Annotated in this window: 109 protein-coding genes (2 of these 109 only partly in view); 66 read left to right on the top strand and 43 right to left on the bottom strand. The window is 59.6% G+C overall.

Annotation, left to right across the window (positions count from 1 at the left end):
• The 3 genes from ACIQUH_RS17280 to rplS all read right to left on the bottom strand — a co-directional run.
• On the bottom strand, positions 1-119 hold the 5' portion of the coding sequence (locus tag ACIQUH_RS17280; protein ID WP_400817225.1) for an HlyD family type I secretion periplasmic adaptor subunit. Its footprint begins 1,195 nt before the window's first position; the window shows 119 of its 1,314 coding nt (coding positions 1-119); it begins with the start codon at positions 117-119; its stop codon lies off the left edge, out of view.
• Entirely contained in the window at positions 112-1,845 is a 1,734-nt protein-coding gene (locus ACIQUH_RS17275) for a type I secretion system permease/ATPase (RefSeq protein WP_400817223.1), read from the bottom strand. The genes ACIQUH_RS17280 and ACIQUH_RS17275 overlap by 8 nt, the downstream gene beginning before the upstream one ends.
• 308 nt (positions 1,846-2,153) lie before the next feature.
• Positions 2,154-2,693, bottom strand: a complete 540-nt coding sequence (gene rplS, locus ACIQUH_RS17270) for a 50S ribosomal protein L19 (RefSeq protein ID WP_003520506.1) — start codon at positions 2,691-2,693, stop codon at positions 2,154-2,156.
• A gap of 265 nt (positions 2,694-2,958) precedes the next feature.
• Between rplS and ACIQUH_RS17265 the strand changes: the two genes are divergently transcribed.
• Positions 2,959-3,705: a sulfite exporter TauE/SafE family protein gene (locus ACIQUH_RS17265; RefSeq protein WP_400817221.1), complete on the top strand. Its 747-nt coding sequence runs from the start codon at positions 2,959-2,961 to the stop codon at positions 3,703-3,705.
• Here the strand turns inward: ACIQUH_RS17265 and trmD are convergent.
• From trmD to ffh, 5 genes are all read right to left on the bottom strand, one after another.
• Positions 3,687-4,385, bottom strand: a complete 699-nt coding sequence (gene trmD, locus ACIQUH_RS17260; protein ID WP_400817219.1) for a tRNA (guanosine(37)-N1)-methyltransferase TrmD — start codon at positions 4,383-4,385, stop codon at positions 3,687-3,689. The genes ACIQUH_RS17265 and trmD overlap by 19 nt on opposite strands.
• A gap of 3 nt (positions 4,386-4,388) precedes the next feature.
• Positions 4,389-4,955, bottom strand: a complete 567-nt coding sequence (gene rimM, locus ACIQUH_RS17255) for a ribosome maturation factor RimM (protein ID WP_400817217.1) — start codon at positions 4,953-4,955, stop codon at positions 4,389-4,391.
• Positions 4,956-5,075: 120 nt separating this feature from the next.
• Positions 5,076-5,453 (bottom strand): 30S ribosomal protein S16, encoded by a 378-nt coding sequence (rpsP, locus tag ACIQUH_RS17250; protein ID WP_220317723.1) that lies wholly within the window; start codon positions 5,451-5,453, stop codon positions 5,076-5,078.
• 33 nt (positions 5,454-5,486) lie between these two features.
• The gene (locus ACIQUH_RS17245) at positions 5,487-5,804 is read right to left on the bottom strand and encodes a chorismate mutase (RefSeq protein WP_400817214.1); all 318 of its coding nucleotides are present in this window, start codon (positions 5,802-5,804) and stop codon (positions 5,487-5,489) included.
• Between the two features lie 11 nt (positions 5,805-5,815).
• Positions 5,816-7,384 carry a signal recognition particle protein gene (ffh, locus tag ACIQUH_RS17240; protein ID WP_400817212.1) on the bottom strand — a complete coding sequence of 523 codons (1,569 nt, stop codon included), beginning with the start codon at positions 7,382-7,384 and terminating at the stop codon, positions 5,816-5,818.
• A 281-nt stretch (positions 7,385-7,665) separates the two neighbouring features.
• On the opposite strand from ffh, the gene ACIQUH_RS17235 reads away from it, so the two are divergent.
• From ACIQUH_RS17235 to ACIQUH_RS17205, 7 genes are all read left to right on the top strand, one after another.
• Positions 7,666-8,781: an MBL fold metallo-hydrolase gene (locus ACIQUH_RS17235; protein WP_400817210.1), complete on the top strand. Its 1,116-nt coding sequence runs from the start codon at positions 7,666-7,668 to the stop codon at positions 8,779-8,781.
• 123 nt (positions 8,782-8,904) lie between these two features.
• Positions 8,905-9,804, top strand: coding sequence for a diaminopimelate epimerase (dapF, locus tag ACIQUH_RS17230; protein WP_400817208.1), 900 nt, complete (start codon positions 8,905-8,907; stop codon positions 9,802-9,804).
• Positions 9,801-11,075 carry a tRNA (N(6)-L-threonylcarbamoyladenosine(37)-C(2))-methylthiotransferase MtaB gene (gene mtaB / locus ACIQUH_RS17225; RefSeq protein WP_400817206.1) on the top strand — a complete coding sequence of 425 codons (1,275 nt, stop codon included), beginning with the start codon at positions 9,801-9,803 and terminating at the stop codon, positions 11,073-11,075. Before dapF ends, mtaB begins: the two co-directional genes overlap by 4 nt.
• Positions 11,076-11,107: 32 nt before the next feature.
• A complete protein-coding gene (gene ftsY / locus ACIQUH_RS17220; RefSeq protein WP_400817204.1) occupies positions 11,108-12,538 on the top strand; it encodes a signal recognition particle-docking protein FtsY in 1,431 nt (476 codons plus the stop codon).
• Between the two features lie 2 nt (positions 12,539-12,540).
• Positions 12,541-13,191 carry a septation protein A gene (locus ACIQUH_RS17215; protein ID WP_400817202.1) on the top strand — a complete coding sequence of 217 codons (651 nt, stop codon included), beginning with the start codon at positions 12,541-12,543 and terminating at the stop codon, positions 13,189-13,191.
• Complete coding sequence (locus ACIQUH_RS17210; RefSeq protein ID WP_400817200.1) at positions 13,188-13,784, top strand: DUF2585 domain-containing protein; 597 nt, start codon at positions 13,188-13,190, stop codon at positions 13,782-13,784. Before ACIQUH_RS17215 ends, ACIQUH_RS17210 begins: the two co-directional genes overlap by 4 nt.
• Positions 13,785-13,905: 121 nt before the next feature.
• On the top strand, positions 13,906-15,087 hold the full coding sequence (locus ACIQUH_RS17205) for a diguanylate cyclase (RefSeq protein ID WP_400817198.1): 1,182 nt from the start codon (positions 13,906-13,908) through the stop codon (positions 15,085-15,087).
• A 15-nt stretch (positions 15,088-15,102) separates the two neighbouring features.
• On the opposite strand, the gene ACIQUH_RS17200 is transcribed toward ACIQUH_RS17205, so the two are convergent.
• From ACIQUH_RS17200 to ccmA, 5 genes are all read right to left on the bottom strand, one after another.
• Positions 15,103-15,702, bottom strand: coding sequence for a DsbE family thiol:disulfide interchange protein (locus ACIQUH_RS17200; RefSeq protein WP_400817196.1), 600 nt, complete (start codon positions 15,700-15,702; stop codon positions 15,103-15,105).
• Entirely contained in the window at positions 15,699-15,872 is a 174-nt protein-coding gene (gene ccmD / locus ACIQUH_RS17195) for a heme exporter protein CcmD (RefSeq protein ID WP_400817194.1), read from the bottom strand. The genes ACIQUH_RS17200 and ccmD overlap by 4 nt, the downstream gene beginning before the upstream one ends.
• Before the next feature lie 4 nt (positions 15,873-15,876).
• On the bottom strand, positions 15,877-16,638 hold the full coding sequence (locus tag ACIQUH_RS17190; RefSeq protein WP_400817192.1) for a heme ABC transporter permease: 762 nt from the start codon (positions 16,636-16,638) through the stop codon (positions 15,877-15,879).
• A gap of 74 nt (positions 16,639-16,712) precedes the next feature.
• A complete protein-coding gene (gene ccmB, locus ACIQUH_RS17185) occupies positions 16,713-17,372 on the bottom strand; it encodes a heme exporter protein CcmB (RefSeq protein ID WP_400817190.1) in 660 nt (219 codons plus the stop codon).
• A gap of 202 nt (positions 17,373-17,574) precedes the next feature.
• Positions 17,575-18,216, bottom strand: a complete 642-nt coding sequence (ccmA, locus tag ACIQUH_RS17180) for a heme ABC exporter ATP-binding protein CcmA (protein WP_400817188.1) — start codon at positions 18,214-18,216, stop codon at positions 17,575-17,577.
• Between the two features lie 270 nt (positions 18,217-18,486).
• On the opposite strand from ccmA, the gene acnA reads away from it, so the two are divergent.
• The 3 genes from acnA (at position 18,487) to ACIQUH_RS17165 (ending at position 22,904) form a co-directional block, all read left to right on the top strand.
• Positions 18,487-21,180, top strand: coding sequence for an aconitate hydratase AcnA (gene acnA, locus ACIQUH_RS17175; protein WP_400817186.1), 2,694 nt, complete (start codon positions 18,487-18,489; stop codon positions 21,178-21,180).
• Between the two features lie 190 nt (positions 21,181-21,370).
• Entirely contained in the window at positions 21,371-22,111 is a 741-nt protein-coding gene (locus ACIQUH_RS17170) for a DUF1223 domain-containing protein (RefSeq protein WP_400817184.1), read from the top strand.
• Between the two features lie 400 nt (positions 22,112-22,511).
• Complete coding sequence (locus ACIQUH_RS17165) at positions 22,512-22,904, top strand: DUF2794 domain-containing protein (RefSeq protein WP_400817182.1); 393 nt, start codon at positions 22,512-22,514, stop codon at positions 22,902-22,904.
• A gap of 122 nt (positions 22,905-23,026) precedes the next feature.
• Here the strand turns inward: ACIQUH_RS17165 and ACIQUH_RS17160 are convergent, their stop codons facing one another.
• The 3 genes from ACIQUH_RS17160 to ACIQUH_RS17150 form a co-directional block, all read right to left on the bottom strand.
• Positions 23,027-23,809: a Bax inhibitor-1 family protein gene (locus ACIQUH_RS17160; protein ID WP_400817181.1), complete on the bottom strand. Its 783-nt coding sequence runs from the start codon at positions 23,807-23,809 to the stop codon at positions 23,027-23,029.
• A 218-nt stretch (positions 23,810-24,027) separates the two neighbouring features.
• Positions 24,028-26,589 carry an ABC transporter permease gene (locus tag ACIQUH_RS17155; protein ID WP_400817179.1) on the bottom strand — a complete coding sequence of 854 codons (2,562 nt, stop codon included), beginning with the start codon at positions 26,587-26,589 and terminating at the stop codon, positions 24,028-24,030.
• Entirely contained in the window at positions 26,586-27,296 is a 711-nt protein-coding gene (locus ACIQUH_RS17150; RefSeq protein WP_400817177.1) for an ABC transporter ATP-binding protein, read from the bottom strand. The genes ACIQUH_RS17155 and ACIQUH_RS17150 overlap by 4 nt, the downstream gene beginning before the upstream one ends.
• Before the next feature lie 91 nt (positions 27,297-27,387).
• Here ACIQUH_RS17150 and ACIQUH_RS17145 point away from each other — a divergent pair, with 91 nt between their 5' ends.
• The gene (locus tag ACIQUH_RS17145; RefSeq protein ID WP_400817175.1) at positions 27,388-28,038 is read left to right on the top strand and encodes an arylesterase; all 651 of its coding nucleotides are present in this window, start codon (positions 27,388-27,390) and stop codon (positions 28,036-28,038) included.
• A 68-nt stretch (positions 28,039-28,106) separates the two neighbouring features.
• Positions 28,107-28,700 carry an RNA 2',3'-cyclic phosphodiesterase gene (gene thpR / locus ACIQUH_RS17140; RefSeq protein WP_080853013.1) on the top strand — a complete coding sequence of 198 codons (594 nt, stop codon included), beginning with the start codon at positions 28,107-28,109 and terminating at the stop codon, positions 28,698-28,700.
• Here the strand turns inward: thpR and ACIQUH_RS17135 are convergent.
• Positions 28,634-29,113 carry a low molecular weight protein-tyrosine-phosphatase gene (locus tag ACIQUH_RS17135; protein WP_400817172.1) on the bottom strand — a complete coding sequence of 160 codons (480 nt, stop codon included), beginning with the start codon at positions 29,111-29,113 and terminating at the stop codon, positions 28,634-28,636. The two genes, thpR and ACIQUH_RS17135, sit on opposite strands and share 67 nt — an antisense overlap.
• A 58-nt stretch (positions 29,114-29,171) precedes the next feature.
• Between ACIQUH_RS17135 and ACIQUH_RS17130 the strand changes: the two genes are divergently transcribed.
• The 7 genes from ACIQUH_RS17130 to ACIQUH_RS17100 all read left to right on the top strand — a co-directional run bounded on the left by ACIQUH_RS17130 (position 29,172) and on the right by ACIQUH_RS17100 (position 34,989).
• Positions 29,172-29,477 (top strand): 4a-hydroxytetrahydrobiopterin dehydratase, encoded by a 306-nt coding sequence (locus ACIQUH_RS17130; RefSeq protein ID WP_003505045.1) that lies wholly within the window; start codon positions 29,172-29,174, stop codon positions 29,475-29,477.
• 51 nt (positions 29,478-29,528) lie between these two features.
• Positions 29,529-29,909, top strand: a complete 381-nt coding sequence (locus tag ACIQUH_RS17125) for a YkvA family protein (protein WP_400817170.1) — start codon at positions 29,529-29,531, stop codon at positions 29,907-29,909.
• 296 nt (positions 29,910-30,205) lie between these two features.
• On the top strand, positions 30,206-30,709 hold the full coding sequence (locus ACIQUH_RS17120) for an invasion associated locus B family protein (RefSeq protein ID WP_003523183.1): 504 nt from the start codon (positions 30,206-30,208) through the stop codon (positions 30,707-30,709).
• A gap of 266 nt (positions 30,710-30,975) precedes the next feature.
• Entirely contained in the window at positions 30,976-32,148 is a 1,173-nt protein-coding gene (gene rlmN / locus ACIQUH_RS17115) for a 23S rRNA (adenine(2503)-C(2))-methyltransferase RlmN (RefSeq protein ID WP_400817257.1), read from the top strand.
• Positions 32,149-32,256: 108 nt separating this feature from the next.
• A complete protein-coding gene (locus ACIQUH_RS17110) occupies positions 32,257-33,210 on the top strand; it encodes an ABC transporter substrate-binding protein (RefSeq protein ID WP_400817167.1) in 954 nt (317 codons plus the stop codon).
• Between the two features lie 106 nt (positions 33,211-33,316).
• Positions 33,317-34,198, top strand: coding sequence for an ABC transporter permease (locus ACIQUH_RS17105; protein ID WP_003505036.1), 882 nt, complete (start codon positions 33,317-33,319; stop codon positions 34,196-34,198).
• On the top strand, positions 34,195-34,989 hold the full coding sequence (locus tag ACIQUH_RS17100; protein WP_006310835.1) for an ABC transporter ATP-binding protein: 795 nt from the start codon (positions 34,195-34,197) through the stop codon (positions 34,987-34,989). Before ACIQUH_RS17105 ends, ACIQUH_RS17100 begins: the two co-directional genes overlap by 4 nt.
• A 37-nt stretch (positions 34,990-35,026) precedes the next feature.
• Here ACIQUH_RS17100 and ACIQUH_RS17095 read toward each other — a convergent pair whose 3' ends face one another.
• Together ACIQUH_RS17095 and ACIQUH_RS17090 are read right to left on the bottom strand one after the other, a co-directional pair.
• A complete protein-coding gene (locus ACIQUH_RS17095; protein ID WP_400817164.1) occupies positions 35,027-35,674 on the bottom strand; it encodes a LysE family translocator in 648 nt (215 codons plus the stop codon).
• A 132-nt stretch (positions 35,675-35,806) separates the two neighbouring features.
• Positions 35,807-36,661 carry an SDR family NAD(P)-dependent oxidoreductase gene (locus tag ACIQUH_RS17090; RefSeq protein WP_400817162.1) on the bottom strand — a complete coding sequence of 285 codons (855 nt, stop codon included), beginning with the start codon at positions 36,659-36,661 and terminating at the stop codon, positions 35,807-35,809.
• A gap of 315 nt (positions 36,662-36,976) precedes the next feature.
• On the opposite strand from ACIQUH_RS17090, the gene ACIQUH_RS17085 reads away from it, so the two are divergent.
• Positions 36,977-38,200 (top strand): argininosuccinate synthase, encoded by a 1,224-nt coding sequence (locus ACIQUH_RS17085; RefSeq protein ID WP_269346887.1) that lies wholly within the window; start codon positions 36,977-36,979, stop codon positions 38,198-38,200.
• Between the two features lie 54 nt (positions 38,201-38,254).
• Here ACIQUH_RS17085 and ACIQUH_RS17080 read toward each other — a convergent pair whose 3' ends face one another.
• Both ACIQUH_RS17080 and ACIQUH_RS17075 read right to left on the bottom strand, forming a co-directional pair.
• On the bottom strand, positions 38,255-39,451 hold the full coding sequence (locus ACIQUH_RS17080) for a multidrug effflux MFS transporter (protein ID WP_400817160.1): 1,197 nt from the start codon (positions 39,449-39,451) through the stop codon (positions 38,255-38,257).
• Positions 39,452-39,456: 5 nt separating this feature from the next.
• Complete coding sequence (locus ACIQUH_RS17075) at positions 39,457-39,915, bottom strand: MarR family winged helix-turn-helix transcriptional regulator (RefSeq protein WP_400817158.1); 459 nt, start codon at positions 39,913-39,915, stop codon at positions 39,457-39,459.
• A 264-nt stretch (positions 39,916-40,179) separates the two neighbouring features.
• On the opposite strand from ACIQUH_RS17075, the gene ACIQUH_RS17070 reads away from it, so the two are divergent.
• The 4 genes from ACIQUH_RS17070 (at position 40,180) to ppa (ending at position 45,623) form a co-directional block, all read left to right on the top strand.
• Positions 40,180-42,240 (top strand): M3 family metallopeptidase, encoded by a 2,061-nt coding sequence (locus tag ACIQUH_RS17070; RefSeq protein WP_400817156.1) that lies wholly within the window; start codon positions 40,180-40,182, stop codon positions 42,238-42,240.
• Positions 42,241-42,390: 150 nt separating this feature from the next.
• Positions 42,391-44,211, top strand: a complete 1,821-nt coding sequence (gene typA / locus ACIQUH_RS17065) for a translational GTPase TypA (protein WP_269346894.1) — start codon at positions 42,391-42,393, stop codon at positions 44,209-44,211.
• A 213-nt stretch (positions 44,212-44,424) separates the two neighbouring features.
• A complete protein-coding gene (locus ACIQUH_RS17060; protein ID WP_080815633.1) occupies positions 44,425-44,931 on the top strand; it encodes a GNAT family N-acetyltransferase in 507 nt (168 codons plus the stop codon).
• Between the two features lie 158 nt (positions 44,932-45,089).
• The gene (ppa, locus tag ACIQUH_RS17055; RefSeq protein WP_400817153.1) at positions 45,090-45,623 is read left to right on the top strand and encodes an inorganic diphosphatase; all 534 of its coding nucleotides are present in this window, start codon (positions 45,090-45,092) and stop codon (positions 45,621-45,623) included.
• Between the two features lie 5 nt (positions 45,624-45,628).
• Here ppa and ACIQUH_RS17050 read toward each other — a convergent pair whose 3' ends face one another.
• Positions 45,629-45,940, bottom strand: a complete 312-nt coding sequence (locus tag ACIQUH_RS17050) for a DUF167 domain-containing protein (protein ID WP_400817151.1) — start codon at positions 45,938-45,940, stop codon at positions 45,629-45,631.
• Entirely contained in the window at positions 45,937-46,227 is a 291-nt protein-coding gene (locus tag ACIQUH_RS17045) for a YggT family protein (RefSeq protein ID WP_003492418.1), read from the bottom strand. Before ACIQUH_RS17045 ends, ACIQUH_RS17050 begins: the two co-directional genes overlap by 4 nt.
• 246 nt (positions 46,228-46,473) lie before the next feature.
• Between ACIQUH_RS17045 and ACIQUH_RS17040 the strand changes: the two genes are divergently transcribed.
• Positions 46,474-47,706 (top strand): MFS transporter, encoded by a 1,233-nt coding sequence (locus ACIQUH_RS17040; protein WP_400817149.1) that lies wholly within the window; start codon positions 46,474-46,476, stop codon positions 47,704-47,706.
• 12 nt (positions 47,707-47,718) lie between these two features.
• Here ACIQUH_RS17040 and ACIQUH_RS17035 read toward each other — a convergent pair whose 3' ends face one another.
• The 6 genes from ACIQUH_RS17035 to hemC all read right to left on the bottom strand — a co-directional run bounded on the left by ACIQUH_RS17035 (position 47,719) and on the right by hemC (position 53,763).
• Positions 47,719-48,450, bottom strand: a complete 732-nt coding sequence (locus ACIQUH_RS17035; protein ID WP_003523491.1) for a glutamine amidotransferase — start codon at positions 48,448-48,450, stop codon at positions 47,719-47,721.
• Positions 48,440-48,928 carry a TerB family tellurite resistance protein gene (locus tag ACIQUH_RS17030; protein ID WP_020813557.1) on the bottom strand — a complete coding sequence of 163 codons (489 nt, stop codon included), beginning with the start codon at positions 48,926-48,928 and terminating at the stop codon, positions 48,440-48,442. Before ACIQUH_RS17030 ends, ACIQUH_RS17035 begins: the two co-directional genes overlap by 11 nt.
• Positions 48,929-48,942: 14 nt before the next feature.
• On the bottom strand, positions 48,943-50,559 hold the full coding sequence (locus tag ACIQUH_RS17025) for a heme biosynthesis protein HemY (RefSeq protein ID WP_400817146.1): 1,617 nt from the start codon (positions 50,557-50,559) through the stop codon (positions 48,943-48,945).
• 4 nt (positions 50,560-50,563) lie between these two features.
• Entirely contained in the window at positions 50,564-52,015 is a 1,452-nt protein-coding gene (locus tag ACIQUH_RS17020) for a mitofilin family membrane protein (protein ID WP_400817144.1), read from the bottom strand.
• Positions 52,016-52,088: 73 nt separating this feature from the next.
• Positions 52,089-52,829, bottom strand: coding sequence for a uroporphyrinogen-III synthase (locus ACIQUH_RS17015; RefSeq protein WP_400817142.1), 741 nt, complete (start codon positions 52,827-52,829; stop codon positions 52,089-52,091).
• Positions 52,830-52,833: 4 nt separating this feature from the next.
• On the bottom strand, positions 52,834-53,763 hold the full coding sequence (gene hemC / locus ACIQUH_RS17010) for a hydroxymethylbilane synthase (RefSeq protein WP_400817140.1): 930 nt from the start codon (positions 53,761-53,763) through the stop codon (positions 52,834-52,836).
• Positions 53,764-53,836: 73 nt separating this feature from the next.
• On the opposite strand from hemC, the gene tsaD reads away from it, so the two are divergent.
• The 5 genes from tsaD to ACIQUH_RS16985 are packed head-to-tail and all read left to right on the top strand — an operon-like array spanning position 53,837 to position 57,340.
• Positions 53,837-54,934, top strand: a complete 1,098-nt coding sequence (tsaD, locus tag ACIQUH_RS17005) for a tRNA (adenosine(37)-N6)-threonylcarbamoyltransferase complex transferase subunit TsaD (protein ID WP_400817138.1) — start codon at positions 53,837-53,839, stop codon at positions 54,932-54,934.
• On the top strand, positions 54,934-55,917 hold the full coding sequence (locus ACIQUH_RS17000; RefSeq protein WP_400817136.1) for an NAD(P)H-dependent glycerol-3-phosphate dehydrogenase: 984 nt from the start codon (positions 54,934-54,936) through the stop codon (positions 55,915-55,917). The genes tsaD and ACIQUH_RS17000 overlap by 1 nt, the downstream gene beginning before the upstream one ends.
• A 27-nt stretch (positions 55,918-55,944) precedes the next feature.
• On the top strand, positions 55,945-56,238 hold the full coding sequence (locus ACIQUH_RS16995; protein ID WP_400817134.1) for a YciI-like protein: 294 nt from the start codon (positions 55,945-55,947) through the stop codon (positions 56,236-56,238).
• A gap of 6 nt (positions 56,239-56,244) precedes the next feature.
• Positions 56,245-56,688 (top strand): EVE domain-containing protein, encoded by a 444-nt coding sequence (locus ACIQUH_RS16990; RefSeq protein ID WP_400817132.1) that lies wholly within the window; start codon positions 56,245-56,247, stop codon positions 56,686-56,688.
• 7 nt (positions 56,689-56,695) lie between these two features.
• Complete coding sequence (locus tag ACIQUH_RS16985; RefSeq protein ID WP_400817130.1) at positions 56,696-57,340, top strand: class I SAM-dependent methyltransferase; 645 nt, start codon at positions 56,696-56,698, stop codon at positions 57,338-57,340.
• A 56-nt stretch (positions 57,341-57,396) separates the two neighbouring features.
• Here the strand turns inward: ACIQUH_RS16985 and ACIQUH_RS16980 are convergent, their stop codons facing one another.
• Entirely contained in the window at positions 57,397-57,765 is a 369-nt protein-coding gene (locus ACIQUH_RS16980) for a hypothetical protein (protein ID WP_400817128.1), read from the bottom strand.
• A gap of 304 nt (positions 57,766-58,069) precedes the next feature.
• On the opposite strand from ACIQUH_RS16980, the gene sdhC reads away from it, so the two are divergent.
• The 16 genes from sdhC (at position 58,070) to ACIQUH_RS16900 (ending at position 75,059) form a co-directional block, all read left to right on the top strand.
• Positions 58,070-58,462 carry a succinate dehydrogenase, cytochrome b556 subunit gene (gene sdhC / locus ACIQUH_RS16975; protein WP_400817126.1) on the top strand — a complete coding sequence of 131 codons (393 nt, stop codon included), beginning with the start codon at positions 58,070-58,072 and terminating at the stop codon, positions 58,460-58,462.
• Between the two features lie 11 nt (positions 58,463-58,473).
• On the top strand, positions 58,474-58,854 hold the full coding sequence (gene sdhD / locus ACIQUH_RS16970) for a succinate dehydrogenase, hydrophobic membrane anchor protein (RefSeq protein WP_003504989.1): 381 nt from the start codon (positions 58,474-58,476) through the stop codon (positions 58,852-58,854).
• 7 nt (positions 58,855-58,861) lie between these two features.
• Positions 58,862-60,703: a succinate dehydrogenase flavoprotein subunit gene (gene sdhA, locus ACIQUH_RS16965; protein WP_400817124.1), complete on the top strand. Its 1,842-nt coding sequence runs from the start codon at positions 58,862-58,864 to the stop codon at positions 60,701-60,703.
• Between the two features lie 15 nt (positions 60,704-60,718).
• Positions 60,719-61,498 (top strand): succinate dehydrogenase iron-sulfur subunit, encoded by a 780-nt coding sequence (locus ACIQUH_RS16960; RefSeq protein WP_003523509.1) that lies wholly within the window; start codon positions 60,719-60,721, stop codon positions 61,496-61,498.
• A gap of 205 nt (positions 61,499-61,703) precedes the next feature.
• The gene (locus tag ACIQUH_RS16955; RefSeq protein ID WP_400817122.1) at positions 61,704-62,246 is read left to right on the top strand and encodes an AprI/Inh family metalloprotease inhibitor; all 543 of its coding nucleotides are present in this window, start codon (positions 61,704-61,706) and stop codon (positions 62,244-62,246) included.
• 92 nt (positions 62,247-62,338) lie between these two features.
• Positions 62,339-63,502 (top strand): cell division protein ZapE, encoded by a 1,164-nt coding sequence (zapE, locus tag ACIQUH_RS16950; protein WP_400817120.1) that lies wholly within the window; start codon positions 62,339-62,341, stop codon positions 63,500-63,502.
• 178 nt (positions 63,503-63,680) lie between these two features.
• The gene (mdh, locus tag ACIQUH_RS16945; protein WP_080811654.1) at positions 63,681-64,643 is read left to right on the top strand and encodes a malate dehydrogenase; all 963 of its coding nucleotides are present in this window, start codon (positions 63,681-63,683) and stop codon (positions 64,641-64,643) included.
• A gap of 33 nt (positions 64,644-64,676) precedes the next feature.
• Positions 64,677-65,870: an ADP-forming succinate--CoA ligase subunit beta gene (gene sucC, locus ACIQUH_RS16940; RefSeq protein ID WP_400817118.1), complete on the top strand. Its 1,194-nt coding sequence runs from the start codon at positions 64,677-64,679 to the stop codon at positions 65,868-65,870.
• Between the two features lie 17 nt (positions 65,871-65,887).
• Positions 65,888-66,790: a succinate--CoA ligase subunit alpha gene (sucD, locus tag ACIQUH_RS16935; protein WP_400817116.1), complete on the top strand. Its 903-nt coding sequence runs from the start codon at positions 65,888-65,890 to the stop codon at positions 66,788-66,790.
• Between the two features lie 177 nt (positions 66,791-66,967).
• Entirely contained in the window at positions 66,968-69,964 is a 2,997-nt protein-coding gene (locus ACIQUH_RS16930) for a 2-oxoglutarate dehydrogenase E1 component (RefSeq protein WP_400817114.1), read from the top strand.
• Positions 69,965-70,017: 53 nt separating this feature from the next.
• Positions 70,018-71,250: a 2-oxoglutarate dehydrogenase complex dihydrolipoyllysine-residue succinyltransferase gene (gene odhB / locus ACIQUH_RS16925; protein ID WP_400817112.1), complete on the top strand. Its 1,233-nt coding sequence runs from the start codon at positions 70,018-70,020 to the stop codon at positions 71,248-71,250.
• 69 nt (positions 71,251-71,319) lie between these two features.
• Positions 71,320-71,733, top strand: coding sequence for an MAPEG family protein (locus ACIQUH_RS16920; protein ID WP_400817110.1), 414 nt, complete (start codon positions 71,320-71,322; stop codon positions 71,731-71,733).
• Between the two features lie 13 nt (positions 71,734-71,746).
• Positions 71,747-72,391 carry a LysE family translocator gene (locus ACIQUH_RS16915; RefSeq protein ID WP_400817108.1) on the top strand — a complete coding sequence of 215 codons (645 nt, stop codon included), beginning with the start codon at positions 71,747-71,749 and terminating at the stop codon, positions 72,389-72,391.
• A gap of 66 nt (positions 72,392-72,457) precedes the next feature.
• Positions 72,458-73,864 (top strand): dihydrolipoyl dehydrogenase, encoded by a 1,407-nt coding sequence (lpdA, locus tag ACIQUH_RS16910; RefSeq protein WP_400817106.1) that lies wholly within the window; start codon positions 72,458-72,460, stop codon positions 73,862-73,864.
• Between the two features lie 126 nt (positions 73,865-73,990).
• Positions 73,991-74,491: a cytochrome b gene (locus ACIQUH_RS16905; RefSeq protein WP_400817104.1), complete on the top strand. Its 501-nt coding sequence runs from the start codon at positions 73,991-73,993 to the stop codon at positions 74,489-74,491.
• 79 nt (positions 74,492-74,570) lie between these two features.
• Positions 74,571-75,059: a DUF2867 domain-containing protein gene (locus ACIQUH_RS16900; protein ID WP_400817102.1), complete on the top strand. Its 489-nt coding sequence runs from the start codon at positions 74,571-74,573 to the stop codon at positions 75,057-75,059.
• On the opposite strand, the gene ACIQUH_RS16895 is transcribed toward ACIQUH_RS16900, so the two are convergent.
• Together ACIQUH_RS16895 and ACIQUH_RS16890 are read right to left on the bottom strand one after the other, a co-directional pair.
• Entirely contained in the window at positions 75,043-76,140 is a 1,098-nt protein-coding gene (locus ACIQUH_RS16895; protein ID WP_400817100.1) for a TraB/GumN family protein, read from the bottom strand. The genes ACIQUH_RS16900 and ACIQUH_RS16895 overlap by 17 nt on opposite strands.
• Before the next feature lie 80 nt (positions 76,141-76,220).
• A complete protein-coding gene (locus tag ACIQUH_RS16890; protein ID WP_400817098.1) occupies positions 76,221-77,168 on the bottom strand; it encodes a tyrosine recombinase XerC in 948 nt (315 codons plus the stop codon).
• Between the two features lie 121 nt (positions 77,169-77,289).
• Between ACIQUH_RS16890 and ACIQUH_RS16885 the strand changes: the two genes are divergently transcribed.
• The 8 genes from ACIQUH_RS16885 to fdhD all read left to right on the top strand — a co-directional run bounded on the left by ACIQUH_RS16885 (position 77,290) and on the right by fdhD (position 86,436).
• On the top strand, positions 77,290-79,506 hold the full coding sequence (locus tag ACIQUH_RS16885; protein ID WP_400817096.1) for a primosomal protein N': 2,217 nt from the start codon (positions 77,290-77,292) through the stop codon (positions 79,504-79,506).
• 79 nt (positions 79,507-79,585) lie between these two features.
• Positions 79,586-79,972, top strand: coding sequence for a phage infection protein (locus tag ACIQUH_RS16880; protein ID WP_400817094.1), 387 nt, complete (start codon positions 79,586-79,588; stop codon positions 79,970-79,972).
• Positions 79,973-80,233: 261 nt separating this feature from the next.
• Entirely contained in the window at positions 80,234-80,800 is a 567-nt protein-coding gene (locus tag ACIQUH_RS16875; RefSeq protein ID WP_400817092.1) for a F0F1 ATP synthase subunit delta, read from the top strand.
• Positions 80,800-82,329, top strand: a complete 1,530-nt coding sequence (gene atpA / locus ACIQUH_RS16870; protein WP_004443771.1) for a F0F1 ATP synthase subunit alpha — start codon at positions 80,800-80,802, stop codon at positions 82,327-82,329. The genes ACIQUH_RS16875 and atpA overlap by 1 nt, the downstream gene beginning before the upstream one ends.
• 30 nt (positions 82,330-82,359) lie before the next feature.
• The gene (locus ACIQUH_RS16865; protein WP_400817090.1) at positions 82,360-83,238 is read left to right on the top strand and encodes a F0F1 ATP synthase subunit gamma; all 879 of its coding nucleotides are present in this window, start codon (positions 82,360-82,362) and stop codon (positions 83,236-83,238) included.
• A gap of 23 nt (positions 83,239-83,261) precedes the next feature.
• The gene (atpD, locus tag ACIQUH_RS16860; protein ID WP_400817088.1) at positions 83,262-84,716 is read left to right on the top strand and encodes a F0F1 ATP synthase subunit beta; all 1,455 of its coding nucleotides are present in this window, start codon (positions 83,262-83,264) and stop codon (positions 84,714-84,716) included.
• 130 nt (positions 84,717-84,846) lie between these two features.
• On the top strand, positions 84,847-85,257 hold the full coding sequence (locus tag ACIQUH_RS16855; RefSeq protein WP_003492358.1) for a F0F1 ATP synthase subunit epsilon: 411 nt from the start codon (positions 84,847-84,849) through the stop codon (positions 85,255-85,257).
• 363 nt (positions 85,258-85,620) lie between these two features.
• Complete coding sequence (gene fdhD, locus ACIQUH_RS16850) at positions 85,621-86,436, top strand: formate dehydrogenase accessory sulfurtransferase FdhD (RefSeq protein WP_400817085.1); 816 nt, start codon at positions 85,621-85,623, stop codon at positions 86,434-86,436.
• A gap of 47 nt (positions 86,437-86,483) precedes the next feature.
• Here the strand turns inward: fdhD and ACIQUH_RS16845 are convergent, their stop codons facing one another.
• From ACIQUH_RS16845 to ACIQUH_RS16825, 5 genes are all read right to left on the bottom strand, one after another.
• Entirely contained in the window at positions 86,484-88,259 is a 1,776-nt protein-coding gene (locus ACIQUH_RS16845) for a methyl-accepting chemotaxis protein (RefSeq protein WP_400817083.1), read from the bottom strand.
• A gap of 329 nt (positions 88,260-88,588) precedes the next feature.
• Positions 88,589-89,065: a chemotaxis protein CheW gene (locus ACIQUH_RS16840; protein WP_003504949.1), complete on the bottom strand. Its 477-nt coding sequence runs from the start codon at positions 89,063-89,065 to the stop codon at positions 88,589-88,591.
• 266 nt (positions 89,066-89,331) lie between these two features.
• Entirely contained in the window at positions 89,332-93,492 is a 4,161-nt protein-coding gene (locus ACIQUH_RS16835; RefSeq protein ID WP_400817079.1) for a translocation/assembly module TamB domain-containing protein, read from the bottom strand.
• A gap of 45 nt (positions 93,493-93,537) precedes the next feature.
• Complete coding sequence (locus ACIQUH_RS16830; protein ID WP_400817077.1) at positions 93,538-95,463, bottom strand: autotransporter assembly complex family protein; 1,926 nt, start codon at positions 95,461-95,463, stop codon at positions 93,538-93,540.
• 175 nt (positions 95,464-95,638) lie between these two features.
• A complete protein-coding gene (locus ACIQUH_RS16825) occupies positions 95,639-95,890 on the bottom strand; it encodes a YMGG-like glycine zipper-containing protein (RefSeq protein WP_003504940.1) in 252 nt (83 codons plus the stop codon).
• 370 nt (positions 95,891-96,260) lie between these two features.
• Here ACIQUH_RS16825 and hemA point away from each other — a divergent pair, with 370 nt between their 5' ends.
• On the top strand, positions 96,261-97,478 hold the full coding sequence (gene hemA, locus ACIQUH_RS16820) for a 5-aminolevulinate synthase (protein ID WP_003521261.1): 1,218 nt from the start codon (positions 96,261-96,263) through the stop codon (positions 97,476-97,478).
• A 35-nt stretch (positions 97,479-97,513) separates the two neighbouring features.
• Here the strand turns inward: hemA and dxr are convergent, their stop codons facing one another.
• Positions 97,514-98,707 (bottom strand): 1-deoxy-D-xylulose-5-phosphate reductoisomerase, encoded by a 1,194-nt coding sequence (dxr, locus tag ACIQUH_RS16815; protein WP_400817074.1) that lies wholly within the window; start codon positions 98,705-98,707, stop codon positions 97,514-97,516.
• A 188-nt stretch (positions 98,708-98,895) separates the two neighbouring features.
• On the opposite strand from dxr, the gene ACIQUH_RS16810 reads away from it, so the two are divergent.
• Together ACIQUH_RS16810 and ACIQUH_RS16805 are read left to right on the top strand one after the other, a co-directional pair.
• Positions 98,896-99,597: a phosphatase PAP2 family protein gene (locus ACIQUH_RS16810; RefSeq protein WP_400817072.1), complete on the top strand. Its 702-nt coding sequence runs from the start codon at positions 98,896-98,898 to the stop codon at positions 99,595-99,597.
• 32 nt (positions 99,598-99,629) lie between these two features.
• Complete coding sequence (locus tag ACIQUH_RS16805; protein ID WP_400817070.1) at positions 99,630-100,883, top strand: FAD-dependent oxidoreductase; 1,254 nt, start codon at positions 99,630-99,632, stop codon at positions 100,881-100,883.
• A gap of 6 nt (positions 100,884-100,889) precedes the next feature.
• On the opposite strand, the gene ACIQUH_RS16800 is transcribed toward ACIQUH_RS16805, so the two are convergent.
• From ACIQUH_RS16800 to ACIQUH_RS16785, 4 genes are read right to left on the bottom strand one after another with little or no spacing between them, the layout of a single operon-like run.
• Entirely contained in the window at positions 100,890-101,816 is a 927-nt protein-coding gene (locus ACIQUH_RS16800) for an ROK family protein (RefSeq protein ID WP_400817068.1), read from the bottom strand.
• A 3-nt stretch (positions 101,817-101,819) separates the two neighbouring features.
• Entirely contained in the window at positions 101,820-102,989 is a 1,170-nt protein-coding gene (gene nagA, locus ACIQUH_RS16795) for an N-acetylglucosamine-6-phosphate deacetylase (protein ID WP_400817066.1), read from the bottom strand.
• Positions 102,986-104,008, bottom strand: a complete 1,023-nt coding sequence (locus ACIQUH_RS16790; protein WP_400817064.1) for an SIS domain-containing protein — start codon at positions 104,006-104,008, stop codon at positions 102,986-102,988. The genes nagA and ACIQUH_RS16790 overlap by 4 nt, the downstream gene beginning before the upstream one ends.
• Before the next feature lie 26 nt (positions 104,009-104,034).
• Positions 104,035-104,787, bottom strand: coding sequence for a GntR family transcriptional regulator (locus ACIQUH_RS16785; RefSeq protein WP_003521268.1), 753 nt, complete (start codon positions 104,785-104,787; stop codon positions 104,035-104,037).
• A 153-nt stretch (positions 104,788-104,940) separates the two neighbouring features.
• On the opposite strand from ACIQUH_RS16785, the gene ACIQUH_RS16780 reads away from it, so the two are divergent.
• From ACIQUH_RS16780 to ACIQUH_RS16755, 6 genes are all read left to right on the top strand, one after another.
• Positions 104,941-105,123, top strand: coding sequence for a hypothetical protein (locus tag ACIQUH_RS16780; RefSeq protein ID WP_400817062.1), 183 nt, complete (start codon positions 104,941-104,943; stop codon positions 105,121-105,123).
• Positions 105,124-105,238: 115 nt separating this feature from the next.
• The gene (locus tag ACIQUH_RS16775; protein ID WP_400817060.1) at positions 105,239-106,420 is read left to right on the top strand and encodes a Gfo/Idh/MocA family protein; all 1,182 of its coding nucleotides are present in this window, start codon (positions 105,239-105,241) and stop codon (positions 106,418-106,420) included.
• Between the two features lie 13 nt (positions 106,421-106,433).
• On the top strand, positions 106,434-107,318 hold the full coding sequence (locus ACIQUH_RS16770) for a carbohydrate ABC transporter permease (protein ID WP_400817058.1): 885 nt from the start codon (positions 106,434-106,436) through the stop codon (positions 107,316-107,318).
• Entirely contained in the window at positions 107,315-108,172 is an 858-nt protein-coding gene (locus ACIQUH_RS16765; protein ID WP_400817056.1) for a carbohydrate ABC transporter permease, read from the top strand. Before ACIQUH_RS16770 ends, ACIQUH_RS16765 begins: the two co-directional genes overlap by 4 nt.
• A gap of 38 nt (positions 108,173-108,210) precedes the next feature.
• The gene (locus ACIQUH_RS16760) at positions 108,211-109,443 is read left to right on the top strand and encodes an ABC transporter substrate-binding protein (RefSeq protein WP_400817054.1); all 1,233 of its coding nucleotides are present in this window, start codon (positions 108,211-108,213) and stop codon (positions 109,441-109,443) included.
• Between the two features lie 189 nt (positions 109,444-109,632).
• Positions 109,633-110,745, top strand: a complete 1,113-nt coding sequence (locus tag ACIQUH_RS16755; protein ID WP_400817052.1) for an ABC transporter ATP-binding protein — start codon at positions 109,633-109,635, stop codon at positions 110,743-110,745.
• Positions 110,746-110,895: 150 nt separating this feature from the next.
• Here the strand turns inward: ACIQUH_RS16755 and ACIQUH_RS16750 are convergent, their stop codons facing one another.
• On the bottom strand, positions 110,896-111,381 hold the full coding sequence (locus ACIQUH_RS16750) for a hypothetical protein (RefSeq protein WP_400817050.1): 486 nt from the start codon (positions 111,379-111,381) through the stop codon (positions 110,896-110,898).
• Between the two features lie 243 nt (positions 111,382-111,624).
• On the opposite strand from ACIQUH_RS16750, the gene ACIQUH_RS16745 reads away from it, so the two are divergent.
• Both ACIQUH_RS16745 and ACIQUH_RS16740 read left to right on the top strand, forming a co-directional pair.
• Complete coding sequence (locus ACIQUH_RS16745) at positions 111,625-112,488, top strand: MurR/RpiR family transcriptional regulator (RefSeq protein WP_400817048.1); 864 nt, start codon at positions 111,625-111,627, stop codon at positions 112,486-112,488.
• Between the two features lie 79 nt (positions 112,489-112,567).
• Positions 112,568-113,083 carry the 5' portion of an SDR family oxidoreductase gene (locus ACIQUH_RS16740; protein ID WP_400817046.1) on the top strand. The gene runs 267 nt beyond the window's last position, so only the first 516 of its 783 coding nucleotides appear in the window; its start codon is at positions 112,568-112,570; the stop codon falls past the right edge of the window.

Genomic DNA, 113,083 nt, shown 5'->3' with positions numbered 1-113,083 from the left:
TTTGCGAAAGCCGCCCAGCCGCCCAATCCGACCAGGAGGCCAAGGGCGAGAACGACCACCGCGGTCGAGTGTCTGAGAATGGAAGCATTCGTCATGCCGGGTTTTTCCGCCTCAACCATTTTCGCTCACCCGGTTTTCAATCTTGCGCGTTTCTTCCTCCTCAGGCACCTGGCGGATATTCTGCCGCAGGATTTGCGCCAGCACCTCTTCCTTCGTGCCGAAGCGCAGCATCCGGCCGTTGCTCATCACCATCACCAGATTGACGCTTTCGATGGCGCTGGGGCGATGGGCAATGACGACGACGATGCCGCCTCGCGCCCTGATGTCGCCAATGGCATTGCGCAGCGCCCCTTCGCCCTCGCTGTCCAGATTGGAGTTCGGTTCATCGAGGAGGACGAAGAAGGGTTCTCCAAACAGCGCGCGGGCAAGGCCGATGCGCTGTTTCTGCCCGCCCGACAAAGCCTCGCCCCGATCACCTATATGGGTGTCGTAACCATTGGGCAGATTGAGGATCAGCTCATGCACCTGTGCGGCCTTGGCTGCGGCGACGATTGCTTCCGCTGTCGCATCGCGGTCGAAACGTGCGATATTCTGCGCCACGGTCCCCGGCATCAGCTCCACCTGCTGGGGCATGTAGCCGATGGATTTGCCGAGAAACTCGAAATCCCACTGGTTGAGCGCGGCCCCATCGAAGCGGACGGAGCCGCGTTCATAGGGCCAGATGCCGGTCATCAAGCGTGCCAATGTGGACTTGCCGGATGCGCTTGGGCCGATGATGCCGAGACCATCGCCCGCGTTCAGTGTGAAGGTAATATCGGCGACCGTATCGCGCGCGCCACTGGGTGGCCCGCCCGTTACACGGTCAACAGCGACGGTATATTGCGGACGCGGCAGGGAGAGCGGCGGTGCGGGTTCGGGCACCAGTTCCAGAAACTCGTTAACGCGCTTCAAGCCCTGTCTTGCGGTCATGAAGCTGCGCCAGTTTGCAATCGCATGTTCGACCGGGCCGAGCGCCTTTGCGGAAAGGATTGAACCCGCGATGATGCTGCCCGCCGATGCATTGCCGTCGATGACAAGCACGGCGCCAATGGCCATGACGCCGGATTGCAGCAACAGGCGGAAGGTTCGCGACATGGCGCCGAGCATGCCTGCCGTGTCCGATGTCGACAGGGTGACGGAGCGATATCTGGAGTGCAATTCGTCCCACATGGACGTCACCGCAGCCATCATGCCCATGGTCTTGATGGATTCAATGTTGCGCTGACTGCTGCCGACAAGAACGTTTCTCTGCCCTCGCGCGGCATAGGCCTGCTTTGTCGCCTTTTCCGTCAGCCAGTTGGTCAGAAGCGTCAGCACGACGAGAACCACGGCCCCGCCGAGCACCGCAAAACCGATCCAGGGATGCAGGGCGAAACAGATCAGCAGATAGATGGGCAGCCAGGGAATGTCGAAAAAGGCCGCCGGGCCCGGCCCGGAGAGAAACTGGCGAATTTGATCGAGATCACCGACGATCTGCAGCCCATCGATCTTGGCGGAAGCGAGGAGCGGCGCGCTGATCGACGCCCTGAAAAGCTTTCGATTGAGCGCGTCATCCATATTGTCCGAGATGCGCGCCAATATCCGGCCCCTTAACGCGTCGAACGCCATCAGAAACGCGTAGAGAACGATCAGGAGAACGACCAATGCCACAAGAGATGGAATGCTCTTGCTCGGCAGAATACGGTCGTAAACTTCCAGCATGAAAAGCGAGCCGGAAAGATTAAGAATGTTCATCAACGCGCTGGCGAGGCCAACGGCCAGGAAAGCGGACTTATTTTTTGTTAAAAAAGAATTAAAGAAAAACATAATAACACCTAAAACGGCAAGAAAATCGCATAATAAATGGAATTAGGCAATGCTGTTCGAGAATGGGCTAAAACAGCCGGGCAAAAAAATCAGATAAGCATTTGTTGTTAATCGAAATACGCCGCATCCTTCCGTGAAGGAAATGGCTGAAAGGCGCAGCTTTCGTTCGGCAAGCTCTGGCAAGCCAATGCTTGCCGGGTTCGGCCCTGCCTGCGGAATTTTCCCTGCGTGGTTTGCTGCAATATGTCGGGGCAACAAAAAAGGCGGCCCGAAGACCGCCTTTCGATCAATCCATCGAAATAGAAATCTTATTCCGCTGCGGTTTCCGCAGCCTTTGCTGCTTCTTCCGCTGCCTTGGCTTCTGCTGCTTCGGCTGCTGCCTTCTCGGCGGCGAGAGCCTGTGCTGCTGCTACCTTTTCGGCTTCCAGACGTGCCTTTTCGTCGGCAAGCGCCTGACGCTCGGACTCGTTCAGCTTGCGGGCGCGCGTACCGGTGTTCTCAACGATACGGGCAGCCTTGCCGCGACGGTCGCGCAGGTAATAGAGCTTCGCGCGGCGAACCTTACCGCGGCGAACGACTTCAACGCCTTCGACCAGCGGGGAGTAGATCGGGAATACGCGCTCGACGCCTTCGCCGTAGGAGATCTTGCGAACGGTGAAGCTTTCGGAAAGGCCGCCGCCGGAACGGGCGATGCAAACGCCTTCGTAAGCCTGAACGCGGGTACGGTTACCTTCCGTAACGCGCACGTTGACGCGCAGGGTGTCGCCCGGAGAAAACTCGGGCAGGGTGCGCTTTGCCTCGATCTTGGCGGCCTGTTCGGCTTCCAGCTGCTGAATGATATTGGTCATGTTAACCTCTGATTTCTTCTGAAACAGCCAGAGCGCTCAACGGTTCGCCTGTCGGTCAATGCCTTCAGACCATGCCTTTCGGCAGGAGCGGGTTCGCCATTCTTTGCTTTCGGTTGGGATATTTCCCATTTCCACGCGGGCACATACACGAGGATGCGGCGTTTGTCATCCCTTTCATGACAATATTTTATCAATTACGCGCCGCGTTCCGGCAGTTGCGAAGCGGCGTGCTGGCGGATATGGCATGGGAACCTTGGGAGGGGCCATGTCCATATTCATCGTTCTCATGCTGTTTGCCACCGGTTTTCTGTCTGGTGTCGTCAATGCGATCGCCGGTGGCGGCACTTTCCTGACCTTCGGGGCGATGACGCTGGCCGGCCTGCCGCCCATCGTCGCCAATGCCACCTCGGCTATCGTGCAGTTTCCGGGTTATATCACTTCCGTGATCGCCTATGGGCCGGAAATCCGCGCCCATTGGCGCGAGGCAATCCTGCTGTCGGCCGTTTCCGTTGTCGGCGGGTTGGCCGGGTCGCTGCTGCTGCTGTCGCTCGACAATCCATCCTTCCGCCAGCTGGTTCCATGGCTGCTTGTGGCCGCCACCGCCGTTTTCGCCGCCGGCCCGTGGCTCAGGCCGAAGGTGAGTACGGAGCGCTCTCCCGGCAATCTGCCGAGTCTCGTCTTTCAGGGGCTCGCCTCCATCTATGGCGGTTTTTTCGGAGCGGGCATGGGCATCATGATGCTGGCCATCCTCGGGATAACCTCCGGCGGCAGCTATCATCATCTGAATGCGCTGAAGAACCTGCTGTCGGTGGTGATCGCCGTCATCGCCATTACCATCTTTGTCAGCGGTGGTGTCGTGTCCTGGTGGGCGGCGCTTATCATGTTTCCGGCAGCCGCGCTCGGCGGCTATGCGGGTGTGCATACGGCGAGGCGCGTGCCGCAGTGGATCATTCGCTGGCTGGTGATTGCGGTCGGGCTGGTGCTGACGGCCTATTATTTCGTTTCGGCCTGAGTTTTTTCCAGCAGATCGGGCCGTCTTTCCTTCGTTAGCGCCAGCGCTTGCTCGTGCCGCCACTTGTCGATGGCGGCGTGATTGCCTGACGTGAGGACGGCGGGAATATCGCGGCCTTCCCAGACCTGCGGGCGGGTATAATGCGGATGTTCCAGCAACCCGCCCTCGAAGCTCTCATGCACGCCGGAAAGATCGTTGCCCATGACGCCCGGCAGGATGCGGACGACGGCATCCAGCAGTGTCAGCGCTGCCGGCTCCCCGCCGGAGAGGATGTAATCGCCGATCGACACTTCCTCCAGCCCGCGCGCCTCGATCACCCGCTGGTCGACGCCTTCGAACCGGCCGCAGACGATGATCGCGCCCTCGCCCGCCGCCAGTTCACGCACGCGGTTCTGTGAGAGCGGCCTGCCGCGTGGGCTCATCAGCAGGCGCGGCCGTGTGTCGCCTTCCGAAACATGGTCGATGGCCGCGGCCAGAACATCGGGTTTCAGCACCATGCCGGCCCCGCCGCCTGCCGGTGTGTCATCGACGCTTCTGTGCCTGTCGGTGGCAAATTCGCGGATCTGTACGGCCTCCAGCGACCATTGCCCCCGCTCCAGCGCCTTGCCGGCCAGCGAATATTGGAGATGCCCCGGAAACATTTCCGGATAGAGCGTCAGAACGGTCGCCTTGAAGATCATGGATTATTTCTTGCCGAACGGCGATACGCCGGTTTCGTCCCTGTCGTCGGGATTGTCGATCAGGCCGGCGGCCATAGGGTCGATAAGAATGCGCCCGGCCTCCAGATCGATCTCCAGCACGGCCGCTTCCGAAAAGGGAATGAGGGCGGGGCGACGGCCGGCGCCCTTCAGCTCCAGCAGATCGCCGGCGCCGAAATCATAGACGGCGCTGACGGCGCCATAACTTTTTCCCTCGGCATCGACGGCTTCCAACCCTTCGAGATCGGCATAATAAAACTCGTCATCGTCAAGCTCGTCGTCAGGCAGATTGTCGCGTTCGATGAAGAGTTCCAGCCCGTTCAGGCTTTCCGCCGCATTACGGTCGTTGATGCCCCGGAAACGGACGACGACGACATTCTTGCCCTCGCGCACTTCCAGAATTTCGAAAACACGGCCATCGGCAGTGACCAGATTGCCGTAATCGCCGAGCGCCATCGGATCGGCCGTGTAGGTGCTGACGCGGACTTCGCCGCGCAGGCCCTGCGCGCCGCCGATTTTTGCCATGAGTACCGGGTTTTCCAGCTTTGCCATCGGGCCGTCCGTCTTCTGGTGTTGGTTGCGTCAGCTTTAAGGTTTGTTGACGCCAAAATAAACAAAAAACGGGCGGCATGGAAAACCACGCCACCCGTTCCTCAAAAGTTTCCGTGCAGATTATTCTGCAGCAGAGGCTTCCGCAGCAGCAGCGGCTGCATCTTCAGCCTTCTGCTTCTTTTCAGCGATACGCTCGAGAGCGCGCTTGCCCGGCTTCGCCTTTTCCGGGTTGCTGCGAGCGGCGCGCTCGGCAAGGCCGGCTTCGGCGAGGAAGCGCAGAACGCGGTCGGTCGGCTGTGCGCCCTTGGCGATCCATTCCTTGATGAGGTCAGCCTTCAGCTCAACGCGCTGCGGGTTGTCCTTGGCAAGCATCGGGTTCCAGGAACCGACCTTCTCGAGGAAACGGCCGTCGCGGGGCGAACGGGCGTCAGCAACGACGATCTGGTAATACGGGCGCTTCTTGGAACCACCGCGTGCGAGACGAATTTTAAGTGCCATGTGATATACTCCTTAGGATGGCTTGTCCGCCGTTCAGGCGGTCTTTTCGTTACCGCCATGTTCGGCGGCGATTGCTTCATGATGCCGGATGACTTCCGTGATGATGAAGTTCAAGAACTTCTCGGCGAAATCCGGGTCCAGATTGGCGTCCTTCGCCAGACGGCGAAGGCGTTCGATCTGGTATTCCTCGCGCGCCGGGTCTGCCGGCGGCAAATTGTACTTTGCCTTCAGCACGCCCACCGCCTTGGTACAGCGGAAACGTTCGGCAAGAATGTGAACCAGTGCGGCATCGATATTGTCGATCGACTGGCGGTATTCGGAAAGCTGGGCTTTCACCTCTGCATTGTTCACTGGCGTCCCCCTCACTTCTTTTTCGGAAAGCCGGGCAGGCCCGGCATGCCGCCAAGACCCGGCAGCTTGGCGCCACCCAGGCCCGGCAATCCACCTGGCATGCCACCAAGACCCGGCATTGCACCCGGCTTGCCGAGACCGGCGGCTTCCGCCTGCTTCTGGAGCGCTTCGAGCTGCTTCGGATCGATATTCGACAGGTCAGGCATGCCGCCGCCAAGGCCGCCGAGGCCCATCTTGCCGGCAAGGCCGCCCATCATCTGCTTCATGATGCCGCCTTTGCCCTTGCCGCCCATGGCCTTCATCATGTCGGCCATACCGCGATGCATCTTCAGAAGCTTGTTGATTTCGGCGGCATCGGTGCCGGAACCGGCGGCGATGCGCTTCTTGCGGCTGTGCTTCAGAATGTCAGGGTTGGCGCGCTCGGCCTTGGTCATCGACGAGATGATGGCGATCTGGCGGTCGAACATCTTGTCGTTCATGCCGGCCGAAGCCATCTTGTCCTTCATGCCGGCCATGCCGGGCATCAGTCCCATGATGCCGCCCATGCCGCCCATCTTCTTCATCTGGCCAAGCTGGTCGGCGAGATCGTTGAGATCGAACTTGCCCTTGGCCATCTTCTCGGCCATGGCGCGGGCTTTTTCCGCGTCAATGTTTTCGGCGGCCTTTTCGACCAGCGAGACAATGTCGCCCATGCCGAGAATACGGTCGGCGATACGGCGCGGATGGAACTCGTCGAGTTCATTCATACGCTCGCCGATACCGATCAGCTTGATCGGCTTGCCGGTAACGGCGCGCATGGAGAGGGCCGCACCGCCGCGTCCGTCGCCATCCATACGGGTGAGTACGAGACCGGTGATGCCGACACGCTCATCGAAATTGCGTGCCAGATTGACGGCGTCCTGACCGGTCAGCGAATCCGCGACCAGCAGGATTTCATGCGGGTTGGACTTCTTCTTGATGTCGGCCATTTCCAGCATCAAGGGTTCGTCGATGTGCGTGCGGCCAGCGGTGTCGAGAATGACGACGTCGTGGCCGCCGAGTTTCGCAGCCTGCACGGCGCGCGCGGCAATATCCGTCGGCGACTGGCCGGCGATGATCGGCAGCGTGTCGACGCCGGTCTGGACGCCGAGCTGGCGTAGCTGTTCCTGTGCTGCCGGACGACGCGTGTCGAGAGATGCCATCAGCACCTTCTTCTTCTCGCGGTCGGTCAGGCGCTTGGCGATCTTGCCTGTCGTGGTGGTTTTACCAGAACCCTGCAGACCGACCATCATGATGACGACGGGGGCAGCCGCATGCAGGTCGATCGAGACGCCTTCGGTGCCGAGCAATTCGACAAGTTCGTCATGGACGATCTTGACGACCATCTGGCCGGGCTTGATGGACTTCAGGACGGCGGCACCAACGGCCTTTTCACGCACCTTGTCGGTGAAGGAACGCACGACTTCCAGCGCAACGTCCGCTTCCAAAAGCGCACGGCGAACCTCGCGCAGGGCGGCGGCAACATCGGCTTCCGTCAGCGCGCCACGGCCGGTCAGTCCATTCAGAATGGAACCAAGGCGGTCCTGGAGGTTTTCAAACATCGCTTCTTCCTTCTTCGTTCCGGGTTCTCCGAAACGTCGGTGCTTTCGCTGGCAAAAACAAGACGCAAAGCCAAAAAGCACCCGAGGGCGCATCGCGCTGTCGGGTGTTGACCTCCGGGATCTCTTTATACCTTTGCGGGTCCCGGTCGGCGGCTTGGAGTCATGAAACTGCCAGCTGATGGGCGGGATAAACAGGAAAGTGCGGGAAAAGTCAAGGCGATGCCGGTTTGCGGCCGGCAAAGCCTGCATTTCATCTTTGCGTGATCGGCCGCAAGCCGCGATTGGCGGCGCTTGAACGGCGCCATTCCGCTTCCTATACCTTTGTCATGAAACGCCGAAACTTCTTTCGTTTTTCCGCTCTTGGTCTGCTCGCTCTGGCGGGCGGGGGTCTCTATGCCCGCCGTTCGAACGCCAGCGCCTATTATAGCGGCCCGATCTCCGATCATTTCGACGGGGTGCGCTTCTTCAATCCCGGCGGCTCGCCGCCCGGTAATGTCATGGGCCTTTTGAAGTGGCGCTTCAATGGCGAGCGCGCCACATGGCCGGAAAACTATCCCAGCCCCTTTCCCTTCGCGAAACCGGAAGCCCGGATCGACGGCAGGGATATGCGCGTCACCTTCGTCGGCCATGCCTCCTTTCTCATCCAGACGGCCGGGCTGAATATTCTCATCGATCCGGTGTGGTCGCAGCGTACCAGCCCCTTCAGCTTCGCCGGTCCCAAGCGGGTCAATCCGCCCGGCATCCGTTTCGAGGATCTGCCGCCCATCGATCTGGTGCTGGTGACGCATAATCACTACGACCATCTGGATATGGAGACGCTGAAGCGCCTGCACGTGGCGCACAAGCCGCTTTTCATCACGCCGCTTGGCAATGACGCCATTATCCGCACCGGTGTCGAGGCGGCGCGTATCAAGGTGGGCGATTGGGGCGATGTGGTGGAGACGGGTTCGGTGAAAATTCACTTCGAGCCCTGCCACCATTGGTCAGCCCGCGGTTTGAACGACCGGCGCATGGCGCTCTGGGCAGCCTTCGTTATCGAAACGCCTAGTGGCAAGATCTACCATATCGGCGATACCGGCTTTCACGAGGGACTCAACTACCACGCCGCGCGCAAGAAACACGGCGAATTCCGACTCGCCAACCTGCCTTTCGGCGCTTATGAACCGCGCTGGTTCATGAAGGGCCAGCACCAGAACCCGGCGGAAGCCGTGGAAGGCATGAAGCTTTGCGGTGCGGCGCATGTCTGCGGACACCATTGGGGTACGGTACAGCTCACCGATGAGGCGGTGGATGCGCCGCTTGCGGCGCTTAAGGCTGCGCTGTCGGAGCAGGGGGTCGAGGAGAGCCGGTTCCGGCCGATGCGCCCCGGCGAGGTTTTCGACGTGCCTTTAGCCTAAGGCCGCCGCCGCGTTTGCGCCGCAACAGTCTGGTAATTTGCTGTCCTTTCCGCCATATAGGGCGAAAGTGCGGGGAAATCCCCTATGCAATCCGATTTTCAGACAGTTTTCAGGTTTAGGGCAATGGCGGATACGGTCGAATTTGCGAAGATGAACGGGCTTGGCAACAAGATTCTCGTTGTCGATATGCGCGGCCGTAAAGATATGGTCACGCCGGCGGCGGCAATCGCGCTTAATGCCGATCCTGCCACCCAGTTCGATCAGATCATGGCCATTCACGATCCGCGCATCGGCGGCACGGATGCCTTCATCGATATCCTCAATTGCGATGGCACGAAGGCGCAGGCCTGCGGCAACGGCACGCGTTGCGTGGTGCAGGCGCTGTCGTCCGAAACCGGCAAGACCAGCTTCACCTTCCAGACGGTCGCGGGCATCCTCAACGCTGTCGAGCATGAAGACGGCATGATATCAGTCGATATGGGCCTGCCGCGTTTCCGCTGGAGTGATATTCCGCTTTCGGAAGAGTTCCACGATACGAGCCGCATCGAATTGCAGATCGGGCCGATCGATGCACCGATCCTGCATTCGCCCGCCGTCATGTCCATGGGCAACCCGCATGCGGTTTTCTGGGTGGATCGCGATCCGATGGCGTTCGATCTCGAACGTTTCGGGCCGCTGCTCGAAAATCACCCGATGTTTCCGGAAAAGGCCAATATCACGCTGGCGCAGGTGATTTCCGACAGCGCGCTTCGCACCCGCACCTGGGAGCGCGGCGCGGGGCTGACGCTTGCCTGCGGCTCCGCCGCCTGTGCGGCGGCCGTTTCCGCCGCACGCACCGGCCGCACCGGCAGGAAAGTCAACATCGATGTTGCCTCCAGCCCCATCCGCGTGCCGCTGACCATCGACTGGCGTGAGGATAATCACGTCATCATGACCGGCCCGGCCGAATGGGAATGGTCGGGTTCCGTCGATCCCGTCACCGGCGTTTGGGCGCGGGATGCGGTCGAACGGGGGGCTGTATGAGCGGCGTCGAGGTCATAACCTTCGGCTGTCGTCTCAACACCTATGAATCGGAAGTGATGCGGGCGGAGGCCGAAAAGGCGGGGCTGAATAATGCCGTGCTGGTCAATACCTGCGCCGTGACGGGCGAAGCGGTACGTCAGGCGCGCCAGGCCATCCGGCGTGCACGGCGGGACAATCCGCATGCGCGCATCATCGTCACCGGCTGCGCCGCGCAGACGGAAAAACAGACCTTTGCCGAAATGCCCGAGGTGGATGCGGTGCTGGGCAATGAGGAGAAGCTGAAAAGCGCTTCCTATCGTGCGCTGCCGGATTTCGGCGTTTCGGCGGAAGAAAAGCTGCGCGTCAACGACATCATGAGCATCAAGGCGACCGCGCCGCAGATGGTCAAGCACATTGACGGGCATGTGCGCGCCTTCATTCAGGTGCAGAACGGCTGCGATCATCGCTGTACCTTTTGCATCATTCCCTATGGGCGCGGCAATTCCCGCTCCGTGCCGATGGGGGCGGTGGTGGATCAGGCCCGCAGGCTGACGGAAAGCGGCTATTGCGAAATCGTGCTGACCGGGGTGGATGCCACGAGTTATGGGGCTGATCTGCCGGGCGAGCCGTCGCTCGGTTACCTCGCCAAGACATTGCTGAAGCAGGTGCCAGATATTCTTCGCCTGCGGCTTTCTTCCATCGACAGTATCGAGGCGGATCATCATCTGATGGATCTGATTGCCGATGAGCCGCGTTTCATGCCGCATCTGCATCTCTCCCTCCAGCATGGCGACGACATGATCCTGAAACGCATGAAACGCCGCCATTTGCGGGCCGATGCCATTCGCTTCTGCCACGAGGTGCGATCCCTGAGGCCCGATATCGCCTTCGGTGCGGATATGATTGCCGGTTTCCCGACCGAGACGGAAGAGATGCTCGAAAACGCCGCGACGCTGGCGGAAGAATGCGGTATTTCCAGCCTGCATGTCTTCCCCTACAGCCCGCGTGCCGGCACGCCTGCGGCGCGCATGCCGCAGCTCGACCGCGCGCTGGTAAAGGAGCGGGCGGGGCGGCTTCGGGCGCGCGGCGAGATGCTGAGACAGGCGCATCTGCAAAATATGGTCGGTTCGGTGCAGACGATACTCGTTGAAAACAACGGTTTTGCCCATACCGACAATTTCACGCTGGTGGCAGCGCCTGATCTTGCCCCGCGCACTCTTGCGCAGGTTGCGATTACCGGCCACAACGGCAAACATCTGAATATGAAGCTTCTGGCGGCGGATGCGGCCTGAGGCGACCAAAGAGAAAAGACACGGGAACAACCATGGCCCTCGGCTTCATCAAAAAAGTCTTTTCGTTCGGCAAGGACAAGGCCGAAACGGAAGAGCGGCCGCAAGAGGACGCTGCGCTTGAGCGCGGCAATGAAAATGCCTCCTTCGAAGCCGCGCTGAGCGACGCTGAAGCGCATGACCCTGTCGACAAGGACCCGGTTTCCGAACTGGAAATGGAGACGGCCGGGGGGCCGGCTGCTGATGAGGCGACGGATTTGGTTCCCTCCGAAGAGGACGAGGACGCTTCGCTTCTGCCCGGTGCCGAGCTTTCCGGCGATATGGGCCTGGTGCCGCTGTCGTTATTAGAGGCGGAAGCAGCCGCCGAAGAGCAGGCCGAAGCAGCCCCTGAAGCAGCGGAGGTCGTGCTGGATGCGGATGCGATGGATGCGCTGCTCGATGAGGCGGAAGCAGCCACAGCTGCCGAGCCCTCCGCGATTCCGCCAGCTCTACCAAAGGGTTTTTCATCTGCTCGTGAGCGCCAGGAGCCTGCCCCTGTTGCACCACAGGTGAAATTGACGTGGTTCCAGCGCCTGCGTGCGGGCCTCGCCCGCACCTCATCGCAGCTGACCACGCAGATTTCGGCGCTCTTCACCAAACGCAAGCTGGATGAGGATACGCTCGACGAGCTGGAAGATCTTCTCATCCAGTCCGATCTCGGCGTCGAGACCGCCATGCGCATCACCGGCGCCCTGTCTTCCGAACGCTATGGCAAGGATGTGAGCGGCGAGGACGTGGCGCGCATCATGGCGGGCGAGATCACCAAGGTTCTGAAACCAGTCGCGAAACCGCTGGAACTCGATCTCTCGCACAAGCCGCATGTCATTCTCGTCGTCGGTGTGAACGGCACCGGCAAGACGACCACCATCGGCAAGCTTGCCGCCAAGCTCTCCGGCTCGGGCCTCAAGGTGATGCTGGCGGCAGGCGACACGTTCCGCGCGGCGGCGATCGAGCAGCTGAATATCTGGGCCGACCGTACGGGCTCGGAATTCATCGGCACCAAGCTCGGTGCGGATGCGGCCGGGCTTGCTTATGACGCCTATGAACAGGCGCGGGCGCAGAAAAGCGATGTCCTCATCATCGATACGGCCGGCCGTCTGCAGAACAAGACGGAACTGATGGCGGAGCTGGAAAAGATCGTGCGCGTGCTCGGCAAGCTCGATCCGGATGCACCGCACACCGTGCTGCAGACGCTGGATGCGACGACGGGACAGAACGCCATGAACCAGGTGGAAATATTCCGCAATGTCGCGGGTGTTTCGGGCCTGATTATGACAAAATTGGATGGCACGGCGCGGGGCGGTATCCTCGTTGCCATCGCTGCCAAACACAAGCTGCCGGTCTATTTCATCGGTGTGGGTGAAGGTGTCGATGATCTGGAGCCCTTCGAGGCGGAAGATTTCGCCAAGGCCATTGCGGGAGTTTGAGTATGGACATCGAAAGCAATCCCAAGGAAAGCGAAAAGATGGTGGCGGAAATCAGCCCGCTCCTGAAATTCGTGCTCGAACTTGGCCCGCTCATGGTGTTCTTCTTCGCCAATTCCCGCGGCGAATGGCTGGCCTCCACCTTCCCCGTGCTGACGGAATTCGGCGGACCGATCTTCATCGCCACCGGCCTGTTCATGATAGCAACAGCGCTGGCGCTTTCGGTTTCATGGGTGCTGACGCGCAAACTGCCGATCATGCCGCTGATATCGGGCATCGTGGTCTTGGTATTCGGTGCGCTGACGCTCTGGCTGCAGAACGATACCTTCATCAAGATGAAGCCGACCATCGTCAACACGCTGTTCGGTGTCATTCTGCTGGGCGGCCTGTTCTTCGGGCAATCGCTGCTGGGCTACGTCTTCAATTCGGCCTTCAGGCTGACCGATGAGGGTTGGCGCAAGCTGACGCTTCGCTGGGGCGTGTTTTTCCTCTTCCTCGCGGTGCTGAACGAGGTGGTGTGGCGCATGTTCACCACCGATACCTGGGTGGCCTTCAAGGTATGGGGCACGATGCCGATCACCATCATCTTCACCATGGCCCAGATGCCGCTCGTCATGCGCCATTCGCTTGAGCCTCTCAACAAGGACGAAAAATGACAGTTGCGGAGATGCCGGCTTCCCGTTCGCGTTCGCTCAAATGGTTCGGCGTGGCCGCCGGGCTGCTTCTCCTGCAGATCGTCATTCTCTATGCCATGGGCCGCATTCCCATCTGTGAATGCGGTTATGTGAAGCTGTTCGAACCGGGCGTGAACACGCCGGGCAATTCCCAGCATCTGGCAGACTGGTATACGCCCTCGCATATCATTCACGGGTTCCTGTTCTACTGGTTCGCCTGGCTATTGTTCCGCAACAAACCGCTTTCCATGCGTCTTTCGCTGGCGGTCCTGGTGGAGGCGGCGTGGGAAATCCTCGAAAACTCGCCCATCATCATCGATCGCTACCGTACGGCGACCGTGGCGCTGGGTTATACCGGCGACAGCATCCTGAACTCGGCGATGGACACGGTTTTCATGGTGCTGGGTTTCCTCTTCGCCTCCCGCGTGCCGGTGTGGCTGACGGTCGTGATCGCCATCGTCTTTGAAATTTTCACCGGCTGGCTGATCCGCGATAATCTGACGCTGAATGTGGTCATGCTGGTCTGGCCTGTCGAAGCAATCAAGGAATGGCAGAACGCGCTCCCGCAAATGTGAATGGGCTCGCCGGGATTTTGGCCGGAAAGGCGCTGAAACCGCACGTTACATGCAGGCTTTCTTAAGGGCATTGCGGTAACGTCCGGCTTCAAAGGCCCGTTTTTTCTTCCGGCAGAACCCATTGCAAGATAACTTCGCCTATCTTCTCCCCTTCATCATGCTGACATTCGGCGTGGTATTCCTGTTCCTGCAGAGGATCGGCCACGCTTCGGCGCGCTATTGGGGCATCGGATATCTTGCGGCGGCTTTTGGTTTCGCCACACCGCTCGTGCTTGGCGGCTTGCCTTTCGAAGTTCAGGCGATCCTTTCGAACCTGCTGTTCTTCTCCGCCTTCTTCCTTTATGGCCATGCGCTGCTTACCCATTTTGAGCGGCCGCTTTATACCAAGGCACGGCTGTCGATCGTGGCGGTGGCGGTATTGCTGGTCTCGTTCCATGTTTTCGTCACGCCAGATCTGAAACGCGAACTCGTCATCGGCGATCTCGTCTGTGCCCTTTTGCTTGCTATCCCGGTCTGGATCGTGCGGAAGCGGCCGGTGGCGCTTGCCGACAGGCTGATGGTGGGAATTGCCTGTCTTGTGGTGCTGGAAACGCTGGTGCGCATAGGCATGCTGCTGGTGATGACGCCGAACGGCTCGATGATCGAGCTCAGCGAATTTTTCGAATCCGACTATGCCTTCTACATGCAGCTTGCCGCGAGCATCTTCGGCTTCCTGCTCGCCCTTTCCGTGCTGGCGAGCCAGATTTCCGTCACTGTCGACCGGCATCTGCATGCGGCGGAGCACGATCCACTGACGGATGTGCTGAACCGCCGTGGTTTCGACCGGCGCGTTCCCGATTTTCGCAACGATACGCCTGACGGTGCGATCATCGCCTGCGACATAGACCACTTCAAGCGCATCAACGACGTCTACGGTCACGCGGCCGGCGATATCGTGCTCATCGGCCTTTCCGACCTTCTCAGGCGAAACGCGCCCGCGAATGCGCTGGTGGCGCGTTTCGGCGGCGAGGAATTTGTGGTCTTCCTACCCGGGCAGACGGCCGCCGCGGCCGGACAGCTTGCCAATGGCATGCGCACAGGCCTCTCGTCCCTCGATTGGCGCAACCGCGGTGTGACCAGCCAGATCACCGCAAGCTTCGGTGTCTCGGCCATCGCGAGGGGAGATCATTCCATCCACGACGCCATCAAGCGGGCCGATGACAGCCTTTACGCCGCAAAGCGCGGCGGTCGCGATCAGGTCGTGCTGGAAGGCATACGTCTGCCGGCTGAGGGCCCTTCGCTGAGGGTCGTTACCAAGGGGTGAGGCCTGCCGGCTGGGTTATTTCCCGGCGGCGGCGGCGATGGCGGGCAGCAGGTCGCGCTCGACGCTGCGGGCATCGAAGGGGCCGACCTTTTTATAGAGGATCGTGCCATCCGCGCCGACCAGATAACTCTCGGGAATGCCGTAGACGCCCCAGTCTATCGCGGCCTTGCCGTTTGGATCGACGCCTATCGCAGCAAAGGGATTGCCGAGCTCACCGAGGAAGCGCAGTGCATTGTCCTGCTTGTCCTTGTAGTTGATACCCACGACGGTGATGCGGCTGTCCTGCGCCAATTCCTGAAGCAGAGGATGCTCCTGCCGGCAGGGGATGCACCAGGAGGCGAAGACATTGACCAGCGTCAGCTTGCCCTTGATGGCGGCATCGGTTAGCGCCGGAAGGTTCGAGCCCTCCAGTGGCGGCAGCGACAGGGAGGGTGCCCTGGTGCCAATCAGAGCTGACGGGATGGCGCTGATATCCAGCCCGTTGACATCCTGATCGTAGAGCATCTTGCCGGCAATGAGGGCGAAACCGCCGAACAGCAGCAGCGGCAGCAGCGCCAGCGCATAACGGGCGCGACCCGTCGTTTTGGCCTTGGTGTCGGGGTCAGCCTGCGTCATTGCGCATCACCTGCAGAACCGGCCCTTGCCCTGCGGCGTATGCCGGATGCCTCGAGTTCCTTCAGTTCCCGTTTGCGTGCCTGACCGTCCATGACGACCCAGGCGATGAGACAGAGAACGACGAGGCCGGTCGCCGCATAGGACATGCCGATATAAAAGGCGTGTGTCATCACCTCAGCCCTCCCGGTTTGCCATGCGGGCGGCAAGCCGCCGCTGCGCGGCCACGCGCCGGCGCCAGATTTCGTTGCGCATGGCGGCGATGTGCAGGGTGAAGAACAGCAGCGTGAAGCCGACAGCCATCGTCAGAAGCGGCCAGAGAAACTCCGCATCGATGGCGGAACCGCCCATGCGGATGACACTTGCCGGCTGGTGCAGCGTATTCCACCACTCCACCGAAAATTTGATGATCGGGATATTCACGAAACCCACGAGGATCAGTACGGCACTGACGCGGGCGGCTCTGGATGGATCGTCCATGGCGCGATTGAGCGCGATCAGCCCCAGATACATCAGGAACAGCACGAAAACGGAGGTCAGCCGCGCATCCCATACCCACCAGGTTCCCCACATGGGTTTGCCCCAGAGCGACCCGGTGATGAGCGCAATCAGCGTGAAGGCGGCACCAATGGGAGCGGCGGCTTTATGGCTGACATCCGCCAGCGGATGACGCCAGACGAGGGTGCCGATGGCAGAGACCGCCATGACCGAATAACACATCATGGCGAGCCACGCGGAGGGTACATGCACATACATGATGCGTACCGTGTAACCCTGCTGGTAATCACCTTCGGTAGTGAAGGACAGATAAAGACCAGCGGCCAGCACCAGCGCCGTGAGAACGGCGAGCCAGGGTAGAATACGTGTCGCCAGCGCCAGAAACCGCGTGGGATTGGCGAGATCACTGAATTTGGTGATGGTGAAGGTCTGCTCGTTCATACCGTTTGTGTAACCCGAGAATGGCCGTCCCGCAATTGATCCCTGTCAATCGGAGATCGTCCATTGCAGTTTCCTCAATCCATAACATTGCGCAGGGCCAAAGCGGCAAAGAAAGGGCCGGTGACGGCTGAAAATAACGTGATCGCGCAGAGAATGAGGAAGGGCGGCATGAAGGGCGCCGGGTCCTGCACTGCCGCATACGAAGCGCTGACGCCGAAAATCAGCACCGGGATGGCGAGCGGCAGGACGAGAATGGAAACGAGAAGCCCGCCGCGCGGCAGGGCAACGGCAACCGCCGCGCCCACCGCGCCGATGAAGGTGATGGCGGGTGAGCCGACGAGAAGCGTAAGCATCACCGCGCCGATCGCCATCTCGTCCATGTTCATGAAAAGGCCGAGCAGCGGTGAGGCAAGCACCAGCGGCAGGCCGGTTGTGACCCAGTGCGCCAGGCATTTGACGAAGACGGTCAGCACCAGCGGGGTTTCCTGCATCAGGATGAGATCGAGGGAGCCGTCATCCCGCTCGGCCTGAAACAGCCGGTCGAGGCCGAGAAGGGCGGACAGGAGCGCGCCGATCCAGACGATGGCCGGGCCGATGCGGGCGAGCAGGTTGAGATCGGGCCCGACGCCGAAGGGGATGACGGCAACCACGGTCATGAAGAACAACACGCCGATCAGCGCGCCGCCGCCGGCGCGGATGGAGAGTTTGATATCGCGGAGGAAGAGGGCTGTCATTGGGGTTGCTCCGCGTCTGGGGCGTTACCCCCCTCTGCCCTGCCGGGCATCTCCCCCACAAGGGGGGAGATCGACTCGCGGCAAGGTCTCGCCCATCTCAAAGCGTGGGAATGAAACGAGAAGAGGGCATCTTGCCGATCTTCCCCCTTGTGGGGGAGATGCCCGGCAGGGCAGAGGGGGGTATGCCACGCACCCATCACCATCATGCCCAAGCCTCCACACCCGCAAAACCCGTCATCTGCAATTCACGCGCCTTCTCCAGCCCCAAAGGCTGATGGGTCGCAGCCAGGACAATCCCGCCTTTCCCCAAATGGGTTTTGACGAGATCGGTAAACATCCCGTCCGCAGCCTTGTCGAGTGCCGCCGTCGGCTCATCGAGTATCCATACCGGTCGCCACGCAATCAAAAGCTTCGCCATGGCGAAACGTCGTTGCTGACCCGCGGAGAGATAACCGAACGGCAGGTGGGTAATGCCCGCAAGGCCGACGATCTCCGCCGCCTCGTCGATCGTCGTGCCGGCGCCGCCGGGAAAATCGTCGAGGAAGTCCTTCCAGAAGCGCAGATTTTCCGAGACGGTCAGTTCCGTTTTCATCGCATTGCGATGGCCGAGATAATGGCAGGCCTCCGACGGCCGCATCTCGGCGTCTATTCCTTCGCCGGCTATCTTCACCCTCCCCTTTTCGGGACGCAGCAGGCCGGCCACGGTGCGCAGGAGCGTGGATTTTCCCGAGCCGTTGCGTCCGGTCAGTACTAAGGCCTCGCCGTCGCTTAACTTGAAGGAAATGTTCATGAATATGAAATCTTCGCCGCGTCGCACGCCAAGATTTTCCGCCGTCAAATCCATGCTGCGGTTCCGTTTCAGATTTCGTCGTTTCGATAAAAAAATCGATTAGCTTTGTTGAATGGTCTGGCACGTTTCTCCGAAATTATCTATATGGGTGTCAACCACGCCAGCGGCCGGCGTGAACATCATCTTGCGCCGGACTTGACGATTGCGAGGAGCAATTTTCACGTGCGGACAGCGGAAATGGTCGTACCCGCATCCTGATGTGCATGAGTGCATAGGTGTCCGCACGCACGTGTTGGCTATCAGAGTAAGCGGGGTTTTTGATCCATGCCCAAATCACTCGACAGTTTCCAATGTCGTTCCGTCCTTACCGTTGACGGTAAGGATTACGTCTATTTCAGCCTTCCCAAGGCTGAAGCCAATGGCCTGAAGGGCGTTTCCAAGCTGCCCTATTCCATGAAGGTTCTTCTGGAAAACCTGCTGCGTTTCGAGGACGGCCAGTCCGTCACCAAGGAACACATTCTGGCGGTTTCCGAATGGCTGAACAATAAGGGCCTGACCGAAACCGAAATCGCCTACCGCCCCGCCCGCGTTCTGATGCAGGACTTTACCGGCGTTCCCGCCGTTGTCGACCTTGCCGCCATGCGTGACGGCATCAAGGCTCTCGGCGGCGATCCGGAAAAGATCAACCCGCTCGTTCCCGTCGATCTCGTCATCGACCACTCTGTCATCGTCGACGAATTCGGCACGCCGAGCGCCTTTGCCCGCAACGTCGAGCTGGAGTATGAGCGCAACGGCGAGCGTTACCGCTTCCTGAAGTGGGGCCAGCAGGCTTTCGAGAATTTCCGTGTGGTTCCGCCCGGTACCGGCATCTGTCACCAGGTCAACCTCGAATATCTTGGCCAGACCGTCTGGACGAAGGAAGAGGATGGCGAGACGATCGCTTATCCGGATACCTGCGTCGGCACCGATAGCCACACGACCATGATCAATGGTCTCGGTGTTCTCGGCTGGGGCGTGGGCGGCATCGAAGCTGAAGCAGCCATGCTCGGCCAGCCAGTCTCCATGCTTCTGCCCGAGGTTATCGGCTTCAAGCTGACCGGCAAGGTGAAGGAAGGCGTGACCGCGACCGACCTCGTGCTGACCGTCGTGCAGATGCTGCGCAAGAAGGGCGTGGTTTCCAAATTCGTCGAGTTCTTCGGCCCCGGTCTCGATTCGATGTCTCTCGCCGACCGTGCCACCATCGGTAATATGGGCCCGGAATATGGCGCGACCTGCGGCTTCTTCCCGGTTGACGGCGAAACCATCAATTACCTCACCATGTCCGGCCGCGCCAAGGACCGTATCGCCCTCGTCGAAGCCTATTCGAAGGCGCAGGACATGTGGCGCACCGGCGATGGTTCCGACCTCGTCTTTACCGACACGCTGGAACTCGATCTTGGTGACGTCGTGCCCTCCATGGCCGGCCCCAAGCGTCCGGAAGGCCGCCTGCCGCTCGAAACCATCGCGCCGAATTTCGCGACGGCTCTCGAAAACGACTACAAGAAGCCCGGCCAGCTTTCGAGCCGTTATGCGGTTGAAGGTGAAGCTTTCGATCTCGGTCACGGCGATGTGGCGATTGCCGCCATCACCTCCTGCACCAACACCTCCAACCCCTCGGTTCTCATTGCGGCCGGCCTTCTCGCCCGCAATGCGGTCGCCAAGGGGCTGAAGTCCAAGCCATGGGTGAAGACCTCGCTCGCACCTGGATCGCAGGTGGTTGCGGAATATCTCGACAAGTCGGGCCTGCAGAAGGATCTCGATGCGATCGGTTTCAACCTCGTCGGTTTCGGTTGCACCACCTGCATCGGCAATTCCGGCCCGCTGCCGCCTCCGATCTCCAAGACGATCAATGACAAGGGCCTGATCACCGCAGGTGTTCTCTCGGGCAACCGCAACTTCGAAGGCCGTATCTCGCCGGACGTTCAGGCGAACTATCTGGCCTCGCCGCCGCTCGTCGTGGCCTATGCCCTTGCCGGCACGGTCCAGAAGGATCTGACCAAGGAGCCGATCGGCGACGACCAGAACGGCAATCCCGTTTATCTCAAGGATATCTGGCCGACCTCGAAGGAAATCCAGGAATTCATCCTGAAATACGTCACCCGCGAGCTTTATGAAACGAAGTATGCCGATGTGTTCAAGGGCGATGCGAACTGGCAGGCCGTTCAGGTTCCTCCGGGCCAGACCTATGCCTGGGATGACCAGTCGACCTATGTTCAGAATCCGCCCTATTTCGTCGGCATGGGCAAAAAGGGCACCGGCCTCAAGAACATCAAGGGCGCGCGCGTCCTCGGTCTCTTCGGCGACAAGATCACCACCGACCATATTTCTCCTGCCGGTTCGATCAAGGCTGCATCGCCCGCCGGCGCCTATCTGACGGAGCATGGTGTCGCCGTTGCCGACTTCAATCAGTACGGCACGCGTCGTGGCAACCATGAAGTGATGATGCGCGGCACCTTCGCCAATATTCGCATCCGCAACCACATGCTCGGCCCGAACGGCAAGGAAGGTGGATACACCATCCACTATCCGTCCAAGGAAGAGATGTCGATTTACGATGCAGCCATGAAATACAAGGCGGAAGGCGTCCCGCTCGTCATCTTCGCCGGTGTCGAATATGGCAACGGCTCGTCCCGCGACTGGGCGGCGAAGGGCACGAACCTGCTTGGCGTCAAGGCCGTCATCGCGCAGTCCTTCGAGCGTATCCACCGTTCGAACCTCGTCGGCATGGGTGTCGTTCCCTTCGTCTTCGAGGAAGGCACGACCTGGGCGAGCCTCGACCTCAAGGGTGACGAAATCGTCGAGATCGACGGTCTCGAAGGCGAAATCAAGCCGCGCGAGAAGAAGATCGCCAAGATCACCTATAGCGACGGTACGGTGAAGGAAGTTCCGCTTCTTTGCCGCATCGATACGCTTGATGAAGTGATCTACATGAACAATGGTGGCATTCTGCAGACCGTTCTTCGCGATCTGGCGGCATAAAGCTTCAACAATCGAAGACGTCGGGAGAAATCCCGGCGTCTTTCCGTTTCATGGTCTCTTTTTTTGTGATTGTCGCTCACCCCTTCGTGACTTTCTATTGAAGGGCAATAGACGTTATTTTCCGGTTTGCATCCCGGCAGGATTGATCGCATCAATTCGTCTGGATCTCTTCCGGACAAAGGTTTTTGTAATGCCGCTGAAATTCCCCCTGTCGATATGTCTTCTCGGCACGTTCCTCGTCACCTCCGCGCAGGCGCAGGAGGCCGTGAAGGGCGTCGTCGAATTGTTCACATCGCAGGGATGTGCCTCCTGCCCGCCGGCGGATGAAGCCTTGCGCAAGATGATCCAGAAGGGCGATGTCGTTGGCCTCTCCTACCATGTCGATTACTGGAATTATCTCGGCTGGACCGATTCGCTGGCATCGAAGGAAAATACCGACCGGCAATATGGTTATATGCGCGCGCTCGGCCGTAACGGGGTCTATACACCGCAGGCCATTCTGAATGGCCGCGACCACGTCAAGGGCGCGGATGTGCGTGGTATCTACGACAGGCTCGACGCTTTCAAGCGTGAGGGCAAGGGGTTGAACGTGCCGGTCTCGTCGAAATTTGCCGGTGACGAGGTGGAAATCGATATTGGTGCGGGCAGCGGCAAGGCCGATGTCGTTGTCGCCTATTTCACCCGCGAGCAGACGGTGGATGTGCAGAAGGGCGAAAACCAGGGGAAAAAAATGTCCTACTGGCACAGCGTCTATGATGTGCAGACAGTCGGCATGTGGGATGGTTCGCCGATGACGGTGAAGCTTCCGGCGAGCGTGGTGGCCAAGGTTAAAAAGGGTGGCTGCGCCGTATTGTTGCAGACGGCCAATGCCGGCGGCGATCCCGCGGCAATCGTCGGGGCAAGTATCCTGCTTGGAAATGAACCCCCCTGATCGCCTGTCGGGCGATGGAAGATCCGGTCCGGGCATTGGGGGCTGGGGGTAAAGGGTCAATGCACCGGACCGGGTCATCTTGGTGCCTAGGCATCAATTGACAATAGGACTATTCCACCCAATTCGGGCCATGGTTTGACCGAAATACGGCAGGCCATGTGAAAATGGCTGCCTAAATGGTTACCATTTTTAACCCTTGCCTTTGCCTTCGGCACGTCCTCCGGCGGCATCGGTGGACGCCATTCCCTGCTGCCGTCTTCTGGTTCCGCTGCCATTCGAAGGCTTGTCAGACCTTTCCCGGCATTACCCGTCCTCTGTTCCATGATGGTGCAAAGACTTGCAATTTCGCCCTCCCAGGCTCACACTGCACGGATGATTTGGGTGGAATCGGAGGTATTGGATGACCGATCAACCGGATGTGCAGCAGGTGCAGACCGCTTCACGTGACAATTCCACCGTTATCGATCTCCGCGAATATAAAAAGAACAAGGACCCTTTACCGGTCACCTTTCACCGCCGCGAGCTGGATGCGATCCTGCGCATCTATGGTCGTATGGTGGGAGAGGGCGAGTGGCGTGACTACGCCATCGATCACCTGAAGGAAAAGGCGGTGTTTTCCGTCTTCAAGCGTTCGGGTGAAATGCCGCTTTTCAGGATCGAGAAAAATCCCAAGCTGGCGGCGAAGCAGGGTGCCTACTGCGTGGTGAATAAGGATGGCCGCATTCTGAAACGTGGCCATGAGTTGCCGCAGGTTCTGAAGGTCTTCGACAAGGTTTTGAAGCTCATCGAATGAGCTTTCGCAAAAGCGGACTGCCCGCATGCAGGTGACGCTTTGGCTGACGAGTGAAGAATCTTCCCAAATAAAAAGGCGGCCGATGGGCCGCCCTTCGCATGTCTGGCAATCGAACCTCAGCCTTAGTCGTCGCGGTTTCCGAGGAACTGCAGAAGGAAGGTGAAGAGGTTGATGAAGTCGAGATAAAGCGTCAGTGCGCCCATGATGGCCTTGCGGCCGGCCACGGCAACATCGTCAGCATCGAAATACATTTCCTTGATCTTCTGGGTGTCGTAGGCGGTCAGGCCTGCGAAAATCAGCACGCCGATCGCGGAAATCGCGAACTGCAGGGCTCCGGAACCAAGGAAGATATTGACGATAGAGGCAATGATCAGGCCGAACAGACCCATGATCAGGAACGAACCGAAACCGGAAAGATCCTTTTTCGTCGTGTAACCGTAGAGCGAGAGCGCGCCGAACGAAGCGGCGGTCACGAAGAACGTCTGTACGATGCTTCCCTCAGTGTATCTCAGGAAGATCGAGGACAGCGACACGCCCATAAGAGCAGCATAGACCCAAAACGTTGTCTGCGCGGCGGAAACGCTCATGTTCTGGATGCGGAAGCTAAGGAAGAAAACCAGTGCGAGCGGTGCCAGCATGACGACCCAGCGCAGCGGCGACGCATAAACAAGGGCGCCCAGGGAAGTCAGCATCTTGCCATTCGGCAGCGTGGCGACCGCTGCTGCGGGATCACTCGTCGTAGCAAGCATGGCGAAGCCGAACGCTGCAACGCCGGTGATGACCAGAGCCAGCGCCATCAGGTTGTAAACCTTGAGCATGTAGGCGCGAAGACCTTCATCGATCATCGCACCAGTCTGTGCACGGTTCTGCGCCATGCGGTTCTGGTAGTTATTGAAGTCAGCCATTGTTTCCTCTTTTGAGCCCCGTGATTGCTACGGTGTCGGGATACCTCCCGGGCGCCGCTGCGGAGCTTCAGCAAGCCTGCTCAAGAATATGATGGCAGAACGTGTTCGATACAAGGCCTTTTCCCGTCGAAAAGACACCATATGCGCGAAAAGCGCTCACGTTTTGGCGATCATTACAAAGAATTAATCGTTAAAGTTAAGCGGTGCACAACCGACGATCATTCACCTGCCTGCCTGAGAACCGGGGCGGCCTTTTGCCCGAGAATCCGCCAGGTGCCGATGAGGCCGATGCCAACAGTCATGACGAGGGCGACGACGAGGGTTCCGATCGCCACATCCGGAAGAAAACTGGAGGGCAGCTTCATGATGCGGGCGATCACGAACCATGCGGAAACGCCGCCGGCGAAAAGTGCGAAGACGGCGGTGGCGAGGCCGAGCATCATATATTCGTAGGAGAAGGCGCGGATGAGCAGGCTTCGTGTGCCGCCCAGCGTTTTCAGGATAACCGCGTCATGGGTGCGGGCACGGTTTCCGGCGGCAAGTGCGCCGGCGAGAACGAGGACGGAGGCTATGAGGGCAACGGCGGCAGCGGCACGGATGGCGGTGGCGAGCTGGCCGACCAGCCGGTTGACGACGTCGAGCGCATCCTTCACACGCACGCTGGTGATTGTCGGATAGGTGTTGGTGACAGAGCGCAATATGCGGCCTTCGTCGCTTGCGGAAGCGGAAGGGTCGGCGAGTGTCGCCAGCCATGCATGTGGCGCGCCGCGGAAAGTGTTTGGTGAAAATACCATGACGAAATTGATCGACAGGGATTCCCATTCGACATTGCGCAGATTGGCGATCCTGGCCGTGATGTTGCGGCCGAGCACGTTGACGGTCACGCTGTCACCGATCTTGAGGCCCAGATCTCCCGCCTCCTTCGCGGCGAAGGACACCAGCGGTTCGCCGCTATAGTCCGGCCCCCACCAGCCTCCTTCCGTCAGCGTTGCATTTTCGGGAATATCCTGCGAGTAGGTAATTCCCCGGTCGCCGCGCAGCAGCCAGCGTCCTCCCGGCGGAACCTCCATTTTCGTCACGTCCGTGCCGTTCAGCGCCATGATGCGGCCACGCAGCATCGGCACTTCTGTCAGCGTGCCATCAGGCGCTTCCCGCCTCACGAGATCGCGGAAGCCCTGAACTTCGCTGCCCTGAATATCAACGAAGAAGAAATTCGGTGCCTTTTCCGGCAAGCTGTCCGTCAATTCACGGCGCAGATTGCCGTCGATCAGCGTCAGCGTCACGAGCAGGGTCAGGCCGAGGCCGAGGGAGAGGACGACCGACGGGGTGAGCGCGCCGGGACGGTGAATATTGCCGATTGCCAGACGAAGGGCCGCGGAGTGAACGCGGGGGCTGCGTTTGGCGATGGCCTTGACGCCCGACGCCACCAGCCGCAGAACCACGAAGGCAAAAGCGATGGCCGCGAGGAAAACCGAGGCGATGAAACGGTCTTCCGCCGAAAAGATGGCGAGTGCGGCAAGCGCTGCCAGAAGCAGGCCGGTTGCGGCGAGATAAGGCCAGGAGGGCCAGCTTCCCTCTTCGAAACCCTGTTCACGAAAAAGCGCGGTTGCCGGAACCTCACGCGCTTGCCCAAGCGGCACGATAGCGAAGGCGAGCGTGGTCAGGAGACCGAACAGGGCGGCGAGACCGAGCGCGGCGGGATAAAAGGCAAGCTCTTCCGGCACAGGCAGCACGCCTTCCAGAAACCGCATGGCGACGAGGGGCGCGACGGCACCGACCACAAGGCCGATGACGATGCCGACGGCGGCAATGAAGGCGATCTGAAAGAGATAGGTCATGGTGACCACGGAGGCCGGTGCGCCGAGGCATTTCAGCGAGGCGATCGTGGTGCGCTTGGAATCGAGAAAAGCGCGAACGGCATTGGCGACGCCGACACCGCCGACGATGAGGGCGGTAAGGCCCACCAGCGTCAGGAATTGCGAGAAACGGTTGACGTTTTCGGTCAGCGACGGCGCTGCCCGGTCACTGGTGCGAATGGACCAGCCGGCATCGGGAAAGGCCTTGTTGGCCGCATCGGTCGTTGTCGCGCGCGCCGAAGGGTCGTTCAGCTTGATCTTGTAGGCGTGTTCGACAAGACTTCCGGTCTGAACGAGGCCCGAGGCGAAAAGGGCGTCGCGGCTGACCATAAGCCTCGGGGCAAAACCGAAACCGTCGGAGAGAGCATCCGGCTCGTCGACCACGGTGCCGGTCAGTTTCAGCTTCACATTGCCGAGCAGGATTTCATCGCCGACCTTGATTCCCAGCCGTTCCAGCAGAAGCGGGGCGGCAATGGCGCCGTAGGTGTCGCCGTTTCCGGCCAGAAGCTCATTCAGCGGCCGGTTCGGCTCGGCCACGAAAGTTCCGTAGAGCGGGTAGGCGCCGTCGATAGCCTTCACTTCCGTCAGGGTCTGTTCGGAGCCATCGGCAAGGCGGGCCATGGAGCGCAGCCCGGTGGAAACCGCGACGGTGCCGAGGCCGTCGAGATAGGCCCGCTCTTCTTGCGTTGCTTCCCTGTTGCGCAGTTCGAAACGCACGTCGCCCGCCAATATAGCCTGACCTTCCGTGGCGATGGCGCTGGTGACCGCGCGCGAGACGGAATTGACGGCGGCGATGGCGCCGGTTCCAAGCGCGATGCAGGCGAGGAAAATGTAGAAGCCGCGCAGACCGCCGCGAATTTCGCGCCGTGCCAGCCTCGCGGCGTTTCTGATATTGGCAAAAGACGGGAGAATGGATCCGATCATGCGGACACCGCCCGCGCCATCTGGGATATGGCGCTGTCGCCCTCGATCTCGCCGGAGCGCACCTTGATCTGGCGCGAGCACCGGGCGGCAAGCGACGGATCATGGGTGACGAGGATCATCGTCATGCCGCGTTCGGCCTGTTTGGTAAAGAGAAGATCGGCGATCTGCCTGCCGGTATCGGTATCGAGATTGCCGGTCGGTTCGTCAGCAATCAATACGGCCGGTGAGGGGGCAAGCGCGCGGGCGATGGCGACACGCTGCTGTTCGCCGCCGGAGAGCTGGCCGGGATAATGATTGAGACGCTCGCCGAGACCGACGGCGACGAGCTCGCGTCTGGCGATCTCGAAGGGGTTCGGGGTGTTTGCCAGCTCCAGCGGAACGGCGACATTTTCCAGCGCCGTCATATTGGCGATAAGATGGAAGGACTGGAAAACAATGCCGATATTCCGGCCGCGGAAATCCGCCAGCGCGTCCTCCCCGAGCTTGTGCAGTTCCGTATCCGCAATGATGATTTCGCCGCTATCGAGCCTCTCGAGACCGGCGAGCACCATCAGCAGTGTCGACTTTCCCGAGCCGGAAGGGCCGACGATACCCACCGCCTCGCTCTCTCCGATTGAAAGATCGATGTTCTTGAGAACGTGAACGGAGGCGGCGGCATTGCCAAGCGTGAGGTCGGCCTTCTTCAGCTCTATGATGCTTTTCGTCACAATTCTCGTTCCTATATAGGGTGATGAAAACGGTCTGGCGGTCGATGCGGTCGGTATTTCAGACAATGGGAACCAAGTTAGGAAAGCCGTGATGAGATTTAAAGCTGCCCTGTTTCACTTCATCGTCATTTTCACCACCGCCTTTTCCGCCACTGCCGTCATGGCTCAGGAGCGGACATTGCAACTGGTCGGCTTCGGCGACAGCCTGATGGCCGGGTATCAGCTTCCCCCCACCGACAGCTACACCGCACAGCTTGAAGCTGCATTAAAGGCAAAGGGCGTCAATGTCGCCATCGCCAATGCCGGTGTCTCCGGCGATACCTCCTCCGGTGGTCTGGCGCGGGCGGAATGGTCAGTTCCCGATGGCACTGACGGGGTCATTCTGGAATTGGGCGCCAATGACGCACTGCGCGGCATCGCCCCCGAACAGACCGAAAAGAACCTCGACACCATCATTTCCGGCTTTCAGAAACGCAACATAGCCGTGCTGCTGGTCGGCATTATGGCGCCGCCGAATATGGGCGATGATTATGCCGGGCGCTTTAATCCAATCTTCCCGAAGCTTGCGGAAAAATACAACCTAAAGCTTTATCCCTTCTTTCTGGATGGCGTCGTGACGGATGATGCGCTGAAGCTCGAGGACAAAATGCACCCCAATACCAAGGGGGTGGCGATGATGGTGGATAAATCTTTGCCGGCTGTTGAAAGCTTCATCAAGACAATCGGTGCGCAAAAAAAATAAGCACTTGCGCCCGCCTGCATTGCGTGATTCGCTATGCTTGTTCTGCCAAGAGATTCGGGGAGCTCGCCATGCCGAGACTGTTTACCGCCCTCGAAATTCCGCGCAATGCGGCTATGAGCCTCTCATTGTTGCGCGGTGGTCTGCCGGGAGCCCGGTGGATCGATGTGGAGAATTATCACATAACCCTGCGTTTTATCGGTGACATCGACGGTCGGACCGCCGATGAGGTCGTGGACAGGCTGGACCGGATCGAAAGGCCGGAGTTCCAGCTCAATCTTACCGGTATGGGTTCCTTCGGCTCCAAGAAGCCGCATTCCATCTGGGCGGGGGTTTCTCCCTCCCCGGAAATGCATGCGCTGCAGGCGGAGATCGAGAGGATTTGTCAGAGGATCGGTCTCCCGCCCGATCCGCGCAAATTCATGCCGCATGTGACACTTGCACGGCTGCGCTCCTCGCGTGTGGACGATGTGGTGCATTATCTTTCCGGACGCGGCAACTTCCGCACCTCGCCCTTCACGGTCGGCCGTTTCGTGCTGATGTCGTCGAAGGAATCGGTGGGTGGTGGGCCTTATATCGTTGAAGAGGCGTTTCCGCTTCACGAGGCGCGGTCCAGCTCCATCTTTTCGAGCAACGATCTGCATCCTGCCAAGAGCATGTTGTAGACGGTCAGAAAACCGTCTTCACCGCCGAAATAGGGATCCGGGACGCTCTCGTGGCGTCCCGAAGCATAGTCCAGAAACAGGTGGATTTTGTGCCTGTGGTTTTCCGGCGCCTTTTGAAGCAGTTTCGCCAGATTGCTCGTGTCCATGGCAAGGATGAGATCGAAGTTTTCGAAATCGGCCTGACTGACCTGTCGCGCGCTCTGCCCTGAAATATCGATGCCATGCTTACGGGCTATCGCGATGGATCGGCGATCCGGGGCATTGCCGGTATGCCAGCCGCCGGTGCCGGCGGAGTCGACCGTAAGTTGGCGGGAAACACCGTCTTTATCAGCAAGGTTTGTCAAAACGCCTTCGGCAAGTGGTGAGCGGCAGATATTGCCCATGCAGACAAAAAGAACAGCTATATGTTTCATGGAATATGCGTCGATCCGGTCGTTGAAGCGTTAATGGGTCTCAAGCGGAGGCAAGTTCATGAAATATCCCAGACTTGAGCCGGATGCCATCCGGCAGGCATTGTCAAAACTCGAGGGCTGGTCCCTGCGAGAGGATGGGGCGGCGATCGTTCGTTCCTTCAAGTTCTCCAGCTTTGCGGAAGCCTTCGGTTTCATGGCCGAGTCCGCACTTGTTGCGGAAAGGCTCAATCATCATCCCGAATGGTCCAATGTCTATTCGCGGGTCAAGGTCTGTCTTACCACTCACGATTCACAGGGCGTGACGGAGCGGGATTTTCTTCTGGCCGAGGCCATGCAGAAGGCAGCCGCAGGCCGGAGCAATTGAACGGCGGACCTTAGATCCCATATAATAGCCGTGACCGGAGGACCGTCGATCATGGATGATGTGAAAATCGGTGAAATTCTTCTGCCGGGTGAAACCGACAGGCAGCAGGAACGTGAGAATGTGGTGCGGGCAAAATTCTGGCCCAAGCTGAAGCGCGTCATGTCGAAGGTGCCCTTCGCACGTGATGCAGCGGCGGCCTATTATTGCGCGATCGACCGCGATACGCCGCTACGGGCCAAGGGTATCATTCTCGCGGCGCTCGCCTATTTCATCATGCCGATGGATGCCGTGCCTGACGTGCTGGCCGTCATCGGATTCACCGATGATATCGCCGTCATCACGGCAGCGCTTGCGATGATCCGCGCCCATATCAAGATGGAGCACTATGAGGCGGCTGACGCCATGCTGAAGCGGCAGCAGGAAGCCGGGTAACGTCTCTGTGATGTTTCCGCCCGGCGGAGCCCGGTGGGTGACAAATTCTTGCCTGAATTTATGTGTCATACACACGAAGGAAGGACGTGCCCCGTCCTTCTCCCCAGGGCGTCGGGAGTCGCCAATCTGTAACACCGCAGGACGTTTCCGGCATTTTATGCGTGTTGTTGACGGTTTGGTAACCGCTTCCCGACCACAATGAGAAAAGACGATCCGCACCTGAACGTGGCCGATCCAGAAACTGGGCTCGCCGCTGCTTCGGGCCAATGGAAGACAATAACCCGGCAGGAAATTCTATGTTTGTAAGAAGTGTAGCAACCGCAGCGGCCATTTTGCTGACCAGCGTCGGCGTAGCATCTGCACAGTCGCCCACGCGCATCCAGCAGTTCAATGCTTGGGGTGCCTATTCGTACAAATCGGGCAACAGCACCGTCTGCTACGTTCTTTCCATTCCGACAGCCAAGGAACCGGCGAGCGTCGATCACGGCGATATCTTCTTCATCGTGTCGCAGCGTCCCGGCCAGAACATCTCCTACGAGCCGCAGGCCATGGTGGGTTATCCGCTGAAGCAGGGCTCCAAGGTCAATGTGACGATCGACAACAAGAACTTCGTCATGTTCACCAAGGACAAGGCCGCCTGGGTTGAAAACGCCGCTGAAGAGCCCGCTCTCGTCGCTGCCATGAAGGGCGGAAAGTCGATGACCGTCAAGGCGGTTTCCGGCCGTGGCACCGCGACATCCTATTCCTATTCGCTCTCGGGTATTTCGGCTGCTCTCAAGCAGATCGAGAGCTGCAAGTAATCCCGACATTCCATTGCATTTGACAATGGCCGGTCCTCGACCGGCCATTTGCGTTTTTGCCAGTTTGATGCTAAAGGCGCGGCAACATTGACAGGCGGATGCGCGAAAGGTGCTCCGCCTTTGATTTTCTCGACATGCAGACGATTTTCCGCCTTTTCGACAGGCCGGTCGTGCGATGCATGGAACGATGGGATAACGTGATGTCCGTAATGCAAGCCCCTGCCGGCCTGGCAGTCAAAACCCCGCTGATCGCCAATAGCGATCTCATGTCCGGCAAGCCGTCGCTGATCGGCCTGACGCGTGAGGAAATGGGCGAGGCGCTGGCCGAGATCGGCGTGCCGCAGAAGCAGGTGAAGATGCGCGTCAGCCAGTTGTGGAACTGGCTTTATGTGCGCGGCGTCTCCGATTTCGACAACATGACCAATGTCGCCAAGGAGCTTCGCGAGAAGCTGAAGGCGGCCTTTACGATCGCCCGTCCGGAAATCGTCGAGGAGCAGATCTCCAATGACGGCACCCGCAAATGGCTGATGCGCTTTCCGCCGCGCGGCGCTGGCCGTCCCGTCGAGATCGAAACGGTCTATATTCCGGAAGAAGGGCGTGGGACGCTGTGCATATCGAGCCAGGTGGGCTGTTCGCTGACCTGTTCCTTCTGTCACACCGGCACGCAGCGTCTGGTGCGCAACCTGACGGCCGAGGAAATTCTTGCCCAGTTGTTGCTCGCGCGTGACCGGCTGGGTGATTTCCCTGATGGTTCGACGCCGGTTGGCGCCTATGTGCCGAGCGAAGGCCGCAAGGTGTCGAACATCGTGATGATGGGCATGGGCGAGCCGCTCTATAATTTCGAGCATGTGAAGACCGCGCTCCTGATCGCCACCGATGGCGATGGCCTGTCGCTTTCCAAGCGTCGTGTAACGCTCTCCACATCAGGCGTTGTGCCGGAAATCTTCCGCACGGGTGATGAGATTGGCGTGATGCTGGCGATTTCGCTGCATGCGGTACGGGATGAACTGCGTGACATGTTGGTGCCGATCAACAAGAAATATCCGCTGAAGGAACTGATCGAGGCCTGCCGGAAATATCCGGGTCTTTCCAATGCCCGCCGCATCACCTTCGAATATGTGATGCTGAAGGATGTCAATGACAGCCTGGAAGATGCCAAGATGCTGGTGCAGCTTCTGAAGGGCGTTCCGGCCAAGATCAACCTCATTCCGTTCAATCCCTGGCCAGGCACGAACTACCAGTGCTCCGACTGGGCGCAGATTGAGAAATTCGCTGATTTCATCAATCAGGCGGGTTATGCCTCGCCGATCCGCACGCCGCGCGGCCGCGATATTCTCGCCGCCTGCGGCCAGTTGAAGTCGGAATCGGAACGCATGCGAAAGACCGAAAGACTGGCTTTTGAGGCGATGATGATCGCCAACCACGGCGCGGATGACTGAATAAGCCGCATTTGCGCCATAAAGCTGGTTTTCCGGCGGTTCTCCGATTGATTTCGGTCTGTCTTGTTCCTAGAAAGACGAAAACAGGGAACCAATAGGAGGATATCCATGCGCGCATTCATTCTGGCTCTCGCTGCCGCGAGCGCCATAGTTCTGCCGGCCAAGGCTGAAAACGTCACCGTTGCCGTCACCGCCATCGTCGAACATCCGGCACTTGACGCTGCCCGTGATGGCGTCAAGGCGGCTCTTGCCGAAGCCGGTTACAAGGAAGGCGAGAACCTCAAGTTCCTTTACGAGTCCGCGCAGGGTAATCCCGGCACCGCAGCGCAGATCGCCCGCCAGTTCGTCGGCGACGCGCCCAACGTCATCGTGCCGATCTCCACGCCGTCGGCCCAGGCCGTCGTTGCGGCCACGCGTGACATTCCGGTTGTCTTCACGGCCGTCTCCGATCCGGTTGGCGCACAGCTCATCAAGAGCATGGAAAAGCCCGGTGGCAATGTGACCGGCCTTTCCGACATGCTGCCGGTTGGCGAGCACCTGGCGCTCATCAAGGAAATCTCCCCGAACGCCAAGTCCATCGGCTTCATCTACAACTCCGCCGAAGCCAATTCCGCCTCGACGCTTGCCCTGCTGAAGGCCGAAGCCGACAAGGCCGGCCTGAAGGTTGTCGAATCCGTTGCCACCAAGTCCGCAGAAGTTCAGGGCGCAACCCGCGCATTGGTCGGCAAGGCCGACGTGATCTACGTTCCGACCGACAACACCATCGTTTCCGCTTTCGAGGCGGCAGCCGGTGTTGCCTCCGAAGCGAATATCCCGCTTTACGCCGCCGACACGGATTCCGTCGCGCGTGGTGCGGTTGCAGCGCTCGGCTTCAACTATTTCGACGTTGGCAAGCAGACGGGCGCCGTTGTTGTCCGCATCCTCAAGGGTGAAAAGCCCGGTGAAATTCCGGCAGCCGTTGCTGTCGGCACCGATCTCGTGATCAACAAGAAGGTTGCCGAAAAAGTTGGCGTCACCTTCCCTGAAAGCGTGACGAAGCGCGCCACCAAGGTCATCGACTGAACTGCAACCTGACTGAATTGCGGGCGGCGGCATTTCGCCGCCCGTTTTACGTGGCACGAGACGGTGCCCGTATCCGCCTGAGGGCGGCAATAACAAGGACATTACCGTGAGCCAAATCGCCTTCTGGGGTGCCGTGGAGCTGGGACTGGTCTTCGCTTTCGTGGCGATCGGCGTCTATCTCGCTTTCCGCGTACTTGATTTTCCTGACCTGACCGTGGACGGTTCGTTTCCGCTTGGCGCCGCCGTGGCTGCCGTGCTGATCATCGCCGGTCTGAATGCCTGGGTCGCGACGGCGATTGCCATGGTTGCCGGCGCTGCCGCCGGCATCGTGACCGCCACGCTCAACGTTCGTTTCAAGATATTGAACCTGCTTGCTTCGATCCTGACGATGATCGCGCTGTTTTCCGTCAATCTTAGGGTTATGGGAAAGCCGAATGTGGCGCTGCTCAATCAGGACACGATGATATCGCCGTTTTACGGTCTCGGCCTTTCCGAATATCTGGTGCGGCCGCTCTTCGTTGGCGCGCTGGTGCTGATCGCGGTCATTCTCGTCTGGCGTTTTCTTGAAAGCGATGCGGGCCTTGCCATGCGGGCGACGGGTGCCAATGCGCGGATGGCGCGGGCGCAGGGCGTGAAGACCGGTAACCAGATCTATCTCGGCATGGCGCTTTCGAATGCGCTGGTCGCCCTTGGTGGCGCATTGTTCGCGCAGACCAATGGCTTTGCCGATGTGACCTCGGGTGTCGGCACCATCGTCGTCGGGCTTGCGGCCGTCATCATCGGTGAGACTTTGTTCGGCGCGCGCGGCATCCTGATCGCGCTGATCGGCTGTGTCTTCGGCTCCATCGCCTATCGTCTCGCCATTCAGCTGGCTTTGTCGAGCGATGTGCTGGGTCTCAAGGCGTCCGATCTCAATTTCGTAACGGCGGTATTGGTGGCCATCGCATTGATCCTGCCGCGACTGCGCCGTGGGGGAGCAACATCGTGATTTCGCTTTCCGATATCCAGGTCGTCTTCGGACGTGGTACGCCGCTGCAAAAGCAGGCGCTGGCCAAGATCGATCTCACCATCGAAGATGGCTCCTTCGTCACCGTCATCGGCTCCAATGGTGCGGGCAAATCCACACTTCTCGGTGTTCTGGCCGGCGACGTCCTGCCAACGGCGGGCAAGGTGATGATCGGCGGTGCTGACGTTACCCGCAAGCCGACTGCCAGCCGGGCGGGACGCGTGGCGCGTGTGTTTCAGGACCCGCTGGCGGGCAGCTGCGGTGCGCTGACCATCGAGGAGAACCTGGCGCTTGCGGCATCTCGCGGCGAGCGTCGCGGATTGTCGTCGGCGCTTGGACGCGGCAGGCGGGATTTCTTCAGGGAACGTATCGCTTCGCTCAATCTCGGTCTGGAAAATCGTCTGAAGGACCGTATGGACCTTCTGTCCGGTGGGCAGAGGCAGGCGGTTTCGCTTGTCATGGCGACGCTATCCGGCTCGGACGTGCTGTTGCTGGATGAACATACGGCGGCACTCGATCCCGGCATGGCGGAATTCGTGATGGAACTGACCCGCAAGGTTGTGTCGGAGCGCAAGCTGACGACTTTGATGGTGACCCATTCCATGCGTCAGGCGCTGGATTACGGCACCCGCACGATCATGCTGCATGCCGGCGAAATCGTGCTCGACGTGTCCGGTGACAGCCGTAAGGACCTTGAGGTCGAAGACCTGATCGAGATGTTCCGCAAGATACGCGGCCAGACGCTTGACGATGACGAGCTGCTGATCGGCTGATTAAAAAAGGCGCCTTACGGCGCCTTTTTATTTGCCCTCAGCGCGTTTGCGTGAAGAAAATCTTGACCGCGAAAAGCGAGAAGACGCCGGCGATCGTATAATCCAGTCCCCGCAGAACCTTCCGGTTGCGCTGCAGCCATGCGGAGAGAACATCGGCGGCAATCACGATGCCGATGCCGATCGGCAGCGCCACGATGATGGACCAGATGCCGAGGAAGATCAGCTTGCCGGTCACATGCGGATCGGAGGCGCTGACGAATTGCGGCAGGAAGGTCATGAAGAAGATGATGACCTTGGGGTTCAGCAGATTGACCCAGATACCGTTCAGCAAGGCCGATTTCAGCGAGGCCTGTGCTTTTTCACCGGTGCCTTTCACCATCACGAAATCCGAGCCCTTGCGGATCGCCTGAATGGCGAGCCAGACCAGATAGGCGGCGCCGCCGGTTTTCAGGATCATGAAGGCGGTCGGCGACGCGACGATGAGAGCAGCGACACCAAAGGCGACCAGCATCGTGTGTACGGTGATGCCGATATTGGTCCCCACCAGCGTCATGAATCCTGCCGCCCGGCCTTCGCGCAAAGAGCGGCTGATCCAGAGCGTCATGTCGGGCCCCGGCGTTACCGCCAGAAGCAGAATGGCGACAGTGAAGGCGATCAATGTTGGCAGGCTCGGAACGAAATCCATCGCGGCACCCGTAAAATCTGGAGATTGCGGTTGCTTAACGCGGTTTCGTGTTTCTGCCAATGTTTTTGAGCGATGACGCCGCTGCGAGCGGAGAAAAGCCGCCGCACCCTTTCAAGTACGGCGGCTGGAAGTTCAGTTTTTCAGGAAGCTGGTGAAGGCGGCGGAATATTCTGTGTGCCAGCGCGACAGCGGTGGGCGGTTCTCAACGATATCCTGGGCAGCCCAGAGGATGCGCTTCTCATCGGTCGGGCGGTCCACCTCCCCATCCGGGCAGAGAATGTAGAAATCGCCGCGGCCAATACTCTCGATCATGAAATCGACGGTTTGCTCGCCGGTCCATGCCCCCTCTGGTTTTTCCGTCCTGCCATGGGCGGTGAGGCCCGTGAAGACAAAACCGGGGATCAGGAGATGGGCGGAAACCGCGCCGTTCGGGATATTGCGCAGCTCGTGCTGAAGCGCTTCCGTGAAGGTTTTGACGCCGGCCTTCGAGACGTTATAGGCGGGATCACCCGGAGGCGTTGTGATGCCCTGTTTCGAGCCGGTATTGATGATGAGCGCCGGCTCGCCATGGGCGATCATGCCCTGGCCGAAAACGCGGCTGCCGTTTACGACGCCCATCAGATTGACGCCGATAATCTTTTCCCAATTGGCCTGCGGTCCGAAGATGGCGCTGCCCGGCTGGATGCCGGCATTGTTCATGAGAACGTGGATGCGCCCGAAACGCTGGATCACGGCACGTTCCAGCGCCTCCAACTCATCGAGTTTCGAGACGTCGGTCGGGATGGCGACGATCTGCGCCTCGCCGTCCTTGGCGACGGCCAGAATATCCGCATGCGCTGCGGCGAGCTTTTCGCCATCGAGATCGACGAGCACGACGCTCATGCCGAAACCGGCGAATTTGCGAGCGGCGGCAAGTCCGATGCCGGATGCCGCACCGGTGATGACAGCGACATTATCTTCCTTGAATGCGGGGTGGATGGTCGTCATAGGTTTCTCCTTCGCGTCGTTTCTGCTGTTTCCAGCGGTTTGCAACGTTGCCTGAACCTGAGTGGCTTCATTCACGGTCTTCAAGTCGATCGCGCCGCTTTATGATAAAGCGCGAATTTTCTAAATGCATGTGACAATCGCTTCGTTCCCGTTGCCGCGGACCATCATCACCCATCGTCAAACGCGTCCATCAATTGTTTTGTCGCTTATCTCACGGAAAAGCGCTTCACACATTTCGGGTTGCACTGTAAAAGTGCCGAAATCCCAAGGAAATGGCGGTGTATCGATGCCGTCATCATGCAGATGGACATCATTATGGCACTCCCGAAAGACGTTAAGAAAGTCGTTCTCGCCTATTCCGGCGGCCTCGACACCTCGATCATCCTGAAGTGGCTTCAGACGGAACTCGGCGCTGAAGTCGTGACCTTCACCGCCGATCTCGGCCAGGGCGAAGAGCTCGAGCCGGCACGCAAGAAGGCCGAGATGCTGGGTATCAAGGAAATCTTCATCGAGGACGTCCGTGAAGAGTTCGTGCGTGATTTCGTGTTCCCGATGTTCCGCGCCAACGCCGTTTACGAAGGCGTCTATCTGCTCGGCACGTCGATTGCCCGTCCGCTGATTTCCAAGCACCTGATCGAGATCGCCAAGAAGACCGGCGCGGACGCCATCGCCCATGGCGCCACCGGCAAGGGCAACGATCAGGTCCGTTTCGAGCTTTCGGCCTATGCGCTGAACCCTGATATCAAGATCATCGCGCCCTGGCGCGACTGGACGTTCAAGAGCCGTACCGACCTCCTGAACTTCGCCGAACAGCACCAGATTCCGGTCGCCAAGGACAAGAAGGGCGAGGCGCCTTTCTCCGTCGACGCCAACCTGCTGCATTCCTCTTCCGAGGGCAAGGTTCTGGAAGACCCGGCACAGGAAGCGCCTGAATATGTGCATATGCGCACTATCTCGCCGGAAGCTGCTCCCGACAAGGCAACCGTCATCAAGGTCGGTTTCCGCAAGGGTGATGCCTGCTCCATCAACGGCGTCGAGATGTCGCCGGCGACGCTTCTCGCCACGCTCAATAATTACGGCCGCGAAAATGGCATCGGTCGTCTCGATCTGGTCGAGAACCGTTTCGTCGGCATGAAGTCGCGCGGCGTTTACGAGACGCCCGGCGGTACCATCCTGCTGGCTGCGCACCGCGCCATTGAATCCATCACGCTCGACCGGGGTGCGGCGCATCTCAAGGATGAGCTGATGCCGCGTTACGCCGAACTGATCTATTACGGTTTCTGGTTCTCGCCGGAGCGCGAGATGCTGCAAGCGCTGATCGACAAGAGCCAGGAGCATGTGGAAGGCGAAGTGACGCTGAAGCTCTACAAGGGCAATGTCATGGTGACCGGCCGCGAAAGCGCCAAGTCGCTCTATTCCGACGCGCTGGTGACTTTCGAGGACGACCATGGCGCTTACGACCAGAAGGATGCGGCAGGCTTCATCAAGCTCAACGCGCTGCGCCTGCGCACGCTGGCCAAGCGTAACCTCAGCAAGTAATTCCGCTGTCGTGAAGATAATGAAACCCGCGGGCGGTAACGCCGGCGGGTTTTTTCATGTCTCTCTTCTGGAGACGATGCGGAAGCCGATGTAGCTCGCAACGGCCATGAATTCCATCGCCGGGATGATGATGCCGAAGCCGGTCAAGGGCGAACCGATGAGCGAGGCGGCAGCGCCGCCCGCAAAACCCGATCCCATCTGGATGAAGCCCATCATCGCTGAAGCCGAGCCGGCAATATGCGGGAAGGGGGCAAGTGCTGCCGTTACCATCGAGGGTGTCAGCAAGGCGATGCCGACCGTTGCGACCGCCACAGGTCCCATGATGGATAGAAAGGACGGCGTTATGAGGAAGACTGACAGCAGGATGAGCAGGCCGCCTGTTCCCGAAAAGCAAAGGCCGAGCATGACGGAACGGCGGTCACCCAGTCGCGGCGCGATGTAGCGCAGGGCGATCGAGCCGAAGAAATAGGCGCCGGTCTGCATCAACATGCCGATGCCGAAGGCGGTGGGCGTCAGGCCGACGGTGTTGATGAGGATGAAGGTCAGCATGGTGGCCTGCGCATAAAGCGCGCCGATGGAGCCGCCAAGTACCAGTGCGGCCAGAAGAAAACGCGGCTCGGTCAGCAAGGTGCCGTAGGCCGACAGGAGTCGAGGGGGACGGATCAGGCTTTTGTCCGGGACCGTCGTTTCGCGCAGGAAAATCACCACCGAGAAAATAGCGACGGCGCCGAGGCCGGCCATCAGGAAAAACACGGATTTCCAGCCGAAAGCCGCAAGCGAAAGTCCGCCGATCGTCGGTCCCATGGCGGGGCCGACGGCCAGCATGATGCCGATAAGGTTCATGATGCTGGAGGCCTCCGCACCGGTGAACTGGTCGCGGACGATGGCGCGCGCCACCGTCATGCCGACGGAGGCGCCGATGCCTTGAACGAGCCGGGCGAAAAGCAGCACTTCAATCGTCGGGGCAAAAATTGCCAGCAGCCCGCCGCCCAGAAAGATTGAGAGGAAAACGAGGCTCGCCCTGCGTCGGCCGAAGGCGTCGGAGGCGGGCCCGGCGAGCAACTGTGCCATGGCAAAACCGGCAAAATAAAGTGACAAGCTGAGTTTTATCGCGGATTCGTTTGTGGCAAAAACCCGTGTCAGCTCCGGCATGGCTGGCGTATAGATCGCCATGGAAATCGGCGCCAGCGCCGTCAGCAACGCACCGAGCATGGCCGTGCGTTTTGTCGACATGATCGGTTCTGGCGGCATTGCGGTCAGCAGCTCTGGCCCGGCTGTTCCGGTTGAAGATTGTTGCGAAGCGTCTGCAGGAAGCTGCGGAAAAGCGCGACCTCTTCTTCATTCAGGCCCTGTGTGGCGTGACGGACGAGTTCATCGATCTCCTGGCGCACTGCTTCCAGCATGTTGGTGGAGTTCTTTGTCAGCACGATGCGCTTGGAACGCCTGTCCTGCGGGTCCTGCTGGCGCTCGATGAGATCGAGGGATTGCAGCTTGTCGAGATAGGCGCAGATCGTCATGGGCTCGATGCCGAGGCGGGCGGCGATATCCGACTGTTTGCTGCCATCAACGACGGCAACCGTCAGCAAGGCACGCGCTTCGCCGGGGGTCAGGCCCAGTCCGGCTTCAGAAATTCGGCGCTCGAAAGCACTGTTCAGCAGGCGTGCGCCGCTGTTCAACAGAAATGCCAGTGAATCTTTTTCGCGTTTCGTGCCCATGCTTCGCCTTTTCGTAAGTCAGCCTTACTAAATTCCGGGCGATAATCAATGGTGCACAAATCATATTGTCGAAAATCGAGTAAAACATGCGTCAGTTCGGTTGTTGAATGACCCGCAACGTAGTCGACAATTGTTACGACGAAGCAAAGAGACCGTACTTCCTGCGTTTTTTCCACATCCTCTGTCATCTCCGCCCGGCATATTGAATTGGCGGTGGAGGCGTGCCCATATGGGTTTGAATAGGAATTGCACAAGGAAGATGAAATGCCATTGAAGACCGCGCTTTATCCCGCACTCGTCCACTGGAACGGCCATAACGGTCTGCCGAAATTCGATGCGGTCAAGGATGAGGATTTCGCGCCGGCCTTTGAGGCTGCCCTTCTTTCCCACGAGCGGGAAATCGATGCAATTGCCGGAAATGCAGAGGCACCGAGTTTCGAAAACACGGTGACCGCACTCGAAATCGCCGGTGACGATCTCTCGCGCATTTCATCGCTGTTCTGGAACAGGGCAGGCGCCAATACCAATGGTGTGATCCAGGCGCTGGAGCGGGAAATCGCTCCAAAAATGTCTCGGCATTATTCGAAGATCGGCATGAACGAGGCGCTGTTCAAACGCATCGACACATTGTGGGAAAAGCGCGAGACGCTGGGGCTCACGGGCGAGGAAAAAAGGGTTCTCGAACGGCACTGGAAGGGATTTGTGCGTTCCGGCGCAAAATTGCCTAGGGATCGGCAGGAGCGGCTGGCCGCGATCAATGAGGAACTTGCCGGTCTGGGTGCGAAATTCGGGCAGAATGTGCTGGCGGATGAAAAGAACTGGAAGCTTCTGCTTGCGACGGAAGAGGAGCTTGCTGGCATTCCCGGTTTCCTGCGGGACGCCATGGCGGGAGCCGCCCGCGAGCATGGCGAGGACGGCAAATTTGCCGTTACCCTTTCCCGCTCGATCATCGAGCCCTTCCTGACATTTTCCGAGCGCCGCGATTTGCGTGAACAGGCCTTCAAGGCATGGGTGGCGCGGGGTGAGAATGGCGGCGAGACCGACAATCGCGAGATCGTCCACCGCACCCTCGAACTGCGCGAAGAAAAGGCAAAGCTTCTCGGTTATGCGAATTTCGCCGCCTACAAGCTTGATGACACGATGGCGAAGACGGCCGATGCGGTGAACGGTCTTCTCGGTCAGGTATGGGAAAAAGCCGTCCGCCGTGCGGGTGAAGAAGAGGCCGAACTGGCCGCCATCATTGCCGCGGAAGGCAAGAACCACGACGTGCTGCCGTGGGACTGGCGGCATTATGCCGAAAAGCTCCGCGCCCAGAAATTCAGTTTCTCCGAGGCGGAATTGAAGCCCTATCTGCAGCTGGAAAAGATCATCGAAGCCTGTTTCGATGTGGCCGGGCGGCTGTTTGGGATTCGAGCGGTCGAAGTCAAGGGCGTTGCCGCCTATCACCCGGATGTGCGGGTTTTCGAAATCCGCGACGGCAACGGCGATCTGAAGGCCATGTTCCTCGGCGACTATTTTGCCCGTCCTTCCAAACGATCAGGTGCATGGATGAGCTCCTTCCAGTCGCAGCACAAGCTGCCCCTGAAGAATGGGACCGTCGGTGAAATTCCGATCATCTACAATGTCTGCAATTTCGCCAAACCGTCCGAGGGGAAACCGGCTCTGCTTTCGCTTGATGATGCGCGCACGCTGTTCCATGAATTCGGCCACGCGCTGCATGGCATGTTGTCCGATGTCACTTATCCTTCCGTTTCCGGAACGGGCGTCTCTCGCGATTTCGTTGAATTGCCGTCGCAGCTTTACGAGCATTGGCTGACGGTGCCGGAAATTCTGGAAAAATACGCCCTGCATTATGAGACCGGCGCGCCGATGCCGAAGGCGCTGCTGGACAAGGTTCTGGCCGCACAGACCTTCAATGCCGGTTTCAGCACGGTGGAGTTCACCTCTTCGGCGATTGTCGACATGGCGTTTCATACCCGTGACAACGTTGCCGATCCGATGGCTGTACAGGGCGAGGTGCTGTCTGGCCTCAATATGCCGAAATCCATCGTCATGCGCCATGCGACACCGCATTTCCAGCACGTGTTCTCGGGCGATGGTTATTCCGCCGGCTATTATTCCTACATGTGGTCGGAAGTTCTTGATGCCGATGCCTTTGCCGCCTTCGAGGAAACCGGCAATGCCTTCGATGGCGAGATGGCGCAACGGTTGAAGGACAATATCTATTCCGTTGGCGGCTCGATCGATCCGGAGGAGGCCTATCTCGCCTTCCGGGGCAAGATGCCGAGCCCGGACGCCATGCTTTCGAAGCGCGGTCTCCTATAAGAGACTGTCACATTTCTGAGCTAGAAGCTGAGCGCAGGGGGCTTATGACATAGGCCCCCCTTTCGCATTTGCAAAAAAAAGGTTATGAGCGCGCCAAACTAAATTGGCGTTTCTCATCAATATAGCGCCCAACCTCAGAGATTTTGAACAATGGCACTTCGCAACATCGCGATCATCGCGCACGTTGACCATGGAAAAACGACGCTCGTGGACGAGCTTCTGAAGCAGTCCGGCTCGTTCCGCGATAACCAGCGCGTTGCAGAGCGCGTGATGGACAGCAACGACCTCGAAAAGGAACGCGGCATCACCATTCTTGCCAAGGCGACCTCGGTGGAGTGGAAGGGTGTTCGCATCAACATCGTCGACACCCCCGGCCACGCCGACTTCGGCGGTGAAGTCGAGCGTATCCTGTCGATGGTGGACGGCGCGATCGTTCTGGTCGATAGTTCCGAAGGTCCGATGCCGCAGACCAAGTTCGTGGTCAGCAAGGCGCTGAAGGTTGGTCTTCGTCCGATCGTCGCGATCAACAAGATCGACCGTCCGGATGGCCGCCATGAAGAAGTCATCAACGAAGTCTTCGACCTCTTCGCGAACCTCGATGCGACCGACGAGCAGCTCGACTTCCCGATCCTCTACGGTTCTGGCCGCGACGGCTGGATGAACGTTAACCCGGAAGGTCCGAAGGATCAGGGTCTCGCACCCTTGCTCGATCTGGTTCTCGAACATGTTCCGGAGCCCAAGGTCGAAGAAGGTCCGTTCCGTCTGATCGGTACGATCCTCGAAGCCAACCCCTTCCTCGGCCGTATCATCACCGGCCGCATCGCCTCCGGTTCGATCAAGCCGAACCAGGCCGTGAAGGTTCTGGGCCAGGATGGCAAGACGATCGAAACCGGTCGTATTTCCAAGATTCTCGCATTTCGCGGTATCGAGCGCACGGCCATTGATGAAGCCCATGCCGGCGACATCGTGGCTATTGCCGGCCTCTCCAAGGGTACGGTCGCCGATACCTTCTGTGATCCGTCCGTCACCGAGGCGATGACCGCCCAGCCGATCGATCCGCCGACCGTCACCATGTCGTTCATCGTCAACGACAGCCCGCTGGCCGGCACCGAAGGCGACAAGGTTACGAGCCGCGTTATCCGCGACCGTCTGTTCAAGGAAGCCGAAGGCAACGTCGCGCTCAAGATCGAAGAAGCCGAAGGCAAGGATTCGTTCTTCGTATCCGGCCGTGGCGAATTGCAGCTGGCGGTTCTGATCGAAACCATGCGTCGCGAAGGCTTTGAGCTTGCCGTTTCGCGTCCGCGCGTCGTGATGCACAAGGATGAGAACGGCACCCTGCTGGAGCCGATCGAAGAAGTCGTGATCGACGTTGACGAAGAGCATTCCGGTGTCGTCGTTCAGAAGATGTCCGAGCGCAAGGCTGAAATGGCCGAGCTCCGTCCTTCCGGTGGCAATCGCGTTCGTCTGAAGTTCTACGCTCCGACCCGTGGCCTGATCGGCTACCAGTCGGAACTGCTGACCGACACGCGCGGTACGGCCATCATGAACCGTCTGTTCCACGACTATCAGCCCTTCAAGGGCCAGATTGCCGGTCGCGTCAACGGCGTTCTCCTGTCCAACGGTTCGGGCGAGGCTGTTGCCTACGCCATGTTCAACCTGGAAGACCGCGGCCCGATGATCATCGAGCCGGGCGAAAAGGTTTATGCCGGCATGATTATCGGTATTCACACGCGCGACAACGATCTCGAAGTGAACGTGCTGAAGGGCAAGCAGCTGACCAACATCCGCGCCGCCGGCAAGGATGAAGCTGTCAAGCTGACGCCGCCGATCCGCATGACGCTTGACCGCGCTCTTTCCTGGATTCAGGAAGACGAGTTGATGGAAGTGACGCCGAAGTCGATACGTCTGCGCAAGATGTTCCTCGACGCAAATGACCGCAAGCGTTTTGAAAAGGCCAAGCTCGCAATCTGATTGCGGTTAGTCGTCGCGAATTTGAAAACCCGGCCTTGAGCCGGGTTTTTTTATGCATTCGTTTTTATGTGTGCATGAGTCGAAAGGCGCTTTGCCAAAGGTTAAGGATGCGTTAATTTTTTCTGGTCGTCCACATGAATAGGCTGTGGGTAAGCTTGCCGGCGTTAACCTTTATGACTGGTAAGTTTCCGTGGCCGGGGCCAGAATCGCGTTATGAAAACGTTATCCATCGATGTTCGCCGTGCTGAACCGCATGATGCGCGTGCCATCTCCGAGGCGCATCGTCTGTCGTGGCAACAGGCCTATGCCGGGCTTATCCCGCATCGGCCGTTGACGCAGATGCTCGAGCGTCGTGGGGAAATCTGGTGGAAGAAGGCAACCAAGGGCTCCGCGACCATGCTGGTGGTGGAGGTGGCCGGTGTGGTCGCCGGATATGCGACACTGGGCCTCAGCCGGGCACGCGGGCTGCCGCAGGATGGCGAGATTTACGAACTTTATCTCCGTCCGGAATATCAGGGCATCGGGCTTGGCTCGCTGCTGTTTACGGAAGCGCGCAGACTGCTGACCTCGCTTGGCTGCAACGGCATCGTTGTCTGGTGCCTCGAAGACAGCGACGTCGCCAATCGGTTCTTCCGCTCGCATGGCGGCCGAGATATTGCCGAAGGCATGGAAGATTTCGACGGCAAGTCACTGCGCAAGGTCGGTTTCGTCTGGAACTGACAGGGAAATTTCCCGCTATTTTTGTTTCGCGCGGGGCGATGCATCATCGCTATGGCCTCAAATCGCTCATTCTGCCTTATCCGCCCAAAGCCATGTTGCAATGCGGCGACTTTCCCAGTATCGAAAACCAAATCCAACCCGTCGAATGAGGGAAGCGAATGCGTATCGATGCAATTTCCGTAGGCAAGAATCCGCCGAATGATGTGAATGTCATCGTTGAAGTGCCGGTCGGTGGACACCCGATCAAGTACGAGATGGACAAGGATGCCGGTGCGCTGATCGTCGATCGCTTCCTCTACACGCCGATGACCTATCCGGGTAACTATGGCTTCGTGCCGCACACCCTGTCCGACGATGGCGATCCGATCGACGTTCTGATCTGCAACACCCGTCCGCTGGTTCCGGGCTGTGTCATCAATGTCCGCCCCATTGGCGTGATGATCATGGAAGATGACGGCGGCAAGGACGAGAAGATCCTCGCCGTACCGGCTCCGAAGCTGACGCAGCGTTACGACAAGGTCCATAACTACACCGACCTGCCGGAAATCACGCTGAAGCAGATCGAGCACTTCTTCGAGCACTACAAGGATCTGGAGCCCGGCAAGTGGGTGAAGATGGGCGGCTGGCAGGATGTCGACGTCGCCAAGAAGCTGATCGTTGAAGCCATCGAGCGCTACAAGGCGCAGGGCTGATAGGCCTAAACCGCCAGCTTTTTAAAAAGCTTTTCGAAATCCTCCGGGTCGGTATCGATCCGGAGGATTTTTTTACGCGCTGTTTCGCCCGAAATGAAGGTGATGGAAGATTTGGGCAGGCCGAGTTTTTTTGCCAGCAAAACAATGAGGGCCCTGTTCGCCTTGCCGCCTTCCGGCACGGCGCTGACGCGGGCTTTCAGATGCGCGTTTCCGTCCGCATCCTGCTCCACGCCGTCGATCATATCCCGCCCGCCGTTCGGCGTCAGCCGAACCGACAGGCGGACATGATCATCGTGTTTTCGCCAGAGGCCGCTCAAACCGTCATCGGATAAAGCGTGTTCCACATGAAGGAGCGGATGAAGAAGATGATCAGCAGCAGGATGATCGGCGAGATGTCGATACCGCCGAGATTGGGCAGAATGCGGCGGATGGGGCGCAGGGCCGGTTCCGTGACATTGACCAGGAAACTCCCGATGGCGTTCACGAACTGGTTGCGGGAATTGATGACGTTGAAGGCGTAAAGCCAGGAAAAAATAGCGCTGGCGATCAGCACCCACGTATAGAGGTTCAAGGCCAGATCGATGGTCTGAAACAGGGCAAGCATCAATATCTCCGTATCTTGGTTGCAAGACATTTAGACATTGACGCGTGAACCGGCAAGTGTCGCGCCGGATCGTAATGATCTTTGGGCTGATCGACCGGTGATCATCACAATCTGGTTCATGGCTTTGTAGCGGGATTTCAGGCGAAAACCGCTCACAGTTTTCGTCATCCCGCTGGTGAGGGCTGGCGATTCCTGTGATATCGCTCTATTGCAGACATCTCATATTGTCTCGCGAGCACCCAGCCGATGTCCCTCCCTTCCGCCGAAAACCGTTTCGGTGCATTCCGGCATAGTTCCTATCGCCGCTTTTTCAGCGCCCGGTTTTTTTCGGCCTTCGCCATCCAGATCGTCAGCGTCTCCGTCGGCTGGCAGATGTATGAGGTGACCGGCAACGCCTTTTATCTCGGCCTGATCGGGCTGTTCCAGTTTCTGCCGTCTCTGCTTCTGATCCTCGTCACCGGAACGGTCGCCGACAGGCACAATCGCCGGCGGATCATGGCCATATGCCTTTTGATGGCTGCGCTATGTGCTGCGGCTCTTCTGGGGCTCACGCTGACGCACAGTTTTTCTCCGTGGCCCGTCTTCGCCATTCTCGTCGTCTTCGGCATAGAGCGAGCCTTCATGGGACCGGCCGTCCAGTCGCTGGCACCCAATCTTGTGCCGGTCGAGGATTTGCCGAATGCGATCGCCTGGAATTCATCGTCATGGCAAATGGCATCCATTCTCGGTCCCGTCGCCGGCGGCCTGCTATATGGCCTCGGTGCTTCCGTCGCCTATAGTGTGGCATTCGTGCTCTTCATCGTATCGGCGGCGCTTGCGGTGTCGATCCGTAAACCGGAACAACGCGGCCCGGCAAAAGCCATCAGCCTCGAAACCATGCTTGCCGGGTTCAAATTCATCGCGCAGGAAAAAATCGTTCTCGGTGCGATATCGCTCGATCTTTTCGCGGTGCTGCTGGGCGGCGCCGTTGCGCTGATGCCGATTTTTGCCAAGGAAGTGCTGACGCTCGGGCCATGGGGTCTCGGGCTATTGCGTGCCGCCCCCGGCATCGGGGCCATCACCGTTGCGGTCATTCTGGCGTTCAAGCCCATCCGCCACCATGCCGGCCTGCTGATGTTTATCGGCGTCGGCCTCTTCGGCGTTTCCACCGTGGTCTTTGGGCTTTCGCAGACCGCGTGGCTATCCATCGCCGCGCTGGTGGTCATGGGCGCATCCGACATGGTGTCGGTTTATGTGCGCGAGACCCTGATCGCGCTGTGGACGCCGGATGAGGTGCGCGGGCGTGTGAATGCCGTGAACATGGTGTTCGTCGGCGCGTCGAATGAGTTGGGTGAGTTCCGCGCTGGTACCATGGCGCATGTGGTCGGGGCCGTGCCGGCCGTTGTCATTGGCGGGGCCGGCACGCTTGCGGTTGCGGTTATCTGGGCGCTCGGTTTCTCCAAGCTGCGCAAGATCGATAATCTGGATGCGCCGCACTGACGGCGATGAGCCTTAGCGCTGGGCTTTGCCCTCAAAAACCAGATCGAGAAAATTGCCGAGCCATGCCCTGAGCGGCGTGTCGAACAGCATGCGGCCCTCCAGATGCTGGCTGCCCACCTGCGCATTGGGCATGCCGAAGCGCTGCGCGCCGCGCACCACCCAGCTATGCATCATGGCGCGGGTCAGTTCTGCGTGAAACTGCAGGCCCCAGGCGTTTTTTCCGTAGCGATAGGCCTGGTTGGGATAGGTTTCGCCCGAGGCCAGAAGTTCGGCTCCGCGCGGCAGCTCGAACCCTTCCTTGTGAAAATGATAGACCATCTTCGGCCAATGCGGCATCAGAAGCCGCCCATGTTCGGTGGCATGAAGCGGATACCAGCCGATCTCCACCTTGCCCTCCCTGTCGGCCTCCACCTTGCCGCCGAGATGTTTGGACAGCATTTGCGCGCCGAGACAGATGCCGAGAAAGGGCTTGTTTTCCTTCAACGGCACCTTCAGCCAGTCGATTTCGGCTTTGACGTAGTCATGAGAATCGTTGGCGCTCATCGGGCCACCGAAGATGATGGCGCCCGCGTGTTTCTCCAGCGTCTGCGGCAGGTCGTCGCCGAGTGCGGGGCGCCTTATATCCAGACGATACCCTTTTTCCACCAGCATCTGGCCGACACGGCCGGGCGTGGAACGTTCCTGATGCAGGACGATGAGCAGCGATGGTTGTTTTCTCTGTTGCCTGGAAGGGTCAAACAGCATCGTCTTCGTTTTCGCTTTCTTCAGCGGGCCCGGACCTCGTGGCGGCCTGCTGACGTTGCAGAACCCTGTCGCGCACGGACACACCAAGCAGGTCGGCGACTCGCCAGATCACATGGTCTTCCATTTCGCTTCGTTCGCCGTCAGCGTAAACAATATCCCATAATATGCCAATAAGCTCCACGCGCTGATCTTCATCGAGATGGCGGCGTATATCGGTGGTGAAGCGGTAATAATCGACGGCTTCCTTACCGGCCTCCTGGCCGGCGGCGAGAAGCGCATCGAGCTTGCCGGCATCGAGATGGTAATAGTCCTGGAGGATTTCGCGCAACCGGTCGCGCTCGCTTTTCGAGACGGTGCCATCCGCTTCCATCACCTGGAAACAGAGGGCGGCCACCGCCACCCTCAGATCGTCGGGGCTGAAATCATCCCCGTGTGGGCCGACGAGGTTCTGAATAAACGACTGTATTTGCTGGAACATCGATATCCTGTTCGTCAGAAGAGTTTGAGCCGGGTCTTGGGTTCGGCTTCCGCGCCGGGTTTCTTGACGCCCGGATCATCCGGCGCGCCGCCGAAAAACGGCACGGCTTCCGCCTTTTCATCCGTAACATCGGTTTCTACCGGTGCTTCGATTGTGGCCGGCTTTTTCTCCTGCGGGACCGATACAACCGGCTTGACCTCGATCGGTTCGGCCGGGGCGGGTTTCGGTTCGGCGCGGGTCTCAGGTGCGGCTTTGACAACGATCGTCTTCGCGGCCGGTTCGGCCCTTGCGGGCGCTGCGGCAATCGCGTTTTCGATTGTCAGGTCTTCGACGGGAGCCTCAAGCTGGCCGAAAGGCGCTTTCCATTCGAAAGCGTCGAGACGGCCGGTAACGGGTGAAACTGGCAGCCACTTTTCCGAAACGACGCCGTCGGCCACCCAGGCGGGATCGCGTGGCGCACGCAGCGCCTGCGCCATCCAGTAGCGCACCCGGCCCTGATCGCCGGTTTCGGCCTCCTCTATGTCGGCCATCAAGAGGAAGATGCTTTCGCGTGGCTCAATCCGCGCGGCGGCTTCGGCCTTGGCCCGCGCCTTGGCGAATTCCTTGGCGTCGAGCGCTGCCTGCGCCACGGCGAACAGCGATTCAATATTGTTGGGTTTCAGGCTCTCCAGCCGCTCAGCCCGTTTCAGCCGGTCGATGGCGGTATCGCCGCTGCGGGCGCGGACATAAAGTTCGGCGAGCTGCGGATGCGGATCGTTCTTCCAGACGGGCTCGAGAACCGTGGCCGCCTTGCGCAGATTGTCCTCGCGCAGATAGGATTTCGCCGCGATCAGCGCTGCCGGAACGAGGCTCTTGTCAAGCTTGAGCGCGTGTTTGGCATCCTCGCGGGCACCCACGGGGTCGCTTTCCAGCTTTTCGCCGGCCTTGGCGGTGAGAAGTACGGCTTTCAGCCGTTCCGCCTCACCGCGTTCGATGACGCTGGCTGCCTTTTGCTGGTCGAGCAGGCGGATGGCATCGTCCCATTGTCCGTTGCGACAACGGTTTTCCAGCGTCGCCTGTGCCGCCCAGGGCAGATAGGGTGCCTTTTCCGCCGCATCCTCGGCATATTGCTGGGCGGCTTCGTAGGCGCCCTGACGGCGCGCCTCGATATAAAGGCCGCGAAGGCCAAGCTCACGGGTCTCGGGATCGCGGGCCATGGCTTCGAATTTGCGCCGCGCCTCGTCATATTTGCCTTCGATCAGATCGGCCTGTGCATCGAGCAGATGAATCAGCGGTTCCTGATCGGCACTCAGCAGTCCCTGCGTGCGGGCCGTCATCTTGCGGGCGAGGATGGCGTTGCCCGCACCGGCGGCAATGAGGCCAGTGGAGAGAGCCTGATAACCCCGGTCGCGCTTGCGGGCACGGAAATAACGGCGGGCGGCGTTGGGCGATGTCCAGATGGCGTTGACGACCCACCAGACCAGCATGACGGCGGCGACCAGTGCCGCAATGATGGAGGCGGCGACCATCAGGCTCATTTCAATCAGCTGGCCCTGCCAGACGATGGAAAGGACGCCGGGCCTGTCGGCCAGCCAGGAGAAACCAAAACCGAGAGCCAGAACGATAACGGCGAAAATCAGAATTCTGGTCATGCCCTTACCCCTGTTTGCCGGTGCTGGTGATGGCGCGGTTCAACGTGCCGCCGACCAGATTTTCGACCTCGATGCGTGCATCCAGAGATTTTTTATAATCGGCGGATGCCGTTTTGGCGGCATCGGGGAGACCGTTCCACTCAAGTGCCGCGCCATGAAGATCGCCGTTGCGCAGCTTGTTTTCCATGCGCGCGATCATCGCATCGGGTGTCTCGCCCTCGATATTTCCGACCGGGCGCACCTTCACCAGCGAAAAGGCGCTTTCGGTCAGGCGTTCCATGATGCCCTGATTGGGATCAGGCTGATTGATGGCCGACAGCATCGCATTGGCGACATCGGGAAATTTCTGCATCAGCTCCGAACGCGACGGCACGCCGGTTGCTGCGAAGGATTGCAGCGATGCGATGGCCGGATCGTCGGGCGTGACCTTGGAGAGCGTGTCGAGTTCGGTCAGGAACGGCCCGCCGCGATCGATCGCAGCCTTCAGCGCCGCGGAAGCGATGGCGCGGGCGACTTCGATATCGTCGCGTGGCTCGTTGATCTTGGCTTCCGCATCGGCAAGGCGGCGTGTCAGCTCCGCCGTCGCCGAGGCCTGCGCGGCTCGCTCCGACTGGAGGGCAGATTCCAGAGCGGTGATTTTTTCCGACAGCCCATCCACCTGCGGGGCCTCGCCCGTTGCGCTTTCGAGAGTCGTGATGCGCTGCTCCAGCGCCGAGGTGTCGGCAGCTGGCGCATTGGCAAGCTGTTGCCGCAAGCTGCCCAGATCGGTTTTCAGCGCGGCGATTTCCTCGCTTCCGGCCCTGTTCGCATTAAAGGAGGGCAGGATGCCGGCATATTGCATGCTGCCGGCAGCGGCGAGTGCCACGAGGCCGCCGACGATACCCGCTGCGACCAGGCCGGAGGTTGCCGCCTGTTTGCGTTCCACCTGCTGTGATGTGGATGGCTTTGCGGGTCCTGAAGACGAGGTCGTGGTCGATGGTTTTGGGGCAGTGGCGCCGCTGGATGCACTGGAGGAAGCCGTGGAGCCAAAGGCAGGCTTCGCGCCTGCGGCTGCAGCCGCAGCCGCGCTGGTCTCGGCGGTGCCCGTCGTCGGTTTTGCCTCGGCTTTGGGCGGAACAGGCGCCGACGAGATGGGCTCCTTCTGCCTGTCCGCAGGGCCCTCAGCCTTCGACCCGGCGGTTGTGGCTTCCCCTTTGCCGACATTGGGTTCAGGCTCGATAGGGGTTTTCTTAGGCTGGTCCCAGACGGGGGCAGGGTTGCCTGTTGTGGCTGCTTCAGGCTTTGTGCCAGAAACTCCGGACGCTGAGGTGGCCGCAGGCGTTTCGTCACCGGGCTTTTCGTCCGTCTTGGCAGCGTCCACGTCAGCGGAAATTGCTTTCACGTCTTTCGCGTCCAGGTCGATGGTGACCGGTTCGGCTTTGGACTTGGAGTGGCGTGGCGGCTTTCCCGATACCATGACAACCTCATTTCTGCCTGCAGTAATCTAAACCTAGTCAGTGACGGCGGCAAAGGAAAGAGGTGAGCTCGAATTAGGTTCCAGAGTGGTGGCGCAGAAGTTCAAACATCGCGGCCTCGCTCGGCTCTTCGGCGGCGATGGCGTTTGCGCGAAAGATTTCCGGAACCAGAGAAAGCACGTTGCGACTGATGCAGATGAATTTTGTCGCCGCCAGCTTCAACCTGTATCGATCCGCCGATACATGCCGGAAAAAGGCCCGCGCCGCTTCGGAAGAATAGAGCAGCACGACGTCTGCGGCGGGTTCAGCAAGAGCCGTTTCCAGCATGGATTGAGAGATGACCGAGAGCAGCATTTCGTAACAGTCGACCGTTCTGAACGGGATTGCGGCGGCGGCGAGGCCTTCCTCGAAGACCGTGCCGCGTGGCCTGCCGGCGAGATAGAGCAAGGGTTCGTTTTCGCTCAGAAAGGTGCGGTGCTGCTTCACCAGCGCGGTCAGGCCGAGGGCGTCTCCGGAGGCGGTAAATATCCGTTCGAAGCCGGTTTTTCTTGCGGCCTCTGCCGTTGCGCCGCCGACGGCGAAAAGCGGTTTTGACAGATAGGGGGCGAGCTGCTCTTCGGACCTAGCCAGTGCCCGCAGGGCTTCGGCGCTGGTTACGGCGATGGCCCCCATCGGGGCGGACAGCGCCGAGATGGCGCGTTCGCCATGATGGACGGGATGAAACAGCGGCAGAAGCACCGGTGTGTGGCCCAGCGCTTCAAGTTTCGCCGCCGTCCTTTCGCCCGAACGCTGCGGACGGGTGACGACGATCCGCACCGGCTCAGCTCCAGCCTTCGAAGAAATTGCTGCCGGCTTTGGCGCGCACCTCTTCGCCGGCCTGTCGGCCGAGTTTCGCCGCATCCCTGCGATTGCCGGAGATTTCGATGTCGTGGCTTGTCTGGCCGTCGGGGGTGAGGATGAGGCCGGAAAAATGCAGCTCCTCGCCCTCGCAGGTGGCATAGCCGGCGATTGGCGTGCGACAGGAGCCGTCAAGTGCCGCCAGGAAGGCGCGCTCACAGGTCACGGCGTCAAAAGTCGGCCTGTCGTTTATGGGGGCAAGCAGCTCGTCCATGCGCCTATCACCGATGCGGCTTTCCACGCCGATTGCGCCCTGGGCGGGAGCGGGGGGGAATTCCCTCGGATCGAGAATTTCCGTCGGCACATTCTCCTTGCCCAGCCGCTTCAGGCCGGCAAAGGCAAGCAGCGTCGCATCCGCCTGGCCTTCTTCGAGCTTGCGCAGGCGTGTATCGACCAGGCCGCGGAAGACGATGACGCTCAGATCCGGCCGCAGTCGGCGGATCAGCGCTTGGCGGCGCAAGGATGCGGAACCCACAATGGCGCCCCGCGGCAGTTCAAGAAGCCTCGGCGCGGTGCGGCCTATGAAGGCGTCGCGCATGTCTTCGCGCGGCAGGAAGGCGGAAAGATAGAGCCCTTCGGGCAAAACGGTCGGCATGTCCTTGGAGGAATGCACGGCGATATCGAGTTCGCCCGACAGAAGCTGGTTTTCCAGTTCCTCGGTGAACAGACCCTTGCCGCCGATTTCCGACAAAGCGCGGTCGGTGATCCGGTCGCCCTTGGTGGACAGCACGACGATTTCGAACATGTCTTCCGGCAGACCATGCGCCGCCATCAGCCGGCTGCGGGTCTCATAAGCCTGCGCAAGCGCCAGCGGGCTGCCGCGCGTGCCGATTCGGAAAGGTTTTGTTTGCATCCGCGTCTATCCATTGTTACCGGAGTTGTCTTAGACCAACTCCGCGCATGATCGCAATGAACGAACAGATTTGATGACCCCCTTTCTTCGTATCCTCGGCATAGAGACCAGCTGTGACGAAACCGCTGCATCCATTGTGGTTCGGCATGCGAACGGGCGTGGCGAAATCGTCTCCGACGTCGTTTTGTCGCAGCTTGAGGAACACAGCGCCTATGGCGGCGTGGTGCCGGAAATTGCCGCGCGTGCCCATGTGGAGGCGCTGGACACGCTGGTGGAAGAAGCGCTGGAGCAGGCGGGTGTGACCCTTGCCGATATCGATGCCATCGCGGCTACATCTGGCCCCGGCCTCATTGGCGGCCTGCTGGTGGGACTGATGACGGGCAAGGCCATCGCCAAGGCGGCCGGCAAGCCGCTCTACGCCATCAACCATCTGGAAGGCCATGCGCTGACAGCGCGGCTGACCGACGGTCTGTCTTTTCCCTATCTGATGCTGCTGGTTTCCGGTGGCCATACCCAGCTGGTGCTGGTGCGCGGCGTCGGCGATTATGAGCGTTGGGGCACAACCATCGACGATGCGCTGGGCGAGGCCTTCGACAAGACTGCGAAACTTCTGGGCCTGCCCTATCCCGGTGGGCCTGCCGTCGAGAAAGCGGCAGCGAAGGGCGATCCGGATCGTTTTCCGCTTCCGCGACCGATGGTGGGGGAAGCACGGCTAGACTTTTCCTTTTCCGGCCTCAAAACGGCGGTGCGGCAGGCGGCGACCGCCATTGCGCCGCTCTCGGAGCAGGATATCGCCGATATCTGTGCTTCCTTCCAGAAGGCGGTGTCGCGCACCCTGAAAGATCGTATCGGCCGCGGCCTTGCGCGGTTTAAACAAGAGTTTCCGCAGCTGGAGACCATGCCCGCGCTGGTCGTGGCCGGTGGTGTCGCCGCCAACCAGGAAATCCGCCAGACGCTGCAGGCGCTTTGCGATATCCATGGCTTCCGTTTCGTTGCGCCGCCGCACCGGCTTTGCACGGACAATGCCGCGATGATCGCCTGGGCTGGCCTAGAGCGCATGGCGGATGGCAGGGAAGCTGATCCGCTGGACATTCCGCCGCGCTCGCGCTGGCCGCTTGATGGCAGCGCGGAGACGTTGATCGGTTTCGGTAAAAGGGGAGCCAAGGCCTGATGCAGCGGGAAAAAATCGTCGTCATCGGCGCCGGCGCCTTCGGAACCGCGCTTGCCGTCGTCATCGCGCTGGAAAACCGGCATGACGTGATCCTGCTCGGCCGCGATCCGTCACTGATGGCCGACCTTAGAAGCGACCGCGTGCATGAGGCGGCCTTGCCGCGGGTGGACCTGCCGGATGCGCTTGAATTTTCCGCAGAGCCCGATGTGCTGGCGGGGGCGAGTATCGTCCTCTTCGCCATGCCTTCGCAGGCTCACGCCGACGCGGCCCGCCATTACGGCCCTTACCTGGCTAATGACTCTATCATTGTCACCTGCGCCAAGGGTATCGACCGCAGCTCCGGCCGGCTGCTGACGGAACTTCTGGAAGCGGAATTGCCGCATCATCCGATTGCGGTTCTCTCCGGTCCCGGTTTCGCGGCCGATATTGCGCGCGGCTTGCCGACGGCCATGGCGATTGCGGCGGAAGATCCGGCGGTCGCCGAACGGCTGGCAACAACGATTTCCGGCAGGACCTTCCGGCTTTATGCCTCGACCGACCGCATCGGCGTGCAACTTGGCGGGGCGCTGAAGAATGTTCTCGCCATTGCCGCCGGCATTGTTGAAGGCGCCGGCCTTGGCGATTCCGCCCGGGCGGCGCTGATTTCGCGCGGGCTTGCCGAAATGTCGCGGCTCATCGTCGCCATGGGCGGCAAGGCCGATACGGTGCGCGGATTGTCCGGCCTCGGCGATCTGGTGCTGACGGCCACCAGCCACCAGTCGCGCAACCTGCGTTTCGGCATCGCGCTTGGCCGGGGTGAAGGCAAGGACATGTCCGGTGGGCTGGTGGAAGGCGCCTTTGCGGCAGCCGTTGCCGCCCGGCTCGGTGAACATCACGCGGTCGACATGCCGGTTACCGAGGCGGTGGCCGCCATCATCGACGGCAATCTGGATGTGGCGAGCGCCATGCAACAATTGATGACACGGCCCATCACCACTGAATGAATGTTGGCCGACCATAAGGAGACGAAAATGCTGTTTGCCTTTATCTGCAAGGACAAGCCCGGCCATCTGAATGTGCGCATGGAAACGCGTCCGGCCCATCTGGATCATCTGAACAGGCTGAATGCCGAGGGCACGCTGAAGATTGCCGGCCCGTTTCTGGACGCCGAAGGCAAGCCGAATGGCAGTCTCGTGATCGTTGAAGCCGCCGATATCGAGGCGGCAAAGGCTCTCGCCGATGCCGATCCTTATGCCAAGGCCGGCCTGTTCGAAAGCGTTGACGTGAAGCCCTATAATTGGGTCTTCAACAATCCGGGAGCGTGACCGGACATGGCGAATTATTGGCTTTACAAGTCCGAGCCGTTCAAATGGTCCTGGGAAATGCAGAAGGCCAAGGGTGAGGCGGGCGAAGAATGGACCGGCGTGCGCAATTATCAGGCGCGTAACAACATGCGCGCCATGAAGATCGGCGACAAGGGCTTCTTCTACCACTCCAATGAGGGGCTGGATGTCGTCGGCATCGTCGAAGTCTGCGCATTGTCGCATCCGGACTCGACTGCGGAAGGTGATCCGAAGTGGGATTGCGTGGATATCCGCGCCGTGTGCGACATGCCGCAGCCCGTTTCGCTGAAGGATGTGAAAGCCAATCCGAAACTGGCGACGATGTCGCTGGTCACTTCCATGCGGCTTTCCGTGCAGCCGGTGACGGAAGAGGAATATCTCGAGGTCTGCCGCATGGGCGGCCTTGCCAATCCGCCGAAGTCACCGGACTGATGTTTCGGTGAGGACTGATCCCGAACGCTTCATTCTCGACAATGCTGCCATCATGTATCCGCCGCATGTGCCGGAATTGCGTCTTCATCTCGCCACTGAAGCCCATGATCTGTGGCTGAAGACGGAGGAGGAGTTGCAAGAGATCGGCCTGCCGCCGCCCTTCTGGGCCTTCGCCTGGGCCGGTGGTCAGGGGCTTGCCCGTTATGTTCTCGATCATCCTGAAAGCGTTTCCGGCAAGCGCGTGCTGGATTTCGCCAGCGGCTCCGGGCTCGTCGCAATTGCTGCGGCAAAGGCGGGCGCCAGTGCGGTTCTGGCTGCCGATATCGATCCGTGGACGGAAACGGCCATTCGGTTGAATGCGGCTCTCAATGGCGTGGACATCGGTTTTACGGGGCTGGATTTGGTCGGTAAGCCGGTCGAGGCGGATGTCCTGCTGGCCGGCGACGTGTTCTATGACCGTGCCTTTGCCGATCTTCTCGTGCCGTGGTTTCTCGAACTGACGGAGAATGGCGTGAGCGTGCTCGTGGGCGATCCGGGGCGGGCCTATCTGCCCAAAGAGCGCCTGCGCGCCGAGGCGACCTATCAGGTGCCGGTGACGCGGGCGCTGGAAGACAGCGAAGTGAAGAAGACCACGGTGTGGCGCTTTATCTGATCAGGCGGTTTAGCACTGCCAGATGCAAAGCCTTTTCGCATTTTTACTGGAACGCTTCAGGGCCTGATGATGCAGACGCCATGTTCGTAGGCGCAGGCATCGCCTGCAGTTTCGGCGCGCACGTCGATGATCTTGGCCTTGGGCGCAAGTTGCGCGGTGGCTGCGGCGGTTGCGCGCTGTCGCGATAACCCGCCGCCAATCGCGAAATAATTGCCGTTTCCGCGCACCCGCAGGGCCGATATTCCGCCGACATAGGTGCCGCCGGGTAGGGTGGATGGCAGCCCGTTGGTGGAGAAGCTCACCTGCGATTGATGGTGCCGATAATCATGGCGACCATAAAAATCTTCTGCCGCCGCGGGTGGCACGAAGGTTAAAATGGCGCCTGCAACCATCATGGTCAGGGCGGCGATTCGGCATTGTAACATGAGCATCATGCTCCGGTTTTCGAGGTTAACCAATCGTAAATTACACCTTTTCTGAATTACGTAAAGGTAAATATTTTGAGGGCGTAAATCTTGGAAACGCTCGATTTTTTATTTTGACGCAAAAAAATCCAAAAAAAATTCGTGAACCAATCGATTAAATTCGAATCGGTCATGAAATGTGCTTGTGATGACGCCCCCATGTGATTAAACGTCGCGGTTGGTGCAATGCACATTCTTTCGTCATGTGCTGTTGCTTGGGGGCGTCCTGTCTGATGGGCGCACGGGAAAACGCCGCGAGGTTCTGATGGCGAATGCGACTAATAACCGGCCTCTGTCGCCGCATCTTCAAATTTACAAGCCTATCCCGACGATGGTTGCATCCATCGTGCACCGCATCACAGGCGGCGCGCTTTATTTCGGGACGCTTCTGGTTGCCTGGTGGCTGATCGCGCTTGCTTCGGGTCCTGCCTATTACGACTGGGTCAACTGGGCGATGGGCACGATCATCGGCAGGCTCATCCTGATCGGCTATACCTGGGCTCTCGTCCACCACATGCTGGGCGGTCTTCGCCATTTCATGTGGGATCTGGGTCATGGCTTCGAAAAGCACTTTACCACCAAACTGGCAAAGGCCTCATGGGTCGCGTCGATCTGTCTGACCGCGCTGATCTGGGTCATTGTCCTGATCGTGCGCTGAGGAGATTTTTCATGGATATGCGTACACCTCTCGGAAAGGTTCGCGGTCTCGGCTCCGCCAAGGAAGGCACCGACCATTTCCTGCGCCAGCGCGTCACCGCGGTCGCCAACGTTCCGCTGCTGATCTTCTTCGTGATCTTCCTCATCAAATATGCCGGCGCGCCCTATCCGGAAGTCGTCGCCGCGCTGTCGAACCCGCTCGTTGCGGTCATCATGGCTCTGGTGCTGGTCTCCGGCCTCATCCATATGAAGCTCGGCATGCAGGTCATCATCGAAGACTACGTTCACGCCGAGGTTTCGAAGCTCGTTCTTCTGATGCTCAATACGTTTTTCGCGATTCTGATTGGCGGTCTTTCCATCTTCGCCATTCTGAAAATCGCATTCGCAGGATAAGTCCGCCATGGCATCGATCAGTTCACCTTCCCAGAATGGCAAGGCCTACACCTATGTCGATCACTCCTATGACGTGATCGTGGTGGGCGCCGGCGGCGCGGGTCTACGCGCAACGCTCGGCATGGCGGAGCAGGGTTTCCGCACGGCCTGCATCACCAAGGTTTTCCCGACGCGCTCTCACACGGTTGCGGCGCAGGGCGGTATTGCCGCATCGCTCACCAACATGACGCCCGACTGTTGGCAGTGGCACCTTTACGACACCGTAAAGGGTTCCGACTGGCTGGGCGACGTCGATGCGATGCAATATCTCGCCATGGAAGCGCCGAAGGCGGTCTATGAGCTTGAGCATTACGGCGTGCCGTTCTCGCGCAACGAAGAAGGCAAGATTTACCAGCGCCCGTTCGGCGGTCACATGCAGAATTACGGCGAAGGCCCGCCGGTACAGCGCACCTGTGCTGCCGCCGACCGTACCGGCCACGCCATTCTGCACACGCTTTATGGCCAGTCGCTGCGCAACAATGCGGAATTCTTCATCGAATATTTCGCGCTCGACCTCATCATGTCGGAAGACGGTCGTTGCACCGGCGTCGTGGCCTGGAACCTCGATGACGGCACGATCCATCGCTTCTCCGCCAAGATGGTGGTGCTGGCGACCGGCGGTTACGGCCGCGCCTATTTCTCGGCGACCTCTGCCCATACCTGCACCGGTGACGGCGGCGGCATGATCGCCCGTGCCGGCCTGCCGCTTCAGGATATGGAATTCGTGCAGTTCCACCCGACCGGCATTTATGGCGCAGGCTGCCTCATCACCGAAGGCGCACGCGGTGAAGGCGGTTATCTCGTCAACTCCGAAGGCGAGCGCTTCATGGAGCGTTATGCGCCATCGGCAAAGGATCTTGCCTCGCGCGACGTTGTCTCCCGCTGCATGACGATGGAAATCCGTGAAGGCCGCGGCGTCGGCAAGAACAAGGATCACATCTTCCTGCATCTCGATCACCTTGATCCGGCGATCCTGCATGAACGTCTTCCGGGCATTTCCGAAAGCGCCAAGATTTTCGCCGGCGTCGACGTGACGCGCGAACCGATCCCGGTCCTGCCGACGGTTCACTACAATATGGGCGGCATTCCGACCAATTATTGGGGTGAAGTGCTGAATGCCGATGCCAACAACCCGGAACGTATCGCACCCGGCCTGATGGCTGTCGGCGAAGCCGGTTGCGCTTCGGTTCACGGTGCGAACCGCCTCGGCTCCAACTCGCTGATCGACCTCGTGGTCTTCGGCCGTGCCGCCGCCATTCGTGCTGCCCAGGTCATCGACCGCGATGCTGCGGTTCCCGCACTCGACATCGCGGCCTGCGACAAGATCATGGAACGCTTCGACAGCCTGCGTTTCGCCAATGGCTCGACGCCGACGGCGGTGCTGCGTGACAAGATGCAGCGCGCCATGCAGGACGATGCGGCGGTGTTCCGCACGCAGGAATCGCTGGAAAGCGGTTGCCAGCGTCTTTCCGCCATCTGGAAGGAACTGCCTGACGTCAAGGTCACCGACCGTTCGATGGTCTGGAACTCCGATCTGGTCGAGACGCTCGAGCTGCACAACCTGATGGCCAATGCGATCACCACGGTCTATGGCGCGGAAGCGCGCAAGGAAAGCCGCGGTTCGCATGCCCGCGAGGATTTCGTCGACGGTCCGTTCGCCGGTCGCGACGACGTGAACTGGCGCAAGCACACGCTCGCCTGGGTCAGCCCCGAAGGGGACGTCAAGCTCGACTACCGCCCGGTTCACACCGACCTGATCGCCGACGGCATCGATCCCAAAAAGATCGAGCCGAAGGCGCGCGTCTACTGATTTGAGGAACTGGATATGGTTGAACTCGCTCTCCCCAAGAATTCCCAGATCAGCGAAGGCAAGGTCTGGCCGAAGCCTGACGGTGCCAAGAATGTGCGCGAATACCGCATCTATCGCTGGAACCCGGATGACGGCCAGAATCCGCGCATCGACACCTATTATATCGATGTCGACGATTGCGGGCCGATGGTTCTCGATGCGCTTCTCTACATCAAGAACAATATCGACCCGACGCTGACGCTGCGCCGCTCCTGCCGTGAAGGCATCTGCGGTTCCTGCGCCATGAACATCGACGGCACCAATACGCTCGCCTGCACCAAGGGCATGGAAGAGATCAACGGCACGGTGAAGGTTTATCCGCTGCCGCATATGCCTGTCGTGAAGGACCTTGTTCCTGATCTGTCGAACTTCTACGCCCAGCATCGTTCCATCGAGCCCTGGCTGAAGACCGTTTCGCCGACACCCGCCAAGGAATGGAAGCAGAGCCATGAGGATCGCCTGAAACTGGACGGTCTTTATGAGTGCATTCTCTGCGCCTGCTGCTCCACCTCCTGTCCCAGCTACTGGTGGAATGGCGATCGTTACCTCGGTCCCGCCGTTCTGCTGCAGGCCTATCGCTGGCTGATCGACAGCCGCGATGAGGCAACCGGCGAGCGTCTCGACAATCTCGAGGATCCTTTCCGCCTTTATCGCTGCCATACCATCATGAACTGCGCGCAGGCCTGCCCGAAGGGCTTGAACCCGGCCAAGGCGATCGCGGAAATCAAGAAGATGATGGTCGAGCGTCGCGTTTAAAGGCGATTCGCTGACGACAGAAAATTTATCGGGCCGCGGTCTCGACCGTGGCCCTTTTTACAACCCGGCGTGGGAAAATTCGGTAAAAATCGACCGAAATGGTAATTATCCAGGCCATCGCTTGCGCAAGATAAGGCTTTGGTAATAATTCAGCCTTCTTGTTTGATCATGGTCTTTCCGGAAGCGAGAGAATCGGGAGCTTGATATGCAATTCAGATATGTGGTGACGGGCCTTGCGGTTGTGATGAGTCTCGCCGGTTGCCAACGTACCTCCTACGATTACAACAACAATAGCGGCAGTAATCCCGGTTATACGCCGCCGCTGCAGGCTCAGCCGGTTCCGTCCGTTCAGTCCGGCGCGCTGCCGCCACCTGGCGGCGCTTCGGGTAGTCAGTTCCCTTCGGCACCCGCGTCTGCGACGCCTGGCGGCACCGATGTGGCCTCTGCCGCTCCACCGACGACGGCACTCGACGTCACCAAGGAATCCATGGTCGGCAACTGGCGCGTTTCCAATGGCGGCGCCAATTGCGACATGTTCCTGACGCTCACCAATCTCGGCAGCGGCTCGCGTGGCGGCACGCGTGGCTGCTCCGGCGAGCTGACGGCGATGGGCTCCTGGGAAGTGTCCGGCAAGATGGTCCTCTTCAAGAACCGTTCGGGCGATACGATCGGCCGTGTCTACAAAAGCGCCGATGCGCGCTTCGATGGCACGACCAATAGCGGCCAGCCGCTCAGCCTCAGCCGATGAGCATTTCCGGTGCAGCCGGATTGCCTTCTTCGCTCTAAGCAATTCCATTCGTCGCGGGTGCAGATTTGCGCCCGCGTCCGGGGCGCTTTTTCATGAAGCCATTGCCTGACTACAATCATAGTGTCGTTGAACAGCTCAACGCATTGACGGCAGCTGGCACCTTGCAGGCCGATGCCGCCCAGCTTGGCGTAGCTGCCCATCTCGACCGCATTCTCGCCGATCTGAAGGCACGCAAGCCCGCCAAGAAAACGAGCGCTCTCGGCTGGATGTTCGCCCGCAAGTCTGGCCCGGCGAAGACGGTCAAGGGATTGTATGTCTATGGGAGCGTCGGTCGCGGCAAGACCATGCTGATGGACATGTTCTACGAGATGGCGCCCGTCTCGTCCAAGCGGCGTTGCCACTTCCACGAATTCATGGCGGATGTGCATAACCGCGTGCATGCGCACCGGCAGAAACTGAAGAATGGCGAGACCAAACAGGCCGATCCGATCCCACCCGTCGCCGCCCAGCTTCTGGCGGAAGCAGAACTCCTGTGCTTCGATGAGTTCTCCGTCACGGATATTGCCGATGCAATGATCCTCGCCCGGCTGTTCACCGAGCTTTTTGCCAATGGCTGCACATTGGTGACGACCTCCAACGTCGTGCCTGACAATCTCTACAAGGACGGTCTCAATCGCGGCCTTTTCCTGCCCTTCGTCGATTTGCTGAAGAAGCATGTGGAGGTTGTGACGCTAGATAGCCCCACCGATTACCGGATGGAGAAGCTGGAAAGCCTGCCGGTTTATGTCACGCCACTCGACGGTTCGGCGGATCAGGCTATGGACATGGCATGGCGGCACATGATTGCCGGCCACCTCGTTGCACCGACCGAGATACCCATGAAGGGCCGTTCCATTCTGGTGCCGCGCGCCAGCGGCCGGGTTGCCCGTTTTTCCTTTTCCGACCTTTGCGAAAAGCCGCTCGGCGCTTCCGACTTCCTTGCCATCGCCAATCGTTTTGATACGGTCTTCATCGACCATATTCCGTTCTTGAATGCCGACAAGCGGAACGAGACCAAGCGTTTCATCATCCTCATCGATGCGCTTTACGATCACAGCGTCAGGCTTTTCGCCTCTGCCGCAGCCATGCCGGAAGACTTGCTCGGCAAGCGCAAGGGGACGGAAGGTTTCGAATTCGATCGCACCGCCTCGCGCCTGTTTGAGATGCGCAGTGCGGATTATCTGGCATTGCACCACGAGAAGCGCCAGAAAGTTTGACACTTTCGTGACGCATTTTCTTACGTTTACGTAAGAAAATAATGATCTAAACGATTGAAAATATTCATCCCAAAAGAATCTGTTGCCAATTTTGGCCAATGGGGCTAATCGAAGTGCGACAATTTGGCTGCCGGTTTGGCGCGGTGAAATTGAATTGAAGCTCAAGAGGAAGCATTCGATGGCTCGCAAAAAAATTGCACTTATTGGTTCTGGCATGATCGGCGGCACGCTGGCGCATCTCGCCAGCCTGAAGGAACTGGGCGATATCGTCCTCTTCGACATCGCCGACGGCATCCCGCAGGGCAAAGGTCTGGATATTGCCCAGTCCGGCCCGGTTGAAGGCTTCAATGCAAAGCTCTCCGGTGCTTCCGATTACGCCGCAATCGAAGGCGCAGACGTCTGCATCGTCACCGCCGGTGTTGCCCGCAAGCCCGGCATGAGCCGCGACGATCTTCTCGGCATCAACCTCAAGGTCATGGAACAGGTCGGCGCCGGCATCAAGAAATATGCCCCGAACGCTTTCGTCATCTGCATCACCAACCCGCTCGACGCCATGGTCTGGGCCCTGCAGAAGTTCTCCGGTCTGCCGAAGAACAAGGTCGTCGGCATGGCCGGCGTTCTCGACAGCGCGCGTTTCCGCCTGTTCCTGGCTGAAGAATTCAACGTTTCGGTTCAGGACGTCACCGCTTTCGTTCTTGGCGGTCATGGCGACACGATGGTGCCGCTCGCCCGTTATTCCACCGTTGGCGGCGTTCCGCTCACCGATCTCGTCAAGATGGGCTGGCTGACCGCCGAGCGTCTCGAGCAGATCATCCAGCGCACCCGCGACGGCGGTGCGGAAATCGTCGGCCTCTTGAAGACCGGCTCGGCCTATTATGCGCCGGCTGCTTCGGCAATCGAAATGGCCGAATCTTACCTCAAGGACAAGAAGCGCGTTCTTCCTGCCGCTGCTCATCTTTCGGGCCAGTATGGCGTTGATGACATGTATGTCGGCGTGCCCACCATCATCGGTGCCGGCGGTATCGAGCGCATCATCGAGATCGAACTGAACAAGGAAGAAGAAGCGGCCTTCCAGAAATCCGTCGGCGCTGTCGCTGGTCTTTGCGAAGCCTGCATCAACATCGCTCCGTCGCTGAAGTAATAACTTCAAGCGGTTCCAAACAGGGATTATTCCATGAATATTCACGAATATCAGGCCAAGGCTCTTCTGAAGGGCTACGGCGCGCCGGTTGCTGAAGGCGTCGCCATCCTCAAGGTCGAAGAAGCCGAAGCTGCCGCAAAGCAGCTTCCCGGCCCGCTTTACGTCGTCAAGAGCCAGATCCATGCTGGCGGCCGTGGCAAGGGCAAGTTCAAGGAACTCGGCCCCGATGCCAAGGGTGGCGTTCGTCTGGCGAAGTCGATCGAGGAAGTCGTCTCCCATTCGCGCGACATGCTCGGCAACACGCTGGTAACGGCGCAGACGGGCGACGCCGGCAAGCAGGTCAACCGTCTCTACATCGAAGACGGCGCCGACATTGCCCGCGAACTCTACTGCTCGCTTCTGGTTGACCGTTCGGTCGGTCAGGTCGCATTCGTGGTTTCCACCGAAGGCGGCATGGATATCGAAGCTGTCGCCCACGACACGCCCGAGAAGATCCACACCATCGCCATCAACCCGGAAAAGGGCGTGAGCGACGCTGACGTTGCCGCAATCTCCAAGGCTCTTGAGCTTGACGGTGCTGCAGCCGAAGACGCAAAGTCGCTGTTCCCGATCCTCTACAAGGCCTTCAACGAGAAGGACATGGCTCTCCTCGAGGTTAACCCGCTAATCGTCATGGAAAATGGCCATCTGCGCGTTCTCGACGCCAAGATGTCCTTCGACGGCAACGCGCTGTTCCGCCATGAAGACGTCAAGGCGCTGCGCGACGAAACCGAAGAAGACGCCAAGGAAATCGAAGCCTCCAAGTGGGACCTCGCTTATGTGGCGCTCGACGGCAACATCGGCTGCATGGTCAATGGTGCAGGTCTTGCCATGGCGACGATGGACATCATCAAGCTTTACGGCAAGGAGCCGGCTAACTTCTGCGACGTCGGCGGTGGCGCCGGCAAGGAGAAGGTTGCGGCAGCCTTCAAGATCATCACGGCCGACCCGAAGGTCGAGGGCATCCTCGTCAACATCTTCGGTGGCATCATGAAGTGCGACGTCATCGCCGAAGGCGTGATCGCCGCGGTGAAGGAAGTCGGTTTGCAGGTTCCGCTCGTTGTTCGCCTCGAAGGCACCAACGTCGAACTTGGCAAGAAGCTCCTGAACGAATCTGGCCTTGCGATTACGGCTGCTGACGATCTGGACGACGCAGCCAAGAAGATCGTCGCGGCGATCAACGGCTAATTGAGGGACCGGAAATAATGTCTATTCTCGTTAATAAAGACACGAAGATCCTCGTTCAGGGTCTGACCGGCAAGACCGGTACCTTCCACACCGAACAGGCGCTTGCCTATTACGGCACGCAGATGGTCGGTGGTATTCACCCGAAGAAGGGTGGCGAAACCTGGACCGGTTCCAAGGGCGAAAGCCTGCCGATCTTCGCAACGGTTGCTGAAGCCAAGGAAAAGACCGGTGCAGACGCATCCGTGATCTACGTTCCGCCGGCAGGTGCAGCCGACGCCATCATCGAAGCCATCGAAGCGGAAATTCCGTTCATCACCTGCATCACCGAAGGCATCCCGGTCATGGACATGGTGCGCGTCAAGGCTCGCCTCGACCGCTCCAAGTCGCGCCTGCTCGGCCCGAACTGCCCGGGCATCCTGACGCCGGAAGAATGCAAGATCGGCATCATGCCGGGCTCCATCTTCCGCAAGGGTTCGGTTGGTATTGTTTCCCGCTCGGGCACGCTCACCTATGAAGCCGTGTTCCAGACTTCCAACGAAGGCCTCGGCCAGACGACCGCTGTCGGTATCGGCGGCGACCCGGTCAAGGGCACCGAGTTCATCGACGTGCTGGAAATGTTCCTCGCCGACGAAGCCACCCAGTCGATCATCATGATCGGCGAAATCGGCGGCTCGGCTGAAGAAGATGCGGCGCAGTTCCTGATCGACGAAGCCAAGAAGGGCCGTAAGAAGCCGATGGCTGGCTTCATCGCGGGCCGTACGGCTCCGAAGGGCCGCACCATGGGTCACGCCGGCGCTGTCGTTTCCGGCGGCAAGGGCGATGCAGAGTCCAAGATCGCAGCCATGGAAGCAGCCGGCATCAAGGTTTCGCCTTCCCCGGCGCGCCTCGGCAAGACGCTGGTTGAAGTCCTCAAGGGCTGAGACCACATGAGACCGGTAACGGGCGGCGCGGCTTTATCGCCGCGCTGCCCGATGCCGCAAGAAGACAGACAGACGGCATACCGCCTCGGCGGCAGACAGCAATAATCAAAGCGGCAGGCCGGTGAAACGGCCCTAACGGCATCGAGGAGGCGGACGGACAAGTCCGCAGGAACGAAAATGGCAAGGCAAGAAGCGAACGAGCAGTTTCAGATCACGTCGTTTCTGGACGGCGCGAATGCGGCCTATATCGAGCAGCTCTATGCCCGGTACGAAGAGGACCCCTCTTCCGTGTCGCCGGAGTGGCAGAGCTTCTTCAAGGCACTGTCCGATAATCCGGAAGATGTGAAGAAGGCGGCCAAGGGCGCCTCCTGGAAGCGTGCCAACTGGCCTATCCCGGCGAATGGCGAACTGGTATCCGCACTCGACGGCAACTGGGCCACGGTTGAAAAGGCCATCGAGAAGAAGGTTCAGGCGAAGGCCGAAGCCAAGAGCGCCGATACGGGTAAGCCGGTCAGCGAAGCCGAAGTGCTGCAGGCGACCCGTGACAGCGTTCGCGCCATCATGATGATCCGCGCCTACCGCATGCGCGGCCACCTGCACGCCAAGCTTGATCCGCTCGGCATTGCCGTCGCGGTTGAAGATTACAACGAGCTTTCGCCGAAATCCTACGGCTTCGAGGAAAGCGACTACGACCGCAAGATTTTCATCGATAACGTGCTCGGCCTCGAATATGCGACCGTGCGCGAGATGATCGATATTCTGGAGCGCACCTACTGCTCCACCATCGGCGTCGAATTCATGCACATGTCCAGCCCGGAAGAAAAAGGCTGGATTCAGGAGCGCATCGAAGGTCCGGACAAGGGCGTTGCCTTCACGGCCGAAGGCAAGAAGGCCATTCTGTCGAAGCTGGTCGAAGCCGAAGGTTACGAGCAGTTCCTCGACGTGCGTTTCAAGGGCACCAAGCGTTTCGGCCTCGATGGCGGTGAATCGCTGATCCCGGCGCTCGAGCAGATCATCAAGCGCGGCGGCCAGGAAGGTCTGGAAGAAGTCGTTCTCGGCATGGCCCACCGTGGCCGCCTGAACGTTCTGACCAACGTCATGGGCAAGCCGCATCGCGCCGTGTTCCACGAATTCAAGGGCGGTTCGTTCAAGCCGGATGATGTCGAGGGTTCGGGCGACGTGAAGTACCATTTGGGTGCCTCCTCCGACCGTGAATTCGACGGCAACAAGGTTCACCTGTCGCTGACGGCCAACCCGTCGCACCTCGAAATCGTCAACCCCGTTGTCATGGGCAAGGCGCGTGCCAAGCAGGACCAGCTTGCCAAGCAGTGGGACGGCGACATCATTCCGCTCTCCGAACGCGCCAAGGTGCTGCCGCTGCTTCTGCACGGCGACGCCGCTTTCGCGGGTCAGGGCGTGGTCGCTGAAATTCTCGGCCTTTCCGGCCTGCGCGGCCACCGCGTTGCCGGCACCATGCACTTCATCATCAACAACCAGATCGGCTTTACGACGAACCCGGCCTTCTCGCGTTCATCGCCCTATCCGTCCGACGTTGCCAAGATGATCGAAGCACCGATCTTCCACGTCAACGGTGACGATCCGGAAGCGGTGACCTATGCGGCCAAGGTTGCCACCGAATACCGCATGAAGTTCCACAAGCCTGTCGTCATCGACATGTTCTGCTACCGCCGCTTCGGCCATAACGAAGGCGACGAGCCGGCGTTCACGCAGCCGAAGATGTACAAGGTCATCCGCGCTCACAAGACGGTCGCCCGCATCTATGCCGACCGCCTGATCGCGGAAGGCCTGATCAGCGAAGGCGAATTCGAGAAGATGAAGGCCGACTGGCGTGCCCATCTCGAGCAGGAATTCGAGGCAGGCCAGTCCTACAAGCCGAACAAGGCCGACTGGCTTGATGGCCAGTGGTCGGGTCTGCGAGCCGCCGACAATGCCGATGAGCAGCGTCGCGGCAAGACCGGTGTGCCGATGAAGCAGCTGAAGGAAATCGGCAAGAAGCTGTCGACCATTCCCGAGGGCTTCAGCGCTCACCGTACGATCCAGCGCTTCATGGAAAACCGCTCGCAGATGATCGAGACGGGCGAAGGCATCGACTGGGCAATGGCCGAAGCGCTTGCCTTCGGTTCGCTCGTTGCCGACGGCCACAAGATTCGTCTTTCCGGTCAGGATTGCGAACGCGGCACCTTCTCGCAGCGTCACTCGGTCCTCTACGATCAGGAGACCGAAGAGCGTTATATTCCGCTCGCCAACCTTTCGCCGACCCAGGCCCGTTACGAAGTCATCAACTCGATGCTTTCGGAAGAAGCCGTTCTCGGTTTCGAATACGGCTACTCGCTCGCCCGCCCGAACGCGCTGACGCTCTGGGAAGCCCAGTTCGGCGACTTCGCCAACGGCGCGCAGGTGGTGTTCGACCAGTTCATCTCTTCGGGTGAACGCAAGTGGCTGCGCATGTCCGGTCTCGTCTGCCTTCTGCCGCATGGTTACGAAGGGCAGGGCCCGGAACATTCGTCCGCCCGTCTGGAGCGCTGGCTGCAGATGTGCGCCGAAGACAACATGCAGGTTGCCAACTGCACGACGCCGGCCAACTACTTCCATATCCTGCGCCGCCAGGTGAAGCGCGACTTCCGCAAGCCGCTGATCCTGATGACGCCGAAGTCGCTGCTGCGTCACAAGCGTGCCACGTCTTCGCTGGCGGAGCTTGCAGGCGAGTCCTCCTTCCACCGTCTCCTGTGGGACGATGCTGAAGTCATCAAGGACGGCCCGATCAAGCTGCAGAAGGATTCGAAGATCCGCCGCGTCGTTATGTGCACGGGCAAGGTCTATTACGATCTGCTCGAAGAGCGTGAAAAGCGCGGTATCGACGATATCTACCTGCTGCGCGTCGAACAGCTCTATCCGTTCCCGGCCAAGGCGCTCATCAACGAGCTGTCGCGTTTCCGCAATGCGGAGATGGTCTGGTGCCAGGAAGAGCCGAAGAACATGGGTGCGTGGTCGTTCATTGATCCTTACCTAGAATGGGTTCTGGCGCATATCGACGCCAAGTACCAGAAGGTCCGTTACACGGGCCGTCCGGCGGCCGCCTCTCCGGCGACCGGCCTGATGTCCAAGCATCTGGCGCAGCTCGCTGCGTTCCTGGAAGACGCGCTGGGAGAGTGAGAACTCTCCCGCATCGCCCCGCAAAAAAGACACCTGAATAACGGAACTAGATCATGGCCACTGAAATCCGCGTACCAACCCTCGGCGAATCCGTCAGCGAAGCGACCGTCGGCACCTGGTTCAAGAAGGTCGGCGACACCGTCAAGGCCGACGAACCGCTCGTTGAACTGGAAACCGACAAGGTTACCGTCGAAGTCCCCGCGCCTGCGTCCGGCGTTCTCACCGAAATCGTTGCGCAGAACGGCGAGACCGTCGGTCTCGACGCGCTTCTCGGCCAGATCGCCGAAGGTGCTGCCGGCGCTGCGACCTCCGCTCCGGCTGCCGAACCGGCAAAGCCTGCTGCGGCTGCCGCATCGGCACCTGCCGCCGTTGCCGCTCCGGCAACCGGTTCCATGCCGCCGGCACCTGCTGCCGGCAAGCTGCTGGCTGAAAACAACCTGTCCGCCGATCAGGTCGACGGTTCCGGCAAGCGTGGCCAGGTTCTGAAGGGTGACGTTCTCGCCGCTGTCGCCAAGGGCGTTTCGGCGCCTGCCGCCGCCCCGGCACCGGTTGCTGCTCCCCGTCCGGTTTCGGCCGAGCAGGATCAGGTTCGCGAAGAGCGCGTGAAGATGACCCGTCTGCGCCAGACGATCGCCCGTCGCCTGAAGGATGCGCAGAACACCGCTGCCATGCTCACCACCTATAACGAGGTGGACATGAGCGCTGTCATGGACCTGCGCAACCGTTACAAGGACGTGTTCGAGAAGAAGCACGGCGTGAAGCTCGGCTTCATGGGCTTCTTCACCAAGGCCGTGACCCACGCGCTGAAGGAACTGCCTGCTGTCAACGCTGAAATCGATGGCACGGACATCATCTACAAGAACTATTGTCACGTCGGCATGGCTGTCGGCACCGACAAGGGCCTTGTCGTTCCGGTCATTCGTGATGCCGACCAGCTCTCCATCGCCGGCGTCGAAAAGGAACTCGGCCGCCTCGCCAAGGCAGCGCGCGACGGTTCGCTCGGCATGGCCGACATGCAGGGCGGCACCTTCACCATCACCAATGGTGGTGTCTATGGTTCGCTGATGTCTTCGCCGATCCTCAATGCACCGCAGTCGGGCATTCTCGGCATGCACAAGATCCAGGAGCGTCCGGTCGCCATCGGCGGTCAGGTCGTCATCCGTCCGATGATGTATCTCGCGCTCTCCTACGATCACCGTATCGTTGACGGCAAGGAAGCCGTGACCTTCCTCGTTCGCGTCAAGGAAAGCCTCGAAGATCCTGAACGTCTGGTTCTTGATCTTTAATCGGTCTTGCTTTTCCTTTCAGCGGGATTTCAACTGAGGTCCCGCTGAAATTGCATCAGGAGAGCGAAAGTGCAGCCGACATTTCTTGCCGCTTCACCCTTTTTACCGCTGATCGGTCTCAGCGTCCTGCTGCTTGTGGCGCATATCATGCTGCAAGCCATGACGGCCACGCGGGAACTGGGGCTGGACTGGAATGCCGGTCCACGGGATGCGGAGAAGAAGCCGGAAGGCAGGTTTACCGGCCGTGCAGCCCGCGCTTCGGAAAATTTCCGGGAAACCTATCCGGCTTTCATAGCGCTCGCTTTTGGCGTCATCATGGCTGGCGATCCGTCTGGACTGGCACTGACCGGCGCGTGGATATGGCTGATCTGCCGAGTGATTTACATACCGCTCTATCTGGCCGGCGTACCTTATATCCGCTCATTGGTCTGGCTTGGTTCAATACTCGGCCTGCTGTTGATGCTCTTCGTGTTGATGTTCTAGAGGCTTGTTTCAGATGCATCAGTATTTGATCGAACTTGCATCCCTGATGGCGATCTTCGCTTTTGCGATCGTCTCGCCCGGCGCCGATCTCGCCATGGTGATGCGCCAGGCCATGGTGCATGGGCGTAAACAGGCCATCATCACCAGTTTCGGTGTGGGGACGTCGCTGATGTTCCACGTCACCTATACGATCCTCGGACTTGGCCTGATCATCTCCCAGTCGATCTATCTCTTCAACATCGTCAAGTGGCTCGGCGTCGCCTATCTGATCTATATCGGCATCAAGGCGCTGCGCGCCGGCAAAACCGAGTTGCCGGAGGCCGATGCGGATGGTGTCGTGCCGGTGAAAAGCAGGCAGACAGCGCTGAAGGCTTTCACGCTCGGCTTCGCCGCCAATGCGCTCAATCCCAAGCCGGTGTTCTTCTTCCTGTCGATCTTTTCGACGGTAGTTCATGCGCATACGCCGGTCACCATCAAATTCGGCTATGGCCTCGTCATGGCAAGCTGCCTCATCCTTTGGTTCGTCGGCGTCAGCCTTTTCATGACGACGCCGCGGATGCGCGCGGCGTTTCAGCGCGCCAGCCAATGGATCGACCGCACCAGCGGCGTCGTCTTCATCGCACTCGGTATAAAACTCGCAACGGAAAAAGCGGCCTGAGTTTCAGGTCAAATGGAAGCTGGGCAATGATCCGATATCTTGTCCCTATAAAGCAGGAACCAGAACATGGCATATGATGTAGTTGTAATCGGCACCGGCCCCGGCGGTTATGTTTGCGCGGTCAAGGCGGCACAGCTCGGCCTCAAGGTCGCAGTCATCGAGAAGCGCGCGACCTATGGCGGCACCTGCCTCAATGTCGGCTGCATCCCCTCCAAGGCGCTGCTGCATGCGTCCGAAACCTTTGCGCATGTCGCCCATGGCGTCGATTCGCTCGGTATCGAAGTCGCCGCGCCGAAGCTGAACCTTGAAAAGATGATGGGCCACAAGGACGGCGTGGTGAAGGCCAATGTCGACGGCGTGGCATTCCTGTTCAAGAAGAACAAGATCGATGCCTTCCAGGGCACCGGCAAGGTGGTTTCCGTCGGCAAGGTTTCCGTCACCAACGACAAGGGCGAGACACAGGAAATCGAAGCGAAGAACATCGTCATCGCCACCGGTTCCGACGTTGCCGGCATTCCGGGCGTTCAGGTCGATATCGATGAAAGCGTTATCGTGTCCTCCACCGGTGCGATCGCTCTTTCCAAGGTTCCGGAAAAGCTGATCGTCGTTGGTGGTGGCGTCATCGGCCTCGAGCTTGGTTCGGTCTGGTCGCGTCTCGGCGCGAAGGTGACCGTGGTCGAATATCTCGACAACATTCTCGGTGGCATGGATGGCGAAGTTTCCAAGCAGTCGCAGCGTCTGCTGGCCAAGCAGGGTCTCGATTTCAAGCTCGGCGCCAAGGTAACGGCCGTTGAAAAGACCGCCACGGGCGCAAAGGTGGTGTTCGAGCCGGTCAAGGGTGGCGCTGCCGAAACGCTGGAAGCAAACGTCGTGCTGATCTCAACCGGCCGCAAGCCCTATACGGAAGGTCTCGGCCTTGCGGAAGCCGGCGTCGTGCTCGATAGCCGCGGCCGCGTTGAAATTGACGGCCACTACAAGACCAATGTCGATGGCATTTATGCTATCGGTGACGTGGTGAAGGGCCCGATGCTGGCCCACAAGGCGGAAGACGAGGGCGTTGCGCTCGCGGAAATCCTCGCCGGCCAGCGCGGCCATGTGAACTACGACGTCATTCCGGCGGTCGTCTATACGCAGCCGGAAATCGCCTCCGTCGGTAAGACCGAGGAAGAACTGAAGGCTGCTGGCATCGCCTACAAGGTCGGCAAGTTCCCCTTCACCGCCAATGGCCGCGCCCGCGCCATGCAGGTGACGGATGGTTTCGTGAAAATCCTCGCCAACAAGGAAACCGACCGGGTTCTCGGCGGCCATATCGTCGGCTTCGGCGCCGGCGAAATGATCCACGAGATCACCGTGCTGATGGAGTTCGGCGGTTCTTCGGAAGATCTCGGCCGCACCTGCCATGCGCACCCGACCATGTCGGAAGCCGTGAAGGAAGCAGCACTGGCGACATTCTTCAAGCCGATCCATATGTGATCGGGCCTGGGCATGACGCTCGAATATTAAATTTCAGTCATCTGCTGAACCCCGGCTTGCCATGCAGGCCGGGGTTTCTCATACTCGCGCCATAGCCTGTCTAACCTTTTGATAAAAGGCAATAAAATGGCATCTTCCAGTCAAGTTTCCTTTTCCGTTCCGCAGCGTGTCATTCACTGGGCAATGGCGCTTCTGATCTTCTTCAATCTGCTGTTTCCCGACGCCATGGCCCATGCCTACCGGCTGATGCGGAGGGGCGAAACACTGACACCGGAACAGGTGTCTTCGGCCAATATTCACGCCTATGTCGGTTTTGCCATCCTGTTGCTTGCGGCACTGCGTCTCTGTCTGCGCTTTTTCCAGGGCGTGCCGCCGCATCCGGCCGAAGAACCGAGGCCGTTTCAGATCGCGGCGAAGGTGGCACATTTCACTTTTTATGCCCTGTTCCTCGTCCTGCCCCTGTCCGGTATCGCCGCCTATTATTTCGGTGCCCAGCCCGCCGGGCAGTTGCATTCCGGTCCCTTCAAGGTGGTGATGTGGGTGTTGATCGCCGGTCACGTCGTCGCCGTTCTGGTTCACCAGTTCTACTGGCGCACCAACGTCCTGAAGCGCATGACACACGGCTAAGCGGCGGTTTGTCGCGTTCCCGGTTCCTCGGAAAAAGAGGAATATGATCCTTGCCGCATCGTGCGGCTGGGGTTCAGGAATGCAGGACATTGAAGACATATTGCCGGGCGCCGACTGGCGGGATCGCTATCAGGGAGAGATGGTGACGCCCGAGTCGTCCTCACTCGATGTGAGCAGGCTCCTTCTCGATCATCCTCCGGCATGGATCAGCAGCCTTATGGCGCTTCGAAACCGCGTCGTAGCGTTTTTCGGGTTGAGAACGGTCGAACTGGCGGCTGGTACATCGGCAGGAGGTTTTCCCGTCCTGTCCTCCACGCCACAGCGGACCGTGCTGGGTTTCGACGACCGTCATCTCGATTTCCGGATCGTCGTCGATCTCGAAGAAAAGGGAAACCGCCAGCTGGTGCGTGTCACCACCATCGTCCGGCGCAAGAACCTGTTCGGGCGGCTTTATCTTCTTGTCGTCGGGCCGTTTCACCGCCGCATCGTGCCGGCGACGATGCGGCCATTCTGTACCAATGTCCGGCCCGTCAGCATCGGGAGTGAGCGGGTCAATCGACCCGCGTGAGGGTGAAGCCTTCCGCGCGCAGCAGTTCTACAAGGCCTTCCTCGCCCGGCAGATGCAGAGCGCCGACGGCCATGAAGACATTGCCCTTGGCAAGCTCAGGGGTGGCCCTATCAGCCATGACATGGTTGCGGTCGGTGATGATGCGCTGTTCGAAGGCGGCGTAGCCCTGTTCGCTTTCCGCCGCCGCCTTCTTGGGGTCCAGACTTTTCAGCATGGGCATGGTCATGCCGATATCGCCGGCGACGTAGAGATCGGTCATGGTCGTCATGACGTCGTCCATGCGGTCGCCGAGTTCCAGCGTTTCGATCAGCGCCTGCAGATGAAATTCCATCGGCAGCTCGGACATGGCCGTTAGCTGCTCCACCATGGTCTCCAGCCCGACAAGCCGTTTTCCGTCCGCAAGCGCATCTTCGGCCAGCTTCTTGTCGAGAAAGGAAAGGCCGGTCGCCTTGCGGGCGAATTCACAGGCGGGAAGGGCGACGAAGCTCGACAGCATCCAGGGCTTCATGCGTGAAACGGCATTCAGCGGAATGCCGCGTTCCTTGAGACCCTTTTCCAGGCGCGCGACATTTTCCGGGGACAGGATGTCGGTGATCGATTTGCCATCCAGAAACATGGTGAGCTCGGGCTTGCTCAGCAGCGATGCCGCAACCTTCTTGTCGTCGACGATTTCGTCGGACTCCACGATGACGATCGCGGCCTTTTCAAAGGCGGGGCTGGCAGCGGTTGGCATTTGCAGAACACGCGGATCGGTGACATGCATGGTGCCGAGAAGATAGGACGGGGCCGTGCCTGCCTTTTCGATACGCCAGAAATTGCCCTTGCCGTTCGGAATGGCGGCCGCTTCCTGTTCGATCTTTGCGAAAGCTTGCGGATCGGTCTTGCGCATCTCGACAAGAATGTCGCTGCCCGAGCAGGTGATCTTCTGCTCCGCGGCTCCTGCTTCACTGAGCGACAGCAAGGTCATGAGCAGAATGGCAACGGCGGTGACATGCAGGGCGGCCAGCAGCCAGAGCAGGGCGTCGCCGGTCTTGCCCATCAGGGTGGCGGTGAGATTTTGAGGTTTTATCAGGCTGTGCATCGGTCCAATCCGGTTCTTGTTCGCTTATAGAACTGTGGTTTGGACGTCTGGTTAATGTTTATGGTTAACCAATTCCTGCTTCAGGCGCGCGGGTGGGCGTTATCGTAGATTTCCAGCAATCTCGCGGTATCGACGCCGGTATAGACCTGCGTAGTGGAGAGGCTCGCATGGCCGAGCAGCTCCTGAATGGTGCGCAGGTCCCCACCGCCGGCCAGAAGATGGGTGGCGAAGGAATGGCGCAGCGCATGTGGCGTGGCGTTCTCCGGCAAGCCGAAAGCGCCGCGCAGCTTCTGCATTTCCCGCTGGATGATGGCCGGCTGCAGCTTGCCGCCGCGTGCGCCAAGGAACATCGGTTCATTCGCCGCCAGGGCATAGGGGCAGAGCTTCCTGTAGGTATCGACCGCTTCCGTAACCACTGCGAGCAGCGGTACGATCCGCGTCTTGTTGCCCTTGCCGGTGATACGCAGGCTGCGGGCGCCGGGCGGAAAATCGCTTGGCGTGAGACCCAGCGCCTCGGAAATGCGCAGACCGCAGCCATAAAGCAGCGAAAGAACTGCGGCATTGCGGGTGGCGATCCAGGGTTCTTCGTTCAACTGCGCCTCGGCCGTGGTGATCTTCAGCGCCTGGCGGTCAGTGAGCGGTTTTGGCAGGGATTTCGGCTGTTTTGGCGCGCGCATGGCGGTGGCGCCGGCCGCATTGACGAGCCCCTTTTTCTGCAGGTGGTGCAGCAGCGAGCGCAGGCCGGCCAGATGCCGGCCGAGCGAACGCGGGCCGGCGCCTTCCTTGCGTCGGTTGGCCAGAAAGGCGCGCAGATCGACAGGGCGCAGATCGGCTATATCTTTTATGGCGGCGGGCTTGCCGATATAGCCGGTGAGGAATGTCAGGAACTGGCGGGTGTCGCGCTCATAGGCCTCGACGGTGTTGTCGGCAAGACGGCGTTCGCCGGCAAGGGTGGCGAGCCAGGACTGACGCTCGTTGAGGAGATCGGGTTCGGCAAATGTCAGGATTTCGGTCACGCGGCGCTCCATTCCATGCCTTGAAACTATGCCCTTATGGTCAGCATTTGGTTAAGAGGTGGACTTTGCCGGGCGCGCCCACTACATCCGGGCGGTTTCCTTTTTCCTGTCGCCGGGGCATGGTCGCCACATCATGGCAAAAGATTCGTCCGATCTGTTTGGGGCTCTGTTCGACCCGCCGTCGCCCACGCGTACGGTGCCCGTTCTCGTGCCCATGCCGGCGCCGGGGCCTTACAGCTATGCCGTGCCTGAGGATATGGTGGTGGAGACGGGTTCCGTCGTGCAGGTGCCGCTCGGTCCGCGGCAGGTCTTCGGCGTGGTGTGGGACGATGCCGGAGAAAAGGGTGTCGATCCGAAGAAGCTGCGGCCGATTACCAAGAGTTTCGAGTGCCCGCCGCTGAAGGCGGAGATGCGCCGCTTCGTGGACTGGGTTTCCGCCTATACGCTTTCTCCGCCCGGCCTTGTGGCGCGCATGGCGCTGCGTGCGCCCGCCGCCTTCGATCCCGAGCCGATGATTGAGGGCCTGCGGCTGACGGAAGGCCGGCCGGAGCGCCTTACCCCCGCCCGCGAGCGGGTGATGGAACTGGCGGCAGAGGGGCATGGCTGGACGAAGAGCGGGCTTGCCCATGCCGCCGGCGTTTCGACCAGCGTCATCGACGGTCTCGTCAAGCAGGGCGTGTTCGAGACGGTGTTTCTGCCGGCGCCGCCTGTCGTGGCCGAACCCGATCCTGATTATGTCGAGCCGCGTCTGGAAGGCCCGCAGAAACAGGCCGCTTCGGAGATACTCGAGGATGTGCGCAAGGGCGGGTTTCATGTTTCGCTGATCGACGGCGTCACAGGTTCTGGCAAAACCGAGGTCTATTTCGAGGCGGTGGCGGAGACGCTCCGTCAGGGCAAGCAGGTTCTCATCCTGCTGCCCGAAATTGCACTGACCGCGGCCTTCCTTGAACGTTTTCAGGATCGTTTCGGTGCAAAACCGGCGGAATGGCATTCGGACCTGTCACCGCGCATGCGCGAAAAAGTCTGGCGGCAGGCGGTGACGGGCGAAGTGAAGGTGGTGGCCGGCGCGCGTTCGGCACTTTTCCTGCCCTTCGACAATCTCGGTCTTATCATCGTCGATGAGGAGCACGATCCGGCCTATAAGCAGGAAGACCGCGTCTATTATAATGCCCGCGACATGGCGGTCGTGAGAGCGCGAATCGCGGAATTTCCTGTCGTGCTGGTGTCTGCCACACCCTCTGTGGAAAGCCAGGTCAATGGCAGTTCGGGGCGTTACAACACCATCCACCTGCACACGCGCTTCGGCGATGCGGCGATGCCGGACCTGCATCTCGTTGATATGCGCCGCCATCCGCCGGAAAGGGGAGGGTTTCTTTCCCCGGTTCTGCTGCGTGGAATCGGCAAGACGATCGAGAAGGGTGAGCAGGCGCTTCTTTTCCTCAATCGCCGCGGCTATGCGCCGTTGACGCTCTGCCGGGTCTGCGGCCACCGTTTCCAGTGCCCGCAATGTTCCAGCTGGCTGGTGGAGCACCGGTTCCGCAATCAATTGCAGTGCCACCAGTGCGGCCACAGCGAGCCGACGCCTGACCATTGCCCGGAATGCGGCACCTTCGATCATCTGGTGGCCTGCGGGCCGGGTGTCGAGCGCATCGCCGAGGAGGTGGAGAAACATTTCCCGGAAGCCCGCACCATCGTGCTCTCCTCCGATCTCATGGGTGTCAAGCGCCTGCGGCTGGAGCTGGAGGCGATCGTCAAGGGTGAGGCGGATATCGTCATCGGCACGCAGCTCGTCGCCAAGGGACATAATTTTCCGCTGATGACGCTTGTCGGCATCGTCGATGCCGATCTGGGGCTTGCCAATGGCGATCCGCGCGCGGCAGAGCGAACGTTCCAGCTGCTCTCGCAGGTGACGGGGCGCGCCGGGCGCACGGGGTTGAAGAGCCATGGCCTGTTGCAGACCTATCAGCCGCAGCACCCCGTCATGCAGGCCATCGTTTCGGGCGATGCATCGGCCTTCTACGAAAGGGAAATCGTGGAGCGGGAAAAAGCCGTTCTGCCGCCCTTCGGACGGCTTGCCTCGATCATCGTTTCCGCCGATACGCGCGGGGAAGCGGAAACCCATGCCCGGGGCTTGAGGGCCGCAGCCCCACAGGTTACCGGCATCATGCTGCTCGGCCCGGCGGAAGCGCCGCTCGCGCTCATCCGTGGCCGTCACCGTTTCCGCCTCCTGGTGCATGGGCGGCGCAATTCCGACATGCAGTCTTTTCTCCGCACGCTTCTGGCCAATGGCCCGAAAGAGCGCGGCAGCGTGCATGTGCAGCTCGATATCGACCCGCAAAGTTTCCTTTGAACTTTGCCGCCGGGGCGTTTTCCCGCTGTCATGACCGTGTCATAACGCAGCAGGCAGTCAAAATGATTTGGGGAACGAGATGGAGTTTTATTTTCCCGCCGAGTTCGGCGAGCAGCTGGCCTTCGGAGCGGCGGTGGTTTCGGCCGTGATGGGCCTTTTTTTCATGTTTGCGCCGGGTATTACGCTGCGTGCCTTCGGTCTCCAGCCGGCGGGTGAGCGCAGGGATGGTTATGCGCTTGTGCGTTCGTCGCTTGCCGGGTTCTATCTCGGCCTCGGCGCCGCCGCCCTGCTTCTCGCGCAGCCCATGGTCTATCTCGCCTTCGGTGCGGCTTTCGGCCTCAGCGTGTTCGGCGGTATTCTCTCCATACTCTCCGATGGAGGCACAACCATGCGGAATTTCTTACTTCTGGTTGTACACTTCCTGCTCGCTGCACTGTCGTTGAGCTACGTGTTCGGGCTGGTCTGAGGCGGGCTTTTTGCCTTTTGTGACGCACAGATGCCGCATCCTGAGCGAAATCGGAAAATTTAAACGCATTCCCCCTTGCCCAAACGGCGCTTTCCGCTATTACGCGTGTTGCGAGTCCCGGCGTCCTATGCTAGACGGACCGCGAAATTGGGAAAAGGCAGGGGGGAATTCCGGTCTTTTTCGGGGAAATTGAAACGATTTCAAGAATTTGATGCGGTGGAGCCCCATCGCTGATGGTCTTGGACGATTAGCAGGGAAAAAGTGCCCGTGGCAGACACCTCCCAGGGAACATCCGGTGTAGCGGAAAGGTATGCGTCGTCGCTTTTCGAGCTTGCTTTGGAAGCGGGTGCGGTTGAAGCGGTTCAGGCCGAACTGGACAAGTTTGGCGCACTTCTCGACGAAAGCGACGATTTGAAGCGTCTGGTTGCGAGCCCGGTGTTTTCCGCCGAGGATCAGTTCAAGGCAATCACCGCAATCTGCGAAAAGGCCGGCATCGCTGGTCTCGCGCTCAATTTCCTCAAGGTTGTTGCGAATAACCGCCGTCTCTTTGCCGTTCCTGGCATGATCCGCGCCTACCGCACCATTGCCGCCGCCCACCGCGGCGAAATCACCGCCGAGGTCACCTCGGCACATGCGCTCGACGAGGCGCAGGAAACTGAACTGAAGGCGGCGCTGAAGAGCGTTACCGGCAAGGATGTGGCGGTTTCCGTTACCGTCGATCCCTCGATACTCGGTGGCCTGATCGTCAAGGTCGGCTCCCGCCAGATCGATACGTCTCTTCGCACCAAACTTTCCACCCTTAAGCTTGCACTGAAAGAGGTTGGCTGATGGATATCCGCGCCGCGGAAATTTCCGCAATTCTGAAAGATCAAATCAAAAATTTCGGCAACGAGGCGGAAGTCTCGGAAGTCGGCCAGGTGCTTTCCGTCGGTGACGGTATTGCCCGCGTTTACGGTCTCGACAATGTTCAGGCTGGTGAAATGGTCGAGTTTCCGGGCGGCATCCGTGGCATGGCGCTCAACCTTGAAGCCGACAATGTCGGTGTGGTTATCTTCGGTTCGGACCGTGACATCAAGGAAGGCGACACCGTAAAGCGGACTGGCGCTATCGTTGACGTTCCCGTCGGTCCGGAACTGCTCGGCCGCGTCGTTGACGCGCTTGGCAACCCGATCGACGGTAAGGGCCCGATCAATGCCGCCAAGCGTTCGCGCGTTGACGTCAAGGCTCCCGGCATCATTCCGCGCAAGTCGGTTCATGAGCCGATGTCGACCGGCCTCAAGGCCATCGACGCGCTCATCCCGGTTGGCCGTGGCCAGCGCGAGCTCGTCATCGGCGACCGCCAGACCGGCAAGACCGCGATCATTCTCGACACGATCCTGAACCAGAAGGCCATTCACGACAATGGCCCTGACGGCGACAAGCTTTATTGCGTCTACGTCGCTATCGGTCAGAAGCGTTCGACCGTTGCCCAGTTCGTGAAGGTTCTGGAAGAACGCGGCGCGCTGCAGTACTCGATCATCGTTGCTGCCACCGCTTCCGACCCGGCTCCGATGCAGTACCTCGCACCGTTTGCCGGTTGCGCCATGGGTGAATACTTCCGTGACAACGGCAAGCACGCTCTCATCGGTTACGACGACCTTTCCAAGCAGGCCGTTGCCTATCGTCAGATGTCGCTTCTGCTGCGTCGTCCTCCGGGCCGCGAAGCTTATCCGGGCGACGTTTTCTATCTCCACTCCCGCCTTCTCGAGCGCGCTGCAAAGCTCTCCGACGAAATGGGCGCTGGCTCGCTGACGGCTCTGCCTGTCATCGAAACCCAGGGTAACGACGTTTCGGCCTTCATTCCGACCAACGTGATCTCGATCACCGACGGCCAGATCTTCCTTGAAACCGACCTGTTCTATCAGGGTATCCGTCCGGCTGTTAACGTCGGTCTGTCGGTTTCGCGCGTTGGCTCCGCCGCTCAGATCAAGGCGATGAAGCAGGTTGCCGGTTCGATCAAGGGTGAACTCGCCCAGTATCGCGAAATGGCCGCCTTCGCCCAGTTCGGTTCGGACCTCGACGCTTCCACGCAGCGCCTGCTTAACCGCGGCGCCCGCCTGACCGAACTTCTGAAGCAGCCGCAGTTCTCTCCGCTCAAGACGGAAGAACAGGTTGCGGTGATCTTCGCCGGCGTCAACGGTTACCTCGACAAGGTTCCGGTCGCACAGGTCGGCAAGTTCGAGCAGGGTCTGCTCTCCTACCTCCGGTCGGAAGGCAAGGCGATCCTCGACACCATCCGCACGGAAAAGGCTATCAGCGACGATACCAAGGGCAAGCTCAAGGGCGCTCTTGATAGCTTCGCCAAGTCTTTCTCGTAATCAGGGCTCTTTTACTCGGACGGATAACGGATGCCTTCACTAAAGGATCTGAAAAACCGCATTGCCTCCGTAAAGGCGACGCAGAAGATTACCAAGGCGATGAAAATGGTCGCCGCGGCGAAGCTTCGGCGCGCCCAGGAAGCTGCGGAGGCCGCCCGGCCTTATTCTCAGCGCATGAGCGCCGTTCTTGCCAACATCGCGAATGCGGTCGAGGCGGACGTTGCTCCGGCGCTGATGACCGGCACCGGCAAGGACGACGTGCACTTGCTCGTCGTCTGCACGGCTGAACGTGGTCTTTGCGGCGGTTTCAACTCGCAGATTTCCCGTTTTGCCCGCGATCACGCCCGCAAGCTGATTTCGGAAGGCAAGACGGTCAAGATCATCACGGTTGGCAAGAAGGGTTACGACAGCCTTCGCCGCGAATTTGCAGCCAACATCATCGAGCGTGTCGAACTGCGCGAAGTGAAGAAGGTCGGTTTCGAAAACGCCGACCAGATCGCCAAGAAGGTGATCTCGCTCTTCAACGCGGGTGAGTTCGATGTCTGCACGCTGATCTATTCGGAATTCAAGTCCGTCATCAGTCAGATCCCGACCGGTCTGCAGCTCATTCCGGCCGCAACGCCTGTTGTGGAAGAGGATGCCGCGACGCAGAACGCCGTCTACGAATATGAGCCGGATGCGGCTTCTATTCTGGAAGACCTTATTCCGCGCAACATTTCGGTTCAGGTTTTCCGGGCTCTGCTCGAAAACGTTGCCGGTGAAATGGGCGCCAAGATGAGCGCGATGGACAATGCAACGCGCAATGCCGGTGAGATGATCAACAAGCTGACGCTTTCCTACAACCGTCAGCGTCAGGCTCAGATCACCAAGGAACTCATTGAAATCATTTCGGGCGCGGAAGCGCTCTGAGGTAAGGAAAGAGGGTAAGGATAATGGCTAAGGCAGCTACCCCCAAGAAAACCGCAGCGGTGAACGGCGCGGGCAAGGTTACCCAGGTTATCGGCGCTGTTGTCGACGTGGCGTTCGAAGGCGAACTGCCTCCGATCCTGAACGCGCTCGAAACCGAGAACAACGGCAACCGCCTCGTTCTGGAAGTCGCGCAGCATCTCGGCGAGAACGTCGTTCGCACGATCGCCATGGACTCGACCGAAGGTCTCGTCCGCGGTCAGGCCGTCGCCAACACCGGCGCACCGATCGAAGTTCCGGTCGGTCCGGAAACGCTCGGCCGCATCATGAACGTCATCGGCGAGCCGGTTGACGAAGCTGGTCCGATCACCACGGCCAAGAAGCGCGCCATCCACCAGGATGCACCGTCTTACGTCGAGCAGTCGACCGAAGCACAGATCCTCGTCACCGGCATCAAGGTCGTCGACCTTCTGGCTCCTTACGCCAAGGGCGGCAAGATCGGCCTGTTCGGCGGCGCCGGCGTTGGCAAGACGGTTCTCATCATGGAACTGATCAACAACGTCGCCAAGGCGCATGGTGGTTACTCGGTATTCGCCGGCGTGGGTGAACGTACCCGCGAAGGCAACGACCTCTACCACGAAATGATCGAATCGAACGTCAACAAGCTCGGCGGCGGCGAAGGCTCCAAGGCTGCGCTCGTTTACGGCCAGATGAACGAACCGCCGGGCGCCCGCGCCCGCGTCGCTCTGACCGGTCTGACGATCGCTGAAAACTTCCGTGACGAAGGCCAGGACGTTCTGTTCTTCGTGGACAACATCTTCCGCTTCACGCAGGCTGGTTCGGAAGTGTCGGCTCTGCTCGGCCGTATTCCTTCGGCCGTGGGCTACCAGCCGACGCTGGCGACCGACATGGGCCAGATGCAGGAACGCATCACCACCACGAACAAGGGTTCGATCACCTCGGTTCAGGCGATTTACGTTCCCGCCGACGACTTGACCGACCCGGCTCCGGCCACCTCGTTTGCGCATCTTGACGCAACGACGGTTCTGTCGCGTTCGATCGCTGAAAAGGGTATTTACCCGGCTGTTGACCCGCTCGACTCCACCTCGCGTATGCTTGACCCGATGATCGTCGGCGAAGAGCACTACGAAGTTGCCCGTAAGGTTCAGTCGACCCTGCAGCGCTACAAGGCTCTTCAGGACATCATCGCCATCCTCGGCATGGACGAACTGTCGGAAGAAGACAAGCTGACGGTTGCCCGCGCCCGCAAGATCGAGCGTTTCCTGTCGCAACCGTTCTTCGTTGCTGAAGTCTTCACCGGTTCGCCGGGCAAGCTTGTCGCTCTCGAAGACACGATCAAGGGCTTCAAGGGCCTGGTCAACGGCGAGTACGACAACCTGCCGGAAGCTGCTTTCTACATGGTCGGTTCGATGGAAGAAGCCATCGAAAAGGCAAAGAAGCTGGCTGCCGAGGCTGCCTGATCATGAATTGGCGGGCGCGCGGTTCATCCGTGCGCCTAGCCGACAATGGTGGCGAAACCGGAAAGGCTTTCGCCTTTGTTGTAAAAGACAAGTCCGTGACGCCCGCGTAATTGAAAAGAAGTGAATAGCCATGGCTGACAGTTTCAAATTCGATCTCGTTTCCCCGGAGCGTCTGCTCGTTTCCGAAACGGTTACGGAAGTCGTCATCCCGGCTACGCTGGGTGAAATGACCGTTCTGGCCAATCACGCGCCGACGATGACCACGATCAAGCCAGGTCTGGTAACGGTGAAGTTCGCTTCCGGCGAGACGCATAAATATGTCGTCTTCGGTGGTTTTGCCGATATTCTGCCGACCGGCTGCACGCTTCTCGCCGAATCCGCCGTTTCGGCCGATGATATGTCTCCCGACACGCTGCAGAAGCGTATCGATGCGGCGAAGGCCGAAATCGAAGAGGGCAATCATCACCACGAACATCTGACCAAGCTCGAGAAGCACCTCTATGAGCTGACGAACCTGCATGAGGTTCTCGTCGCTGCTTGAAAGCACCGGGCGGGTTCGAAAGAATGACTGCCCACAAAAAATCCAAAACAAAAAAAGCGGCCGCTTCGGTCGCTTTTTTTGTTTTGGGCTGTTGCCTCACCATCAGGCGAAACATGGCTGCTTTCGCATAGGAGCCCCCCTCGGTTGGCCTAGTCCAAGCTTCAGAATGGCCTTGGCGGGATTGCGTCAGTGGTTCACGTGCGGAGAATGGGTAGGGCAAGAAGCGCCTTCAAAGGTTTTGTTTCAATGGGGGCAGCCGGGAAACCGATTCCGATTTTCCGGGCTTTCGGTTAGATGTGATAGCGGGAAGAAATGCTGCTTTGGGACCATGAGCGAGGCGAAGCAGATTTTCGTCATGGAGGAGTGATCAGCGTGTCGGCAGAGGCAAGTTACCGAAGGGTCGCACGAACTGCTGTGCGGCAAGGGGCTATAACCGAGGGCGAGAGGGCGGTGCCGGAGGAGGTGCCAGTCGCCTTTTCTTATGGCGGCAGCACGCATGCCGTGATGATGGCCAGCCCCGCCGATCTTGTCGATTTTGCAGTCGGTTTCAGTCTTACGGAAGGCATCATATCCACAAGGGCGGAAATCCGGTCCATCGAGGTGATCGAGGCCGGGCAAGGCTTCGATGTTCAGGTGGATTTGCAGGATGCCAATGCGGATGCGCTCAGAGCAAGACGGCGACATATGGCGGGCCCTGTCGGCTGCGGTCTCTGTGGCATCGAATCCATAGAACAGGCGGTCCGCGTGGTACCGGAGTTGAGCGACGTGGAAATCTCCGTTGACGGTGATGACGTGGTTGCTGCGGTGAAAGCGCTGAACGAGGCGCAAAGTCTCAATCGCGAAACGAGGGCAGTTCACGGCGCGGGTTTCTACAATCCTCAAAAAGGGCTGCTTGCTGTCCGCGAAGATGTCGGCCGCCATAATGCGCTCGACAAGCTCGCAGGTGCGGTCATCAATGCGGAGATATCTCCCGGGGCGGGAATTGTGGCCGTCACCAGCCGCCTGTCGGTGGAAATGGTCCAGAAGACGGCTATCCTTGGCAGTCCCATTCTAGCGGCAATTTCAGCACCCACGGCACTTGCCATCGAAACGGCCGAGAGGGCGGGTGTCACACTTGTCGCACTGGTGCGGGGTGAAGATTTTGAAATCTTCACCCGGGCGGATCGTATCATTCTATAATGTTGAGGCCGCCATCTCCCCGGCGGCCTCCCGGCTTCATAACAGGTCTAGAATTCCGCCCATTCCGCTGCGGCGTTTCCGTGAGACCTTGGCGGGGCGGCATATCGTGGCTGCGGCGCCGGAAGTCTGGTAACGACGGCTGGCTTTTTGTCTGCCGCGCGTGTGGGTGATGCCGATGCCTCATGCGATATTCTGAACTGCCGCAGTAACTCGTGCAGATTCTCCGCCTCCGTGGCGAGGCCGTGGCTGGCGGCGGTGGTTTCCTCGACCATGGCAGCATTTTTCTGGGTGGCCTGATCCATGACGTTAACGGCCTGATTGATTTCCCTAAGACCATTCGCCTGTTCGCGCGAGGCTTCAACGATGGCCGAGACATTGGTGTCGATCTCGCTCATCTGCGACTGGATATCCCGCAGCGCGCCGCCGGTTCTGCCCACCAGATCCACACCATTGGCGACCTGCTCGCGGGAGGTGTTGATGAGGGATTTGATTTCCTTGGCCGCAACGGCGGATCGCTGCGCAAGCTCCCGGACCTCCTGCGCCACGACGGCAAACCCTTTGCCCGCTTCGCCGGCGCGGGCGGCTTCGACACCCGCATTCAGTGCCAGAAGATTGGTCTGGAAGGCGATGTCGTCAATGACGCCGATGATGTTGGTGATTTCACCGGAGGACCGCGAAATCGCATCCATGGCGGAAATTGCCTGCTGGACGATATCGCCGGAATGTTCGGCATGTTCTCTCGTCCGCAATACCAGTTTGCCGGCCTCGCCGGCGCGCTGGCTGGCATCGGTAACGGTGGTGGTGATTTCCTCCAGCGCGGCTGCGGTCTCTTCCAGTGAGGCGGCCTGCTGTTCGGTGCGCTGCGAAAGCTGATCGGCGGCGATGCGGATTTCGCCGGAGCCGGAAGCGATTGTCGAGGCATTATGGGCGATGGTCTGCATGGTGGCCTGCAGCCTGGCGACGACTTCGTTGAAGTCTGCGCGTAGTTTTTCCATGCTGGGCACGAAACTGTTGTCGAGGCGCTGCACAAGATCGCCCTCGGCCAGCGCCCGCAGGGCATCGGCCAGCACACTGATGGCGCTCATGCGTGGCGTGACATCGGTGGCGAATTTCACCACTTTCACCACCTTGCCGGCCTCGTCCAGCACCGGATTATAGGCGGCCTGAATCCATATTTCCTTGCCGTTCTTTCCGTAGCGGACAAATTCATCCGAGATGAATTCCCCTGCCGCCAGTCGCGGCCAGAAGTTGCCATAGGCAGGCGAGGCGGCATAGGCCGGATCGCAGAAGATGCGGTGGTGCCTGCCCTCGATTTCCTTGAGGTCGTAATTCACCGTGGCGCAGAAATTCGGATTGGCGGTGATGATGGTGCCATCCGGCAAAAACTCGATGGTGGCCTGCGAACGGGAGAGCGCCTCCAGCTTGCCCGCATCGTCCACGGCCCTGATCTTCTTGGCGGTGATGTCCGTGGCGATCTTCACGACCTTATAGGGTTTGCCCGAACGGAAAACCGGGTTGTAGGAGGCCTCGATCCAGATAACCGAGCCGTCTTTGCGGATACGGCGATATTCCTTGGCCTGGAACTCGCCACGGGCGAGAGAGTCCCAGAATTCCTGATAGGCCCGCGACGCGGCAAGCTCGCTGTCGCAGAAGATGCGATGGTGCTTGCCGACGATCTCGGCAAGATCATAACCCAGCGCCGTGCAGAAATTTTTATTCGCGGTGAGGATATTACCCTTGAGATCGAATTCTATGACCGCCTGCGATCTCGATATCGCATCGAGCATATTTCTGTTGTCTGCGCTTTTCCCTAACCCCAGCATTATACGTCCCCCAAAAACGGCCCACGGCGCGGCGAGCCGCACAGACTATGCGGTCCACGTCGTATCATGTTGAACAACGAACAGGTTTGCCGCCGAAGGCAGCAATGCAGGCACTTTTCTCTCTCCGCCTCGGTCAGGTATCGGGCCCGCGTGATAGTCGTGCCGGCGCGATACTGATCCTCGGTCTTTAATATTAGATATCCATAATATTAAAATGTTCTTATTTAATAAAACAGGGCAGGGAGGAAAAACAAAACCGCCGGGCAGGTGCTCCGGCGGTCTGGATTGATCGAAAGTCTTCGTGCGGTCAGGCCAGCCAAAAGGCCTGATTAGGCCGCGAGATCTTCCGCTTCGGTTCCTTTGAACATCTTCGCGAGGTTCAGGAAGCAGATCATGCCATGTTCGTTGGCGATGATGCCTTCCGAATAGGATTTGTCGAAGGAGGCCGAGATTTCCGGAACCGGCTGAACCTGGTTTGCCGGGATCGTCAGAATGTCGGAAACGCGGTCGACGAGCATGCCGATGACCATATTGTGCACTTCCGCGACCACAATGGCGCTTCTTTCATTGGCGACGGTGCTCTTCATGCCGAGCTTGTGAGCCAGATCGATGATCGGAATGACCGAACCGCGCAGGTTCATGACGCCGATGACGTCTTTCGGCGCGTGGGGAATGGGCGTGGAAGGCGCCCAGCCGCGGATTTCGCGAATGGTCGTCGTCTTCACGCAGAATTCCTGATCATGCAGGCGGAACGCGATGATTTCGAGCGTCTCACCGCCAAAATTGGTAGAGTTAATCATTGCCATCAGAATTCTTCCCAATGCTCGCTGTGGAGGCCGGCGCAAGTGCACCGACACTTGCAATGCGAATTTGGCGTTCTGCCTGGTGCCTGAACAGCCGGAAACAATATTTCCGTCGTCAATGGAAGAGTCGTAGCACGAGATGGTTTCGCAAACCTAAATACGAAGCGGTCCCGGAGCGTTTTCGCTTTTCTTTGAATCGCGAAAATACTCTCTTTTTGATTTTAGGAATTGTCCGGAGGTAAAACCGCTACGCACTTTTACTGGAAATGCTAATATTCTTTCTCGTAAAAAATGCCGGCCGCGCCTTCGCCATCGCCGCCCGCTTCCCCACGCAGCTTCACGCCCCGGCCGACATCGAGATTGATGATGGCTTTTGCACCGGATTCGCCGCTTTGCTGCAGCTCCAGATAGGTTCTTTCGTTCAGATATTTACCGGCGGAAACGCGGGCCTGCCCTTCGGAATCCGTCGAAATATCGAGATCGTCGACGCCGAGATTGCTTCTGAGCTTGTCGAACAGCGAGGTGGAACGCCCGCCGGCCAGCTGGGCGGCCGCATCGGCCAGCCTTGCGATCTGCAGCGCCGAGAGCTTCGACATGGACTGGCCAAAGATCAGCTGCGCCATCACCTCATCCTGCGGCAGGGCGGGCGCCGAGGAGAAAGCAAAGGTCGGATCGTTGGCATTGCCGGAAACCGCCACCGTGATGGTCGTCGAACCGACCGTCGAGTCCGCCTTCATGTCGAGAACCGGAACGAGGCCGCCACCAAAACTGATATTGCCGGTGGTGAAATCGAGGCGGCGGGTTAGGATTTCAAGCCGGCCACGGCGCATTTCGAAGCCGCCGGAAATGACGGGAACGGCCGCTGTGCCACGGATCGTCAGATTGCCCGTGAGTTCCGCATCGATGCCGCGTCCGCGCACGAAGATACCGCTCGGTGCATTCACCTGCAGATCGAGATTGATGGTGGAGGAGCTGCCGCTGCCGCCCTGATCAGCCCCGAGCGCCTTGGCCTGCGCGCGCACCTTCGGCGGGGCGTTCTTGTGCTTGACATCGATCTCCGTCAACGAGGCCGGAAGCTTCTCCGGAATGGTGATGGCGCTTCTGTCCAGCGTCAGGTTGCCGCCCAGCACGGGGGAATTCAGCAGCGGGCCTTTCAATGTCAGCGTGCCGCTCACCACCGTCGTCACCAGCGTGCCGTCATTATAACCGGCGCGATTAAGGGTGATCGATATATCGGCCGGGAAACCCGAACCACCGGCTATGCCGACGCTGCCGGTTCCCGAGATCGTTCCGCCGCCCGCCAGCTTGCCCGTCAATCGGGAAATGACCGCGCGGTCGCGGTCGAAGGTGATGGTTGCGCCGAGATCGTTGACGGTCAGGTTCCTGCGCACGTCGGTGAGGCGCGTCCCATCGGTGGTGATGCTGCCGGTAACGACAGGCGCGGAAGCGCTGCCGGAAATCCTCACATCGATGGCGGCGGTGCCGTCAACATCGAGGCCCTGCGCTGCGGTTTGCGCCGCAACGGCGGAGAAGGGCAATCTGCCTGTAAACGCCATGGAAAGTGGACGATTGCCGGCGATGCCAAGCGAACCGCCGCCGGAAAGCGCCATGCCGCCCTGACCGGAGACATTGGTGTCGATCTGCAAGGTGCCGCCGGCAAAGCGGCCGTTCGCCTTGATGCCGAGCGCGGCGAGCCCCGCCGCGCGTGTCTGCGCGACTTCGGCATTGGTCCAGTTCAGATTGTAGTCGACCGCGGGGTCCGATGCCGCACCCTTGGCGCTCACCGTGCCGGAGATGCTGCCTGCCGCATCCAGCCCGGTGGCGAAAGCATTTGCGAGACTGGCGGGCAGCGACCGGATATCGGCATTGACATCGAGCGTCGACCCGGCGGTGCCGTTGACCTCGATGCGTCCTTCACCCGTGATGATGGTCAGATCGGAGATGCGGGCCGTGCCATTCTGGATGGCGATGGTGCTCGGTTTTTCAAGGCGCACCGCAATGCCTTTGGGGGCGGCGGAAAAGGCGTCGAGCCGTACCGTCATCGGCGATCCGCCGGTGTCGGCGCTGCCCTTCACCACCAGCGGTGCATTGTCGTAACGGCCGTTGACGTCGAACTGCGTCGTCGTGCCGGAATGGCCGATGGTGGCATTCAGGGCGGAAATCGAAGCGGCGCCGGCATTGACGCTATCAGCGCTGAGCTTGCCATTGATGGCGAGAGCCTGGAGGTCGTCAATGGAAATATCGGCCGCCAGCCTGGAGATCGTTGTCGTGCCCTGACGGATGCTGCCGCCATTGGCCTTGATCGTTGCGGCAATCCGGCCATTGGCGTTGCTCAGCGTTATGTCACCGGCAATATCGCCGTTCGCCTGCTGCGCAGCGAGCGCGGCGAGCAGGGCAAGGTCGGGGAAATTGAAGGAAAGATTGCCCGATGGCAGGAATTGCTGCGAGAATTGCAGCTGCCCATTCAAGATATTGCGGCCTACGGCCACGTGCAGCTCGGGGATAGCCGTGCCGTTTTCGGTCTGCACCACATCGGCATTGGCGTCGATCTTCTGCCGGTCGAGACTGCCGCTGGCGGTGAGTTTCGCCTGAGGCGCGGCGGGATCGGCCTTGCCCGTCGCATTCACCTTCAGCGATTCGAGTGTTCGTCCGGCAAGGATTGCGCTTTCGGAGCTCAGGGTGATGTTGAAATCCGGTGCTGCAAGTGCACCGCTCGCCTCGATTGCAAAATCGGCGACGCCCTTCGCCTGCGGCGTCAACTTTTCAAGAGCGGGAAATTTACCCGTCAGGCTGGCGCTCAATGCATCGTTTTCGAGGCCGACATTGCCTGTGGCTTCGATCGTTCCCGATTTCACGACGAGGTTTTCAACGCTGGTGCGGCCGCCGATGGTCAGGTCGATATCGCCCTGGAGGGCGATGGTGGTGTCGAATTTTTCCGCGAGCGCCGGAGGCAGCGTGGCGGGCAGCGCAAAGAGCTGCACGCTGGAGGTCAGGCGATTGCCGGCGAGATCGAAACTGCCGTTCAGCGTTCCACCGACACTGGCGCTTTCCAGTGTGGCGCCGTCGAAGCCGATGGAGGAAGAGGTGAGGCTGAGCGGCGCCTTGATGGTGAGGGGTGCCCGCACCAGCCGGTCGATATCGGGGCTGACGAAGGAGGATTGCGCCACGGACAGGACCGTCGCAATCGTGCCGCTACGGTTAGCGATGTTGAGATCGGCGCTCTCGGCCGTCAGCTTGACGTCATCGAGCCTGCCTTGCGGCAGGGAGAGGCTGCGCAACGATACGGTTGTGTTGAGATTTGCGGCGTCTGCGCCACCCTTGAGGGAAAGGTCGAGGCCGTTGATGAGCGCCTGAACGTCGCCATTCTCCAGCGGCCAGCGGAAATCCACGGGGCCGGCGGTGCCGATGAGATTGGCGGCAAGATTGTTCTGACCGTTCGGATCGACCGTGCCTGACGCCGTCAGCAGCAGGGTGCCGGTTTCCAATGTGCTGCTGCCGATTTCGATGCGGCCCTGCGGCGAGAGCGTGGCGTTTGCGTCGAGCTTCGTCTCGCCGGCAAAAAGCTGGCGGAAGGCGGGGGGCAGCAGCAGGTCCGGTTGACCACCGCCTGCAATTTCGATACGGCGGGTGCCATCATCTGCGAGAAGGTGGCGGCCGGTGACGTTGACGACGGGGTTGCCGGCGACATTGCCGCGCAACGTGCCCGTCCAATTGGAAAGCGGGCCTTCGCCGTTGAGGTCTATCGCCACCGCAGGCGTTCCGGGAAGCGAAAGCAGCGTGGCGAGAAGACCGCCTTCGGGCTCCTTCATCTCCGCTTTCAGCTTCAGAACATTCTCATTCGGAAGGAAGGCGATGTCGGCATTGACCTCCGCATCCGGCGCATTGAGCCGGTGGGCGGTGAGCGACAGCCGCATATCGTCCTGGGCAGCCGTGAGATTGCCTTCCGCGTTCAGGTCGAAGGGACGGCCGAGAAGCGATTGGCCAAGGCTGATATCGGGAAAGCTGAACTTGTCGACGGCGATTTCGATCGGCAGCGAGGAATTGCCGGAGCTCTTGGTCGATGTCTGTTCCGGGGCAAGCGGTTTGCGCTCGACATCGATCGATCCGGCCGAGACCCGGTCGGCATGGAAGGTGCCGGCAAGCAGCGAGAGCGGCGACCAGTCGACGGCGATCTGGTTCACGCGGGCATAGGGTCCCTGCCGGTCTGAAAGGGTGACATTGTCGAGCCGCAGGCGGCCGGTCAAAAGGCCGCTCGGGGGCGAAATCTCGATTACCTGATCGGGTGTGGAAACGAGCGATGAAATCTGCTTTGCGGCAATTCTTGCGCCCATCGGTGTAAAACCGACGAACAGAACCGCAAGCAACACCAGCACCACGCCGCACAAAGCAGCGTAGCCCAGCCATTTCAGCAATCGAATCAACGTTTTCATAAAGGGTAATCTACACTCTGTTGCAAGGGTGTTCGACTGCGGCGTTTAAAAAGACTGACCGATGCCAGCATAAATGCCGAAACTGTTGCCGCCATCATATTTGTCGAGCGGCATGGCGACATCAAGACGCAGAGGCCCGAAGGGCGTTGCGTAACGCAAACCGATACCGGCGCCAGCCCGGATATCGGAAAAATCGGGTGTCACGTCTTCCGAAACCACACCCGCATCGATGAAGGGCACGATGCCGATCGTATCGGTGACCTTGATGCGGGCTTCGATGGAACCGACCACATAGGAGCGGCCGCCCGTCGCGTCGCCGGCGGCATTATAGGGCGATATTTCCTGATAGCTGTAGCCGCGGACCGATCCGCCGCCGCCGGCATAAAAACGCCTGGTGGTGGGAATGTCCTGCAGATCGCTGCCGCCGACCAGTACGCCGCCGGAAAGCTTTCCGGCCATGATCAGCCGGTCCTCGGCGCCAAGCCCCTTGTAGCCTGAAATGGAACCTTCGAAAGAGGAAAAGAAGGTGCCGTTCAGCGCTTCATAGCTCGGCTTGGCGGCCACCGAGGCGCGAAAGCCTTCGGTGGGGTTGAGCTTGTCATCGCGCGTATCGCGAACGAATTCCAGCGGTATGGAGGTCGTGAGATATTCGTTTTTGCCGAATGCGTCTTCCGTGTCGGCCCATTGCACCTCGAGGCCGGCTGCGGCTGTATCGGTATCGTTCAGCTCGTAGGCGAAACCGGCCGTGCCCGTCACGGTCTTGGCATCGTATGTATCTGGGTGTTCGGTCTTGGCAATCAGGCTGGTCTTGAAGGTGGTACGCGGATTGAACATGCCGGGCTTGGTGAAAGTGATGCCCGCCGAATAATCCATGCCTTCGACGCTCGATGCTTCGGCGATGCGCGAAACCGAACCTTCGATACGCAGCGATTCCGCCTGTCCGAACAGGTTCCGGTGGCCCCAATACCCCTGCAGGCCGATGCCTTCCGTGGTGGAATATTGCGCGCCAACGCCGAAATAGCGGTGCTTGCCTTCCGAAACCTCGATGGTAAGCGGAATGGTGCCGTCGCGCGCCAGCGTTCCCGCTTCCTTGATGGTGAGGCTGGAAAAGACGCCGAGCTGCCGCAGCCGGTCGGCGGCCTTGCGCAGTTTTTCCGGCGAATAGGGCTCGCCGCCATTAAGGCGCGAATAACGACGGATGAAATCGCCATCGACGGTTTTTTCACCCGTGACGGTGACCGTGCCGAGGGGCGCCACGGGACCGCCTTCGGCCGCCATGGTGATATCGACCGTGTTCGTCGCGTGGTTGGCGACCGCCTCGCGTTTCGTCAGCTTCGCAAGTGGACGGCCTTCGGCCTTCAGATCGTCGATCAGCTTGTTGCCGGCGCGGATGATTGCGAGAGAACCGGCGTCGCCGCCGGTCGTCAGGCCATATTCCTCAAGGTTGCGGCCGGTCACATCGCCTTCAAGCCTGACATTGCCAAGTTTGAACACCGGGCCGGGCGTAACCGTGATGACCACGGGCACCGGAGCGGAATGATCGAACACGGGATTGGGCGGCAGAGCATCCACATCCTTGCCGGCGACGGTGACCTTGACGATGCCGCCATAACGGGCGTTTTCATAAAGCGCCGCGATCAGCCTGTCCCGGTCGTCTCTCGCCTTTATCAGAAGGCCAAGATCGCCGGAGGCCGGCTTGTCCTTGTCTGCAAGAAGAAGCGAGCTGTTTTCCAGGCTGTCTTTCAGGGATTTATCGGCGTCGGCGGCATCAAGCGTGACGGCATATTTGACGGGGTTGATAACCTCCACCTCCGGTTCTTCCGAACCCCAAAGGCGCATGCCGAACAGTTTGAAGGCAAAGGCATCACGGGTAAACGCCGGATACAGGGCGAACGTCACGGCAACCGCAAGTGCGGTGCCAGCTTTCCGATACGCAATACCTGTCTTCGGGTTAGTTCGTGTTCTTCGCATATGCTGCTTTATGGTTGAGCCTTTATTGTCGCCCTAACCCGTTTCCTGTCCGTTAACATTGCAATTTAATCATAAATAAACGGCTTTGAGGACCCTTGCGCCTGTGTTTTGCTGCCCTTAACGCAAAAAGCCCCGGCTGACCGGGGCTTCTGTGCAACGGTATCTCGTGATGAGATTAGCGGCAACGTGCCGTGTAACGCTGACCGTACTGGTCGCGATAATAGCAATAACCCGGCTCGGAAGCATTGCCGATAAGAGCGCCGCCTACGCCGCCAATTGCTGCGCCGACTGCTGCGCCACGAACGTTGCCCGTGATGGCTCCGCCAATAACAGCACCGGAAACGGCACCGATGGAAGCGCCCTTTTCAGTCTGCGTGCAGCTTGCGAGCGACAGGCCGACGAGCGCAAATATGATTGCCTTTTTCATGAAACTCTCTCCAACGTTACAATGAGCTCTTCGGCTCGGTAGGCGTCCCATATTTATCTGCGGCGACTGCTACCTCCGACCGCCACAGATAACTAACAATTCGATGTCGTTTAGGGAAGCCTCCTCTTCAGGCATTCCTCCGAGCGTAAATCGATTGCGTCCCAAACAACGGCGCGGCTTAAAAAAGGTTCCAAAAATCCGGGTTTTTTGATGTGAATCAATTTTGTACTTTCCATCATCTTCTATAAACGGTTTATTGGAATGGTTCAAAACAACGGCGAATTGACGCAGACGCGGTTAATGTGGCCCACAAGGGTTGACGGTCCCGGTGTCGAGGCAGAAAACGATCTGGTCAATTCTGGAGCATGGCATGGACTTCGAGGCATTTTTCACGACGGAACTGCAAAGCCTGCATTCTGAGGGACGCTATCGCGTTTTTGCGGATATCGAACGCCAGCAGGGCAATTTCCCCCGCGCGACACGGTATAACGCCAATGGCGAGCGCAAGGACGTCACGGTCTGGTGCTCCAACGATTATCTCGGCATGGGCCAGAATCCGAAAGTCATCGAAGCCATGAAAGCCGCCATCGATCACTGTGGCGCGGGTGCGGGAGGCACCCGGAATATTTCTGGCACCAACCATTATCACGTCCTGCTTGAGCGCGAACTTGCCGACCTGCACGGCAAGGAATCGGCGCTGATCTTCACCTCGGGTTATGTGTCCAACTGGGCAACCCTTGGCACGCTCGGCCAGAAAATTCCGGGGCTCATCATTTTCTCGGATGCGCTCAACCATGCGTCGATGATCGAGGGCATCCGGTACGGCCGTTGCGAGCGGGTGATCTGGAAGCACAACGATCTCGAGGATCTCGAAGCCAAGCTCAAGGCGGCGGATCCGAATGCGCCGAAGCTGATCGCCTTCGAATCCGTTTATTCGATGGATGGTGATATCGCACCGATCAAGGAAATCTGCGATCTGGCCGACCGTTATGGCGCCATGACCTATCTCGATGAAGTTCATGCCGTCGGCATGTACGGACCGCGCGGCGGCGGCATTGCCGAGCGCGAAGGCCTGATGGATCGCCTGACGATCATCGAAGGGACGCTCGGCAAGGCTTTCGGCGTCATGGGCGGTTACATTACCGGTTCTACGGCGGTCTGCGATTTCATCCGTTCTTTCGCCTCCGGCTTCATCTTCACGACGGCCCTGCCGCCGTCGCTTGCTGCCGGTGCGATCGCATCGATCCAGCACCTGAAGGCAAGCCCCTTCGAACGCGCCCGCCATCAGGACCGGGTGCGCAAGTTGCGCGGTCTTCTCGATGCACGCGGTATTCCGCACATGGACAATCCAAGCCACATCGTGCCTGTCATGGTGGGCGATGCCGCCAAGTGCAAATGGATTTCGGATATCCTGCTCGATAATCACGGCGTCTATGTGCAGCCGATCAACTATCCGACCGTGCCGCGCAAGACCGAGCGCCTGCGCATCACGCCGACGCCGCTGCATAGCGATGCCGATATCGAGCATCTGGTCGGCGCGTTGCACCAGCTCTGGTCGCATTGTGCGCTGGCGCGGGCGGTGGCGTAAGGCCGCAGTTTCGATAAGAGAAGACCGGGCCGCGTTTACGCGGCCTTTTCTTTGGTGGCGATCAATTCGCGGGCGTGACGGCGGGCTTCCTCATCCGCCGCGAAAACATCGTCCATCGTCTCGGCAGATCGGCCGTCATGCATGCGGTCCATGACCGTTTCGACGATCTCGGCCATATCGAGAAAACCGATGCCGCCGGCAACGAAGGCGTGAAAGGCGGTTTCTTCGGCGGCATTCAGGGCGGCGCCCTGCAAACCGCCGCGCTCCAGTGCCGTGCGGGCCAGACGGATCGCCGGGAAACGGGCTTCATCCGGCGCTTCGAAATCGAGCCGCGCCAGTTTGGCGAAATCCAGCCGCTCGACATTCAGATTGCCGCGTTGCGGATAGGTGAGGGCATAAGAAATAGCGGTTCGCATATCGGGGGAGCCGAGCTGGGCGATATAGGAGCCGTCGGTGTAACCCACCATCGAATGGATGATCGACTGCGGGTGGACGATCACCTCCACCTGGTCGGGCCTGAGATCGAAGAGATATTTCGCCTCGATCATTTCCAGCCCCTTGTTGAACATCGAGGCGCTGCCGATGGAGACCTTCAGCCCCATCGACCAGTTGGGATGGGCGCGGGCGATATCCGCCGTGACATTGGCCATCTCGTCGCGCGACCAGGTGCGGAAGGGGCCGCCGGAAGCCGTCAGCACGATGCGTTCCACGGCTTGTTTATGATCGCCCGTCAGGCACTGGAAGATTGCGCTATGTTCGCTGTCGACGGGGATCAGCCTGCCACCGCCCTGCTTGACGGTGCGCAGAAAGACATCGCCAGCCGAAACCAGGCATTCCTTGTTGGCGAGCGCTATATCCGCGCCGCGCCGTGCGGCTGTAAGAGTAGGCGCGAGGCCGGGGGTTCCGGCAATCGCTGCCATCACCCAGCCGGCATCCGTCGAAGCGGCTTCTTCAAGGCCGGATTTGCCTGCCGCAACCTCGATGCCGGTGCCGGCAAGGGCGGATTTCAACGCTTCATATTTGTCGTCCTCGGCGGTAACCGCCAGTCGCGCGCCGAATTCCCGCGCCTGTTCCGCCAGGAGAGCGATATTGCCCGCGCCGGTCAAAGCCGTGATCTCGAACCCGTCGCGGCCACCCAGCTGACGGACGACATCCAGCGTGCTGGTGCCGATCGAACCCGTCGAACCCAATATTGTCAGCTTGCGTGGCATTTCACTGGCATTCGTCATTTTCAGTCCGTCGGTCTTTTCCGGTTCGCACCTCTTGGTGCTTGTCGTTCTCCCGAAACCGCTACGCATTTTCGGGCCCCATGCATTAGCCTCTACTCGCGAAAACCAGCCATAACAAGGACAAAGCCCGGGCTATTGTTTTTGCGGAAGGCAAAGCCATATGCAAGAAAAACAATGAGAGGATATTGATGCGACGTTTCCTGGTTTCCAGCGGATGGATTTTTGCGACAAGCCTTGTGCTGGTCCTGGTCTTCATTCCTTTCGATCCGCGTCTTTCCGAAAGCGCGCAGGCGCTGCCAGGAGGAGTGGTCTCTTTCAACCGCGCCATTACCGATTTCGGAACCTTCCGCTGGATGCTCTATTCCACCGGCCTTCTGGCGATATTGGCCTATGTCGCCGCACGGGTTTTAAAGGCGCAGACCTATAATGGACGGTTGAGGACGGCATGGCGGCTTCTTGCCTATTTCCTCCTGACGATCGGAACGGCAAGCATTCTCGTCCATACGCTGAAATTCCTGATCGGGCGGGCGCGGCCGGAGCTTTTCCTGGAGATGGGAGCCTATAGCCTCACTCCATTTACCGGCGATAATCTCTATGAAAGTTTCCCTTCCGGCCATTCGACAGCCGCCGGAGCTTTTTTTGGCGTTTTCGCCATGCTGATGCCGCGTTTCCGCTGGGCGTTTCTTCTGCTTGCCCTTGTCATCGGTATTTCGCGTGTCATCGTCGGCGCACATTATCCAAGCGACGTTGCCGCCGGACTGTTGCTCGGCATGTGGACGGCCATGGCCTTCGCCTTTATCTTTGCCCGGTCCGAAATGTTGTTCCGGTTCGATGCGCAGGGCTGGCCGCAGCCGAAAAATGCAAACCTTCCGGCGGCGGATACACGATAAAGATCTTAAGCGGGATATGCAGGGGGAAGGTGATGGAAGAAGCGACAGTCGCTCCGGAACATGACGGCAGGGCCGTTCAGCACATCCGTACCGCGGTCGCCGTCGCCGGCGGCGGGCCGGCGGGCATGATGCTTGGCCTGCTGCTTGCACGCAGCGGTATCGATGTCGTCGTCGTCGAGAAACACGGCGATTTTCTCCGCGACTTTCGCGGCGATACCATCCACCCCTCGACGCTTGAATTGATGGAGCAACTGGGTTTCATCGATGAGTTCCTGAGCCTGCCGCATACGCGTGCGCCCAGGCTGAATGCAGTTATCGGCGGCGAGCGTATCACGATAGCGGATTTCTCCCGCCTGCCGGTCCGTCACCGCTTCATCGCCTTTATGCCGCAATGGGATTTTCTCAATTTCATCGTCGGCAAGGCGGGGCAATACGAAAATTTCCGGTTGCTGATGAATGCGCCGGTGACCGGTCTGGTCGAGCGCGGCGGGCATGTCGGCGGTCTCACGGTCAGCACGCCGGAAGGCATCATCGAGATCGAGGCCGATCTGGTGGTGGGAGCGGATGGACGCAACTCGATTGTCCGCGAGGCGGCGGGGCTGGAGGTGCAGCGTTTCGGCATTCCGACCGAGGTGCTGTGGCTGCGTCTTTCGAAACAGCCCGGTGATCCAACGGAAACCATGGGGCATGCCGGCTCGCGGCAGGGTTTCGTCATGATCAACCGGGGCGATTACTGGCAATGCGGTTATGTGGTGCGAAAGGGATTTTTCGCCGACATAAAGCTGCAGGGAATTGAAGCGTTCAGGGACAGGGTCGCGGAAATCTGCCCTTTCCCACGCGAAAGGCTCGATGAGCTCAAGAGCTGGGACGACGTGCATCTCCTGACTGTCCGTATCGACCGGCTGAAGCGCTGGTGGAAACCCGGCCTGATCTGCATCGGTGATGCGGCCCATGCCATGTCGCCTGTCGGCGGTGTTGGCATTAACCTCGCCATTCAGGATGCGGTTGCGGCCGCCAATATACTGGTGCCGGTGCTCCTGTCCGGTCGGGCCATCGTAGACGACGATCTCGCTGCAATTGAAAAGCGGCGATCCTTCCCGACCAAGGCCACGCAGTTTTTGCAGCGGATGATGCGTATCGGCGGCAAGAAGGGACGGGCCGATGCGGAAAAACCGAAAGGACCGCCAGCCTTTGTGCTGGCTATCATGCGGTTTCCGCTTCTTTCCCATTTGACCGGCCGGCTGGTGGGACTGGGCTTCCGCCGGGAAAAGATTAAGACGGTGTGATGCCGCTCAGGCGGTGCCGACGGCTTCTTTCTCATATTTCAGCCCGATGACGGCGGAACCGATCAGCCCCGGCTCGATGCGGCAGATGGCGGGCACGACGAGAGGGCGGTCGAAGCGTCTCAGAATGCGGCTCCTCACCACCTCGTCCAGAGCGGCGAGAAGCGCCTTCGAATTCGAAAGTCCGCCGCCGACCGGCACGATGGTTGCGCCGGTGACATTGATCACCATTGCCAGAGGGGAGGCGAGAATATCGATGAGGACATCAATGGTCCTTGTGGCCTTCGCATCGCCCGCCTGCCAGGCCGCAATAATATCTTCGCTGGTCATCTCCTGCTGGTGAAGATGCGAATGCAGTTTTTCCATGCCGCGGGCGCTGCCGATCGCATCGACGCAGCCGGCAAGGCCGCAACCGCATTCGAAACGCGGCAATGAGACCGGCGGATTTCCGGCCAATGTCGCGGCCACCGGCCCGTGCCCCCATTCTCCGGCGAAACCACCGTCGCTGTTGATGAGTTTGCCGTCGATCACCAGCCCGCCGCCGACACCCGTTCCGAGGATGACGCCGAAAACCACGCGGTGGCCCCGTCCGGAACCGATTTCCGATTCGGCGATCACAAAACAATCCGCATCGTTGGATACGATGACGGGAAGGTTCAGCGCCTTTTCCAGCTCATCCTTCAATACCCTGCCATGGATGCTGGGAATGTTGGCGACAGTGGCCTTGCCGGTGTCGGGATCGATGACGCCGGCAATCGACAGCGACACGCAGCCGGGTGTGCCGCCGCTATTATCGATGACCGATTTCAGGCCGGCGGCGAAGTCTTTAAAACTTGTCTTGGGCGTCGGGATGCGCGGCACGGGACGAATATCGTCCGGGGCGTAGGCAATCGCGCCCTTGATGGTCGTTCCGCCTATATCGAAACAAACGATCATGATTCAGGCTCCGGAACGTGCGGCATCGTGGATTTTTTCTCCTGATATCCATGTCGAATGCATCTGAAGATCGGGTGTCAGCATGACGAAATCCGCATCGGAACCGGGCAGGAGCTTACCTTTGCCGGAAGCGCCGACCGCCTGGGCAGGATAGGCGGAGGCCATTCTCAAGGCCTCTTCCAGCGGTGTGTCCAGCTTTTCATGCATGAAGCGGATGCAGGAGAGCATATCGATATCCGCCCCCGCCAGCGTGCCGTCTTCAAGCGTCAGCCGGCCGCCGTTGCGATAGACACGCCTGCCGTTCAGTTCGAAACCGTCATCATCCGTGCCGATGGTGGACATGGCGTCGGTGACGAGGAAAACGCGGCCGGGACCATTCTTGGCGCGAAGCGCAATGCCGATCGCTGCGGGATCGACATGGAAACCATCGGCGATCAGCCCGCAATCCAGCTTACCGTTCGAAAGTGCCGCGCCCACCAGCCCCGGCTCGCGGTGGCCGAGCGGGCTCATGGCGTTGAAGAGATGCGTCACCATGGATGCGCCGGCTTCGGCATAGGCCGTCGCGACGCTGAGGCCCACATCGGTATGGCCGAGGCTAACGACGATGCCGGCTTTGCGCAGCGCTGCGACCTGCTCCTCGGTTACGTTTTCCGGGGCGATTGTTGTCAGCACGAAAGGAAGCTTTGTCTTGCAACCCGTCAGCACCGCAAGATCGGCCGTTTCCATCTTTCGGATCAACGCCGGATCGTGTGTGCCCTTGCGTGCGACCGAAAGATGCGGTCCCTCGAAATGCAGGCCGAGAAAGCCGGGCACCCCTGCCTTGTGCGCGGCGATGCCGGCTTCGGCGGCTTTGGAGGTGATGTCCGGCCGATCAGTGATGAGGGTGACCATCAGTGCGGTGGTGCCGAATTGCGCATGGGCCGAGCAGATGCGGGCAATGCCGTCCACATCCGGCGCATTGTTGAACATCACGCCGCCGCCGCCATTGACCTGAAGGTCGATGAAACCCGGTGCAATCAGCAGTCCTTCCGCGTCGATGATTTCGGCGTCTGCGGGCACGGATACGCGGTCGACGATGTCGGCAACGTGGCCATCACCGGTCACGAGCGCTTTGCCATCGTGCCACGCGACGCCATCGAAAATGCGGGCGCCGACGAATGCCTTGCTGCTCATTGGGTTTCCGTTACCTTCTTCAATGCCGCGGGTGCATCCGGATTGAAGCCGCGTGCGCGCGACAATTGCTCGATAAAGCCGTAAAACGGCGCGATCAGCAACAAAGCATCGGTCAAAGGGTGATTGGTTTCCACGAAGGGCAAGGGCTTGGCCGGGCTGCCCTTTGCGGAGGTAACAAAAACGCTTGCGCCCTTGCCGGCGAGACCGGCCGCGATATCCGTTACAGAGGTCTCTGCGCGGTCACGCGCGGCAAAAGCGATGACGGGAAATTTCGGTGCGACCAGCGAAACGGGGCCGTGCATCACTTCCGCCGAGGAATAGGCCTCAGCGTGGAGTTCGCAGGTTTCCTTGCATTTCAGTGCTGCTTCCGCGGCAATGGCCAAAGCGGGGCCGCGGCCCAGCATATAAAGCGATTCCTCGTCCTTGACCGCTTCGCCGATCTGGCTCCAGTCGAGCGCGATGGCCTTGGCGAAATTTTGCGGCAGGGCGCTGACGGCCTTGGCAAGCAGGCTGTCTTCCGTCCATTCGGCAAGGATTGCGAGGCCAGCGACGATGGAGTTGACGAAAGATTTGGTTGCGGCCACCGCTTTTTCAGGACCGGCCTGGATATTGATGGCGTGATTGGCCGCATCGCCGAGTGGGGAGGGCAGGGTGTTGACAAGCGAAAAGGTGAGCGCGCCGCCCCTGCGGGCGCTTTCCGTCAGGGCGACGATGTCAGGGCTTTTACCGGATTGCGAGACGGCAAAGGCTGCCGCCCGGTCCAGCCGCAGCTTCGTCTGGTAGATCGAGGCGAGCGACGGGCCGAGCGAAGCGACCGGCAGCCCGGTCTGCAATTCGATGGCATATTTCAGGAAATGCGCGGCGTGGTCGGAGGAGCCGCGCGCAATGGTGACGATAACGGCCGGATCGCGGGCCTTCAGCCTGCCTCCGGCTTCGTGGAAGTCGGCATTGGCATTGTCCAGCAGGCGGGCGACTGCATCGGGAATCTCATCGATTTCCTGGCGCATCAGGGTTGTCATCGTTTCGTGTCCTTGATCAAGGTTTGTCACTCGGGGCCCATCGTCAGTTCGGCGACGAGGTCATAGGCGTCGCTGCGGTACAGCGCGCGGGATATTTCCATGAGGCGCCCGCTTTCCAGATAGGCCATGCGCTGCACGGAAAGCGCTGCCGAGCCTGGCGGGACCCCAAGCAGCAATGTTTCCTCATCCGTGAGATTGCGGGCGGAGATGCGCTGAATGGCACGCACGGGGCGAATGCCGTTTTTCTCGAGTTCCAGATACAGCGAATTTTCCACCAGTTGTGGGTCAGGCAGAATATCGCCCGGCAGGCTGGTGACTTCGAGCGCGATAGGCTGGTCATTGGCAAGACGCAGGCGCGTGAGCCGCGCGACCATGGCGGATTGGGAAAGGCCGAGCGCCATCATCTCGTCGCCGGTCGGATGGAACAACCCCCTGTCCAGCCAGCGGGTGCTTGCCGTCATGCCGCGCCGGCGCATGTCCTCGGTAAACGAGGTGAGCTTGGTCAGGGGCTGCTGCATGCGGGTGATGGGCTTGACGACGAAGGTGCCCGAACCGTGCCGGCGAACGAGAAGGCCGTCGCGGACGAGATCGTCCACCGCCTTGCGCACCGTGACGCGGCTTACGCAGGCGCTTTCGGCGATATCGCGCTCCGGCGGCAAGGCGTCGCCGTGCTTCAGGCGGCCGCCATTGATGGCGTCTTCAATCGTCTGGCGCAGTTTCAGGTAAAGCGGGCCGCCACCTGATTGCAGGTCATCCAGATTAAGCGCTGCCCCGTTCATCCATAACCTCTGTCACGATCCATGTGGTCGGCGATATGGCCGGCTCTGGCTATATCATATGCCACACAATCGGCAATACCAAAATAGAACCATTACTGGATTTGTACGATTAATCGGTGGTTTTTTCGATATTTTGCCGAATAATGAGGCTCAGTGCTTTATATTTTCGCATTAACCAAAAAATTTTTCTCGATGGCGGAATTGCTCTGGACGATTGGCATTTTTTTGGTATTGTTTTTTGCGTCGGTGGTCGGTGGCGATCTGTTTCGCATCCGTCGCGCCGGAAAAATCGGTTTTCAGCTCGCGGCAGCGTTTGTGAAATCGAATTTAGCTTGACCGTTGTGAAAATTAATTTCATCGTGACGGGAAATTATCGCAGATAAATGGACGGCCAGCACAGAAATGGTTGCTTCTGCGAAAATGAATTACGAATGAACAGGGAACAAAGTTCATGAAGGTGGGAATTATCGGACTCGGATTCCGTCTCGGTTATCTGGGCTACGTTTTTCATGAGATCGACAAGGATTTCGAGATCGTCGGTTACGTCGATCCCGCGCCGGCGGGTCTGCCGGGCCTGCAGGAAAAGGGCATTTCGGCCGGCAAGGCTTACGATAGTCCCGAGGCGCTGATCGCAAACGAAAAGTTCGATCTGCTGATGATCGGCTCGCCGAACCACATGCATCTGGAGCACATCCGTATCGGGCTTGAGGCCGGCTGCACCATCTTCTCGGAAAAACCCATCGTCGTCAGCATCGAGGAAAGCCTCGAACTCGCCCGGCTGCTCAACAAGCACGGCCATGAACGGTTGCTGGTCGGTCTGGTCCTGCGTTATTCCCCGCTTTATCGCGATCTGCGCGCCGCGCAGGCCGAAGGCAAGCTGGGCGATGTCGTTTCCATCGAGGCCTCGGAGCATATCCCGCCCTATCACGGCGCATTCTTCATGCGTGACTGGCGGCGTTACGAGAATTATTCCGGCTCCTTCATGCTGGAAAAATGCTGCCACGACCTCGATCTCTATAATGGTGTTGTCGGTGCGCGGCCGCGTTTCGTGTCGAGCTTCGGCGGTCGCAAGAGCTTCACGCCCGCGAACGCGCCGCAGAATGACGGCATCAACGACATGGAAGTCTATCACCGCAAGCCGAGTGGCTGGATGGGCTCCGAAAAGGTGTTCGACAGCGACGGCGACATCATCGATTACCAGACGGCGATCGTCGAATATGAGAACGGCGCGTCGCTTGCCTTCCATACCAATCTCAACGTTCCCGACGATTTCCGCCGTTTCTGCGTCATCGGTGCCAAGGGCATGGCGGAGGGTGATTTCGTGCGCGGTTTCCTGAACGTTCACAATGCCCGCACCAATGAAAAGACGGTCGCCAAGACCTATTCTGCGGCGACCACGCTCTCGCAGCATTATGGTGCGGATGAGCAGATGGCCGAGGATGTGATCGCCCATATCGTCAAGGGCGCGCCTTTGCCGGTTTCCGCGCTCGACGCGATCGAGGCCGGCATTCTGGCGCTTGCCATGGATGAAGCGCGCCATGGCCGCAAGGTGGTTGATCTCAAACCGGTGTGGGAGGAGTATGATCTGGCGCTGCACGGTCAGCCGAAATCCCCCGCCGTGAAATCGGCTTGAGGGGGACTGCGCGATGGATGCAAAACGCAGCGCAGTCATCTTCGCCTGGTTTCTTCTTCTGCCGGCGCTCCTCTACATCGCACTGATCGTCGCCTATCCGCTCGTGGATACATTCATCCTGTCGTTCACCGATGCGTCGCTTAAAAAAGTGACGAATTGGGTCGGTTTCATCAATTACGAGAAGATTTTCAACGCGACTTTTGCCGATGTCATCACGCGGACCTTTGTCTGGACGTTCTTTTCCGTCTCGATAAAGATGATCATCGGCACATTTGGTGCCGTGCTGCTGAACTCCGCCGTTCCCGGTCGCGCAGTGTTTCGCATCCTGACCATGCCGCCATGGATCGTGCCGATGGCTATCGGCATTTTCATGTGGGGCTGGATGTATAACGGCCAGTTCGGCATGATTTCCGGGGTGCTGCAGAATCTCGGCCTGGTGGATGGCCCGGTCGCATTCCTCGCCTATGGCAGAACGGCCTTCTGGGCGACGATCGTCACCGATGTGTGGATCGGCGTGCCGATGGTGACGCTTTATCTGCTGGCTGCAATCCAGTCCATTCCGCAGGACCTCTACGAAGCGGCGTGGACGGACGGTGCCAGCCGCGCCTATCGCTTCCGCCGTATCACGCTGCCGCTGATGCTGCCGGCCATGATCACCATGTCGGTTCTGTCGCTGATTTCGACGTTCAATTCCTTCGATATCATCTGGATCCTCACGCGTGGTGGTCCGAACGGCGAAACCACTACGATGATCATCGACACCTACAAGACGGCGATAGGCGCTTATAAATATGGTGAAGGTGCCGCGCGCGCCGTGCTCATCTGCATCTTCCTGTCGATCTTCACCTTCTTCTATTTCCGCATCACCCGCCGTTTCTCGCAGGAGGCCACACGATGACCGACAGACATGCGAGGATCAACCGTTACACCTGGTATGAAATGGTCGGAATCTATTGCGGTATCGCCGTATTTCTGGCCTTCGTGCTGGCGCCTTTCGTCGAAGGCTTTCTGGTATCGCTGAAGCCCCTCAGCCTGCTGTTTTCCTCACCCTACAGGTTCTGGCCGGAGAACGGTTCCTTCGAGGCCTACCGGACGATGTGGGTGAGCGTGCCGGGCTTCGCGCTTTATATTTTCAATTCGTTCTTCATTGCGGGTTCGATCACCCTGATCGTGCTTGTGCTCGTCATCCCCGCCTCCTATGCCTTTGCGCGTTTCGAGTTCAAGGGAGCCGGCCTGTTGCTGGGCATATTCCTGGCGGTGAAGATGTTCTCCGGCGCGGTGCTGCTCATCCCGCTGTTTCGGTTGATGCGGTCCATCGGCGTGCTGAACAGCTATTTCGCGATGATCATTCCCGGTGTCGCTTTCATCATCCCAACCGGCATCCTGCTTCTCGTGACCTATATGCGCCGTATCCCGCGCGAGCTGGAGGAAGCGGCCTATGTGGATGGAGCGAGCCGGCTTTATACGCTTCGCAGGGTAGTCCTGCCGATCGCAACGCCGGGCATTGCCGTTGTCGCGATTTCCTCCTTCATCGAAGCCTATGCGCAGCAATTCATCTACGCGCTGACCTTCAACTCGAAGACGGAATACATGCCGCTGCCGGTCGGGCTGTTTGCCTATTTCGGCCGGCAGGAAGTCGTCTGGAACGAGCTGATGGCGGCGAGCTTCGTGGGCATCGCGCCAGCGATGATCGCGATCTTCCTGATGCAACGATATCTCGTCGGCGGGCTGACTGCCGGCGCGGTGAAATAAGCAATAACCGGAACGACTACCAAAACGGGAGACTAACCATGGCACTGAAACATTACGGATTGGCGCTCTGCGCTTTCGCATTTGCCGGTTCCACCGCCCTCGGCACGGTGGCGGCGCATGCCGCCGACAAGGAGATCAGCTGGATCTATTGCGGCGACAAGATGGATCCCATCCATGAAAAATACATCAAGGAATGGGAAGGCAAGAACGCTGGCTTCAAGGTCGTGCCTGAGGTCGTCGGCTGGGAGCAGTGCCAGGACAAGGCCACCACGCTCGCTGCCGCCGGCACGCCGGTCGCCATGGCCTATGTCGGTTCGCGCACGCTGAAGCAGTTCGCGCAGAACGATCTCATCGTTCCGGTGCCGATGACCGAAGACGAAAAGAAGAGCTATTACCCCAACATCGTCGACACGGTCACCTTCGAGGATACGCAATGGGGCGTGCCGGTCGCTTTCTCGACCAAGGCGCTTTACTGGAATAAGGATCTGTTCAAGAAGGCCGGCCTCGATCCGGAAGTGCCGCCGAAGACCTGGGCTGAAGAAATCGCCTTTGCCAAGCAGATCAAGGAAAAGACCGGCATTGCCGGTTACGGCCTGCCTGCCAAGACCTTCGACAATACCATGCACCAGTTCATGCATTGGGTTTACACCAATAATGGCAAGGTAATTGACGGCGACAAGATCACCGTCGACAGCCCGCAGGTCGTCGCCGCGTTGAAGGCTTACAAGGACATTACGCCCTATTCCGTCGAAGGCCCGACCGCCTACGAGCAGAACGAAATCCGCGCGATCTTCCTCGACGGCAAGGTTGGCATGATCCAGGCCGGTTCGGGTGCTGCAACCCGCCTGCAGGAAACCAAGATCAACTGGGGCATCGCTACCCTGCCGCTCGGTCCTGAAGCCAAGGGTCCCGGCACGCTGCTCATCACCGACAGCCTTGCGATCTTCAAGGGAACGGGCGTGGAAGAAAAGGCGACCGAATTCGCCAAATTCATCACCTCGCCCGGCCCGCAGGGTGAATATGAGCTGCAGGGCGGTGCTGGCCTCACCCCGCTGCGTCCGTCAACCAAGGTCGATGAATTCGTCGCCAAGGATCCCTTCTGGAAGCCGCTGATCGAGGGTATCGCCTATGGTGGTCCCGAGCCGCTCTTCACCGACTACAAGGGCTTCCAGGACACGATGATCGAGATGGTGCAATCCGTCGTTACCGGCAAGGCAACACCGGAAGATGCCGCAAAGAAGGCATCCGCCGCTCTTGAGCAGTACAAATAATTTCTCATGACCACGGATGCGGGCGCAAGGCCGCCCGCATCCTCTCAATTTCGCTGCGGGAATGCCGGCGCCCTTTTTTGGCGCTCCCTCCCGTACTTTTCAACGGTTCCGATCCGGCGTGGTTTCGTCCCTGTTTCGGAACATCTCTGAACGTGGCCTGATGTCGGCCGCTGACGGGAGAGGCAAGTCTTGGGTCAGCTTTATCTCAACAACGTCCGCAAGAACTATGGACATTTCGAAGTCATCAAGGGCGTTCAGCTCGACATCAGGGATGGCGAGTTCGTCGTTTTTGTCGGCCCTTCGGGATGCGGTAAATCCACATTGCTGCGCATGATCGCCGGCCTTGAGGAAATTTCCGCCGGCGACGTCGTCATTAACGGCGTCAAGGTCAATGAATTGCCGCCGGTCAAACGCGGCATCGCCATGGTGTTCCAGTCCTATGCGCTCTATCCGCATATGACGGTTTTTGAAAACATCGCTTTTCCCCTCCGGGTCGAGAAGATGGAGGAGGAGAAGATCAGGCAGAAGGTCGAGGGTGTCGCGAAAATACTCCAGCTTGACCAGCGCCTGCAGCAGCGGCCCGGCAATCTGTCCGGTGGCCAGCGCCAGCGCGTGGCGATCGGTCGCGCCATCGTTCGGGAGCCGAAAATATTCCTGTTCGACGAGCCGCTTTCGAACCTCGATGCCGCCCTTCGCGCCGATATGCGCATCGAACTGACCAATCTTCACAAGACGCTGAAGGCGACGATGATCTACGTCACCCACGATCAGGTGGAGGCCATGACCATGGCTGACCGTATCGTGGTGCTGAATGCCGGGGAAATCGCCCAGGTCGGTGCGCCGCTCGAGCTTTATCACAAGCCGGCGAACCTGTTTGTGGCCGGCTTCATCGGCAATCCGAAAATGAACTTCCTGAAGGTCACCTGCAAATCGGTCAGCGCCGAGGGCGTGACGGTGGCCTATGAGGGTCAGACGATCACCGTGCCTGTCGAGCCTCGTGCAGGCCTTGAGGGTAAGCAGCTGACGCTCGGCATTCGCCCGGAACATACAGGTCTCGAAGCGGCCGATCTCAACATCAAGGTCGCGCCGAGCGTGATCGAGCGGCTTGGGGTGAATACCATCGCTTATGGCGTCGCCCCGACGGGTGAGAATTATTGCGCTCTGCTTCCCGGCTCCGCGCCCGTTATCGTGGATGAGCCGATCGTCACCGGCGTCAAGGCGTCGGATTGCCATTTGTTCGATGAAAGTGGCATTGCTCTCGATCGTCGCGTCGACCTGTCAGTCCTCAAGCTGATCCAATAGGAACGGAGCCGGGCCATGCATTCTGTCGTTCCATGCCCGGCTTTTCCTTATGCGCTTCGTTTTCGGCGTTTTTCGTCCGTCGCCGCAAGGCGAAAAAACAACGCCGGGCGTCCGGCCCGACGTTCGAGGTTGTCGTGTATGTCCGCTGGATCACGGCATCGGGTTGGGCATGTAACCGGTAAAGCCGCTGATCTTCCAGCGGCCCTGGTGCAGCCGGCAATAATAGAGCGTCTGCCACTTCATGACGTCGAAGCTGCCATCGGCCTTGCGAAGCCCGCCATCGAACTTCTTGCGCACCAGCGCGGTTTCGCCTTCCACTTCGATCTCTTCCAGCGTGGTGGTGGTGAAAATCGCATGGCGCGGGTCTTCCGCGAATTGCTGGGTCTGGAAATCCTTTGCCTGCCGCAGCCATTCGTCGCGATAGGCCGCAAGCGAGGGGAAGGAGAGGCGCCAATTGTCCGGGTTCGCGTCGCGGTTGGCGTTGATGCCGAGGAAACCGTCCTCAACGAAATCATCCGCGACCTTCGACCAGTCGGCGGAAAGGAAGGCGTCGATATCGCGCGTCACGAGCATCTCCCAGATGGAGTGGCGGGCGGTGTCGGTTTCGGAAAAGGGGTTCTTGAAGGGATCACGCATGGCTTGGGTCCGTTGTTGAAATTATTTTCAAGATTTGGAGATTTCTCTGGTGAATATTGTTGGCATATGCTCATCTCTCAATCAATAAAGAAAATAATTTTCAATACGAGAGTATCCGTCGTGTCGTCAGGGGGACGAAACATGGTCGATTCATGGGTCTATGCGGTTGACGGACGCGCTTTATTAGGGTGCATCGGCAATGGGGCCAGGCGTTAAGTTTTGGCGGAACGGAGACCGGTGAGCATGGATATTTTCGCAAGGATACAGGAAGACAAGGGGCAGTTCTCGCAATCGGAACGGCGGATCGCCGATATTCTGGTTTCGGACTTCGAATTCGCCGTCAATGCGTCGATCATCGAGCTTGCAGCCCGTGCAGAGGTCTCGCCGCCGACGGTGACGCGGTTCTGCCGTCGTCTCGGTTGCCAGAGCTTTTCGGATTTCAAGGTCAGCCTTGCCAAGACGGCCTATGTGGGTGTGCGGTATCTCACGTCAGAACCTTCCAGCACCGGCCCTTCCGATGTCGCGGAAGAGGTGTTGGCCAAGGCGCAGGAAGCACTGTTCCTGCTCCACAAGACACTCGATCCCGCGATTGCCGATGAAGCGGCGGTCAGGATCGCCAATAGCGGCATGATCTACGCCTTCGGTGCGGGCGGCAATTCCTCGATGATCGCTTCGGAAATCCAGAACCGGCTGTTCCGGCTAGGTTTGCGCGTTTCGACCAGTGCCGATCACAGCATGCAACTGATGATGACGGCGGCGGCGCGCAAGGAAGACGTGATTATCGGTTCGTCGTTTTCCGGCCGCAACATGGAACTGGTGAAGTGTTTCCGGCTGGCGCGGGAAATGGGGGTCACCACCATCGCGCTTACCCAGAGCGACACGCCTGTCGCTGCTGCGGCCGATATGGTGGTGGCGGTTAATGTGCCCGAAGGGAACAATATCTTCCGACCGACCTCGTCCCGTTACGCCTATCTGGCCGCCGTCGACATATTGGCGACGCTTGCCGCTTACCACCAGCGGCAAAGATCGATGGTGACGTTGCGCCACATCAAGCAGCAGCTCGTGGAGCATCGCGATCCGGATGACAAGCAATTGCTCGGTGACTGAGGGCGAGAAAAAATACGGGCAGTTTTGCCTGGGGGCCCCCCTGTGGGGGTCGGAAAGTTTCAAGGGAGTTGTAAAGGTGATGAAGGACAGGAAAGACCAGCTCGCCATCGTAACCGGTGCGGCAGGGGATATTGGCCGGGCGATTGCCGCGGCACTTTCTGAAAGCCATGCGAAGGTGGTGCTGGTCGATATCGATGCCGGCGCGCTGTCCGAAGCGCTTTCCAGGCTTTCCGGTCCGGGCTTCGTTGCGAAAACCTGTGATGTCACCGATCCGCAGGATCTTGCGCGGCTGGCCGCAGACGTTTCCGAGCTGGGGGATGTTGCCACCCTGGTCAACAATGCCGGAGCGGCACGGGCCGTCAGCCTGCATGACACGACCGCTGAGATCTGGCGCAAGGACAATGCGCTCAATCTGGAAGCGCCGTTTCTCTGCTTCAGGGCTTTCGAGGAGGCGCTGAAGCGCACCCAGGGTTCCGTGGTCAATATCACCTCCGTCAATGGCGTGGCGGTGTTTGGCCATCCTGCCTATAGCGCGGCAAAGGCCGGGCTGATCCATCTGACCAAGCTGATCGCCGTCGAATACGGCAAATTCGGC

The sequence above is a fragment of the Agrobacterium sp. NPDC090283 genome, assembly GCF_044769685.1.
Classification (GTDB): domain Bacteria; phylum Pseudomonadota; class Alphaproteobacteria; order Rhizobiales; family Rhizobiaceae; genus Agrobacterium.
Note: the sequence above shows the minus strand (reverse complement) of the source record. Positions and strands in the feature narration are given on the sequence as shown.

Excerpts from the sequence above, each read along its gene's own strand:
- ACIQUH_RS17275 (WP_400817223.1), bottom strand. The coding sequence starts at position 1,845 with ATGTTTTTCTTTAATTCTTTTTTAACAAAAAATAAGTCCGCTTTCCTG.
- rplS (WP_003520506.1), bottom strand. The coding sequence starts at position 2,693 with ATGACCAATATCATTCAGCAGCTGGAAGCCGAACAGGCCGCCAAGATC.
- ACIQUH_RS17265 (WP_400817221.1), top strand. The coding sequence starts at position 2,959 with ATGTCCATATTCATCGTTCTCATGCTGTTTGCCACCGGTTTTCTGTCT.
- trmD (WP_400817219.1), bottom strand. The coding sequence starts at position 4,385 with ATGATCTTCAAGGCGACCGTTCTGACGCTCTATCCGGAAATGTTTCCG.
- rimM (WP_400817217.1), bottom strand. The coding sequence starts at position 4,955 with ATGGCAAAGCTGGAAAACCCGGTACTCATGGCAAAAATCGGCGGCGCG.
- rpsP (WP_220317723.1), bottom strand. The coding sequence starts at position 5,453 with ATGGCACTTAAAATTCGTCTCGCACGCGGTGGTTCCAAGAAGCGCCCG.
- ffh (WP_400817212.1), bottom strand. The coding sequence starts at position 7,384 with ATGTTTGAAAACCTCCAGGACCGCCTTGGTTCCATTCTGAATGGACTG.
- dapF (WP_400817208.1), top strand. The coding sequence starts at position 8,905 with ATGGCGGATACGGTCGAATTTGCGAAGATGAACGGGCTTGGCAACAAG.
- mtaB (WP_400817206.1), top strand. The coding sequence starts at position 9,801 with ATGAGCGGCGTCGAGGTCATAACCTTCGGCTGTCGTCTCAACACCTAT.
- ftsY (WP_400817204.1), top strand. The coding sequence starts at position 11,108 with ATGGCCCTCGGCTTCATCAAAAAAGTCTTTTCGTTCGGCAAGGACAAG.
- ACIQUH_RS17215 (WP_400817202.1), top strand. The coding sequence starts at position 12,541 with ATGGACATCGAAAGCAATCCCAAGGAAAGCGAAAAGATGGTGGCGGAA.
- ACIQUH_RS17210 (WP_400817200.1), top strand. The coding sequence starts at position 13,188 with ATGACAGTTGCGGAGATGCCGGCTTCCCGTTCGCGTTCGCTCAAATGG.
- ACIQUH_RS17200 (WP_400817196.1), bottom strand. The coding sequence starts at position 15,702 with ATGACGCAGGCTGACCCCGACACCAAGGCCAAAACGACGGGTCGCGCC.
- ccmD (WP_400817194.1), bottom strand. The coding sequence starts at position 15,872 with ATGACACACGCCTTTTATATCGGCATGTCCTATGCGGCGACCGGCCTC.
- ACIQUH_RS17190 (WP_400817192.1), bottom strand. The coding sequence starts at position 16,638 with ATGAACGAGCAGACCTTCACCATCACCAAATTCAGTGATCTCGCCAAT.
- ccmB (WP_400817190.1), bottom strand. The coding sequence starts at position 17,372 with ATGACAGCCCTCTTCCTCCGCGATATCAAACTCTCCATCCGCGCCGGC.
- ccmA (WP_400817188.1), bottom strand. The coding sequence starts at position 18,216 with ATGGATTTGACGGCGGAAAATCTTGGCGTGCGACGCGGCGAAGATTTC.
- acnA (WP_400817186.1), top strand. The coding sequence starts at position 18,487 with ATGCCCAAATCACTCGACAGTTTCCAATGTCGTTCCGTCCTTACCGTT.
- ACIQUH_RS17170 (WP_400817184.1), top strand. The coding sequence starts at position 21,371 with ATGCCGCTGAAATTCCCCCTGTCGATATGTCTTCTCGGCACGTTCCTC.
- ACIQUH_RS17165 (WP_400817182.1), top strand. The coding sequence starts at position 22,512 with ATGACCGATCAACCGGATGTGCAGCAGGTGCAGACCGCTTCACGTGAC.
- ACIQUH_RS17160 (WP_400817181.1), bottom strand. The coding sequence starts at position 23,809 with ATGGCTGACTTCAATAACTACCAGAACCGCATGGCGCAGAACCGTGCA.
- ACIQUH_RS17155 (WP_400817179.1), bottom strand. The coding sequence starts at position 26,589 with ATGATCGGATCCATTCTCCCGTCTTTTGCCAATATCAGAAACGCCGCG.
- ACIQUH_RS17145 (WP_400817175.1), top strand. The coding sequence starts at position 27,388 with ATGAGATTTAAAGCTGCCCTGTTTCACTTCATCGTCATTTTCACCACC.
- thpR (WP_080853013.1), top strand. The coding sequence starts at position 28,107 with ATGCCGAGACTGTTTACCGCCCTCGAAATTCCGCGCAATGCGGCTATG.
- ACIQUH_RS17135 (WP_400817172.1), bottom strand. The coding sequence starts at position 29,113 with ATGAAACATATAGCTGTTCTTTTTGTCTGCATGGGCAATATCTGCCGC.
- ACIQUH_RS17130 (WP_003505045.1), top strand. The coding sequence starts at position 29,172 with ATGAAATATCCCAGACTTGAGCCGGATGCCATCCGGCAGGCATTGTCA.
- ACIQUH_RS17125 (WP_400817170.1), top strand. The coding sequence starts at position 29,529 with ATGGATGATGTGAAAATCGGTGAAATTCTTCTGCCGGGTGAAACCGAC.
- ACIQUH_RS17120 (WP_003523183.1), top strand. The coding sequence starts at position 30,206 with ATGTTTGTAAGAAGTGTAGCAACCGCAGCGGCCATTTTGCTGACCAGC.
- rlmN (WP_400817257.1), top strand. The coding sequence starts at position 30,976 with ATGTCCGGCAAGCCGTCGCTGATCGGCCTGACGCGTGAGGAAATGGGC.
- ACIQUH_RS17110 (WP_400817167.1), top strand. The coding sequence starts at position 32,257 with ATGCGCGCATTCATTCTGGCTCTCGCTGCCGCGAGCGCCATAGTTCTG.
- ACIQUH_RS17095 (WP_400817164.1), bottom strand. The coding sequence starts at position 35,674 with ATGGATTTCGTTCCGAGCCTGCCAACATTGATCGCCTTCACTGTCGCC.
- ACIQUH_RS17090 (WP_400817162.1), bottom strand. The coding sequence starts at position 36,661 with ATGACGACCATCCACCCCGCATTCAAGGAAGATAATGTCGCTGTCATC.
- ACIQUH_RS17085 (WP_269346887.1), top strand. The coding sequence starts at position 36,977 with ATGGCACTCCCGAAAGACGTTAAGAAAGTCGTTCTCGCCTATTCCGGC.
- ACIQUH_RS17080 (WP_400817160.1), bottom strand. The coding sequence starts at position 39,451 with ATGCCGCCAGAACCGATCATGTCGACAAAACGCACGGCCATGCTCGGT.
- ACIQUH_RS17075 (WP_400817158.1), bottom strand. The coding sequence starts at position 39,915 with ATGGGCACGAAACGCGAAAAAGATTCACTGGCATTTCTGTTGAACAGC.
- ACIQUH_RS17070 (WP_400817156.1), top strand. The coding sequence starts at position 40,180 with ATGCCATTGAAGACCGCGCTTTATCCCGCACTCGTCCACTGGAACGGC.
- typA (WP_269346894.1), top strand. The coding sequence starts at position 42,391 with ATGGCACTTCGCAACATCGCGATCATCGCGCACGTTGACCATGGAAAA.
- ACIQUH_RS17060 (WP_080815633.1), top strand. The coding sequence starts at position 44,425 with ATGAAAACGTTATCCATCGATGTTCGCCGTGCTGAACCGCATGATGCG.
- ppa (WP_400817153.1), top strand. The coding sequence starts at position 45,090 with ATGCGTATCGATGCAATTTCCGTAGGCAAGAATCCGCCGAATGATGTG.
- ACIQUH_RS17045 (WP_003492418.1), bottom strand. The coding sequence starts at position 46,227 with ATGCTTGCCCTGTTTCAGACCATCGATCTGGCCTTGAACCTCTATACG.
- ACIQUH_RS17040 (WP_400817149.1), top strand. The coding sequence starts at position 46,474 with ATGTCCCTCCCTTCCGCCGAAAACCGTTTCGGTGCATTCCGGCATAGT.
- ACIQUH_RS17035 (WP_003523491.1), bottom strand. The coding sequence starts at position 48,450 with ATGCTGTTTGACCCTTCCAGGCAACAGAGAAAACAACCATCGCTGCTC.
- ACIQUH_RS17030 (WP_020813557.1), bottom strand. The coding sequence starts at position 48,928 with ATGTTCCAGCAAATACAGTCGTTTATTCAGAACCTCGTCGGCCCACAC.
- ACIQUH_RS17025 (WP_400817146.1), bottom strand. The coding sequence starts at position 50,559 with ATGACCAGAATTCTGATTTTCGCCGTTATCGTTCTGGCTCTCGGTTTT.
- ACIQUH_RS17020 (WP_400817144.1), bottom strand. The coding sequence starts at position 52,015 with ATGGTATCGGGAAAGCCGCCACGCCACTCCAAGTCCAAAGCCGAACCG.
- hemC (WP_400817140.1), bottom strand. The coding sequence starts at position 53,763 with ATGCAAACAAAACCTTTCCGAATCGGCACGCGCGGCAGCCCGCTGGCG.
- tsaD (WP_400817138.1), top strand. The coding sequence starts at position 53,837 with ATGACCCCCTTTCTTCGTATCCTCGGCATAGAGACCAGCTGTGACGAA.
- ACIQUH_RS17000 (WP_400817136.1), top strand. The coding sequence starts at position 54,934 with ATGCAGCGGGAAAAAATCGTCGTCATCGGCGCCGGCGCCTTCGGAACC.
- ACIQUH_RS16995 (WP_400817134.1), top strand. The coding sequence starts at position 55,945 with ATGCTGTTTGCCTTTATCTGCAAGGACAAGCCCGGCCATCTGAATGTG.
- ACIQUH_RS16990 (WP_400817132.1), top strand. The coding sequence starts at position 56,245 with ATGGCGAATTATTGGCTTTACAAGTCCGAGCCGTTCAAATGGTCCTGG.
- ACIQUH_RS16980 (WP_400817128.1), bottom strand. The coding sequence starts at position 57,765 with ATGTTACAATGCCGAATCGCCGCCCTGACCATGATGGTTGCAGGCGCC.
- sdhC (WP_400817126.1), top strand. The coding sequence starts at position 58,070 with ATGGCGAATGCGACTAATAACCGGCCTCTGTCGCCGCATCTTCAAATT.
- sdhD (WP_003504989.1), top strand. The coding sequence starts at position 58,474 with ATGGATATGCGTACACCTCTCGGAAAGGTTCGCGGTCTCGGCTCCGCC.
- sdhA (WP_400817124.1), top strand. The coding sequence starts at position 58,862 with ATGGCATCGATCAGTTCACCTTCCCAGAATGGCAAGGCCTACACCTAT.
- ACIQUH_RS16960 (WP_003523509.1), top strand. The coding sequence starts at position 60,719 with ATGGTTGAACTCGCTCTCCCCAAGAATTCCCAGATCAGCGAAGGCAAG.
- ACIQUH_RS16955 (WP_400817122.1), top strand. The coding sequence starts at position 61,704 with ATGCAATTCAGATATGTGGTGACGGGCCTTGCGGTTGTGATGAGTCTC.
- zapE (WP_400817120.1), top strand. The coding sequence starts at position 62,339 with ATGAAGCCATTGCCTGACTACAATCATAGTGTCGTTGAACAGCTCAAC.
- mdh (WP_080811654.1), top strand. The coding sequence starts at position 63,681 with ATGGCTCGCAAAAAAATTGCACTTATTGGTTCTGGCATGATCGGCGGC.
- sucC (WP_400817118.1), top strand. The coding sequence starts at position 64,677 with ATGAATATTCACGAATATCAGGCCAAGGCTCTTCTGAAGGGCTACGGC.
- sucD (WP_400817116.1), top strand. The coding sequence starts at position 65,888 with ATGTCTATTCTCGTTAATAAAGACACGAAGATCCTCGTTCAGGGTCTG.
- ACIQUH_RS16930 (WP_400817114.1), top strand. The coding sequence starts at position 66,968 with ATGGCAAGGCAAGAAGCGAACGAGCAGTTTCAGATCACGTCGTTTCTG.
- odhB (WP_400817112.1), top strand. The coding sequence starts at position 70,018 with ATGGCCACTGAAATCCGCGTACCAACCCTCGGCGAATCCGTCAGCGAA.
- ACIQUH_RS16915 (WP_400817108.1), top strand. The coding sequence starts at position 71,747 with ATGCATCAGTATTTGATCGAACTTGCATCCCTGATGGCGATCTTCGCT.
- lpdA (WP_400817106.1), top strand. The coding sequence starts at position 72,458 with ATGGCATATGATGTAGTTGTAATCGGCACCGGCCCCGGCGGTTATGTT.
- ACIQUH_RS16905 (WP_400817104.1), top strand. The coding sequence starts at position 73,991 with ATGGCATCTTCCAGTCAAGTTTCCTTTTCCGTTCCGCAGCGTGTCATT.
- ACIQUH_RS16900 (WP_400817102.1), top strand. The coding sequence starts at position 74,571 with ATGCAGGACATTGAAGACATATTGCCGGGCGCCGACTGGCGGGATCGC.
- ACIQUH_RS16895 (WP_400817100.1), bottom strand. The coding sequence starts at position 76,140 with ATGCACAGCCTGATAAAACCTCAAAATCTCACCGCCACCCTGATGGGC.
- ACIQUH_RS16890 (WP_400817098.1), bottom strand. The coding sequence starts at position 77,168 with ATGGAGCGCCGCGTGACCGAAATCCTGACATTTGCCGAACCCGATCTC.
- ACIQUH_RS16885 (WP_400817096.1), top strand. The coding sequence starts at position 77,290 with ATGGCAAAAGATTCGTCCGATCTGTTTGGGGCTCTGTTCGACCCGCCG.
- ACIQUH_RS16880 (WP_400817094.1), top strand. The coding sequence starts at position 79,586 with ATGGAGTTTTATTTTCCCGCCGAGTTCGGCGAGCAGCTGGCCTTCGGA.
- atpA (WP_004443771.1), top strand. The coding sequence starts at position 80,800 with ATGGATATCCGCGCCGCGGAAATTTCCGCAATTCTGAAAGATCAAATC.
- ACIQUH_RS16865 (WP_400817090.1), top strand. The coding sequence starts at position 82,360 with ATGCCTTCACTAAAGGATCTGAAAAACCGCATTGCCTCCGTAAAGGCG.
- atpD (WP_400817088.1), top strand. The coding sequence starts at position 83,262 with ATGGCTAAGGCAGCTACCCCCAAGAAAACCGCAGCGGTGAACGGCGCG.
- ACIQUH_RS16855 (WP_003492358.1), top strand. The coding sequence starts at position 84,847 with ATGGCTGACAGTTTCAAATTCGATCTCGTTTCCCCGGAGCGTCTGCTC.
- ACIQUH_RS16845 (WP_400817083.1), bottom strand. The coding sequence starts at position 88,259 with ATGCTGGGGTTAGGGAAAAGCGCAGACAACAGAAATATGCTCGATGCG.
- ACIQUH_RS16840 (WP_003504949.1), bottom strand. The coding sequence starts at position 89,065 with ATGGCAATGATTAACTCTACCAATTTTGGCGGTGAGACGCTCGAAATC.
- ACIQUH_RS16835 (WP_400817079.1), bottom strand. The coding sequence starts at position 93,492 with ATGAAAACGTTGATTCGATTGCTGAAATGGCTGGGCTACGCTGCTTTG.
- ACIQUH_RS16830 (WP_400817077.1), bottom strand. The coding sequence starts at position 95,463 with ATGCGAAGAACACGAACTAACCCGAAGACAGGTATTGCGTATCGGAAA.
- ACIQUH_RS16825 (WP_003504940.1), bottom strand. The coding sequence starts at position 95,890 with ATGAAAAAGGCAATCATATTTGCGCTCGTCGGCCTGTCGCTCGCAAGC.
- hemA (WP_003521261.1), top strand. The coding sequence starts at position 96,261 with ATGGACTTCGAGGCATTTTTCACGACGGAACTGCAAAGCCTGCATTCT.
- dxr (WP_400817074.1), bottom strand. The coding sequence starts at position 98,707 with ATGACGAATGCCAGTGAAATGCCACGCAAGCTGACAATATTGGGTTCG.
- ACIQUH_RS16810 (WP_400817072.1), top strand. The coding sequence starts at position 98,896 with ATGCGACGTTTCCTGGTTTCCAGCGGATGGATTTTTGCGACAAGCCTT.
- ACIQUH_RS16805 (WP_400817070.1), top strand. The coding sequence starts at position 99,630 with ATGGAAGAAGCGACAGTCGCTCCGGAACATGACGGCAGGGCCGTTCAG.
- ACIQUH_RS16800 (WP_400817068.1), bottom strand. The coding sequence starts at position 101,816 with ATGATCGTTTGTTTCGATATAGGCGGAACGACCATCAAGGGCGCGATT.
- nagA (WP_400817066.1), bottom strand. The coding sequence starts at position 102,989 with ATGAGCAGCAAGGCATTCGTCGGCGCCCGCATTTTCGATGGCGTCGCG.
- ACIQUH_RS16790 (WP_400817064.1), bottom strand. The coding sequence starts at position 104,008 with ATGACAACCCTGATGCGCCAGGAAATCGATGAGATTCCCGATGCAGTC.
- ACIQUH_RS16785 (WP_003521268.1), bottom strand. The coding sequence starts at position 104,787 with ATGAACGGGGCAGCGCTTAATCTGGATGACCTGCAATCAGGTGGCGGC.
- ACIQUH_RS16775 (WP_400817060.1), top strand. The coding sequence starts at position 105,239 with ATGAAGGTGGGAATTATCGGACTCGGATTCCGTCTCGGTTATCTGGGC.
- ACIQUH_RS16770 (WP_400817058.1), top strand. The coding sequence starts at position 106,434 with ATGGATGCAAAACGCAGCGCAGTCATCTTCGCCTGGTTTCTTCTTCTG.
- ACIQUH_RS16765 (WP_400817056.1), top strand. The coding sequence starts at position 107,315 with ATGACCGACAGACATGCGAGGATCAACCGTTACACCTGGTATGAAATG.
- ACIQUH_RS16760 (WP_400817054.1), top strand. The coding sequence starts at position 108,211 with ATGGCACTGAAACATTACGGATTGGCGCTCTGCGCTTTCGCATTTGCC.
- ACIQUH_RS16750 (WP_400817050.1), bottom strand. The coding sequence starts at position 111,381 with ATGCGTGATCCCTTCAAGAACCCCTTTTCCGAAACCGACACCGCCCGC.
- ACIQUH_RS16745 (WP_400817048.1), top strand. The coding sequence starts at position 111,625 with ATGGATATTTTCGCAAGGATACAGGAAGACAAGGGGCAGTTCTCGCAA.